Origin of the sequence: Mesorhizobium sp. M0862, assembly GCF_040319795.1 — a bacterium.
Taxonomy (GTDB): domain Bacteria; phylum Pseudomonadota; class Alphaproteobacteria; order Rhizobiales; family Rhizobiaceae; genus Mesorhizobium.
In genome coordinates this window covers 111,799-222,081 of record NZ_JAMYOJ010000012.1, presented here as the reverse complement: position 1 = coordinate 222,081, position 110,283 = coordinate 111,799, and the positions used below count along the sequence as shown (strand labels likewise).

Below are 110,283 nucleotides of genomic sequence, written 5' to 3'. Positions count from 1 at the left end.
TATACCACTTTCAGGAAGTAGGCATATACCACCATCTTGTCAACGGAGGCGGCAGAAACTATTTCTGCGACAGGCCGGCAGCGGTTTTGCCGGCAAGGAGTCGTGATGAGCAAGACCGCGCTGCCGGGATTTAGCCTTTGCAACAACGCCACGCTGCGGCGCGCCGCGCGCAAGCTCGGCCGCTTCTATGACGATGTAATCTCGCTTTCGGGTCTGAAGGGCACGCAGTACGGTCTGCTCTATCAGATCCATGTGAGCAACGAGCCGGCGATGGGCACGATAGCCGAAGCGATGGTCATGGATCTCTCGGCGCTCGGCCACACGCTGAAGCCGCTGATCCGCGACGGCTATGTCGACACCTTCGCTGACAAGGACGATCGCCGCGTCAAGCGGGTGCGGCTGACCGACCAAGGCCTGGCCAAGCTCGAGGAGACGACGAAATTGTGGACCATTGCCCAGCAGCGCTTCGAGGCGCTGGTCGGCCCGCAACGAGCGGCAGATCTGCGCGCTATGCTGGATGAAGTCGCGGCGCTGGACTACGACGTGCCCGCGGCCGCCCCTTCAAGCTGAAAGAGCGGCCGCCAGTGATTTGCAAAGGTCTATTCCGCCGGCATGGCGACCGGCCGGGCCGCCCAGCGGCCGGCCAGCACCACGCCAAGCCCGATCAGCGGGAAGATGGCGGCGACCAAGCCGAGATCGGCCGGCACGCCGTAGCGCAGCACGGCGCCGCCGACCACAGCACCCAGCGCCACGCCAAGATAGAGCGCCGAAGCGTTGAGCGACAGCACGATCGGGGCGGCGTCGGGCGCCAGCTTGATGATGCGGCTGGCCTGCGCCGGCGGAAATGCCCAGCCGACCATGCCCCACGGCACCATCATGGCCATCAATGCCGGCCCGGCGAGATGCTGCGGCAGGAAGGTCGGGATGACCGAGAGCATCACCAGCATGACGGCGCTCAGCGCCAGCGACCAGCCGACGGTGCGCGTCGCACCAAAACGGTCGGCCGCCTGGCCTCCGGCTATGTTGCCGATGACGGCGCCGACACCGAAGGCGAGCAGCATGCCGGGCAGCGCAATCGGGCTGAGGCCGCCGCTCTGGATGGCCAGCGGCGCGATATAGGAAAACACCGAGAAGGCGCCGATCAGGGCAAGAGCGGTGGTCAACAGGATCGGCATGACGCCGGGGCGCAGCGCCGCAGCCAGCCGCCGCCTGAGCGGCAGCTTGGTGCCGACAATGCCGCGCGGCAGCCGGTACCACAGGATGGCGCCGACCAGCGCGCCGAGCCCGGCAATGGCAAAGAAGGTCCCGCGCCAGCCGGCTATCGTGGCAACCAGCGCGCCGAGCGGTGCACCCAGCGCAACCGCCACCGTGGTTCCGCCGACGACGACTGCAATGGCCCGCGCCCGGTGGTGGTCATCGACCAGCGCCACCGCCGTGCCTTGAGCGGTCGCGGCAAACAGGCCTGACGACAGCGCCATGATGATGCGGGCAATGAGCAGCAGCTCGAAGGACGAGCTCAGCGCCGCCACCACATTGCCGATGACGAAGAACGCCAGCGTCCACAAGATGACGCGGCGCCGGTCCCATTCGCCGGTCAGCGTTGCCAGGATCGGCGTGCCGATGGCGTAAGCCAGCGCGAAGGCGGTGATCAGCGTGCCGGCGAGCGGAATGGAAATGCGGGCGTCGGTGGCGATATCAGGCAGCAGGCTGGAGATGACGAAGCCTTCGGTCGAGATCGTGAACGATCCGAGCGCAAGCCAGAAGAGGCGCTTGTCCATAGGGCGTGTCCTTAGTTCAAAACTTATTGAACAATTGGACATAACAGGACATGATGTCAATGAAGCCAGGTGAAAATAGCTGAAGCCTGCTGACAGCCCTGTGTCAGGACAGCCATTGGGCCAATCGCGAAACGGACTGTGCATGCCCGCGAAAGATCGACGCGTTGAAATCGCCACCGACTGTGCTTAGTTTCGGGCCATGACTTTGCCGCACCCCAATACAGACCAGATCAGCCTGCCGGTTGTGCTCGGCGTGCTTGGCGACCCGACCCGGCTCGCCATCGTGCGCTATCTCGCCAGCAAGGAAGGCGTGCCGCTGAACTGCAGCCGGTTCCTCGACCTCGGCTCCAAGACCAATCTCAGCTATCACCTGGCCAAACTGCGCGAGGCCGGCGTCACCCGCGCCGAAGTGGCCGGCACCAACCGGATGATCACGCTGCGCCGCGCCGACCTCGACGCCCGCTTCCCCGGCCTGCTCGACAGCGTGATTGCGGCGGCCGGAGATGACCCGGCTCTACCCATCGTCGGCGGCCACGACATCGAAATGCCGGCGTAGCTGGTGCCGAAGTCAGGCCGCTCCTAGCGCTGCCAAAAACCGATATGCGGGGCGAGGAGTTCCTCGTCCATCTCGGGGAAAGGGCCGTGGACCTCGACCGGCTTCTGCCCGGAGCCGAGGACTGTGCGCGACGAGAGGTTCATCGTCGGGTTCTCTGCGTGATTGCCGGTCAGCGCGAGAAGCTTGGTTTCCTCGAAGCCGTAGACCAGCCGGCCGATATTCGCCCAGTACAGCGTTCCCGTGCACATCGCACAGGGCTCGCCGGTTGTGACCAGCGTGCAGGACCAGAGGAAATCCGGCGGATAGGTGTCGGCGGCACGCCGGGAGAGCTCGGTTTCGGCGTGGCGCACGGTGTTGATGTTGCCTTGCCGCATCAGGATGCGATCGTCGGGGCCGACGAGCACGCAGCCGAAAGGATGGTGCCCGTGCGCGGCAGTCTCGCGCGCGACGTCATTGGCGGCGCGAAGGTGGGCAACCATCTGGTCGCGGGTCATCGCCTGTCCTCCCCCGGATGAACTCTGGAGCGGCGTGGACGCTAGCAGATGGAGTGCTTCCGCGATAGGCGGGGCTCCCGGCTGTCTCGAACGATCTCAAGGGCTTGATAATGAAGGCAGGGGCTTGATAACGAAGACGGGCCGCAAGCCTCAACGGGCTGCACCAAGGAGCCCGCCGCATGCGCATTGCCGTTCTCGCCGACATCCATGGCAATGTGCTGGCGCTGGATGCCGTGCTCGCCGATCTAGCGCGGCGCGGCGGCGCCGATCTCACCGTCAACCTTGGCGACTGTGTCTCCGGCCCGCTCTGGCCGCGCGAGACGTTCGAGCGGCTCGAAGCGATCGACCTGCCGACGGTGCGCGGCAACCATGACCGCCGCGTCGCCGTCGATCCGGCCGACGATACGATGTGGGCTTCGGACCGCTATGCACAGGAGCGGCTGACGGAGGCGCAGCGCGAAGCGCTGCTCGCCCTGCCCTTCACGCTGGAGATTGTTCCCGGCGTGGTCGCTTTCCATGCGCGGCCCGACCATGACGAGAAATACCTGCTCGACGCGATCGTCGATGGCCAACTGGTGCGCGCGCCGCTTGCCGCTATTCAGCGGCGGTTGAAGGCGCTGGACCCGGCCTGCCGCGTCGTGCTGTGCGGCCACAGCCACCGCGCGGAACTGGTCCGTATCCCCGGCGGCCCCTTCCTCTTCAATCCCGGCAGCGTCGGCGCCCCCGCCTATGAAGATGACACGCCCCCGGCGCATGTTTCGGAGCAAGGCAGCCCGCATGCGCGCTACGGCATCCTCACCTTGGATGGCGATGGTCCAGACCGTTTCGAGACCATCGCCGTCGACTACGACCACGAAGCGGCGGCGAGACAGGCCGCACAGGCGGGCCGACCGGAATGGGCGCATGCGCTGAGGACCGGCTTCATGCCCAAACCCTCTTGGCAAGGCTCCGCTTGACCGCACGGCTGCGCCCTGCTTCCGCCTCGCGGCACCAAACATCGGACGCATTTTCAGACTTACATGGCCGCGTATCGTCCCTTATAAAACCGCCTTGGCATACGGCGGATTGCTGCCGCAAGGGTAATCGGCGCACGGCCAAATGATGAGGCGCACAATCCGAACCATTTTGCATCGACTGACTGGCGCTCCGCTCCTGCGGGCCCCGTTGCGCATGGGGCTGTTGCTCATGGGCCCGTTGTTGGTGAGCTTGCCGGCGAATGCCGAGGACGCGCCTGCCGACATCGTTTCCATCGTGACCGAACTCGGCCCAGGCGATCTCCTCAACATCCGCGCCACGCCCTCGCCGGTCGGCAGAACCCAGGCGCGCCTGCCGATCGGCTCGAGCGTCAGGAATTTCGGCTGCAACGAAGTGGACGGCCACCGCTGGTGCAAGGTCGAGGAGATCGACAATCCACTGGTCAAAGGCTGGGCGCCCGCGCGCTATCTTATCCCCGACAATCCGACCGTGGTCGAAGTAGACGCCGCGCCGCCCCAGGTGACCGCCAGCGCTGAAGCCGGCGGCCCCGCGCTCGCGCCCGACATGTCGACGCAGCCGGCCGACGTGGCCGCAGCGCCCCGGACGACTGCACCTGCCGCCTCTGCCGCTCCGGCTGCACCCACTCAGGCTCCACCCACCCCGGCTGCACCCGCGCCGGCTCCACTCGACCTGACGGAGCGCCTTGGCGGCACGAATCCAGGCGCGCCGAAGTCCGCCGCCGAGATCGGCAGGACCGCCATGCAGGATGCTTACGGCCTTGCCTTCGCAGCGAATGAAAGTCCGCCGACGGATGAAATCCCTGCCACAGAGGCTCCGGCAACGGAGGCCACAGGGACGCCGGAACTCGCCGCCGCCGCGTCTGCGGGAGCAGCGCCGGATACAGCGTCCGCGCCGGGGGTACTATCCCCGACGCCACGGCCAGACCAGGCCAAAGCTGCGACCGCTACGCAAACCGTTGCACGGCTGGAACCCCCGCCCGCCCCCGGCGCCACCGCCGACATCCCCTGCGCGCGCTATGTCGGCCAGCCGATGACCCGCTGCGCCGTCAACATCGTCCACAAGGGCACTGACAAGGCCGATATCACCGTGACCTGGCCCGACGGCGGCACCCGCGTCATCTCCTTCTCTGCCGGGATGCCGGCCAACTCGGATTCGCCCAGCGAGTTCCGCTTCACAAGGGAAGGCGCCCTCAACATGATCCGCGTCGGGGTATCAGAGCGGTTTGAGATTACGGATCAGCTCGCGCTGGGGGATTAGGTGTCAGGCAGTAGGGAATGGGCAATAGGCGCCTTAACCTCGCTCCTGCCTAATCCCCACTGCCTGATCCCTACTGCCTAATCCCTACTGCCTAGCCTCATTTTCGGGGTTACATCTCCCAAAACTCTTCCCTATAAGGCCCTCCTAGCCTGATACCAGAATCGCAAGCACAACCGGCCGGGTCTTCCCGTCCCGGTTTTTCGTGCAAGCCGCTCGCCGAACGGAACTCACAACGATGCCAAGACGCACCGACATCAAGTCGATCCTGATCATCGGGGCCGGCCCCATCGTCATCGGCCAGGCCTGCGAGTTCGATTATTCCGGCACACAGGCCTGCAAGGCGCTGAAGGAGGAGGGCTTTCGCGTCATCCTGGTCAATTCCAACCCGGCCACCATAATGACCGACCCGGAACTGGCCGACGCCACCTATATCGAGCCGATCACGCCTGAAGTCGTCGCCAAGATCATCGCCAAGGAGCGGCCCGACGCGCTGCTGCCGACCATGGGCGGCCAGACCGCGCTCAATACTGCTCTGTCGCTGCGCCGCATGGGCGTGCTCGAACGCTACAATGTCGAGATGATCGGCGCCGACGCCACGGCGATCGACAAGGCTGAGGACCGGGCGCTGTTTCGCGAGGCGATGAAGAAGATCGGCCTGGAAACGCCGAAGTCGATGCTTGCCAATGCCACCGATGTCAAGAACGCCGACCGCAAGACGCACGAGGCCGAGCGCGCCGCCGTAAAGGCCGAGGCGCCTGCCGACCTCGATGCCGCGCTCGACGCGCTGGAAACCCGCTGGAATCTCGGCGAAGGCGACCGCAAGCAGCGCTACATCAGCCACGGCATGGCGATCGCCGCGCAGGCGCTCGACCATGTCGGCCTGCCCGCCATCATCCGCCCGTCCTTCACCATGGGCGGCACCGGCGGCGGCATCGCCTACAACCGCGCCGAATTCTACGACATCGTCCAGTCCGGCCTCGACGCCTCGCCGACCACCGAAGTGCTGATCGAGGAAAGCGTGCTCGGCTGGAAGGAGTATGAGATGGAGGTCGTCCGCGACAAGGCGGACAATTGCATCATCGTCTGCTCGATCGAGAACATCGACCCGATGGGCGTACACACCGGTGACTCGATCACCGTCGCCCCCGCGCTGACCTTGACCGACAAGGAATACCAGATGATGCGCAACGCCTCGATCGCGGTGCTGCGCGAGATCGGCGTCGAGACCGGCGGCTCCAATGTGCAGTTCGCCGTCAACCCGACCGATGGTCGGCTGGTCGTCATCGAGATGAACCCGCGCGTCTCGCGCAGTTCCGCTTTGGCTTCGAAGGCGACCGGCTTCCCGATCGCCAAGATCGCGGCCAAGCTCGCCGTCGGCTACACGCTGGACGAGCTGGAGAACGACATCACCGGCGGCGCCACGCCCGCCTCCTTCGAGCCAAGCATCGATTACGTCGTCACAAAAATCCCGCGCTTTGCCTTCGAGAAATTCCCCGGCGCGGAGCCGGTGCTGACCACCGCCATGAAGTCGGTCGGTGAAGTCATGGCCATCGGCCGCACGTTCCAGGAGTCCTTGCAAAAGGCGCTGCGTGGGCTGGAAACCGGCCTGACTGGTCTCGACGAAATCGAAATCCCCGGCCTCGGCCACGGCGCCGTAGCTGCCAACCACGCCGACGACCGCAACGCCATCCGCGCAGCGCTCGGCACGCCGACGCCCGACCGGCTGCGCATGGTGGCGCAGGCGATCCGCATGGGCACCTCGCTGGAAGACGTGCACGCAATGTGCAAGATCGACCCGTGGTTCCTCGAACAGATCGCCGGTATCGTCGCCATGGAAGCCCGCGTCCGCGAGCACGGCATTCCGCAAGACGCCGTCAACCTGCGCATGCTGAAGGCGATGGGCTTCTCCGACGCCCGCCTCGCGTCGTTGACGAAGACCGACGCCGAAGTGATTCAAAGGACTCGCGAAAAGCTCGACGTTCATCCGGTTTATAAGCGCATCGACACTTGCGCGGCCGAGTTCGCCTCGCCCACCGCCTACATGTACTCGACCTATGAAGTACCCTTCGCCGGCGCGCTCGCCAACGAGGCGCAGGTCTCCTCACGCAAGAAGGTCGTCATCCTCGGTGGCGGTCCCAACCGCATCGGCCAAGGCATCGAGTTCGACTATTGCTGCTGCCATGCCGCCTTCGCGCTGCGCGACGCCGGCTATGAAGCGATCATGATCAACTGCAACCCCGAGACGGTCTCGACCGACTACGACACCTCCGATCGGCTCTATTTCGAGCCGCTGACGGCGGAGGACGTGTTGGAGATCCTGCGCGCCGAACAGGCCTCGGGCGAGCTGGTCGGCGTCATCGTCCAGTTCGGCGGCCAGACTCCGCTGAAGTTGGCCGATGCGCTGGAGAAGGCCGGCATCCCGATCCTGGGCACGTCACCCGACATGATCGATCTGGCCGAAGACCGCGACCGTTTCCAGAAGCTCTTGCACAAGCTCAACCTCAGCCAGCCGAAGAACGGCATCGCCTATTCGGTCGAGCAGGCCCGCCTCGTCGCCGGCGAGCTCGGCTTCCCGCTTGTGGTGCGCCCCTCTTACGTGCTCGGCGGCCGCGCCATGCAGATCATCCATGACGAGGGCATGCTGCAATCCTATCTGCTCGACACCGTGCCCGGCCTGGTGCCGGAGGACATCAAGCAGAAATACCCCAACGACAAGACCGGCCAGATCAACACGCTGCTGGGCAAGAACCCGCTGCTGTTCGACACCTATCTCTCCGGCGCCATCGAGGTCGATGTCGACTGCCTGTGCGACGGCACCTCGACCTTTGTGTCGGGCATTCTCGAACACATCGAAGAGGCCGGCATTCACTCGGGCGACAGCGCCTGCTCGCTCCCCGTGCACTCGCTGCCTTCGGACCTCGTCGACGAGCTGGAGCGCCAGACGGCTGCACTTGCCCGCGCGCTCAATGTCGGCGGGCTGATGAACGTGCAATATGCGATCAAGGACGGCACGGTCTATGTGCTGGAGGTCAACCCGCGGGCCTCGCGCACCGTGCCCTTCGTCGCCAAGACCATCGGGCGTCCGATCGCGAAAATCGCCGCACGCATCATGGCCGGCGAGAAGCTGGAAGACGCCTTCGCCCATTACGGCGCCATGCCCGACCCGCGCAACCCCGGCCACATCGCGGTCAAGGAAGCCGTCTTCCCCTTCGCCCGCTTCCCCGGCGTCGACATCCTGCTCGGCCCGGAAATGCGCTCGACCGGTGAGGTCATGGGCCTCGACCGCGACTTTGCGCTCGCCTTCGCCAAGAGCCAGCTCGGCGCCGGCGTCGACCTGCCGCGCTCCGGCACGCTGTTCGTCTCGGTGCGCGACGAGGACAAGGCCGGCATCCTGCCGGCGGTCAAGCGCCTCGCCGGCCAGGGCTTCAAGGTGCTCGCGACATCCGGCACGGCCCGCTTCCTCGCCGAAAACGGCGTCGACGCCCAGAAGATCAACAAGGTGCTTGAAGGTCGCCCCCACATCGAAGACGCCATCCGCAACCGCCAGGTCCAGATCGTCTTCAACACGACTGATGGCCAGAAGGCGGTGTCGGACTCGAAGTCACTGCGTCGCGCGACGCTGATGCAGAAGGTACCGTATTACACGACGCTGTCAGGCGCTGCGGCGGTGGCGGAAGCGATTGCGGCGCTGAAGGCAGGGAGCCTGGAGGTTCGGCCGCTGCAGGAGTATTTTGCTTAGGCGATTAGCTAATCTCCCTCCTTGTGGGGGAGATGGCCGGCAGGCCAGAGGGGGCGCTGTCCCGCCGACGTGGCTCTCAACCGTCGTAGTGCAATACTACTGACCATCTTGGACAAACAATCAGAAATCGTACCGTCTCGCGCTGGGGCAACTCGGCGTCACTGTAACCACGGTTGCCTGCAATTGATAAGCATCGATTTATCTGCCAATCTTATCTCAAATAAATGGGGTGGAAAATGGCAACGAAGATTGAGGCTGATCAAAACAATGACAACTCTGACGCCCCAGATCAGCCCGATGGCGAGAAGCAAACAAAACCGCAGCGGAAAATACCCGGAAATCTACCTTACTTAACTTCTAGCGGTACCTTAAAGAAAGCACTTGATCGCTTAATTGAAGCGCAGCGGCCAGAGAGGTTCAGCGTCGATTTTCTTGAAAATGTGCTTAAGCTCTCGGGTGGATCAGCCAGGGCCACAATTCCAGTACTAAAGAAAATGAACTTCCTCAGTGGCGACGGCACGCCGACTGAAATATACACAAAATTTAGAACTGACAGCGGTCGAGGTGCGGCAGCTTTGCAAGGCCTGCGAAGCGCCTTTCAAGAAATTTTTCGGCGGAGCGAATACGCACATTCGGCCGAGGAATCGAAACTCAAAGACATAATTGTTGAAATAACCGGTCTAAAGCCGAGCGATCCTGTTGCGATGGCCATCCGCAGCACATTTAATGTTATCAAATCCTACATCCCCGCAAACCTAGACCTGAACTCTCCGAACGCAGAGACCCACGAATTGGCGGACTCCGTGGAAAACAACCTACCCGTACGGCCCGAAGTACGCAGCGGGTCATCGCGGGAAATTGGGTTACTATACAACATAAATATTGTATTACCGGAAACGTCCGATTTGAACGTTTTGAACGCGATATTTAAGAGCATCAAAGAAAATTTAATGAAATGACCACTTCGGATAAAATTGAGCTATTTATACTTAAATGCGCCTCTCTAAAAATGGCGGTCGACGGCATCTCTCCGAGCGAAACAGTTGGTAGAAAAATTGAAAAAGAACCAGAGATTTTCGCGTCAATAAACCAATTCTCCAGTGACGTACGCGAGAATGCGGACCTCATGTCTCAGTATTATCGACTATTTTATATGCTTGAGAATGACATTAGAAAATTGATTGATGAAACCTTAACTGAGTCTTATGGCGTTGATTGGTGGGATCAATACTCCCCTGGTAGCGCAAAGGAAGAATGCAAATTTAATCAACAAAGAGAGCAAGAAGCCGCCGTCACAAGCCGATCCGAAAATGAACTTGATTACGTTTCGTTCGGTCAACTCGGTGAGATAATCCGCTCGAATTGGGTTCTATTTGGCGGGATTCTTAGCAATCAGAAAGCTCTTGGCCGAGTAATGTTTTCATTGAATATGCTTCGAGGGCCTATCGCTCACTGCGGCTTGCTTGCCGAAGACGAAATTGATCGCCTGAAATTGACGGTGAAAGATTGGTTTAGGCTCCTAGAAGGGCCAAAGTGACCTCTACCTAAAACGGAGGGCATGGGGTCCAGCCCTTCACGCCACCGCCACACACTCGATCTCGATATCGAACTCCATCGGCCATGACGCCACCGGCACGAAACTCCGCGCCGGAGGGTTCACGCTGAAATACCTGGAATAGACCCGGTTAATGGCGTTGTAGAAACCGGAATTGACGGCGTAGATGCGCACCATCACCACGTTTTCCAGCGAGGTGCCGGCCGCTTCCAGGCAGTGCTTCAACGCCTTCAGCGACGCCTCGGTCTGCACCTCGATGTCGCCGCGCACCATCTCGCCGGTCACCATGTCCACCGGCGGCGTCGCCGATATGAACACGAAGCCATTGGCCCTCACCGCCGTCGAGCACGGCAGCCCGAGCGCCCGCACCTTGGCCGACATGACGGGCACTTCGATGACTTCTTTTTTCATGGTGATCTTCCCCTTGTTTGCCAAGCTGGCGCCAAGGCCCCCTCACCCAGCCTCCGCTTCGCTCGGCTGACCGTTCCGGGGCGAGCCACGTGTCTCGCCCGTCCTTCAGACCCCCGAGGGGAGAGGAGACTGCGAGCGCCAGCGCTTCCCTCTTCTCCCCAGCGGGGAGAAGGTGGCCGCGAAGCGGTCGGATGAGGGGGCCGGCGCCACCTTTAATCGTGAGGAACTTATCCTGTCGCCCAGCGAACACCAGCGCCGAAGCATGGTCCAGCGCTCACCCCTGCCCCGGATAGGGCATGCCGTCCTTGTGCAGAAACCTGCCGTCCGAACTCGGGCTCATCATGTCGATGTCGGAGCAAGTGATGAGATCATCCGGATTGCGCGACCCGACCTCGAGATAGCGCGCCGTTGTGGACGAGCGGTTGATCATGTGGTGGCCGTTGCCGCTGTTCTTGGCGAAGGTCGCGCAATCGCCGGCCTTGAGCAGCGTCTCGCCGCCATCCTCGACCAGCACCAGTTCGCCTTCCAGCACATAGACAAGCTCGTCCTCATGGCTGTGCCAGTGGCGCTGGCTGGACCAGCCGCCTGATGGCAATGTCATCAGGTTGACGCCGAAATCGGTGAGGCCGCCGGCATCGCCGAGGCGGTGGCGTGTGCGCTCGGCGCAAGGGGCGTCGAAGGGTGCGGGGTAGCCGGAGCCCTTGCGGACAGGCACGGTGGACAGGTCGATCTTGGGCATGGGAGCTCCATTGAATTGGTGGCGGCAATGTATGTCACTGCCGGCGCAGCCACAGAGCCACTTTGCCGCAATGCCTTGCCAACGGCAGGCATCGGCCGTCGCACTCTACGGCGCCCCCTCTGTCCTGCCGGACATCTCCCCCCACAAGGAGGGAGATTGGCTGTCGCCTCAGCCTTCGCCAATTTTCACCGTCGCTAGAAAAGCACGGCGCCGACGCTGCTGATCTCCCCACTCGTGGGGGACATCTCCGGCAAGACAGAGGGGGCGCCGTAGAATGCTATTGCTGGCCAGTCACCAACCCTCAACCCTGATGCGCGGCCGCGAGTTCCTTGACGTGCTTCTCGTGCATCTGCAGCGTCGGCAGCGTCTTCTTGGCGAATTCCTTCATCGCCGGGTCGTCGCCCGAGTTGGCATAGCTGCTGAAAAGGGCTACGGCCTCCTTGTGCGCGTCCGTCTGCATCTGGATGTACTTGGCGTCAAAATCCTTGCCGCTTGCGCTCTTCAACTCGTCGAGCATTGCCTGCTCCTTCGGCTGCAGGGCCGGCCCCGCGGCTTTGGTCGAACCGGTGGTCTGGCCCTGGCTCAGCGCCGCCTTGAACTCCTTGCCGGCTTTGGTGTGGTCCTTGACCATCTGCTTGGCGAATTTCCTGACGTCAGCCGCCTTGGATTTCTCCTCGGCGAGCTTGCTCGACTGGATTTCGAATTCGTTGGAGCTAGGCACCGTCTTGACGAAGGTTGGGGTATCGACCTTGCTGGCGGCCATGGCAGGCGCGACCGCAGTCGAGTTGGCCGCAAAGGCGGCAGGGGCACCGGCGAACAAGGCGACGGCGGCAATGGTGAGAAGCGTTTTCATCTGAGGTCTCCGATTTGAAAATTTCCCTCGGCTAATCAAACGCGGCATTGGCGGCAGGGTTGCGTCCGGAGAACTATTCGTCAGCGACCATCTGCCGAAGAGCCGTCCCGAGCCCCTGGCGGACAAACCTCAGGACAGCACGCCTCGCCATATTGCAGCTGTTCGTTCCAGTTCGGCCGACCCTCAGGCGTGAAATCCATAAGGTTCCACAGGATCTCGCAGATGCCGATGGCGCGCTGATCCTAATGGACGGCGCTGCATTGGGAGCCGGTTGCACTTGTATTGCGTCTGCAGGTTAGATTTCCGGAGCTGGGGAGACACATGCAAGAGGATGAAGAGATCGATCTGCGCTGCCCGCAAGTGGTGGCCGACAATGCCGCCAAGGGGTTGAGGCTGCGAAGAGAATTCGGCCGGGGCGGCACCGAGATCGGCGTGGCGCGGGCGACGGAACTCAAGAACCGCGAAAAGCTGGCGCCATCCACTATCCGCCGCATGGTCAGCTACTTCGCCCGCCACGAGGTCGACAAGCGCGGCAAGAATTACGGCAATGAAGACAATCCATCGGCCGGCCATATCGCCTGGCTGCTGTGGGGCGGCGACGAGGGCCGCGCCTGGGCGCTTGAGCTCAAAAAGAAGATCGGCAATGCGCCCGATATCTGAGGGCTGCCGTAAAACGACTGGCGGGCCCCAAACCCCCGCCTGGGACCCGCCAAGGAGTGGCTGAACACATGCCGGTGCAGCCCCTCCACATCTGCCAGTCGTCGATCCGCCATCGGTCGAAAGGCATGGATGGTGAGGTAGCATCCGGTTGCGGCGGCCTATGTGAAGCAGTTCACAATCCGAAGGATTTCAACAGCGCTCGAGCAATTCCAGGAAAAGTGGGAACCGGTTTTCCTGGGAAAAGCGCGTAGCGTTTTCCCCAGGGAATTGCGGCAAGAAAAAAGCCCTTACCCTTCCCAGGCGACAGGCACCATTCCCAGCCGCTCGTAGAGCCCGAGCGCGGCGGCGTTCTCGACCGTGTTGGTCTTGAGGTCGACATGGGCCGCGCCTCGATCGCGAAAGGCGTTGAAAGCCTGCCACATCAGCGCTTCGCCAATGCCTTTGCCGCGCGCTTCGGGATGGACCGCGAGGTCCTTGACGAAGGCCCTGGTCCAGCACAGCGCTGCGGCCGCCAGCCGTCCCTTGGCGTCGATGACCAGGAAACACAGCGCCGGGTCGAATTCGGCATCGCTGGATATGCGCGGCCACCATTCGTCGAACGGGCCGTCGGTGCCGTCGTCGAACACCTCGGTCAAAAGCGCATGCAAGGGCTGCGCGTCACCATGTTCGAAGCAGCGCATGGTAAAGCCGGCCGGCCAGTGCGGTGCAACGAGCGTCTCGTCGAGGATTTTGCGCAGCCGGATGTCGTTTGGAGCCGGCGGGCGCGGTTCAGGCATCGCGCTCAGGCGTCGGGCTGCAGCCGGCGGCGCTTGCGGTCGACACCGAGGCCGGTGGCCTCGAGCAGGCCTTTGCGCTTGGCGTCGAAATAATAGCCGGTCTGGTAGAGCCAATCGGCCTTCTTGGCGTTGCCACCCGCCACCAGCCAGGCGCCACGCAGATATTTGACCGCGTATTTCAGATTGGTTTCGGCGTCGAACAAGCCCTTGGCCGGCCCGTCATAGCCCATGCCGCGCGCCGTCGCGTGCTTGATCTGCATCAGCCCCCAATGGCCGTTATTGTAAGCCTTGGGATTGTAGGTGCTTTCGCGGTTGACGACGTGGCGCACCAGATCGACCGGCACCTCGTAGAGAGCAGCGTATTTCTGGATCAGCCGGTCGACGTCGCCGCGCATGCCGGTCGCATGCTCTTCTTCCGGGAGACCGAGGGGCGCGGCGGGGAACTGGCCCAGGGAAGCAGGGTTCTGCGGCACGACATAGGCTACCTGCTGCACGCCGGGCATGGCGTTCTGGCCGCCCTTGGCGGTCGCCGGCATGACAAGGCTGGCGGTCGTATATTGCGCCGCGACCGGCTGTCCGGCCTTGGCGGGCGCAGGCGCCTGCCAGGCGTTGGCGGCCATCACCGCAGGCAGGGCCGGGGCCGTGGGCGTCGCGCCGGCAAAGGCCGCGGTCGCGGCAGCCGGCTGCGGGGCGGCATCGAGCGCTGGCGTCGCCGGCGTCGCTTCGGCCGACTGAACGGGTGTTATGCCCGAGGATTGCGGCAGCACCGAAACCGTATCGGGCAGCGGCACGGTGAAGCCGGCATCGCTGCCGGCGGTGGTCGCGGTTTCGGTCAGCGCAGGCGTGGCCTTCATCTGCGAGGTCGATTGGCAGCCGCTGAGGGCAGCTGCGCCGACGATCACAGAGATCGCGAAAAGGTTGAATTTTGCTGGCAAGCCGCGCGGGTCCGATTTGTCGTTGTTAAGAAGTCCTTACACCAGCGATTCCTGGTGGGCAATCGGGACCATCTGGTGGTTTTCGGGTGGCGAGAGCCGGGATCAGATGCCATATTGTTCTGCATATGTACCGGTTGGCATCCCGGTTTTCGCCGCTTTGCGGAAAGGAGCGCATCATGGAAACGGCATCTTCGATCACAGCCGGCCACGCAGTGTTAGAAACAGTGATCGGCTTCATCGGCATCGCCTGGAGCGATAAGGGCCTGATCCGGCTCTGCCTGCCCGAAAGGAGCCGCGAAGCGGTGGAACGCCGGCTGATGCGGCATGCCGGTGTTGCCGCCAATACCACTGCGAACATTGGGCAGCCGCAATGGGTGGTCGAGCTCATCGCCTCGATCAAGGCCTATGCCTCAGGCGAGGACGTCGATTTCTCCGGTGTGCCGGTCGATCTCGACGGCGTCGACGACTTCCGTCTCGCCATCTACGACGCGGCGCGAAAACTGTATTACGGCGAAACCACCACCTATGGCGAACTGGCCAAGCGCGCCGGCCAAGCCGGCCTGCCGCGCGAAACCGGGGCAGCGCTGGGCGCCAACCCGGTGCCGCTGGTCATCCCCTGCCATCGGATTCTAGCCGCGGGCGGCAAGATCGGCGGCTTCTCGGCGCCCGGCGGCTCGGCCACCAAGGAAAAGATGCTGGCCATGGAAGGCGTGCGCGTCGGCCCGCCGCCGGCGGCGCAGGTCTCGTTCGGGTTCTAAGAGCTTGAATGGTATGCCGGCTGGGTATGTTGAGATTCAGGTCAGGCCGCACCGAGAACTATGGTCTTCGAGAACCGGAGCGGAGCGTACTTAATGTACGTGGGCACCGGAAGCGCAGAAGACCATCGTTCGCAGGCCGGCCTCACCTGAATATCAATATGCCCTAATGACGGCGCAGGAAGCGGCGGTGAAAATGGTCGTTCTCGATCCGCTTGCAGAGATAGACCGGGCAGGATTCGGTGTCGGCGCTCGGCACATAGGCGCGCTTCCTGACCTCGCCGACATTGCAGAATTGCTGGCTCTGCACATAGCGGTCGAAGAGCGGCAGCCCCGGCACGCGCCTGGACTGATAGCGCAGGATGACCGCGCCCTGGCGGGCGATCGTGCCTTGCACCCTGTCGCAGCTCATACGAGTGGGGTCGTAGCGCGAGTTCGCCTGCGCCTCGGCGGCCGCCAGCGTCAGGCAGGCGGCAAGCAGAATGGTTTTCACAACCGTTTTCATGACAGTCTCCCAAAACCGGACTAACGCCGTCGGGCGTCCCGGTCTTCCCGATTGCTCGACGCTTTCATGCGATTGGGGCGGCCTTTGGGCGGCGCCACCGCAACGCCATTTTTCGAGCCATCTTGTTTTTGGTGCGAAACCCGCCTATATCAGCTCCATTGATATTTCGGCCGATCGATCCGGGCCTCGCGATCTTCGCGTTTGCTGACGTCTATCTCCAAAATCTCGATACAAACCGGCTGAACCTCGGTTCGGTCAAACCAAAGCAAATGCGAGGACTATTCATATGGCAACTGGTACGGTCAAGTGGTTCAATGCCACCAAGGGCTTCGGCTTCATTCAGCCTGATTCGGGCGGTGCGGACGTTTTCGTTCACATCTCCGCTGTCGAGCGCGCTGGACTGTCGACCCTGGTCGAAGGCCAGAAAATCAACTTCGAGATCGAGCAGGACCGCCGCACAGGCAAGTCGTCCGCTGGTTCTCTGAGCAAGGCAGCCTGATTTTGCGATAGCGCGCGCCGGACGAGAGTTCGGGGCGCGCGGCAAGTCACGGATGTACTGACGGTCGCGCGAGAAGCGCGCTGGAGCGGAAAGACCCGACAAGCTGGATCAGCAGATAGCTGCCGGCCCGGACTTAAAGCTCCGATCAGGCTACCGAAAATGGGAAGGCGGGATTTATCCCGCCTTTTTGTTTGTCTGGAATTGGACGATGGCCATGCTAGTTTCGCCCCATGACCAAGCTCGAACAGATTGAAAGATCCATCGCAGCCCTGAACACCAAAGAACTAAAGGCCTTACCAAATGGTTCGCAGCGTATCGGGCAGAGGTGTGGGATATGCAGATCGAGGCGGACGCCAAGGCTGGCCGGCTGGATAAGTTTGCCGAGCAGGCTTTGGCTGAACTTCACGCGGGCCGACTTCGCCCTCTTTGAATGCGCGCTACGGCCGAAGGCCGCAAGCCCAACCGGGCATCGCGCCCGTTGGCGTCCCGTCCGGAACGAGCCGCGAAGCGGCGGCAAGCGCGAATACAAATCAGCGCCGCAGATGCAGCGGCACCACCTTGTTGTCGGCGCCAAGCAGCGCCTCGATCGACAGCGGCTCCCGGTTGAAGATCGTGCCGGCCAGCGCCGGGCGGCCGAGATGGAACCCCTGTAGCAGGTCGACGCCGCCATCCAGCGCGACGCGCAGATGCACGGATTGCTCGATGCCTTCGACCAGCACCTTGGCGCCGCGATCGTGCAGCGACGAGACGAGCGGCCGGAAGAAGCGCTCGGCGGCAGCGTGGCGGCAGAATTCGGCGAACCAGCCGCCGTCGATCTTCACAATCTCCGGCTGGAGCAGGTTCATCCGCTCCGCGGTCGAGTGGCCGGTGCCGAAATCGTCGATGGCGATGCGGATGCCGTGGCGCCGCATCTCGCGCACCAGCGGGGCCAGCACATTGTCGTCGGCCGCCTGTTCGGTGATCTCGCAGACCAGCATGGCGGCATGCAGGTCGAGATCGCCGAGATGCCGCGTCATCAGCCGGATCTCGGCCAGCGCCCGCCCCAGATGATCGTTGATCATCGGGTTGTAATTGAAGAACAGGCCGAGCCCGTCGACGCCGATGTTGCGGAAGTTTTTCAGATGCAGCATCCGGCACATCGTCTCGACAAACAGGCGGTCGCCCGGCGCAACACTGTCGAAGAACATGGCCGGTGCAACCGGCATGGAGGCGCGCTGCGGTTCGATCAGCGCCTCGACGGCAACCGCGGCCAACGCGCCACCGCGTGGCGCAAAGATCGGCTGGTAGGCGCTCTTCAGCCGGAACGCGCCGTAGACGCCGTATTCGATGCCGACCTCGTCGGCAAAGATCGCTTCGCCGATATCGCGACGCCTATCGCGTTGCCCGGTCATGGCCCGGTCCTGCGCCCGAACACCCTGCCCGGCCGCGCCGGAGGCGCTGCAGTCGGGCCGGCAGGCGTCTTGCCAGGCTCGGCCGCCGCGACAGATGGCTGCCCATCCTTGCCGAAAGCGCGAAAGCTGGTCGGCGCCAGTTCCGGCTTCGCCAGCACGAAGCCCTGCACCATCGATGCGCCGGATTTCTCGGCCAATTCAAGCTGCCAGCCTTCCTCGATGCCTTCGAACACCGTGCGGATGCCCTGTAGTTCGAAGTTCGTCACCATGGCAGTCAGCAGGGCAAAGCCGGCGCCGGATTCCATGAGCTGCGTGATCCAGTGCGCATCGAATTTGACGATGTCGGGCTTGAGCTCCTTGATGCGGTTGATGTCGGATTCATCGGCGCCGTAATCGTCGACGGCAATGCGAAAGCCATTGGCCCGCAGCGCCTCGACAAAGCTGTAGAGCGTTTCCTGCGACGCCGACTTCTGCTCGGTCACCTCGCACACGATGCGGCGCGGATCGATCCCGGCTTCGTGCAGCACCAGCCGCATGTCGCGCAGCGCGTTATCGGCGATGGAGCGCTCGGTAAACACCGACGGATCGAAATTGACGAAGATCGAAGCCTCTTGCGGCAGGCAGGCGCCGGCATTGAGCAAATGCAGCGTGCGCGTCAGCGCCTCGATATGCAGGCGGTCGCCGGCCGGACAGGTGCGGAAGAAGTTCATCGGCGATTGCGGCTCGCCGTCACGAAACGGCCGGATCAGCCCCTCGAACGCTGCGATCGAGAGCTTGCCGTCCTTGAAGGCGAAGATCGGCTGAAAGGCGCTCTGCAGCGTGTAGGGACCCCAGACACCTGAAGCGGTGCCGTCATCGTGACGGATGATGTGGGCAAGCCCGGTGCTGCGCGACAAGGGTCCCTCGCTCCGCGAGACAGGCGAAATGGCTGGCGATCCTGCCGTCAAAGGTTTTAGCGGCCGTTGATGAATTTAGTCTTGCCGGGGATAAGCCGTCGATTGCAGAGCCCGCAACGCAGAGTGAAACCCTCATGCACGCGCTCCGAAAAGCCGATCTCCACGGGTCCTTGACCCTGGCTCATCCGACAATGCTTGCACTTGCCGGGTCGATGCGACATGAGAAGCGCCGCAGCTGTTTGCGGTTGCGCCGACCCCTCTGGAGATATCTGGTCATGGCCTTTCTTGCCGACGCCCTTGCCCGCGTAAAGCCTTCCGCCACCATCGCGGTGACGCAGAAAGCCCGCGAGCTGAAAAATGCCGGCCGCGACATTATCGGCCTCGGCGCCGGCGAACCGGATTTCGACACGCCCGACAACATCAAGAATGCGGCGATCGAGGCGATCCGCCGCGGCGAGACCAAGTACCCGCCGGTTTCGGGCATCGCGCCGCTGCGCGAGGCGATCGCGAAAAAATTCAAGCGCGAGAACAATCTCGACTACAAGCCCGAGCAGACCATTGTCGGCACCGGCGGCAAGCAGATCCTGTTCAACGCCTTCATGGCGACGCTGAACCCAGGCGACGAGGTCATCATCCCCCGCCCCTATTGGGTCAGCTATCCCGAAATGGTGGCGATCTGCGGCGGCACCTCGGTGTTCGCCGATACTTCGATCGACAATGGTTTCAAGCTGACTCCCGCCGTGCTGGAAAAGGCGATCACGCCGAAGACCAAATGGCTGTTGATGAACTCGCCGTCGAACCCGTCCGGCGCCGCATACACGGAAGCCGAGCTGCGCGCGCTGGCCGACGTGCTCTTGAAGCATCCGCATGTCTGGACACTGACCGACGACATGTACGAACACCTGACCTATGGCGACTTCGTCTTCAGGACGATCGTCGAGGTCGAGCCGAAACTCTACGAGCGCACGCTGACCATGAACGGCGTCTCGAAAGCCTACGCCATGACCGGCTGGCGCATCGGCTATGCCGCGGGTCCCGTCCAGCTGATCAAGGCGATGGACATGATCCAGGGCCAGCAGACCTCGGGCGCCTGCACCATCGCGCAATGGGCCTCTGTCGAGGCGCTCAACGGCCCGCAGGATTTCGTCGCCAGGAACAAGGCGATCTTTCAGGGCCGTCGCGACCTCGTCGTGTCGATGCTCAACCAGGCGCGCGGCATAACCTGCCCGTCGCCGGAAGGCGCCTTCTATGTCTACCCGTCCTGCGCCCAGCTGATTGGCAAGAAGACCAAAGCCGGCAAGATAATCGACACCGACGAGACTTTCTGCTCCGAATTGCTCGAAGGCGAGGGTGTCGCAGTGGTGTTCGGCTCGGCCTTCGGCCTCGGCCCCAACTTCCGCATCTCCTACGCCACGTCGGAGACGCTGCTGGAGGAAGCCTGCGCCCGCATCCAGCGGTTCACGGCATCGCTGACCTGAACTGGCGGCACCGAGACGTGAAACCCGGCTTCGAGCCGGGTTTTTGTCAGGAGCAGACCTCAGCCGCCATACTGCTCGCTGGTGACCGCTTCCATCCAATCTGCGTGGACGCCGTCCAGCGCTTCCTGCATGGCGACGTGGGTCATTGTCGTCTTTGGACCCGCGCCGTGCCAGTGCTTCTCGCCCGGCTCGAACGAGATCACGTCGCCCGCCTTGATCTCCTGGATCGGCCCGCCCCATGTCTGCGCAAGGCCGGCGCCCGACGTGACATAGAGCGTTTGGCCGAGCGGATGCGTGTGCCAGTGGGTACGCGCGCCAGGCTCGAAGCTGACCAGCGTGGCCCGCAGCCGCGCCGGCGCTTCCTTCTCGATGATGGGCGTCTGCAGCACGCGGCCGGTGAAATACTTCTCCGGTGCGATGATGGTCGGCACGCTGCCGCAGGCAATGATCTTCATCTCTGGTGACCCCTGAGTTCAGTAGAACCTACCCTGCCCCGGTGCTCGCTACCACCCCAGCCGAGGCCAGAACAGGCCGGCATGTACGCGATAGTCCGCGTAGGCTCCGGCCAGCGGCGTGCGCGAAAATTTCTTCTCTTCGTCCAGCGCCGCAAACACATAGAGGATAGCGATTCCGGCGACCGGCACCACCGCCCAGATCGACCAGGTCGCGATCCCCCACCCGATCCAGAAGACGATGTAGGACGTATAGAAGGGGTGGCGGACATGGCCGTAGGGGCCGTCGGTCAGCAGGCTGTGCGGATCGTCGGGTGCGAAGGCGAAGCGCAATCGCGCCTTGCGCGACGTGACAATCGCCCACCAGAACAGGGCAGAGCTCGCCAGTTCGACGGCAAGTCCGGTGAGCTTTGCCGAACCCGGCTGCGATTGGATCCAAAGGATGGCGAGAAAGAACAGCGCCGTGGCGATGACCGCCGCCGAAATCACCATGGCGCCTGGAGACATCGCCTGCGATTGGAAATGCGCCCGCATCGACCAGACATACTGGCCAAGCGTCGCGATGCTGCAGATCGAGACAAGAAGATCGAGGACTGGTTCCATTGTCGGGATTCCGCGGGTGGTTGCCATGGAGCCGAAGGTTCGTGCCGGCTATCTCTTTAGAAATCGTTTCTTAACCACATGTTTAAAGAACATATAGAGCCAGCGATGCGATGTTGGCGGTCAGGCAAATCTCAAGGTCTAATCCAGCATGAGCATCACTCACCGCAGCATCCGCACGCCGCAGGCCGACTTGCGCCTCAGCCAGTCGTCTGGGTCCGGCATGCCCATCGTCATGATCCATGGCTCGGGCAGTTCGCGCGCCGTGTTTGCCCGTCAGTTCGACAGCCCGCTTGCCGATGCCCATCGGCTGATCGCCTTCGACCTTCCCGGCCATGGCGAGTCCTCCGATGCCCGCGACCCGGCGACCGCCTATACGATTACCGGCCTTGCCCAGACCTCAGCCCGGCTTCTCGACGCTTTGGGCATCGGCCACGCGATCATCTTCGGCTGGTCGCTCGGTGGCCATGTGGCGGTCGAACTTGCCAGCTTCCACCATGCGGTGAACGGCCTGGTGCTGACCGGAGCGCCGCCGGTGTCGAGGGGGCCGTTCGGCATGCTGCGCGGCTTTCACGCAAACTGGGACATGCTGCTGGCCTCCAAGAAGGTCTACTCCGAACGCGACATCGAGCGCTTCGAGGCGCTTTGCTTCGGCGATACCGCCAGTCCGTCTTTCCGCGAAGCCATAAGGCGCACCGACGGCAGGCTTCGCGCCGGCGTGGCGCGCAGCATGTTTGCCGGCAAGGGCGCCGACCAGAAACAGGTGGTCGAGCACGCCCCGTTCCCGGTTGCGGTGATCAATGGAGAGCATGATCCGCTGGTGCGGCTGAGTTACTTCGAGACGGTGGCCTATGGCTCGCTGTGGGAACAATGCCATGTCATATCAGGCGCCGGCCATGCACCGTTCTGGGAACGCCCAGACCTGTTCAACCCGTTGCTGTCGCGCTACGCCGAGATGGTGGTGAAGCAGAGTGCAGCCGCCACGCCCACGCGCCGCACCCAGGCAAGCTGAAATCGCCGGACGGTTCTGATCCCGGGGTCTTGCCTCGGCCGCCTGACGGCGCACCGGATTCCTATTTTCCTTGCCCTGCCGGCTAACCCGTGGGACGATGGGCTTGGGCAGGTGGCTAAGAGAAACAACCCCGCCCCGCGACGGTCGAACAGGCCGGCCGCCGCTCACGACAGGGTGCGATCGGCGCAAAACCGTTTCCACTTTTGCTGATCGCACTCCAAGGGCCAAGCCTGAGTGGAGGTCAGCCATGGGTACTCGCGCCGGAGGACGACGCACGGGACCGAAATGCATTGCCATAGTCGGTCCCTTTGCAAGCGGTAAGACGACACTTCTCGAAGCCATCCTCGCCCGTACGGGCGCCATCCCCCGCCAAAATCCCGTTTCATCGGGAAGCACCGTTTCCGATCATTCGCCCGAGGCGCGGGCGCACGCCATGAGCGTCGAGGCGACCTTTGCCACCACCGAATTCATGGGCGAGCAGATCACCTTCGTCGACTGTCCCGGATCGATCGAATTCTCCTTCGAGGCCGAGCCGGTGCTGGCAGCCTGCGATCTCGCGGTGGTCGTCGCCGAGGCCGACGAGAAGAAGATCCCAGCCTTGCAGCTCATCATGCGCAAGCTCGACGATCTCGGCGTGCCGCGCATCCTGTTCCTCAACAAGGTCGACAAGGCAATCGCCGGCGTACGCGATACGCTGAAGATGCTGCAGCCGGCGAGCGCGGCGCCGCTGTTGCTGCGCCAGATTCCGCTGCGCAAGGACAATGTGGTGATCGGTTCGATCGACCTGGCGCTGGAGCGCGCCTACATCTACCGCGAATATGCCGAAAGCCAGGTTGCCGAAATTCCAACTGATGACAAGGCGCGCGAACTGGAGGCTCGCTTCTCCATGCTGGAGACGCTTGCCGACCATGACGACCAGTTGATGGAGCAGTTGCTGGAGGAGATCGAGCCGCCGAAAGACGCGGTCTTCGACGATCTGTCCGCCGACCTGCGCGCCGGCGCCATAACGCCGGTGCTGATCGGCACCGCCGAAAAAGGCAACGGCGTGCTGCGCCTTTTGAAGGCGATCCGCCATGACGCACCGGATGTCGAGGCGACGCGCAAACGGCTCGGCGTCCCCGACGGCAATCACACCGTGGTCCAGGTGATGAAGACCATCCACACCGCGCATGGCGGCAAGCTGTCCGTGTCGCGCGTACTCTCCGGCCAGATCGCCGATGCAGCCGAACTCTATTTGTCGAATGGCGAGACGGCGAAGGTCTCCGGCATCTACAAGATGCTCGGCAAGGACCAATCCAAGCTCACCGCTGCCAAGGCCGGCGACACGGTGGCGTTGGGCAAGCTGGACGAGGTCAAGACCGGCCAGACGTTGAGCTCCACGAAGGGCGGTATCAAGCCGCTGGTCACGCTGACGCCGCCGCAGCCGGTCTTTGCCTTTGCCCTGCGGCCGAAGGAGCGCAAGGACGAGGTCAAAATGTCGGCGGCCATCCAGCGCCTGGCCGAGGAAGATCCCTCGCTCACCTTGCGCCACAATCAGGACTCGGCCGAGACCGTGCTGTCCGGCCATGGCGAGATGCATCTGCGGGTCGTGCGCGAGCGGCTGGAAGGCAAGAATCAGATTCCGGTCGAAGGCCATGCGCCTGCCGTCCCCTATCGCGAGACGATCCGAAAGACGGTGCAGCAGCGCGGCCGCCACAAGAAGCAGTCCGGCGGCCATGGCCAGTTCGGCGATGTGGTGATCGAGATCAAGCCGCTGCCGCGCGGCTCCGGCTTTCAGTTCTCGGACACCATCACCGGCGGCGTCGTGCCCAAGACCTACATCCAGTCGGTCGAAACCGGCGTGCGCGATTATCTGAAATCCGGCCCGCTCGGCTTCCCTGTGGTCGATGTCGCTGTCAACCTCTCCGACGGCTCCTACCACGCCGTCGATTCCTCCGACATGGCTTTCCAGATGGCGGCCAAGCTGGCCATGAAGGAAGGCATGGCGGCCTGCTCGCCGGTGCTGCTCGAGCCGGTCATGAAGGTCGAGATCGTCACGCCGTCCGAAGCCACTTCGAAGATCATCGCGCTGATCCCGCAACGGCGCGGGCAGATCCTTGGCTACGACGCGCGGCCTGACTGGCCGGGATGGGATGTCGTGGAGGCGACCATGCCGCAGGCCGAGATCGGCGACCTGATCATCGAACTGCGCTCGGCGACCTCCGGCGTCGCCAGCTATCGTTGCGCCTTCGATCACATGGCCGAGCTGACCGGACGGTTGGCCGACGAGGCGATGAACGCCAACGGCAAGGCTGCCTGACAGGCCGAAGGATGATCCGCACAAAAAACGGCGCCCGGATGACCCGGACGCCGCTCTTATTGCGGACCGTCTTCTTGGGAGGAAAACGGCAGGTCCGCCGCACGTATCCGCCGCGCCATACGGCACTTACAGACGAATAGGTTCGGACGCGGTAGCCGCCTGAGCCCGGATCTTCCGAGTGATGCCCCCATCTCCCGGTCGAACCACACCGCGTCCTATGATCTGCTTAAACGATGAATCGCGCCTGCGGCATGTTACCTGAGGTTACATGTCACTGTTACGCGGCGATTTTGCTCGATTTTTCGCTGGCTACGGCAGGCCCGGAAACAAAAAAGCCGGATCAATGAAGATCCGGCTGAGTTTGATTGGAAGTGCCTGTTAAGGCTAACCTCCAGAGGGGAACACTCGAGGGCGCTAATGGGAGGAGAACGCGCCCAGGAGATGATCTATATATGTGCTGTTCATGCCCAAGAAACAAGCATCTATTTTGCAACACACGCATGCAAAAAGGTACAGGCTGTGGTCTAACCCATGTCTAGGGGCCATAGGACCACGAAAAGTTGCCAAATGAATGGCGCGACCGTGCTGTTGCCTTCGCAGAACCGCAAGTCGGGCTGATTCTCGCGCTCGCGGGCAAAAAGCCGAATGACGTTGAATCGGGCAGCAGGCGTTTATTTTTGCGGCAGCGGGATGGGAAGGGTCGGCCGGAAGAAGGGAGACCTGACATGCGGACACCCCAGGCGATCGCCGGCAGCGCGGTCTTCTTCATCGCCGCACCTTGTGTCGTGGCCGGGCTGGTGCCCTGGCTGCTGACGGACCGCTACCGTCTGCCGCGGTCGACGGTGCCCGGCTTCTTGCCGGCTGGCTCCCTCCTGATCGTCGCGGCCATCGCCCTGCTCGTCCATTCCTTTGCCCGCTTCGCGCTCGAAGGCCTGGGCACGCCGGCGCCTGTAGCACCCACCGAGAGACTGGTGATCGGCGGCGTCTACCGCCATGTCCGCAACCCGATGTACGTCGCCGTGCTGTCGATCATCCTCGGCCAGGCGTTGCTGTTTTCAAGCTGGAGCGTCGCTGCCTATGCCGCCATCGGCGCGATCGTCATGGGCTCTTTCGTCAGGTTCTATGAGGAGCCGACTCTCGCCCGCCGCTACGGCGGCGAATACGAGACCTACCGCCGCAATGTTCCCGGCTGGCTGCCACGGCTGACGCCGTGGCGGGGGTGACCAGCACCTCCCAAGGCCATGTTTAAAATGACCAGCTGCGCGCTTTGGCGATGATGAAGTCGCGGAAGACGTGCAGCTTGGCCTGGTTCTTCATTGCATCGGGATAGGCGAAATAGGTGTCGAAGGACGGCACCTCGGTCTCCGGCAAAAGCTGCACCAGATCCGATTCCTTGGAGATCACGTAGTCGGGCAGCATGGCGATGCCGGCGCCGCCCTGCACGGCGCGCTTGATCGACAAGATGTCGTTGATCTGCAGCGTCGGCACCCTTTGCCCACCGTCGAAATCGCCGATCGTTTCCAGCCAGTTCAGCTCCGACAGATGCGACGGCACCGGCACACCGAAAGTGACGATGCGATGGTTCTTCAGATCGGCGACCGAGGTCGGCTTGCCGTGCTTGCCGACATAGGACGGCGAGGCATAGAGGTGGAAATGCACAGTGAACAGGCGGCGCTGGATCAGGTCCGGCTGCTGCGGCTGGCGCAGACGGATCGCGCAATCCGCCTGGCGCATGGTGAGGTCGAGTTCCTCATTGGCGAGGATCAACTGCAGGCTGATTTCGGGATAGAGCTCGATGAACTCCTGCACCCGTTCGGTCAGCCAACCGGCGCCAAGCCCGACTGTCGTCGTCACCCTGAGCACGCCTGAGGGACGGTCCTTTGCCTCGGTCAGCTTCGACTTGATGGTCTCCAGCTTCATCAGCACGTCATGCGCCGTGCGGAACAGCATTTCGCCCTGCTCGGTCAGCACCAGGCCGCGGGCATGGCGATTGAACAGCGGCACCCCGACGTCATGCTCGAGCGCGCTGACCTGGCGTGAAATCGCCGATTGCGACAGGTGCAAAGTCTCGGCGGCATGGGTAAACGACCCAGCCTCCGCCGCTGCGTGAAACACGCGAAGCTTGTCCCAGTCCAACGCCATTGAATTCCCCTCGTTCTGTTCTTGGCGTCTGAATGAAAAATCAGGCTTTTGAACGGCTTGCGACGCCGTCTTGATAGATTTTATTCCGCCGCTTCGCGGTGCACCTCGATGCCGGCCAGGTATTTTTCCGCCTCGAGCGCGGCCATGCAGCCGAGCCCGGCGGCGGTCACCGCCTGACGGTAGATATCGTCGGTCACGTCACCGGCGGCGAACACGCCGGGAACGTCCGTGCGGGTCGAATTCGGCGCCGTCCACAGATAGCCGTTCGGCTTCTGCTTCAGCTTGCCGACAAACAATTCCACCGCCGGCGCATGGCCGATCGCCACGAAGACGCCGTCCACCTGGAGGTGGGTGACCTCACCGGTCACCGCATTTCTGAGCTTCAGCCCTTCGACCGAAGGCGGCAGCGGCGTCTTGCCGGGCCGGCCGGTGATCTCGTCGACGATCGTGTCCCAGATGACTCGGACATTGTCCTTTTTCAACAGCCGCTCACGCAGGATGCGCTCGGCGCGGAAATCGTTGCGCCGGTGGATGACGGTCACGCTCTTCGCCAGATTGGAGAGATAGAGCGCCTCCTCCACCGCCGAATTGCCGCCGCCGATGACAGCGACATCCTTGCCGCGATAGAAAAAACCATCGCAGGTGGCGCAGGCCGACACGCCGAAGCCCATGAAGGTCTGTTCGGTGGGGATGCCCAGCCATTTCGCCTGCGCGCCGGTGGCAATGATCAGCGCGTCGGCCGTGTAGGTGGTGCCGGAATCGCCCGTGGCGCGGAACGGCCGCACATTGAGGTCAACCTCGGTGATGATGTCGTTGATGATATCGGTGCCGACATGCTCGGCCTGCTTCAGCATCTGCTCCATCAGCCACGGGCCCTGGATCGGATCGGCGAAGCCCGGATAGTTTTCGACATCGGTGGTGATCATCAGCTGCCCGCCCTGCTGCAAGCCTGCTACGAGCATCGGCTTGAGCATGGCGCGCGCGGCGTATACTGCGGCGGTATAGCCGGCCGGGCCGGAACCGATGATAAGGACAGGCGCGTGCTTGGTGGTCATCTAAAGCCTCTGCGGGGCAGACAATCGAGTGTGCCTTGGAAAACGACGTGAAATGTTGCTGGTAATGTAAGGGTTGCCAACCACACCAGCAAGACGATCAGGCAGTCGTCCCCGGAAAGCTTCGGCCTACAGGCATATTCGCGCAATGGCCGCTTTCGTTACGGTTGCGAAATCGCCCGACCAAAGGGCTGGCATCGACACAAAAGTCGTTTAAGGACGAGAGCGCGAAAGATTCTTGCGCTAAGCCGAGACCGCCATGCCCCTGAAAGCCGACCTCGACGCCATCGACTGGAAGATTCTGCGCGAGCTTCAGGCCGACGGGCGCATGACCAATGTCGAACTGTCGAGCCGTGTCGGCATTTCCGCCCCGCCCTGCCTGCGCCGTGTCCGGCGGCTGGAGGAAAGCGGCATCATCAGAGGCTATCGCGCCTTGCTCAACGCGCCGGCGCTCGGCATGGATGTCGTCGCCTTCTGCCTGATCGGCCTGCATCACCAGGCCGACGCGGAACTCAAAACCTTCGCCGAGCGCACTCGCGGCTGGCCGATCGTGCGCGACGCCTGGATGGTCTCGGGCGAATCCGACTTCCTGCTGCATTGCGTGGCGAGTGATCTCGGCACCTTCCAGACCTTCGTCATCGAAGAACTGGCTTCGGCGCCGAATGTCGACACGGTGCGCACCGCGCTGACCATCCGCCGCGTCAAGGACGAAGGGCTGGTGGCGTTCAGCGCCCCATGATCGTCCTAGATTCGGGCGAGCGACTCGATAGCCCCCAAAAGCCATACCAGATCATCGGGGTTGCGCAGCGGCAGAACCTCGAAGCCCGGCTCATTACTTCCCTCGCCATCCACCAGCCAGCCGCGCGGCAGGCCGGCACGTTGTCCGGCCTGCATATCCGCGGGATTGTCGCCGACGATCAGCGAGCGTTTGAGATCGAGGCCGAGGCGCTGCCGGGCCTGTAGCAGCATGCCCGGATTGGGCTTGCGCATTGGATGGTCGGCGACCGCCAGTGGCCCGCTGCCCGCCTCGTGGTAGGCGCAGGCCAGAACCATGTCGACGAAGGCATCGCCGGCGGCAAGCAGCTTGAGAACCCGGCCGTTGACCGCGGCAAATTCCTTCCAGCCGAAATAGCCGCGCGCGATGCCGGACTGGTTGGTGACGATGACCACCGGGATGTTGCCCCGGTTGGCCGCCGCGATGACCGGCACGATGCCGTCGCGCAGCACCATTTTGGCGGGATCGTCGGGATAACCCGTATCGACATTGATGGTGCCGTCGCGGTCGAGGAACAGCGCCGGCGCGTTGGCTGGAAACACCCGCGAACCCACCCGCTCAACCCACAGGCCGGGCTCAGCCAGCGGGTATGGACCGTAGGCCCCGGTGTCAGCCATTCGACAGACGGTCTTCCACCACCTCGCAGAGATAGTGGTAGAGGCAGAGATGTCCCTGCTGGATGATCGGCGTCGAGGTCGAGGGCACGTTGAGCAGTATGTCGGTGAGCGGCTTGAGTTTGCCACCGCTGTCGCCGGTGAGGCTGACCACCGTCATGCCCATCATCCGAGCCTGTTCGGCGGCAGCCAGAATGCTCGGCGAATTGCCGCTGGTCGAGATGGCAAGCAGCACGCCGCCGGGCGCGCCATGCGCCTCGACCTGGCGCGAAAACACCGTGTCGAAGCCGTAGTCGTTGCCCCAGGCGGTCAGCATCCCGGCGTTGGCCGGCAGCGCAATGACATTGTAGGCCTTGCGCTCCCTAAGAAAGCGGCCGACCAGTTCGGTGGCGATATGGATGGCGTCGCTGGCCGAGCCGCCATTGCCGCAGACCAGCAGCGCCTTGCCCGACGAGAGCGCCGATACCACAGCGCTCACGGCGCGTTCCATCTCGCTGGTCAGGTCGCGCTCAACCGTGGCGGTGATGGCGGCCGCCGAGCGGACAAGGTAATCGTTCAGTCCCGACATGAATTCCTCAGTTTGTAGTACCGGCGCGCAATTTGCCGATCGTGCCGGTGGTGCTCTTGCCGGCGACAAGGTCGACCAGGACGACGCGCCCGCCCGCCTTCTGCACCACATCGGCGCCGACAACGGTTTCGACCGTGTAGTCGGCGCCCTTGACCAGAATGTCGGGCAGAAGCGCCTCGATCAGCGCCAGCGGCGTATCCTCTTCGAACACCACGACCGCATCGACCGAGGCCAGGGCGGCGAGCACGCAGGCACGATCATGCTGATCGTTGACCGGGCGCCCGGCGCCTTTCAGCCGACGCACCGAGGCATCGCTGTTGAGGCCGAGCACCAGCCGGTCGCACTGGCTGCGCGCCGCGTGGAGAAGACTGACATGGCCGGCATGCAATATATCGAAGCAGCCATTGGTGAAGCCGACGCTCAGGCCCTCGTCCTTCCAAGCCGCCACCATGCGCGCGGCCGATGCGGCATCGAGGATGGCGTCCTTGTGGGCGGTGGGGCCGTGCGAGCGGAACAGCGCGCCGGTGAGTTCCTCCACGGTCAGCCGCGCGGTGCCGCGTTTGCCCACCACCACACCGCCGGCGGCATTGGCGATGGAGGCGGCCATGATGCGATCGGCGCCCGCGGCCAGAGCCAGCGCGAAGCTCGCGATGACCGTATCGCCGGCGCCCGAAACGTCGAACACTTCGCGCGCCTGGGTGGCGATGTGGCGCGCCTCATCCGCGCCGACGACGCTCATGCCCTTTTCGCTGCGGGTGGCGACGACGAAGTCGAAGCCATGTGCCGAAATCAGCTGGCGTGCCGCCGCGACGATCTCGTCGTCGGCGAAAACCGGGCGACCGACAGCTTCGCCAAGCTCCTTGCGGTTGGGCGTGATGGCGGTCGCGCCGGCATAGCGCGCATAGTCGCGGCCCTTGGGATCGACCAGCACCGGTTTTCCCGCCTCGCGGCAGATGGCGATCAGGTCGGCAGCGACGCCGTCGAGCAAGATGCCCTTGCCATAGTCGGACAGAATGACGATGTCGGCGCGCGTGAGTGCGGCGCGAAAATGCCGGACCAGGTCCGCCCGTTCCTTGTCGTCGAGCGGCTTGATCTCTTCCTCATCGAAGCGCAGCACCTGCTGATTGAGCGCGCTGAAGCGGCTCTTCGACGACGTCTTGCGGCCGCGCTCCTGCCCCATATCAGCCGTGTCGGCGCCGAGTTCGCCAAGCATCCGCACCAGATTGTCGCCGGCCACATCGGTGCCGATCACCGATATGGGAATAGCGCTGGCACCCAGCGAGACGATGTTGGCGACAACGTTGCCTGCGCCGCCCATCGTCGAGGTCTCACCGCGCCCGTGCAGCACCGGGATCGGCGCTTCCGGCGAGATGCGCTCGATGACGCCGTTGACGAAACGGTCGAGGATGAAGTCGCCGACCACCAGCACGGCAACGTCGCCAAAGCGGGCAATGGCGCGGTGCAAAGGTTCGGGCGAAGGCGGATTGTGCTTGATCATGTCACTGGCAATGCGAGGGAAAGGCCGACCTCAATCACGCTGAAAATTGTCAATTTACGGGCCGGATCGTTCATGGCGAAGCCGATATACCGCAAATCCGCGCAGCGCAACGTCAGGGCGGCCGTCAGCTCTTCTGCAACGCGACGTGGACGCCCAGTCCGACCAGCACCGCCCCGCCCGCCCGCTGCATGATGCGCTGCGCACGGCTGGAGCGCTTCAGCCGGGCGATCACCATGCCTGCCAGCAACACGCAGACAATATCTGCCGAAGAGAACATTAAATTGACGATGGTGCCCAGCACGACGAATTGCAGCCACACCGGGAACCCCGCCGAGGCATCGATGAACTGTGGCAGGAACGCCATGAAGAAGATCGCCGTCTTCGGATTGAGCACTTCGACGGTGATGCTCTCGAAAAATGCCCGGCGCGCCGATTTGCGCTCGATCGCCGGCAGCGCCGTGTCACCGTCCCCGCGCTTGCGGAACAAGGACACGCCAAGCCAGATCAGATAGAGCGCGCCGATGAGCTTGACCGCCATGTAGAGCGGCGGCACCGCATGGAAGAGCACCGACAGCCCGGCGGCAGCCGCAAAGACATGGAAATAACCGCCAAGATGGATGCCAAGTGCCGCCGTCAGCCCCGACCAGCGCCCGCGCGCCATGGTCTGCGCGGCGGCATAGAGCATGGCCGGTCCTGGAATATAGGCAAAGATCGCCGTGGTGGCGAAAAACGCAATGAGCAGTTCGGTCGACGGCATTTTTTGTCCCCTAGTTTGCGGGCCTCGATAAAGCGGGCGCTTCGCAGTCTCACTATGTCGTCGTGGTGCTTCATCGACAGCCCGGCTGCCCTCCCTTATAAGGACCGGAATCGCAAGCAACCAGAGGCCTTCATGATCATCGTCACGGGCGGGGCCGGCATGATCGGCTCCAACATCGTCGCCGCACTCAATGCCGAAGGCCATGATGACATCCTCGTCGTCGACGACCTCACCGACGGCCACAAGATCGCCAACCTGGCCGATTTGCAGATAGCCGACTATCTCGACAAGGACGAATTCTTGGCCACCTTGGAAGCCGGCGACCTAGGCCGAGTGGAGGCCGTCTTCCACCAGGGCGCCTGCTCGACCACCACGGAATGGAACGGCAAGTTCATGATGGACGTGAACTACGCCTTCTCAAAGCGGTTGCTGCATGGCTGTCTTTCGCTGCGCATACCGTTCCTCTATGCCTCCTCGGCTTCCGTCTACGGCGGCGGTTCGGAGTTTCGCGAGGACCCCGCACTTGAGCGGCCGCTCAACGTCTACGCCTATTCGAAGAAACTATTCGACGACTATGTCAGGCGCACCGTGTTCGACACCGATCATTCGCAGGTCGCGGGCCTGCGCTACTTCAACGTCTATGGCCCGCGCGAGGCGCACAAGGGCGCCATGGCCTCGGTCGCCTTCCATCTGTTCAATCAGGTCGGGCGCGGCGAAAACCCAAAGCTGTTCGGCGCCCATGACGGCTTCGGCCCCGGCGAACAAAGCCGCGACTTCATTCACGTCGGCGATGTCGCCGACGTCAATCTGTGGCTGTGGAAGCGCGGCTCGAGCGGCATCTTCAACTGCGGCACCGGCCGCGCCCAGCCGTTCCGCGCCATTGCCGAGACCGTGATCGATACGCTGGGCCAGGGCGAGATCGAGTTCATCGAATTCCCCGATCACCTCAAGGGCAGCTACCAGAGTTTTACCCAGGCTGATATGTCCCGCTTGCGCGCAGCCGGCTATAATGGGCAATTCCGCAGCGTGGAAACCGGCGTCAGAGACTATGTCGAATGGCTGAAAGCCCAACGATCCTCGTGATCGGCCCACGCTGGGTGGGCGATATGGTCATGGCTCAGTGCCTGTTCTCGGCATTGAAGGAGCTCCATCCCAACGCCGCCATCGACGTGCTTGCCCCGGCCTGGGCGGCCCCGCTGGTCAAGCGCATGCCCGAGATTCGCCAGCAGATCGATTTCCCGCTGCAACCCGGCGCGCTTGAATTCATCATTCGCCGCCGCTTCGGCCGCCTGCTGCGCGGCCGCTACGACATGGCCTACGTCCTGCCGGGTAGCTGGAAATCGGCGCTGATCCCGTTCTTTGCCCGCATTCCGCGCCGTTTCGGCAATTTGCGCGAAATGCGCTATGGCCTGCTGACCGACATCTTGCCGCTGCCCGATGCCGTCAAACGGCACACCGCGCAGGCCTATTTTGGCCTCGCCCAAGGCGGACATTTCCGGCCGCCGCGGCTCACCGTCGACGCCGGCAATCAGAAAGAGCTGCTCGCTCGCTTCGCACTTCAGCCGGGAAAATTCGTCGCCATGATGCCCGGCGCCGAATTCGGTCCGGCCAAACGCTGGCCTAGCGAAAGCTATGCCGGCCTCGCCAGAGAGATGATGGCGAAAGGATTCAAGGTCGCGTTGTTCGGCTCGAAGAACGATCGCGACGTCACCGCCGAGATCGCAGCACTCGCGCCCGGTGTCGTCGATCTGGCAGGAAAGACGCGGCTGGAGGACGCCATCGACCTGATCGCCGCGGCCAGGCTGGCGGTGTCCAACGACAGCGGGCTGATGCATGTCGCGGCCGCCGTCGGCACGCCGGTCGTTGCCGTCTACGGTTCGACCTCGCCGGAAAACACGCCGCCGTTGGCTGAACAGCGCGAACTGATCTGGTTGCATCTGTCCTGTTCGCCCTGCCACCGGAAGGTCTGTCCGCTCGGCCACCTCAACTGCCTGAAGACGCTGGACGTTGCCCGAGTGGCAGCGGCGGCGGACAGGTTGCTGGAACTCCCGGCCGCCGCATGAAGGTGTTGATCGTCAAGACCTCCTCGATGGGCGACGTCATCCACACCTTCCCCGCCGTCGAAGATGCACGCCGCAAGCGCCCCGATATCGCCTTCGACTGGTGCGTCGAAGAGGCCTTTGCCGGCATCGTCGCGCTGCATCCGGCGATAGCAAAGATCCATACCGTCGCCATCCGGCGCTGGCGCAAGCATCTGTTCAACGCCGGCACATGGCGGGAGGCGACAAGCTTGCGCCGCGCTCTGCAAGCAGGCGAGTACGACCTCGTCATCGATGCGCAGGGGCTGCTAAAATCGGCCCTGGTGGCGAAACAGGCAGCGGCACCAATCGCAGGTTTCGAACGCGCAAGCGCGCGGGAGCCCTCGGCAACGTTGTTTTACCAGCGCAAATACGCCGTGCCGCGCAACCTGCACGCCATCGAACGCACGCGCCGGCTGTTCGGGCTGGCGCTCGGCTACGAGCCCGATCTTTCGGCGCTCGCATCCGGGATTGTGCCGCCTCCCGGCGGCCTGGCCGGCATTGACGGCAAGACGGCCTTCCTGCTGCACGGCACCAGCCGCGAGGACAAGAAATGGCCCGCCGAAGACTGGATCGAAACGGCTCGCCTGCTGGTTGGTAGCGGAATGACGCCGGTCACCACCTGGTCGAACGAGCGTGAGAAGGCGGTGGCCAAGGCGATCTCGAAAGCTGTGCCGTCAACGATCGTGGTGCCGAGATCGCCGCTGGCAGACATTGCCGCGATCCTTGGCCGCTCGACGCTGGTTATCGGCGCCGACACCGGTCTGACCCACCTCGCCAGCGCCTTCGGCCTGCCGACGGTCGCGGTGTTCCTGGCGACCGAGCCGGGTTTGACCGGCCCGCGCGGGCAATATGCCTCAACGTTGCTGGCCGCATCGGGGGAGCGCCTCGTGCCGGCACAGGTGGTGTCGGAAGCAGAAAAGCTATTAGCCCTTAAGCTCCAAGCTGCGGCATAGGACCTTCCAGAATTCTGAGGTGCTAGATAAATTGCACCTGGACGATCTCGTAACCCCTGGCGCCGCCAGGTGCGTTGACCTCAATCGCGTCGCCGACTTCCTTGCCGATCAGAGCACGGGCAATCGGCGAGGAGATCGAAATACGGCCCGATTTCACGTCCGCTTCCTGGTCGCCGACGATCTGGTAGGTCTTCTTTTCCTCGGTGTCCTCGTCGACCAGCACCACCGTGGCGCCGAACTTGACCTTGTCGCCGCTAAGCTTGGTGACGTCGATCACCTCGGCCCGAGCAATATAGTCTTCCAGTTCGTTGACACGGCCCTCATTGAGGCTCTGCGCCTCTTTGGCGGCATGATATTCGGCATTTTCGGACAGGTCGCCATGCGAGCGCGCTTCGGAGATCGCCTCGATGATACGCGGCCGCTCTTGCTGCTGGCGCCAGCGCAGTTCTTCCTTCAATGACGCGAACCCCTCGCCTGTCATCGGGACCTTGTTCATGATGCCTGACCTTTCCTGCCGCCACCCCCGCATTTCGGGGAAAGCCTTGTCGATGGGTATAAAAAGAAAACGGGTCCGGCAGCCTCGGGCTAACGGAACCGTTTCACCGCAGTTTTCCCCAATATAGCGATCCTCGCGCGTTTTTCACGCTGAAAAAGCAGGCTTTTTGAAAAATCATGAGCCGATTGTCCAATTGTCGTTACGGCACGTGCAGCGTGTTGCAGTTGCGACAACCAAAAAACCGACTGCGATTGCTCGCAGCCGGCCCAGAGAAGCCGTTGGGGTTGGGTCAGCTTCTCATGAAATGGTAGATCTGTTCGGCCAGCATGCCGTATTCGCGGGAACCTTTGCCGGTCCGCTTCTCGATCTCGGCCAGCTGCGCCTGGGCGCCGGCCAGATCGCCGATCTGCAGATGGGCCTCGCCGAGATATTCGCGCACCAGCGTGTAATCCGGGTTGATGCGGAGCGCTTCCTCGTAATAGCCGAGGCCGACGGTGACACGGCCGGAATGGCGATGCGAATAGCCGAGATAGTTGAGGATGCGTGGATCCTGCTTGTTGGCGGCAAGGCTGAGCACGGCGATCGCCTCATCATAACGCCCGGCCATGGCCAGGTCGTGACCAGCATCGTAGATGTTGTCGTCGTCCAGCATGCCGTACTTCGGCGCGACGCATTTCTGCTTTTTCTTGTCCCAGACCTGCCCCTTCTTGCACTGGGTGGTGGTCTCGGTACCACCGCCACCGCCGCCGGCCGCAAACACCGGAACCGCAAAGAACTGCAGCGCCACAAGCGCCGCAGCCGCCTGGATCAACACTCTTTTATGCATCGAAGCCTCCTTGAGGGATAATGACGATCTTGAGGGATAATGACGATAATGAAAAGCTAACGCCGGGATGCAGACTTTTCATCCCGGAAACCCGCAGCCGCCGAAACTATTTGTGCGGCCGTGCCTAACCTGAATTCGGTCAAAGGCGGGAGCCAGGGATCAGAACATGACGTGACGCGCGCTGCAAATCCGCTATCATTCCGGAAATGATCAGCGGGGGTGCCCGAGAGTGCAACAGCGCCGTGAGCGGGAATGGGAGCTATCGATCGGCCCGGACACCGTGCGCCTGTTCATTCTCAAGGCAAAGGGACTGAGTGCTGCCGTCAACGAAGACTATGCCGACGGTGCCGAGCATGAGGTCGAGCTCGATGGTGAATCACATGCCAATCACCACCATGACGGTCTGGCGGAGGAAAGCGCGGAAGACCTCACCGAGGAAGAGCTGCGCGAGCTGATCAACGACCTCAACGTCGACGAAGCGGCCGAGTTGATCGCGCTGGCCTGGGTCGGCCGCGGCGACTATGACGCAGCGGAATGGTCCGATGCGGTTGCCGCCGCGCGCGACCGCGCCAACAAGCGCACGGCGAAATACCTGCTCGGCATGCCGCTTTTGGCCGACTGGCTGGAAGAAGGGCTGGAAGCGATTGGCGCGTAACGGCGTGGTTACCGTTCGTGATGGGCCGCAGGCAACCTCCGGGCGCTCGCGCCGTTGAGGAGGATGGGGTCGCTTGTACTTTCCCGAACATGCAGAGTTGCACTGGTCATGGTCGTCACGGCTCTGCTGCTGACGCCCCTGCTGACGCAAGCCGACGCCAAACAGCGCAAGAAGCATTACACGCCGCTGTCACAGCGGTTGGAGCAGCTGTTTTCACCGCGGGTCGACTCGCATCCTAAGCCGCGCAGCAAACACCGCCAGAAGCCCAGTCCAAAGCGGCACATCACGCCAAAGCAGGTGGAACAAAAGACCCCGGATAAAAAGCCCTCGCCCGCCGATGTTCCGGTGCAGCCCTCGCGCGTTGTCCCGCTGCCCGAGGCGCGTCCTTCAGAGGCGCCGAAGACCGGCGCGGCACCGATCGAAAAGCAAAAGGCCGAAGGTCCGAACCCCCTTGGCGCGCCCAACCGGTCCAATGACGATCGATTCAACGAAGAAAAGTCCCGTTTTAAAAAGCAGGCGCGGCCCGGACCGTCAGCCCCGAAGCCGTCGACCGATAGGCAAAGCGAGCCCGAGCCGCCGGCCGCGGTGCCGATTCCGACACAAAAGCCAGACACTTCGGAACCTGAAGCTCAGCCGCTGGCCGTTGCTCCGCAACCACCTGAAAAACCCGATGCCGGCGACAAGAAGATGCTGCCCGATGCGCGCTCGGCCGATGTGCCCGATGCAAAAATGCCGGCGGCGGAAGTCGCCTGTCGCGAGCGGCTGATGGCCCTTGGTGTCGAATTCGAGGAGCATAAGGCGGAAAGCAATCCCGACATCGGCTGCTCGATCCCCTATCCCCTGGTGCTGAAGTCGCTCGGAAAATCCATCGCCATCGGACCCACGACCGAACTCAACTGCCCGATGGCCGAGGCGGCAGCCCGCTTTGCCGCCGAAATCATCCAGCCTGCGGCGAAAGCCGAGTTCGGCGCCGACCTGAAATCGATCAACCAGGCATCGGCCTTTGTCTGCCGGCCGCGCAACGGCACGCGCCATCTGTCGGAACATGCCTTCGGCAATGCGCTCGATATTGCCAGCTTCACGTTGTCGGATGGCAGAAAGGTCGAAGTCGGTCCAACGCCGCCCGAGAAGGACGGCAAATTCCTCAATGCGGTGCGCAAGGCCGCCTGCGGACCGTTCAAGACCGTGCTTGGGCCGGGCGCGGACCCGGACCATTCCCTGCATTTCCATCTCGATCTCGAACCGCGCCGGAATGGTGGCACTTTCTGCCAGTAATGGCCCTCCAGTGATCGTCATGCCGGTGATGGTCTGGCTGCCGCATTTCGGCCGCAGGCATGAACGTGGACGCTGAGTTTTCCTTTACCCTTGATCGTTAAAATCCCATCGATCAAGGACAGGATTCCGCCCATGGCCGCAATATTTCGCGCCGCCGCGAAGGCAAAAAGCGCAGCGATACTGGCCACCGGTCTTGCGCTGGCCGCCGTTTCGGCTTGCAACACTGGCAGCGTGCTGTCGCTGCAGCCGGCCGTCGATGTCGGCTCGCAGACCGCGGCCGTGCCGCAATATGAAGGCATGCAGAAGCTCGTCCCGTCCAATCCCTATATGACTGCCGCCTATCCGCGCATGGACGAGCCGATGTCGGAGCCGCAGCAGATGCCGGCCAGCGAAACCGATTGCCGTGGCGAGCTGAAGCGCCTTCGCGTCGTCTACACCGATGTCCAGCCGATCCATGAGGGACAGTGCGGCATAGACTGGCCGGTCAAGGTCTCCGCCATCGGCGGCATCCAGATGAAGCCCGCCGCGACATTGACCTGCGACATGGCCGCAAGTTTCGCCGCCTGGACCAGCAACGAACTGGTTCCTTCCGCCCGCTGGCGCTATTTCTCGGGCGTCAAGACCATCCACCAGGGCTCAAGCTATTCCTGCCGCAACATCGCCGGCGAAGGAGTCCTGTCCGAGCACGGCAAGGGAAACGCCCTCGACGTCATGAGCATCGAGCTCAACAACGGCGACGACATCGACGTGCGCAAGCCCGGCCTGTTTGCCTTCCGCACCCGCGGTTTCCTCAACAATGTGCGCGCCGACGGCTGCCAGTATTTCACCACCGTGCTCGGTCCCGGCTACAATTACGATCACCGCAACCATTTCCATTTCGACATCAAGAACCGCAAAAGCGGCTACCGCGCCTGCCGCTAAGGCGTTTCACCGTTCAGAAATCAGTCGGGATTGGCGTTCCCGGTGGAAGCGATGATTTGCTCGGCCACCAGATCCTGGATGCGCCAAAGGTTCCTGTCGCGGATACCGCTCTCTTCCAACTTGCTGACGGTTCGGAACAGGTATTGAGCCGACGAGCCCCAATGCCCGGCAGCCCGCGCCAGCGTGTCGGCAACCTGCTCCAATGGCAGCCGGCCCGCATAGGCCCTGCCGTCTGGCGCGGCGACGAAAGCCAAGGCCCGCAACGGCCCATCCTTGGTCTTGACCTTGATCCAGCATGGCACGTTAGTCGGCGGGTTGGCATCGATCTCGCGGCGCATCAACTGGCCAAGTTGCCCGACATGGTCTTCCGCGGGCAGCCGATAGACGATGCCGTTGCAGCTGCCGCCTCGATCGAGCGCCAGCATCAGCGCCGGCAAATCACGGGTTCCGCGCCAACGGGTCAGCGTCAGGCAGAACGAGCGGTGCCATCCTGGCGCCGTGGCCGGGCGCTGCTCGACATGGGCGAATTCGGGGTTCCAGATCAGCGACCCGTAGGCAAAGACCCATAGCGCTTCAGGCCGATGCTCCGACAGAAGTTGCTCGACAAGACTATCGAACTCCGCGTCCGTATGCTCGGTTGTTCCGGGCTCGGGACCCGCATCCGGTTCGACACGCTCGACCCTTGCGACAAGGTCCGCGGTCAATGCCATCGAGCTGCGACCCACCGGCTTCTTATCCATTGCTGCTCACCCCACGCAAAAACGATGGCCGACGATAGAACGGCTGCTCGCCGCTGGCCATTGATTTTCAGGGTCCGTCAGGCACAGATACCGCACGGATCGAGCCGCTTTCATGAGCCGACGAAGCCTGCAACGACGCGCATTGACCTGGCTCGCCGCTCTTCTGGCGGTCTGGCTGGCCCTCGCCTATGTCGCTGCGCCGGAATTCTGGACGGTTCGCGACCGCGGCTTTCGCACGCAGACTTTCGAGATGGTGACACACACGCCGCAAGGCATTCCGGGCGACCCGATCAATATCGGCCTTGTCGGTACCGAAAAAGAGATGGTCCATGCCTTCGCCATGGCCGGATGGGATACGGCCGATGGCGTGACGCTAAAGACCGCGATCGAAATCGGTGAGAGCGTGCTGTTCGACCATCCCTATCCTGACGCCCCGGTCAGCCGGCTGCTGTTCGAAGGCCGCGCCCAGGATCTCGCCTTCGAAAAGCCGGTCGGCGGCAGCGCCGACCGGCGCCATCATGTCCGCTTCTGGCGCAGCGATGCGACCGGCGACGACGGCCGAACGCTCTGGATGGGCTCGGCCAGCTTCGACCGCGGCGTTGGTCTCAGCCACGATACCGGCGCCATCACCCACCATATCGCCCCTGACATCGACGCCGAGCGCGATCTCGTGATCCACGACCTGTCGGCGGCCGGCATGGTGATCTCGGTGAGCGACATCCCGGGCATCGGCGCCACCAGGACCGGACGCAACGGCGGCGGCGATCCCTATTTCACCGACGGCAAGGCTGTTGTCGGGGTGCTCAGGCAATTCCCCTGAACCACTGTCATTTTCCAAAAATCATCGCGGACTATTTTCCTGCGGCCCGCCGCAATGCTATTGAGCCCTGATGCTATACGTCGAAATCGCCACCGTGGTCGTCCTCATCTGTGTGAACGGCCTTCTGTCGATGTCCGAGCTCGCCATCGTGTCGTCGCGCCCGGCGCGGCTCAAGGCGATGATCGACCGGGGCGTCAATGGCGCCGGGCGTGCGCTGACGCTCGGCTCCAATCCCGGCAAATTCCTGTCGTCAGTGCAGATCGGCATCACTCTGGTCGGCGTGCTGTCGGGCGCCTTCTCCGGCGCCACGCTGGGCGACAGGCTGTCGGTGTACCTGGCCTCGACCGGCATGCGCGAAAACATCGCCGATCCGCTCGGCGTCGGCATTGTCGTTGCGATCATCACCTATTTCTCGCTGATCGTCGGCGAACTGGTGCCCAAGCAGATCGCGCTGCGCGATCCCGAGCGTGTTGCGGCCCGCGCGGCGCCTGCGATGACCATCCTCGCCACCGTCTCGGCGCCGCTGGTGTTCCTGCTCGACATTTCCGGCCGCGCCATATTGTGGTTGCTCGGCCAGCGCGGCGAGAGCGAGGAAAAAGTCACCGACGAAGAGATCAAGATGCTGGTCGCCGAGGCCGAGCACCACGGCACCATCGAATCTGACGAGCGGCGCATGATCGCCGGCGTCATGCGGCTCGGCGATCGCGCCGTGCGCGCCGTGATGACGCCGCGCACCGAGGTCGACTGGATCAATTTGCAGTCCGATGAGGGTGCCATCCGCAAGCTCTTGATGGAGACCCAGCATTCGCGCCTGCCGGCCGGCGATGGCGGCGTCGACGTCATGGTTGGCGTTGTTCAGACGCGCGACGTGCTGGCCGCCCTGCTTGCCGGCCGCGCACTCGATCCGCGCAAGCATGTGCGCGCCGCCCCCATCGTCTACGATCAGGCCGACGCGCTGGATGTGCTGCAGAAGCTGAAGGAATCCGACGTGCCGATGGCGCTGGTGCATGACGAATACGGCCATTTCGAAGGGATCGTCACGCCTGCCGACATTCTCGAGGCCATCACCGGCGTCTTCCGGGCCGATACCGACGCCGGCGACGAGGAAAACGCCGTCAAGCGCGAGGACGGCTCATGGCTGCTCGCGGGATACATGCAAGCCGACGAGATGGCTGACGTTCTCGGTATCGACCTGCCGGAAAATCGCGATTACGAGACCGTCGCCGGTTATGTGCTGTCGCACATGCACCATCTGCCGACGACCGGCGAATGCGTCGACGCGCAAGGCTGGCGTTTCGAGGTCGTCGACCTCGATGGCCGCCGCATCGACAAGCTGATCGCCACCCGGCTGCCCAGCGGCCATCGCGAAGTGGTGCGTTGACGCTCTGCCGTCAAAGCGAATAGCGCCCTCAGACCGCGGCTTCAATCGGTTCGGCAAGCTTCGGATTGGAGCGCGAGGCGATCAGGCAACTGGCCACGATCAGGGCCGCTCCAGCCAGCGTGGTCCAGGTCGCCGCCTCGTCGAAGAACAGCCAGCCAAACACGATCGCCCAGATGAAGGCGGAATACTCCGTCGGGATTAGATATTGCGCTTCGGCCCGCGCGTAGGACCAGCTCATCAGGAACTGGCCGGAGAGCGACAGCGCCGTCACCCCGGCCAGTGGAAGCCAGAGATTGCCCGGCAGGGCAACCGCGAGCCAGGGAGCGGCGGGGAGAAGGACGGCGGCAACGCACAGGTTCTGGAACAGCATGATCTCGACTGGTTTGGCTACCAGCGCCTGCCGCCGCGAGAGGATCAGATTGTAGGCGTAGAACACCGTCGATGCGAGCACCGCCACCGTGCCAAGCAGGGCATCCCCGGTATAGTTCCCTTGCCCGAACTGTCCGGCCATGATGATGACGACGCCGGAGATGCCCGCCAGCGACGCCCAGATCGCCTGGCGCTGTATGCGTTCGCCCAAAAGCAGCGCCGCCAGCAGGAGAGCGAACAGCGGCGCGACGAAACTAAGCCCGATCCCATCCGCTAGCGGCAATCTGGCAAGGCCCCAGAAGAACGACAGCAGAACGATGCCCACGATCACGGCGCGCAGCGCGTGTAGCCGCAGCACGGAAGGCGTGGGAAGGGAACGCGGCCCCGCCGCCCAGGCCGTGCCCGCGACCACGCTCGCAAGCATGCTTCGCCACAGCACCGTGTTGTAGACACCGACGGCGATCACCAGGATTTTCATCGCCGCATCCATGGCGGACAGAAGGAAGATCGCAAGTGCACAGACCAGCACCGGGGTCATGGGGGAAACGACGCCTGACAGGCTGGGTGACTTCACGGGGCATGCTCATGTGATGGATCGCAGCCGGATATATCAGGGGAGGACGGCCAGGCCAGATGGCAGGGCCGTGCATATGGCGGTCCAACCGATCTTCGCAGCCCCTCGATTTGAATTCGGTGCGTCGGCAGCGCCTTTCGCTATCGGCCCCAGCCTGCCCTCACCCATGATTGATCCGCTGGAAGAATGGCAAAAGCAACCAAAGCCTCTATATCGATTGTCATGGATGCATCGAACGAACACGCGCTAAACGACGAGCTTCTCCAAGATATCCAGCGCCTGTCCTTCGAGTATTTTCTCAACGAGGCCAACCCTGCCAACGGCCTGGTCGCCGACCGCAACACGCAGGCGTCGCCTGCCAGCATAGCCGCCGTCGGGCTCGCTTTGTCGTCCTATCCCGTCGGTGTCGAGCGCGGTTTCATGACGCGCGATGCCGCAATCGAGCGGACGCTCGCCACGCTTCGCTTCTTCTGGAACGCCCCGCACGGGCCGGAGCCCGATGCCACCGGCTACAGGGGTTTCTACTATCATTTCCTCGACATGAAGACCGGCCGCCGCGTCTGGAATTGCGAACTGTCCACGATCGATACCGCCCTTTTGCTTGCCGGTGTTCTGGCCGCCGGCGCTTATTTCGACGAGGACGATGAGCTCGAACTGGAAATCCGCCAGCTTGCCGATGCGCTCTACCGCCGTGCCGACTGGCGCTGGGCGCAGAACGGCGGCGCCACCGTCACCCATGGCTGGCGGCCTGGAAAAGGCTTTCTCCGCTACCGCTGGGAAGGATTTGACGAGGCGCTGATCCTGTACGTCCTGGGTCTCGGTTCGCCGACCCACTCGCTAACTCCCGAGAGCTACGCGGCCTGGCTGTCCACTTACAAATGGAAGACCATCTACGGCCGCGAGATGGTCTATGCCGGCCCGCTTTTCATCCACCAGTTCTCGCATATCTGGATCGATTTTCGCGACATCCGCGATGCCTTCATGCGCGATCACGACCGGGACTATTTCGAAAACAGCCGCCAGGCGACGTATCTGCAGCGCGATTACGCAATCCGCAATCCGAGGGGGTTCGCGGGCTATGGCGAGAATTGCTGGGGCGTCACCGCCAGCGACGGCCCAGGTCCGATCGCGCGGCGAGCCGATGGACGCCGCTTCTTCGGTTATCTCGCCCGCGGCGCACCGTTTGGCCCCGATGACGGCACGCTGTCGCCATGGGCGGCAATCGCCTCCTTGCCTTTTGCGCCGGAAATCGTGCTGCCGGCGCTGCGCCATTTCCACGAGATGGACCTGCGCGACGGCAACCCTTACGGCTTCACCGCGAGCTTCAACCCGACGATCGCTGCCGACGACGGCCGCGCCTGCGGTTGGGTATCGCCGGACCATGTCGGCATCAACCAGGGGCCGATCGCCCTGATGATCGAGAACTACCGGTCCGACTTCCTGTGGCGATTGATGCGCCGCGTGCCGGCCATCACCACAGGACTGCGCCGGGCCGGGTTTTCCGGCGGTTGGCTGTGACAGGCGGCGATCCTTCGCGCGGGATCGTCAAGGCATCAGCGCGACCTTGCCGGTCCGACTCCACCATCCGGCCAAGGGAGCCGAGAGCGCCTCTTCACGTGAATGAAAAAGGGCGGCGCAAACGCCGCCCTTTGGAAAAATCATCGGTCCTTGGGAGGATAAGGCTCAGGCCGCCTGGGCTTCGCCGGCAATCGCGTCGGCCTGACGCGCTGCCTTGAGCACGCGGGCCCACCAGGCAACGTCGTTGACCAGCGCCGTGGCAGCCTGGTTCAGATGCTCGATCTCCTCGAGCTTCTTCTCGCCCTGGCGCACCGCCAGGAAATCGCTCCAGGCAATGTGAACGGCGGATTTGACCGGCGCCATCTGCAATTCGACCGCGGCAAGACGCAAATGTTCGACAGCGCGCGAGCCGCCGACGCTGCCATAGCCGACGAAACCGGCCGGCTTCTTGTTCCATTCATTGGCGGCGTAATCGATGGCGTTCTTCAGCACGGCCGTCGGGCCATGATTGTATTCGGCGGCGGTGAAGATGAAGCCGTCGAATTCGGCGACCTTCTTTTGCCAGCGCTGGGCAACTTCGTTCTGCGACGGCGCCCAGGCGGACGAGGCGACCTCGTCGAAGAAGGGCAGCGGCCAGTCGCGCAGGTCGACGGTCTCGACGTCGATGTCGGCATGGGATTTCGCGATCTTGGCGATCCACTGGGCGGGCACATCGGCGAAACGCGCGGCGCGTGTCGAACCGACGACGATGGCGATTTTGGGCTTGGACATGGGGCTCTCCATATATGCAAAAGCTGGTATCGTTTGGATACCGGCGCTATATGAGATACTGACAAATGGCAGCGCAAGGAGGCACCGTTATGTTACTGAGGCACCCGCACAACACCGAAGACTGCCGCGCCGTCTCGGAAATCCTGCAGCGCGTCGGCGACAAATGGACCGTTCTGGTCGTCGGCAAGCTGGGCGGCGGACCGCTGCGTTTCAATGAGTTGCGCGCCGCTGTCGGCGGCATTTCGCAGAAGATGCTGACCACCACCTTGCGCGGTCTTGAGCGCGACGGCTTCGTCACCCGAACCGTGTTCCCGACCATCCCGCCACGCGTCGACTATGAGCTGACGGAGCTCGGCCATGAGCTGCTGGTGCCGGTCGGCGCGCTCGGCGAATGGGCGCGGAAGAACACCTCGCGGGTCCAGGCGGCGCGTGAAAGATTCGATGGCGTGCACGCCTGAAAACCGTTGCTCAGCAATAGTTTACGGATTTTGCCGTCCACGACGCGTACCCGGGTTTAACTGGATCCGCCCTTGCATCGTTGGTCACGCCATGGCGACATAGCTGCAGCGTTTCGTTCGCCGGCGCATCATCATTTTGAGGCTGACGAGGTCTTCCGCTGACGGGCCCTCAGGCCTTTGACGCAGGGTTGCTGCAACACACTGCGCCGCACGTCTCTACCCTTGCAGACCGCTGGGCAGTCCGCTCGTTGCCAACGGTCCGGTCGTGCGTGCAGGCAACGCTTGGAAGCTCTTTCCTGATCTCGGTATAAGCGGTCGTGCCAAGCAGGCAGATCACCGCGACGAGGGCCGCCACGAGCCAGCCGTTCAGCATGTGTTGACGCATTGTCTTCCCTCCGCCGCCCGCAGAATCGGATGTGAAGGCAACCATTGGATGTCGCGCAGCGCATCGCCCGCGCGGGGGATGTTACATAAGCGCAAGCTTGGCAGAATCGACGATGTCAACTTTCGGTTGGAATCGGCTTCGGCTTGCCGTCGCTATCCAGCGCCACCATGACGAAATCGGCGTGGGTGACCTTCTCCATCAGGTCGGAGAGGTAGCGTTGCGCCCAGGCCTCGACCTTGAGCGTCATGGAGGTGCGGCCGACGCGCTCGACATGGGTGTAGATGCACAGCGTGTCGCCGATCTTCATCGCCTTGGCGAAGGACATTTCCTTGACAGCCGCCGTCACCACGCGACCCTTGGCCCGCTCGGCCGCACGGATGCCGCAGGCAAGATCCATCTGCGCCATCACCCAACCGCCAAAGATGTCGCCGGCCGCATTTGCATCGGCCGGCATGGCGAGCGTACGCAAGGTCAGATCGCCGATCGGCCGTCCGTCCGCGTAATGCACCATCTGCCGGATCCCCTGAAACGATTGCCCTCGATCCCCTAGCGTCATGGACCCAAGAGGTCAACGCGACGGGCGAGGCTCCCGGCGCAATGTCGGTTCCATGGCAGCTTTTCCGGCCAGGCGTCTCACGGTCGCATTTTTCACAACGCATGCCGGAAGGCACCGCGACTTCGGAAGCCTGCCGCGGATAGGCTGCAGCCAGTTTTGCGGAGCCGCCGACACCAATCATGCAGACCTATGACTTCATCATCGTCGGCTCCGGCTCAGCCGGCTCGGTTCTCGCCGACAGGCTGTCGGCTTCCGGCCGTTACTCCGTGCTGGTGCTGGAAGCCGGCGGCAGCGACCGCCGCTTCTATGTCCAGATGCCGCTTGGCTACGGCAAGACTTTCTTCGACCCCGCGGTCAACTGGAACTACAAGCCCGAGCCGGACCCCGGCCTTGCCGGCAATGTCGACCATTGGCCGCGCGGCAAGCTGCTTGGCGGCTCAAGCTCGATCAACGCCATGGTCTGGATCCGAGGCGCGCGCGAGGATTTTGATGACTGGCGCGATGCCGGCAATCCCGGTTGGGGTTATGACGATCTGTTGCCGGGCTTCAAGGCGCTTGAGGACAATGAGGCCGGCGCCGACAGATGGCGCGGCACCGGCGGGCCGCTGCATATCACCGACACGACGAACGCCGTCCATCCGCTGACCAGGCGCTACCTCGCAGCCGGCCAGCAGGCTGGGCTGCCGCTCAACCCTGACTTCAACGGCGCCGCCCAGGAAGGCGTCGGCACCTACCAGATCTCCACCAAAAACGGCCGCCGCATGTCGGCCGTGCGCGCCTTCCTGCGCCCCGCGATGAAGCGCAAAAACGTCCGCGTCGAGACGAATGCGCTGGCGAGCAGGATCCTGTTCGAGGGCAAGCGAGCCGTCGGCATCGAATATCTGCAGAACGGCGAGACCAAGACGGCGCGGGCCGGCCGCGAAGTCATCCTGTCCGCCGGCTCGATCAACTCGCCGCAGCTCTTGCAACTTTCCGGCGTCGGCCCCTCGTCACTGCTCATGGGGCTTGGCATCCCGGTCGTCCACGCCAACGAAAATGTCGGCGCGCATCTGCAGGACCATGTCGGCATCAACTATACCTTCAAGGGAAACGTGCCGACGCTCAACCAAATCCTGCGGCCCTGGTGGGGCAAGCTGCTGGTCGGCATGCAGTACATCCTCACCCGCTCCGGCCCGCTGTCGCTGTCGATGAACCATGGCGGCGGCTTCTTCCGATCCGACCCGGCGTTTTCGCGCCCCAACATGCAGCTTTATTTCCAGGCTTTCTCGACCGTCATTCCGAAGAGCGGCGAGCGGCCGATCCTGACGCCAGATCCGTGGCCGGGCTTTTCCATCGGCCTCTCCAACTGCCGCCCGTCCAGCCGCGGCGAGATCATGATCCGCTCCAGCAATCCGCTGGACTATCCCAGGATCGTCGCCAACGCCTATTCCACCAACGCCGATGTCGACGAGATGCTGGCGGCGGTGAAATTCGTGCGCAAGATAGCCTCGATGCCCGCCATGGCCGAGATCATCACTGAGGAGGTTTTGCCGGGCCCATCGATCCAATCGGATGCCGATCTGATCCAGGATTTCAGGAAGCGCTCAGGCACCGTCTATCACCCGGTCTCGACGTGCCGCATGGGGCCGGGCGCCGGGGCCGCCGTCGTCGACCCGCGCCTGAAAGTGCACGGGCTCGCAGGTCTGCGTGTCATCGACGCCTCGATCTTTCCCGCCAACATCACCGGCAACACCAACGCCGCCTCGGTCATGACCGGATGGAAGGGCGCCGAACTGGTTCTGGAGGACCAAAAATGAAGATCACCGACGTCAAGACCTGGGTAGTCGGCAACCCGCCGCCCGGCATCGGCGGCAAGTATTTCATCTTCGTCAAGCTGACCACCGATGGCGGCGTCGTCGGTTACGGCGAGGCCTACAACGCCACCTTCTCGGCTCACATAACAGCGAAGCTGGTCGAGGACATGGCCGAGCGTTACCTGATCGGCCACGATCCGCATGACATCGAGACCTTCTTCCGCCGCGCCTATTCCTCAGGATTTACCCAGCGCCCCGACGTTACCGGCATGGGCTGTTTCTCGGCGCTGGAAATGGCCTGCTGGGACATTGTGGGCAAGGAAGCCAACAAGCCGGTCTACAAACTGCTCGGCGGCCAGGTGCACGAGACGCTGCGCTCCTACACCTATCTCTATCCGCATACCGGCAGCGTCCATTCGGAAGACGCGCCGGACGGCAGGAACGTCTATAACGACCCTGAACTGGCGGCGGCCTGCGCGCTCGAATATGTCGAGCAGGGGTTCAACGCCGTCAAGCTTGACCCGGCCGGTCCTTACACCGCCTTCGACGGCCACCAGCCGCGCCTGATCGACATCGATGTCTCCACCCGCATGGTCAAGGCGATCCGCGAAGCCGTCGGCACCCGCGCCGATATTCTGTTCGGCACGCATGGCCAGTTCACCGCGTCGGGCGCGTTGCGCATGGCGCGCGCCATCGAGCCCTACGATCCCTTGTGGTTCGAAGAGCCGGTGCCGCCCGACATGCCTGAAGTGATGGCTCAGGTGGCGCGAGGCACGTCGATCCCGATCGCCACCGGCGAGCGGTTGACGACCAAGTTCGAATTCGCCCGAATCATCGAAAACCGCGCCGCCACCATCCTGCAACCGGACCTCGGCCGTTCCGGCGGCATTCTCGAAACCAAGAAGATCGCAGCCATGGCCGAGGCCTACCACATCCAGATCGCGCCGCACTGCTATTGTGGGCCGATCGTTGGCGCCGCCAACATCCAGCTGGCGGTGACCTTGCCCAACTTCCTCATCCTGGAATCGCTGAAGCAGTGGGATGGTTTCCATGCCACGCTGTTGAAAAAGAAGATCGAGTGGCAGGACGGCAATGTCATCCCTTCGAAAGAGCCCGGCCTTGGTGTCGAGCTGAACGAGGCGGTCTGCGATGCCCATCCCTACACCGGCAAGGATTTGCATCTGCAGATGATGCAGATGCCGTTGATGCCGTGAGCACGCGCGAAAACTACGCCTTCGTCGGCCTTGGCCACCTTGGCGCCAACCTTGCCGCCAGCCTGCTCCGCAATGGCTTTGCCGTCACCGTCTTCGACCGCGATCCCGCCGCCGTCGAGCGCCTGGTTGCGCTCGGCGCCATCGCAGCGAACAGCCCGGCTGAAGCGGCAGCGCTAGCCGGCAACGCCATCACATGCCTGCCCTCGCCCAAGGTCAGTGAAGCGGTGCTGGCTGGTCCCGGCGGACTGCTGGAAGGATTGCCCAAGGGCGGCACATGGATCGAGATGTCGACGAATGGCCGCGACGAGATTCTGCGCCTCGCCGCCCTCGCCTCGGCCAAGGGCGTCGAAACGCTTGAGTGCCCGGTCACCGGCGGCGTGCATCTGGCCGCGGTCGGAAAGATCACCGCGCTTGTCGGCGGCGATGCTGCGCTTTACGAGCGCCATCGTCCGGCCATCGAAGCGATGTGCGCAAAGTCGTTCCTGATGGGTCCGGTCGGCTCGGCGGCGGTGATCAAGGTGATCACCAACATGCTGGCCTTCATCCATCTCGTCGCCGCCGGCGAGGCGCTGATGTTGGCCAAGCAAGGCGGCCTCGACCTCGCGCAATCCTACCACGCCATCGTCGCCTCCTCCGGCAACAGCTTCGTCCATGAGACCGAAAGCCAGCTCATCCTCAACGGCTCCTACGACATTGGCTTCACCATGGACCTGGTACTGAAGGACCTCGGCTTTGCGCTTGCGATGGGCAGGGAGTTCAGACTGCCACTCCAACTGGCGCCGCTTGTGAGTGAGATTTTCCTGATGGGCAAACAGGAATATGGCGGCGGCGCCTGGTCGACCCAGATCGTCAAACTGCTCGAGGATGCCGTCGACATGGATCTGCGCGCGCCCGGTTTCCCAGCCAAGCTGGAAAGCTAAGCCGGGTAGATATGTCCTGCGATTCAGGCCCTTGGCCGGTTCGCCGGAATCGCCGCTCAAACCACCTGAATCAATCCCTCAACGCCTTGATTCAATGTCTCAGCGTCAGCGCTCCGGGCAGGATCTCAAACGTCGCGGGTATACGCCCCGGCGACTCGCCATCTATGTCGACCAGCGCGCCGTTCTTCTCGACATCGCCGATAGGTTCGACCACCACTTTCCGGCCACGCAATATGGTGATGGCCGGATGGTTGCGGTGCCGGCCGCCATAGAGCAGCCGAATATCCCAGATCAGCTTCAGCTTGCCGGCCGCGCGCAGGATGACGATGTCGAACTGGCCGTCGGCGAGTTCGGCGTCCGGGGCGATCATCATGCCGCCGCCGAAGAACTTTCCGTTGGCGACCGCCACCAGCGCCATGCGCGCCTCGACCGGGGTGCCATCGTCGACGGTGATCCTGACGTCCTGGAAGCGGTAGCGGATGAACTCGACCACGGTGCGCCAGAAAAACAGCGCCTTGGCCGACATCCTGCCCTTGCGCTTGTCGGCATTGACCGCACGGTCCGTGGCGCCGGACAGGCCGAGGCTGGCGATATTGATGAAGTGCCGGCTGGCCAGCGCGCCATGGTCGTCGATGTAGCAGATGCGCCCGGCATCGACCTTGCGCGCCTTGGCTTCGGCGATCCGCTTCAACGCCGCATCCACCTCTTTCGGCAGGCCAAGTCCGCGCGCGAAATCGATGCCGGTGCCGCAAGGCAGCAAGGCAAGTTCGGTTGTCCGGCCGCTCTCATCGAATGCCTGCAGCAATCCGTCGGCCACCTCGCTGGCGGTGCCGTCGCCGCCGGCCGCGATCACCAGCTCGAAGCCGCTTGCCGCGAGGTCGAGCGCCAGCCTTTCGGCGTCGCCCTCGGCCTGCGTCTCGCGCAGCTCGAATTCGCCGAAATGCTTTTTCAGCGATGCGGCGACCTCCGGCCAATGCCGTTTCAGCCGGCCGCCGCCGGCAATCGGATTGAGCACCACCCCGACTTTCAATGCGCACCCTCCCCGCATGAGCCGATAGGCTCGATGCTTTGCCTGCATTGAAGCCCGCGCCAGCCGGCGGAGCAAGGGGCACAGCCGATCAGGCGCCAAAAAGCGGGCGGGCTGTCTAATGCAGCTGGAGTCGAAATTCCGAGCTTTGTGGCAAACGATCCCCGATAATCCCGTTATCCACAGGCTCACGCCCATTCCCCAAAACCCTTACCCCGCGTAAGTTTAACCATCTCAGGCGGCTACCGATCGCCACGCCGAAAGGCAAAGCGAAAAGGCGGATTTCCTGAGGCCCGTACGGCCCGAAGCGAGAGCAGGCTTGCTTGTTCGAGGGACGGATGCCGAGACCTACGGGGCCGCGGAAAGCGTGCGAACGCCAACGGCGGACCGATGCTGCCATGAAGGACGGCGAAAACCTTCGATGGCGCGCCGAACGAAGCTCGCAAGGGTGGAGAACGGCGTGGTCTGGAACGGGCACTGCCCTCGGGCGGTGACTGGCAGGACCGTCAAAATCAAGGCCGGCATGGCGCGACGACTTTGCGGAAGTTGCTGCCGCGACCGTGTCCTGATCTGACAGGGAGGCGCTGGGAGAAATCCCGGCGCCGACTGTCTTTTGGGCCAAGGTCCGGTCGGCGAAGCGACGCGTGAAGAAGCCGATACTTTGCTGGAACGAGATTTCGGCGCTGACGGAACCATCTTCATCACCAGGCGCGATCAGCAATTCACCGACATGATCCCGCGCCTGATCGACAGAGGCGTGTCCTTCGTCGAGATCGGTGGCAATGACGCGATCATGCTCACCGTGCTTTCGGCGGCAGACTTCGCTCCGCCCGAAGGCGCCCGGGCGCTGTTCAGCCAACCGTTCCGATCGATCCGGCCACCCGTCGCACCGGGCTGATCGTCGCCGTGCGCAAGCTGCACATCGTGCTGCCGGCGCTGTTCGAAGCAGGCGCGAGGCTGGAGCGCGTCTACAACTGAAGCCGCGCCCTGCACCGCGGCCTGCCCGGCGGGCCAAGCTACTTCTTCGGGCCGATGCCCGGGATCAAATTGAGGCCAGCGTTTATATATTCCGGCCGTATGGCGCCGCTGATGAGCGTGAAGGTGGCGAGCATGATGCTGGCCAGCGCACCGTCATGCCATGGCCTGAGGGCCAGCGCGTTGACGGCATAGGCCCAGAATGGGAAGGCGAGCATCGACATGACGATGTTGGCTCCCGGAGCCTCCGCATTGTCGGCTGAATCGCTGACCGATTTCAGATACACCGGCGTCATCGCCAGCGCGACGATCAACATGATCCATGAAATGGTCCAGACGCTGATACCGGCCATTTCAATCTTATAGATGGCTGCCTGCACCTTACCCGGAATGTCCCCCGGATTGCCTTTGGTCTCTTCCGCCACCGCATCGGTCAACGCCTTGGCAACCGGCTGCTCAGTGGCATTGACCAGGATGGAGTTGACGAAGATGAAAAATGCCACGACTTCGGCAGGCACGTACTTCGCAACCCGGTCGAGATAGCCGTCGCCGCCTTTCGATCCTTGATCTTCTTGCTTGTCATCGTCGACGCCGAGCGGAGCATCGCCTGGAATGCCCTCGAGCGTTGAATCCCTTTTCGGCACAGGCTCAGCGGACCGGACAATTCTTCCCATGACAAACCCCTCCTATATTGTTGTATCGCCCCGTGAGTATCGTAGTAGAAAACCGGGCCAAGAAACAGTTGTCGCGGCCATAGCCGACAAGATTTATTCAGGCTTCTTCCTGCAAATGCATCACGCTCCCGCCCTATCTGCTACCGGGTGTCTCGAAATCCACCTATAGTGAGCCGTACCCGAAAAACGCATCCCCCGGCTCATCGCGTGATCGCGGCCAAAATCCCGCCTTGTTCGCGCGCGATGGAAGGACTGGCTGCCGGGGGGCAATCCGAAGGACAAGACCGTGATCAAGACCGCCCTTGTCGCCATGACCATTGTCGGCTGCGACTGCGACGCCAAGCTTTGCGAATATATCGGCGAGACGCCGGCGAAGTGGGCGACTATCGCCGACTGCGAAGCGGCGATGAAAAGCCAGATGCTGCACCAGAAGAACTTCGACTATCCGCTGGTCTCCGGCATCTGCCGCAGCAAGGGGTCGGCGTCTTCTTCGCAACTGGCGGCGGCCGCATCCCGCCCGGAACTGAAGCCGGCCAGCCGGAATGTCCAAACCCCGTTGCCGCCGGAACTGAGCCATCGGCCGAGCGTTCCCGTCGGCTCCCCGACGACGGCCATGGAGGCAGCAGCGGTACGGCCCGTCGCCTACGAGCAAGTGGTCGATGGCGGAACAGGCGTGCTCTACCGCACCAGGAACGGCTACGCCGTGGTCAAGACAGATCTCAGCCGCGTCGCGTCGGCAACGGTCGGCATTGCCAAGCGGTCCGCGAACTGGCTGGCAGGGCTGGTGCCGAGCGGGTTGTGAGCGGCCTGCCGTTCGGACCATACCACGCTGTCGCACTGCCGTTGAAAACTCCAGATAGATGCATGATGGTGTCAGGCATCGACACGCAGGAGCGCCATTTCATGAAGCATGCAGTTCGAACCGTGCTGTCCCTGGTGCTGGCCTTGGCGCCGATTCCGGCCGGTGCGCAGGATTCCGGCCAGGGCGGCGACAAGGTTGTAGGCGTCGCCAGGGACGATCCGGACATGGCGGCGGCCATTGCGCAGGCGCGCGCCAGCCTCGATGAATTCCTGTCCTTGTCGGATGCGCCGCCAGCCGGGACAACCAGCTACAAATTGAAAGTCGAGGTCAGGGACGGAGACGCCTCGGAGCATTTCTGGATCATCCCCTTCCACAAGACCGCGACCGGCTTTGCAGGAACATTGGCCAATGAGCCGCAAGCGGTGCACAATGTCGTGGCCGGCCAGGAACTCGAATTCAACCGGACGATATTTCCGACTGGGGCTACACCAAAAACGGTCGCCAGGTCGGCAGCTTCACCGTCTGCGTGATGTTCAAGACGATGGCGCAAGAAGACGTCGAATATTATCGCCAGAACTACGGCTTCGCCTGCTGACGCGCGGCAGCCTGGCTAATGCATGCGCCCAAACAGGACCGCCGTTTTGGGGCAACGATATGCATGAAAACAAGACCTGAAGCGCGTCGCATGAATTCGTTTCGACGCGCGGCGCTTTAGGCCTCGCCATCCGTCGCGCCGATCTTGCGCACCAGCGCCGCCGTCGCCAAGATCGCGCCCATATCGGCGATCATCGGCGCGATGTGCTTGGTGTAATCGAGCGGCACGGAAATGGCGGGCAGTTCGAAGAAATTCTTCGGCTGCGGCAAGAGCAGGAAGCCATCGCTGCCATTAAGTGCCACCCGCGCCGGATCATCGCGCCATGTCTCGTGCAGCCATTTCAGCGCCTGCGCCAACCGGCCGCTCACCAGCGGCTGCGCGGCGGCGACATTGTCGGTGCGAAATTCGTAGTCGCCGTCGAGCAGCGGATCGCCGCTGGACAGTTCCTGCATCTTGCCGGCGAAGATGCCGCGGAAGAAACCGACCACCGCGTTGCTGCGGCGCGTCGCAACCAATATGCCGGGGAACGGCGCGATCGTCTCGAACGCAACGATGACGCCCTTGAAGACCGTCGACGAGCCTTTGCCCGAACCTTGGCGCAACTCCGCCTCGTAGAGCTCGAACGGAAAATCCTCGTAGCGGCCTGACACGATGTCGTCGAAGCTCTGCCGGTTGAAGGCGCCGACCACGGCGCGCGGCAGCCGGTCGAAGGAATTCGGCGTCACGCTGTGCTGATAGCGCACATCCCTGATGAAGCCGAAGATGATCGGCAGCAGCGTGTCACGGAACGATTGCTGCAGCCTCGTCGCCGGCCTGATCGCCAGGAAGTACAGCAGCAGCGCCGCGAAGAAACCGCCGGCATAGAGGAACACATGCGGCGTCGAGAACCATTGCTCGTTCAAGTCAGCGACCTTGTTGAACAGCCAGGCCACCAGCACGACAAAAACCAGCAGCAGCCCCAGAAACACCGGCACCCGCCAGCGCACCTGGCGGTAGGCCGAAGCCCGTCCAGCCTCATAGATCTCGATATTCTTCCTGATGCCGGCGACCACCGCTTCATCAGGCATGAACTCAGCTGCTTCCATCGCCCCCTCGCAAGTCCGTTTATGCCTATAATAGCGGGAAAGTCGTCAGTCGCCAAAGATCGCCTTCAGCCTGGCTTCGACCTTGCCCTTCATCCGGCCAGTCAGCGCCTCGACCGGAACCAACCGCTCATGCCCGCCTGAGCGCAGCCGCATGAAGGGATGCATCCGGTAGCCGGCGATCGCGCCGCGCTTGCCGAGATCGGCGCTGACATCGACGACGAAAATGCCGCCGATGCGGCCGGGCCAGGGCTGTCGCGCCAGCGCCGTGCCGAGGAAGTCGCCAAGCCCGTAAGCCACGAGCGTCTTGCCGACCCATTGCACCGGCTGCACGACATGGGCGTGGTGCCCGGCAATCAGCCCCACGCCGTGACCGGCCAGCAACCTCGCCAGCGTTTGCGTTTGCGGCTGCGGAAAATGCCGGAACTCCCAGTCCCAGTGCGGCACCGCACAGGTGAGATCGATGTTCTTGTCGGCCGCGCCTCTCGGCCATGCCGCCGGATCGCCTTGCATCGAGACAAGCTCGGTGAATGGCCCGGCGTCACCATTGCGCCACAGTGTGAAGGCGGCAAAGCCGATCGTCAGCGGCCCGGCCTTGACCTGCTCGACCGGTCCTTTTTTCGCGGTGCCGATGGTGCGGATTCCAAGCCGCTTCAACGCCGCAACGGTCTCGTCGAAACCGGCGACGCCCTGGTCGAGCACGTGGTTGTTGGCCAGCGACAGCACGAGCTTTTCACGCGCGATGCCTACGGCGGCAAGCGCCGCGGCAAGAAACCGCTCGCTCATCGCATGGTGCGTGCCAAGCCGCGTGCCAAACGCCACGCTCGGCCGCTCGACGACCGGACTTTCGCAATTGCCGATCACCAGATCGGCTGAGCCCAAGAGCTTTGCGATTTCCGAATCGCACTCCGGCGCACTACGGTTGGCCACCGCCGAAATATCGCCGACAAAGGCCAGCCGCACCTTCCGCCCCGGCGGCGGATCGATGATCGTCGTCGTCGCCCTCGGTGCAAAATCCCTGACATCGCCGCCGAGAGATGGTTTCAGGAAGCGCGGCAGCCATGACAGTTTGTAGGAAAGCGGATAGTTCGACACGCGACGCCCAATCGTTTGCCCAATCGGTTAGCTTGTGTAGACGGTCTGCCCGGGAAGTGTCGACCGTCAGTCCTTGAACACTGCCGCCGGCAGACACGGCGCCAAATGCGTGTAATGTCTGCGCAATGGCATAGTGGAGGAATGAGATGACACGTTTTGCAGGCCTGCTGGCGTCCGCCTTCCTCCTGTTGCTGCCTTTATCTTCGGCCCACGCCGCCGCGCCCGAAGCAGCGACCGCGCTGTTCGAGGCCAAAACGGTGGCTGAGCGCAACCGTGCGCTCACAACGCTTGAGTCTGCAGCGAAAGGCGATCCGGCGTCAGCCTTCGCCGCCGGCGCCGGCGAATTCTTCACCGCCCTGGAAATCCTGGCCGGCGGCCTGCACCGCCACGGGTTCGAAAGCCCGCAATCCTTCATGCTGCCGCTGATGCGGCTGCCGGTTCCGGACAATCCCAATCCCGAACCGCTGACCTATGAGCAGTTCCGCGCCATCCTGGTCGCCTTTCGCGACCGGTTGGAACGGTCGGCGGCGACACTGGGTTCGGTGCCCGCGGGAGCCGCTATCGGCATGGTCGTCGACCTCACCCATGCCGGCATCGATCTCAACGAGGACGGCAGTATCACGCCGGATGAAAGCATCGCGGCGGTCATGGCCGCGCTGTCGCGCGGCGGTATCTCGTCGGACGGCGCCGCTCCCTCGCTCACATTCCGCTTCGATCGGGCCGACGGTTTCTGGCTGCAGGGCTATGCCGAATTCCTGATGGCGCAGGCCGATTTCTGGCTGGCGCATGATTTCAGGACCATGTTCGACGGCTCGTTCCACATGCTGTTTCCGCGCGCCAAACTGCCGCTGCAGGACATTCTCGTGCCTCCCGCCGGGGACATGGGCAGCAGCATCTTCTCATCGGAATGGCGCATCGCGGATTTCATCTCCATGGTTCACCTCGTCAACTGGCCGGTGGTCGAGCCCGAGCGACGTCAAGCGGCGCGCCGCCATCTGCTCGAAATGATCCGGCTGTCGCGCCAGGACTGGAAGGCGATCCGCGCCGAGACCGACAATGACCGCGAATGGTTGCCGGGACCGCAGCAGAAGGGCGAGAACCCGCTCACCGGGCTCGAAGTCGGCGAGGAGCAGGTCGAGGCCTGGCTCGCCACTCTGACCATGGCCGAAGACCTTTTGGAAGGCCGCAAGCTGCTGCCGCATTTCCGCATCACGGCCAGCACCGGCCAGGGCATCAACATGAAGCGTTTCTTCGAAGAACCGAAGCCTTTCGACCTCGTGCTGTCGATTACCGGCCCGGCCATCGCGCCCTACCTCGAGAGCGGTGAGATCGTGACCAGCGGCGAGTTCGACCAGATCCAGCGTCAGTTCGGTGGCGGTGGGTTTTTGACCTTCGCGCTGTGGTTCAATTGAGCAGGTGGCCCGGCTTTGCGTGACACAGCTCCTGACACCCTTGTGTCAGGAGCTTCGACCCGCTTAGTGTCCCTTGCCACTGCACTCTTTCCATTTTGGCGGACTCTGCCCATATTTGGGGCATGGCCAAACTTCCCGAGAAAAAGACACCGTCTCCGGCGGGTGACAACAGCGCTTCGCCGCCCAAGCGGCGCAGCCCGCTGACCGATTTCCTCGATGCCTCGGAGCCCCTGCACAAGGGCGGCTTCGCCGAAGCGCCGCAAGCCGATTTCACCGGCACGCCGCTGAGCGGCTCGATTGCCGACTGGGCAGAGCAGATAGAGCAGGAGGCCGAGAAGGAAGGGCGTCTCACCGGTAAGGGCGATGGTAGATCGCCAAAGTCCGCGAAAAAGATCCCGGAGCGGTCCGCTGCGCCCGGCCGCAGTTCGCGCGGCACCTCGATGGGCGGCGCGGCCACGGCCCGCGAACGCACCGCAGCCGGCCTCAATCCGGTCGCCGGCCTCGACATCTCGCTGGAAGACGCCGAGACCATGGCCTCGGGCAGCGTCACCGCCACGGTCGCGGCGCTGTCGGCGCTGATCGAATCCGGCAACCCCTTGCACAAGGACGGCGTGCTGTGGACGCCGCACCGCCCTGCCCGCCCGGAAAAATCCGAAGGCGGCATCGCCATCAAGATGGTGTCGGATTTCGAGCCGGCCGGCGACCAGCCGACCGCCATCAAGGATCTTGTCGAGGGCGTCGACAACAATGATCGCACTCAGGTGCTGCTCGGCGTCACCGGCTCCGGCAAAACCTTCACCATGGCCAAGGTGATCGAGCAGACGCAGCGCCCTGCTTTGATCCTGGCGCCCAACAAAACGCTGGCCGCGCAGCTCTATTCCGAGTTCAAGAAATTCTTCCCAGACAATGCGGTGGAGTATTTCGTCTCCTATTACGACTACTACCAACCGGAAGCCTACGTTCCGCGCACCGACACTTTCATCGAGAAGGAATCCTCGATCAACGAGCAGATCGACCGCATGCGCCATTCGGCGACGCGTTCGCTGCTCGAGCGCGACGACGTCATCATCGTCGCCTCGGTGTCCTGCATCTACGGTATCGGCTCGGTCGAGACCTACACGGCGATGACCTTCCAGATGCAGATCGGCGATCGGCTCGACCAGCGGGCGCTGCTCGCCGACCTCGTCGCCCAGCAGTACAAGCGCCAGGACATCAATTTCGTGCGCGGCTCGTTCCGCGTGCGCGGCGACACGATCGAAATCTTCCCGGCCCACCTTGAGGACCGCGCCTGGCGCATCTCGATGTTCGGCGACGAGATCGAGGCGATCACCGAATTCGATCCGCTCACCGGCCAGAAGACCGGCGAGCTGAAGAGCGTCAAGATCTACGCCAACTCGCACTATGTGACGCCGCGTCCAACGCTCAACCAGGCGATCAAGTCGATCAAGGAGGAGCTCAAGCACCGGCTGGTCGAGCTCGAGCGCGCCGGCCGCCTGCTGGAGGCACAGCGGCTCGAACAGCGCTGCCGCTTCGATCTTGAGATGCTGGAAGCCACCGGCTCCTGCGCCGGCATCGAGAACTATTCGCGCTATCTCACGGGACGCCAGCCGGGCGATCCGCCGCCGACTTTGTTCGAATATATCCCCGACAATGCGCTGGTCTTCATCGACGAAAGCCACGTTACCGTGCCGCAGATCGGCGGCATGTATCGTGGCGACTTTCGGCGCAAGGCGACACTGGCGGAGTATGGTTTTCGCCTGCCCTCCTGCATGGATAATCGCCCGTTGCGCTTCGAGGAATGGGACGCCATGCGTCCGCTCTCCGTCGCGGTTTCTGCGACACCCGGCGCCTGGGAGATGGAACAGGCCGGCGGCGTGTTCGCCGAGCAGGTCATCCGCCCGACCGGCCTGATCGATCCGCCGGTCGAAGTCCGCCCGGCGAAAAGCCAGGTCGACGATGTCGTCGGCGAAATCCGCGACACCACGGCCGCCGGCTACCGCACGCTGGTCACCGTTTTGACCAAGCGCATGGCCGAAGACCTGACCGAATATTTGCATGAGCAAGGCGTGCGCGTTCGCTACATGCACTCCGACATCGACACGCTGGAGCGCATCGAGATTCTGCGCGATCTCCGCCTCGGCGCTTTCGACGTGCTGGTCGGCATCAACCTGCTGCGCGAAGGCCTCGACATTCCCGAATGCGGTTTCGTCGCCATCCTCGACGCCGACAAGGAGGGCTTCCTGCGCTCCGAGACGTCGCTGATCCAGACCATCGGTCGCGCCGCCCGCAACGTCGACGGCAAGGTCATCCTCTATGCCGACCAGGTCACCGGCTCGATGGAGCGGGCGATGGCCGAGACCAACCGCCGCCGCGAAAAGCAGATGGAATGGAACGCGGCCAACGGCATCACCCCGGAATCGGTGAAGTCGCGCATCTCCGACATTCTGGACTCGGTCTACGAGAAGGACCATGTCCGCGCCGATATCTCGCAGTTCACCGACGGCGCCGGTGCGATGATGGGCAACAATCTCAAGGCTCATCTCGACGCCATGGAAAAGCAGATGCGCGACGCCGCCGCCAATCTCGACTTCGAGAAGGCCGCCCGCATCCGTGACGAGATCAAGCGGCTGCGCGAGATGGAACTGTCCATCTCGGAAGACCCGCTGGCCAAATATGCCGACATGGAAAGCCCGGTTTCGGGCCGCGAGAAGGGCAAGCACAACAAGGGCGTGGCCAAGCACCGTACGGCTGAGGAACAGGAGCGGTTCCGCAAGTTCGATGAGGCACGTGCCGCCGAAGAGGCGGCCAGGGCTGCCCGGTCCAACCTCTTTCGCAAGCCGGCGCTCGACGAAATGGGCGCCGACGGCGCCGTGCCGGTAAAGAAGCCACTGTTCGCCAAGCCCTCGATCGACGACATGGGCCCAGGCACCGACATGCCGACACCGGCCGGAGCGGTATCGCGCTCGCTGTTCAAGAAACAGTCGGCCGAAGAGGCGCACGGCTCCGACTTCGGCATTCCGGGCGATGCCACCAAGCCGCTGTTCAAGAAAAACTCGCTGGACGAGATGACCGTGCGGCGCACGGAAAAGCCGGTCGAAGGAAAAGTGCCGGCCAAGCCCCAGCCAATCTCCCCCCGAGTGGGGGAGATGCCCGGCAGGGCAGAGGGGGGCGCGAAGGAACGCGACGCCAAGCCAATCATTCGCCAGCGCGCCGGCATCGGCTCCTACGAAGACCCCGCCGACGCCCGCCGCGAAAAGCGTCGGCCGGGAAAGACGGGACGGCCGGGGAAGTAGCACCTCTTTCCTTCTCCCCTTGTGGGAGAAGGGAGAGCGCTCCACCGCCGCCGCATCCGTCGCCCACTTGCCTCCACCCCCGCCTTTGGTGTAATCGCTCCGCACACTCGACGTCTTGTCTTGAAAGGAGGGCTGCGTGTCTATCGATCACCATCGTCAGCGTGGCCCGATTTCTGCCCTGCGAGTTCGCTTGCAGGGCTGACCGGGGACATCACGGGTTTTTTCCCGCTCGATTTTTTTGGTCTGCCCTTCGTGGTGCGCAAAGCTGAGCCTGATGGCCGGCAAGCACACCGTCAAAGTGGATCCGGAGTTCTCTCCGGCAAGACCAGAGAAATCAAAATGGCCCTGATCAGCCTCAAATCCCTCGGCGTCACCATGAGTGCGCCGCTGTTTTCCAGCCTCGACCTCACCATCGGCGCCGGCGACCGGCTCGGCATCGTCGCCGCCAATGGCCGTGGCAAGTCGACCTTGCTTAAATGCCTGACCGGCGCGCTGGAGCCGACCTCGGGCGACATTTCTCGCACGCGCGGCCTGCGTGTCGGCCATGTCGAGCAGTCGGTTCCACCTGCCCTTCTTAGCCGCACCTTCCATCAGGTGGTGGCCGATGCCTTGCCGGCCGAGCAGGCCGACAGCGAGATGTGGCGCGTCGATGTGGTGCTGGATTCGCTCGACGTGCCCGAGCCGATGCGCGAACGGCCGATGCAGGCGCTGAGCGGCGGATGGCAGCGGCTGGCGCTGATCGCCCGCGTCTGGGTCACCGATCCGGATGTGCTTTTGCTCGACGAGCCGACCAACCATCTCGACCTCGCCAAGATCAGCCAGCTGGAAAGCTGGCTGAACGCCCTGCCGCGCGAGGTGCCGGTGGTCATCGCCAGTCACGACCGCGCCTTTCTCGACGCTGTCACCAACCGCACGCTGTTCTTGCGCCCGGAGGACTCGCCGGTGTTTGCACTGCCCTATTCCAGGGCGAGGCAAGCGCTCGACGACCTGGACGCTTCGACGGCGCGCCGGTTCGAGCGCGACATGAAGGTGGCGCAGCAACTGCGCAAGCAGGCCGCCAAGCTCAACAACATCGGCATCAATTCCGGCAGCGACCTTTTGACGGTGAAGACCAAGCAACTCAGGGAACGGGCGGAGAAGCTGGAAGACGCCGCGGTATCGGCGCATCGCGAGAAATCAGCCGGCGCGATCCGGCTGGCCAACCGCGGCACCCATGCCAAGGTGCTGATTACGCTGGACGACGCCGCGGTGGAAACGCCGGACGGCACGCTGCTGTTCAAGACCGGCAAGCGCCACATCTGCCAGGGCGACCGCATCGTGCTGCTCGGCCGCAACGGCGTCGGCAAGTCGCGTTTCGTCGATCTGATCCGCAACGCCATCGCCGAGCCGGACACGGTGCCGAACGTCAAAGTGACGCCGTCGACGGTGCTCGGTTACAGCGACCAGGCGCTGGCCGGCATCAGTGGCGACGAGACCCCGCTGGCCCTGGTCTCGCACCGCTACGATGTCGGCGAGCAACGCGCCCGCTCGCTGCTTGCCGGCGCTGGCGTGGTCATTGAGATGCAGGAGAAAAAGATCGGTGTGCTGTCCGGCGGCCAGAAGGCGCGGCTGATGATGCTGGCGCTCAGGCTCACCCACCCCAACTTCTACCTGCTGGACGAGCCGACCAACCATCTCGACATCGACGGCCAGGAAGCGCTGGAGGAGGAACTGCTCAAGCACCAGGCGAGCTGTGTGCTCGCCTCGCATGACCGCTCCTTCATCCGCGCCGTCGGCAACCGCTTCTGGCTGGTCGACAAGCGGAAGCTGACCGAAGTCGAAGACCCCGAGGATTTCTTCCGCTCGGTGGCTGAAACGGCGGGCTGAGGAACTACCACCATGGGCCGCACCGTGTTGCGGTCCATGCTTTCGCATCTCCCGCAAATATTTTCAGCGTTCTGTCGGATCGGCTGAACCTGCTGCGTCCTTGGGATGCCGACACGATGATGCCGGCTTCATCTGAGGAGAACGCATCATGTCCATTTTGTCATCCATAGGCCGCGTCGCCGCCCGATACGCACAGAACCGCGCCCGCTATCGCAGCGAGCGCGAGCTTCTGGCCCTGCCGATCGAACTGCGCAAGGATATCGGCTGGCCGGAAATCCTCATCGACGCGCAAAACGGCCCGCGGATCTGCAGGGCGCCCTGACCATGCGGTCGGGAAAGATCGATGCAGGCCGCCGCGGGGCGACCGTTGCTCAGTCATGCGTATCGCCAGACAGCGGCGTCGCCTGCATCGATCGACGCTTTTCGAACGCCTCGAACCAGCGCGTCAGCCGCGCCCGCGCGCGAAAGGACGGCAGCTGGCGGAACGCCATCCAGGACAGCGTGGTGGCAAGCGCTATATGGCCGACATGGAGCGATGTCTCGGCGTCCAGCGCGCTTTCGATCCAGTCATAGCTGGCCTCGATTTTTTCCCGGTAGCCTTCGGCAAGCGCTGCATAGCGCAACTGTTCGGGCCGCCTTTCCGTCTCCCAGCGCAGGCCTATGCCCGTCTGCGCCAGGCCTTGGGCGACCGCCTGCAGCCGCAACGCCTGCCAGCGCGCTTCGCCGTCCTGCGGCAGCAATTTGCGGCCGTCATGCAGCGTATCCAGATAGGCGCAGATGACATCGGAATCGAAGAGCGGCGGCGCATCCGGCCGCAGCAGCACCGGCACCTTGCCGAGCGGGTTTTCGGCGTAGACACGGGCATTGCGCAAGGTCGGGCTGGTCTCGTGATGAATGACCTCGAGCCGGTCGGCAAGCCCGACCTCATGGGCGAAGACGAGCGCCTTGCGCGCAAAGGGCGAATGGGTCTGGTAATAGAGGATCATTGTCGTCTCAGCGGGTTGGAGAAGCAGTCCCCTTTTCTAGCCTGCTCATACCGAGGATTGCGCTCTGATTGGGCGCCGCCGACGCAAGTTCATTTCACCCCAAAAATCGCATCGGCCCAAAAAATCGCATCAGACATGTAGGATTGCCGCCGCCTCGTTCGTCCTGAGGTTCGCAAAGGCCAGACCAAGCGCCCAGACCAAACCCAAAGAGGAACAAGACATGACCGACCAGACCCCCATTCAGCCGGCCGCGAAAGTTCTCGGTGGATTGACCCCCTATCTGCAGCTGGACGGCGCCTTCAAGGCCGCCGAATTCTACAAGAAGGCCTTCGGCGCCGAGCAGGTGTTCTTCTATCCGCCCGATGAGCAGGGCCGCACCATGCACATCCATCTCCACATCAACGGCTCGACGCTGATGATTTCCGATTTCTACCCCGAAAACGGCATGCCTGCCGTCAAGCCGCAGGGCTATACCATGCAGCTCCATCTCGGCGCCGACGAGATCGATGGCTGGTGGAAGCGCGCGGTCGATGCCGGCTGCGAAGTCGCAGTGCCGCTGCAGCTGATGTTCTGGGGCGACCAGTGGGGCAACATGCGCGATCCCTTCGGGGTCGAATGGGCGATGAACGCGCCGGCGAAGAAAGACTGACCACCGCTGACAAAGCTCCTCACCGGCTGACGCCGGTAAGGAGCTTTGTGAGATACTCCAAGGAAAACCCAATGTCCTATGTCGATGGTTTCGTGCTCGCCGTGCCGAAGGCAAATATCGATGACTACAAGAAGCTGGCCAACCTCGCAGGCCCGATATGGAAGGAACACGGAGCGCTCGCCTATGTCGAATGTACCGCCGACGACGTGCCCTATGGTGAGTTGACCTCGTTTCCGCGTGCCGTTCAGGCAAAAGACGACGAGATCGTCGTCTTTGATTGGGCCGTCTATTCGTCCAGGCAAAGCCGCGACGCGGTAATGGCCAAGGTGATGGCCGATCCCCGTTTGACACCCGATTTGGGGCCCATGCCCTTCGATATGAAGCGCATGATCTTCGGCGGCTTCCAGCCCTTCATCGAGCTTTAGCCGCTGCTCAGGCCAGCTTGTCCAGCAGCGGCTTCAACCTGTCGCCATAGCGCTTCCAGAGATCGACCGAGCCCCGATACATCGGCTGGCGCACCTGCGCGGCCGAGGCCGTGCGCACCGGGCGGTCGGTCTCGTGGAACGACAGCGCCTTGTCGTCCCAGGACAGGCCGAGATGCCCGATCAGCGCCCGCGTCTGTCCCTCTTGGTCGGCCACGAAATCCTCGTAACGCACGTTATGCACGACGCCCGGCAGAACATCGTGCCAATGCGCCATGATGTCGGTGTAGATATTGTGGAAATCGGCGAGCTCGCCCAGATCATAGCCGTAGCGGTGGTTGTCGCCGCGGAAATGCACCTTGTAGATCGAAAGGCAGGTCGCCGCCGCATCGCGCGCGCAATGGATGATCTTGGCTTTCGGCAGCATCATATGGATGAAGCCGATGAGCAGGAAGTTGCCGGGCATCTTGTCGGTGACATGCCTGAAGTTGGGATAGCGCTCATGCAGCATGTCGAGATAGGCTTGGCCCGCCTCCGCAAACTCCGCGTCGGATACATCGACCAGTCCCCAGGGGAAACCTCCCGGCATGGTCAGCGGAAATTGCTTGCCGACCGCGGTTTTCAACATGCTGAGCTCGCCCGCGCCATAGACTTGTGGATGGCTGGCGATGATCTGTTCGACCAGCGTGGTGCCGGAGCGCGGCATGCCGACGACGAAAATCGGGGTGTCGTCGGAGATTGCACTTGGCTTGTGCTTTTCGAAAAAGCCGGCGTTGAACACCGTCTTCATCGCCTCGAATTCGGCCCGCGTCCTGACCGGATCATAATCGATGCCCTTGCGGCGGATCGCATTGCCTTCAGCGAAATAGTCGAAGGCCCTGTTGTAGTCCTTCAAATCGTCATTGGCCTTGCCGAGACCGAAGGACAGCTGCATGCGCGCCAGGCTGTCGGCCGGCGCCTTGGCATGCTGGGCCTCCATGCCGGCGAGTTCGGCGTCGCGCTCCTTCTGGCGCTTGACCTGCGTCAGCATCAGCCAGGCCTTTGCCATGCCTGGCGTGATCGCCAACGCCTGCCGAAACAGGTCTGCCGCTTCATCGAGCTTGCCTTTTTCCATCAGCCCGACGCCGAGCCCATGCAACAGGTCGGCATCCTTGGGCCGGATCGTCAGCGCCTCGCGAAAGGTCGCCAGCGCCTCATCCAGACGACCGGCTTCCTGCAACGTTTCGGCAAGCCCGATGCGGGCGCGGACATGGAAGGGATTGCGCCCGATTGTGCCGCGATAGATGTCCTCCGCAGCCTCGAACTGGCCGAGCTGTTTCAACGCCGAACCCAGATTGTCGCGTGCCGCGAGCTGGTCGGGCTTGAGATCGACCGCGCCGCGGAAGAAATCGGCGGACGCGGCAACGCGGCCGAGATCGCGCATCACCGTGCCGAGATTGTTGAGGAAATCGGGATTCTTCGGCTGCAGACGCACAGACTGCTCGATCAGCTCCAGCCCTTCGGGGCTGCGCCCGGTCTGGTGCAGCAACAGGCCCAGGAAATGCGCCGCTGCCGGGTGATTGGCCTTGCGCGCCAGCACCTGCCGGTACAGCGTCTCGGCCTCCTGCCGGCGCCCGGCCTGATGCAGCTGCAGCGCCTGCTGCACATATTGGTCGAGGCCCAGCGGCGGCTGTCCGCCAGCTCCAGCACCCGCCGCTCTTCTCTGATCTCTGTTGATGGGAAACCTGCCGTGTTTTGTCCGCTTGCCGCGATCTAGGCCATCGGCGCTGCAGGTTCAAGGGAAGAGTGGGCTCGCCAAGGGCGCGGACCTCTTCGAAACTCTAGAGGAATTCCAGGAAAATGTAGCGTTCAAATCAGCCGGTTGCTCTCGGCGAGCCGGCGCTCCCGCCGTTGCGTGCCGTCGGTGTCGGCAATCTTGCGCCGTGCCGCTTCGTCGCTTCTTATCGTCAGGCGCACTGATATTGCCTTGGGGAAGAGGACGATTGGCTCGATTGTTGCGGTCGGACGATCCGGCGTTTTCATGAATCTCATATATTTTTGCCTTTCGTAAAAAATAATCTTAGGGGCACCGGAATAATTATTCCGATGCGCTCTAAATAAGAAATTGGCTGATATTGTTCCACGATAGCAGATTTATTAGGGGTTTATACGAGAAATTTTTTATACCGGTCGAGCCGTGGCGGAAATCAGCTTGAATAGCCAACAATTTCGGATTATTGATCTGAGATCGTTTTTTGGGTCAAGCTTGGCATATAGCGGCGTCGGAGATACTCGACCCGCCAAACTCATTCCAATCGCCGATGGTTGAGTTCCCGGTTGATGCCGGAAAGCATCGACGAACCAGAGCCAAGCCAATGCCGGATCGCACCACCCGTTCCATCGCCCATTTCGCGGCACCCTTCGTGCTTGGCGGGCTGGAAGGGCAACTGCCGGCCGGCGACTATGACATCGATCACGACGAAGAGCTGATCGAGGGCATGTCGCGGCTTGCCTGGCGTCGCGTCGCCACCTTCATCCATTTGCCGGCAAGGGCGGTGAAGAACCCGGCCACCAGCCAGCTTGTCGCCATCGACTACCTCGAACTCGAAACAGCGCTGAGGCGCGACCAGGAGAACGCAGCATGATCCGCTTCCAGCAGAATGCGCGTCCGCGCACCGACACGCCCTCGCACCTCTTCGCCATCGGCCAGACCGTGCGCATGAAGAGCCGCAGCGGGCTCGCCCAGAAGACCGCCGAGCTGTTTCAGATCAAGAGCAGATTGCCGGTCAAGGATGGCTCGCCGCAATATCGCATCCGCAGCGAGGAGGAGACCTATGAGCGGGTCACCACGGAAGACAACCTCGAAGTAGCGGACGCCCCGGCTGTCCCCGACAGCCAGGCAGTCTGACACCGCACCCACCCAGCACGTACGAAGGAGCAGACAGATGGCCAAGGGTCAGCAGCGCAGCAATCGCGAAACGCGCAAGCCCAAGAAAGACAAGGTGGTGGCCAAGGCCGCCTCCCCGTTCGGTTCCTCGGTCAAGCAGGCAGAGAGCAGCCTGAAGCCGAAGTCGAAGGGCTGACCAGGCAGGGCGCGCCTGGCGCACCTGCCGGCAATGGACTGACGATCTCGGACTGACGATCTCGCCCAAAACTCTGCAACGGAGGCTTGCTTGACGTTCTTCGTCGAGCCGCTCGCGCGACGTCGACGAAGCCACGCTCGACAAGGTATCCTTCTTCCCTTGGAGGTGAGAAGCGGTCCGCGCAGCGGACGAAAAGCCAATTGTTGGCTTTTCGAGTTTCGAACGCCCTGAGCCTGCGAAGGACCAAGGGTGGTCCGGTCCACCCGCCCGGTCCCCGCTGCTTCGCAGGGTCCCGGCATTCGCCGCCTTTTTTATCGTGCCAGTGGGACGGTGAATTCGCCTCCGGCGGACTCACCCGACAGGGGAGAAGGAAAAATCAGCAGGGGCCGTCCTCGACGACGCGGTAGTCGGCGGCACGGGCCTCGCAGGCGTTGGGAAAGGTGCGCAGCTCGCCATGGCGGCGGGCGCAGACCGGGGCGTATTCGCGCGTGCAGAATGTCGGCTCTTCGCCACCACCGCCACCACCGCCGCCGTCGCGGCAAGGGCCGTCGCGAACGATGCGGTAGCCTTCCCGTTCGGCAAGGCAGGCATTGGCGAAGGTCTGGCGGTCACCGCCGCGCCGCGCGCAGACCGGCTCGTATTGCCTGGTGCAGAATTCCGGTTCCGGCCGTGGCGGGCGCGGACGTGGTCCCGGCCCGTCATCGACGACGACGGTGCAGGCCGCAAGAAGACCCGACAGGAAGAGAATAGTAAAACCCTGGCGCGAGAAGATCGTCGCAAGAAATCTCATGAATATGCCTCCCTCGAGACCCCCGTCCCCGGCGCAAAACGCGCCTGTCGATCCTCGCCATTCCCTTGCCAAATGCAACCCCCGTTTGCGGCGCGGGAGCCATGCGATGCCCGGCCCGCGCATTGCTTTGGCCCTGGACCAAACCGCTGGACCATGCGTGGCCGGGCTCTGGCTGATGAAACTTAAGAACCCAGGTTTATCGAAGCGCCTTCGTTGGGATGCGTCGATGGACGCGGCCCGCGGCGCTATCTTGCAACGATCACGTTTCCGTGCGATAAATTTTGTGTTCGGGCATTTGCGACCCGGAGAGCGGAACGTTTTGGACGACCTTTCCCCGATACTGTGAATCTCTGACGGCCCCATTTTCGGCGGGGGGTTTTACCATGCGCAAATGCAGGACTGCCGAAGCAACCACCGGGACTTGCCCACGATGCCAGGCGGCGGGCAAACCATAAGACTGACACGGGTGAAGGAGTTTCCCCAATGGCCCAGACCGGCACCGTTAAATTCTTCAACGCGACCAAAGGCTTCGGCTTCATCACGCCCGACGGCGGCGCCAAGGATGTGTTCGTCCACATTTCCGCGATCGAGGCCTCGGGCCTGCGTACCCTCGTCGACGGCCAGAAGGTCACCTTCGACGTTGAACCCGACCGCATGGGCAAGGGTCCGAAGGCGGTCAACCTCCGCGCGGCCTGAACCGGCGGTGCCCGCGCGCCCGTCGGGCGCTCGAAAAAGCACCTAAAGCGTGTTTGAACCGGCTTTGTCAGCCGTCCAGAGTTTCGAAGGCGCGACGTTTCCCGTTGCGCCTTTTTCATGACCGCCGTCGCCGGAGGCAAAGGACGCTTTATCGGTCAATGCCGTGGCTGATCGCCGGAGCAATCGTCTGGCGCGAATTGCCTTCGGTGCCACGATCTATTTGACCAGCCTTCAGCGTTGCCGCCGTCGCCAAAACTTTCTCTTGCCGATAGCGCTAAAATAAAGGACAAATTTCCCTTCGGGCATTTGCCGGCCCGAAACTGGACTTTATGGGATCAAAGGGAGCTTCCCATGCCGCAGACCGGCACCGTCAAATTCTTCAATCATGCCAAAGGCTTCGGCTTCATTACGCCCGACGACGGGCAGAAGGATGTCTTCGTTCATATTTCGGCCGTGCAGGCTTCGGGTCTTTCCGGTCTGGAGGATGGACAAAAAGTGACATTCGACACCGAGCCGGACAAGCGCGGCAAGGGTCCAAAGGCCGTCAACCTGTCGGTCGGCTAAGCCGGCTCAAGACAGTCCGGACGGAGATTGACGAGGCGGAGCGCCTTGCGTACGCGCTTGGTTTTGCCGCAAGAACTGGATCGTATCAGCCAATTCCGTTCAGCCCCCGTTCAGCCACGGTCTTCTATTAATCGTCCCCTAGGCTGGACCGCATCCCCGAAAACTATCCGGGCCGGCACGAAGGAGACCAAAATGAATCGCATTTTCAAGACCGCCATCCTGGGCGCCGCTCTCGCCGCGACCACCCTCGCCACCTTGCCTGCCGCCAATGCCAAGGACTGGAACCGCTGGCATCATGGCCATGGTCGTCATCATAATGGCGACGCGCTTGCGGCCGGTGTCGTCGGCCTTGCGGCCGGCGCTCTGATCGCCGGTGCGCTGAGCAACCCGCAGCCGCGCTACAGCAGCTATGATGACGATTACGACTACCGCGAAGTGCGGCCGGCGCCGGTGCGCCGTTACTATGCCGAACCGCGGGTCGTCTATGCCGACCGCTATGCCGAGCCGTGGACCCGCGACTGGTACGAATACTGCTCGGACCGCTACCGGAGCTTCAATGCCCGCAGCGGCACGTTCACCGGCAATGACGGTGAGCAGCATTTCTGCGTCGCGAATTGAGCTTCCCTGTCCCACAAAAAGCGCTGACCGCAAGGCCAGCGCTTTTTTTTGGCAGAAAGACATCGCTAAGTCAGGAAGGGATTGGTCCGCCTCTCCTCGCCAAAGCGGCCACCCGGGCCGTGGCCGCAGATGAAGCCGATCTCATCACCGAGCGGCAAAAGCTTGTTCTTAATCGAGGCGATCAGCGCCGCATGGTCGCCGCCCGGCAGGTCGGTGCGCCCGACCGAGCCGCGAAACAGCACGTCGCCGACATGAGCGAACTTCGCCGCGCGATTGTAGTATACGACATGGCCGGGCGCATGGCCGGGGCAGTGCAGCACCTCGAACATATGTGAGCCGAACGAAACCGTCTCGCCCTCTGCGAGAAACCGGTCGGGCACGCAGTTGCGCGCCCCGGCAATGCCGTAGCGCTGGCCCTGGTTCTCGAGATTGTCGAGCAATAGCTTGTCGGCTTCGTGCGGGCCGATGATCTCGATGCCGAGTGCTTCCTTCAGCTCCATGGCGCCGCCGGCGTGATCGATGTGGCCATGGGTGATCCAGATCGCAGCGGCGGTGATCGCATTGTCCTTCAGCACCGCCAGCACCTTGTCGATGTCGCCGCCCGGATCGACGACGACGCCATGCTTGTCATCCATGTCGAACAGGATGGTGCAGTTCTGCTGGAAAGGCGTGACCGGCACGATGCCGGCATTGAGCTGACCCATGATTGTCCTTTCGCTGTTCCAGCGTGATGTAGAGGCGCGGGCGAAGGCCGTCCACTGCTGAAAGGCAAACAGTCCGTCCTAAAACAGAAATGGGCGGCCCAACGGCCGCCCATTTGACGAAGCCTCAGTCTCAAGCAATTCCAGGAAAAGTGTAAAGCGGTTTTCCGTCCGGAATTGCGTAAAACAACAAACTAGATCATTCGCCGTGAAACGGTGAATGATCTAGTTGGCTTACTTCTTCATCGCGCCCATGACCGCACCGATGATGCCGGTCAGGATGGCGCCGCCGCCGGCGCCGCCGAGCAGGTTTTTGAGGTTCAGCGTATCGCCCAATCCGCCCGCTGCCGTTGCAGCCGCTGCCGGGTCGGCCGTGCCGCCGAGCAGGCTGCCGAGGATCGCCGCCCCGCCAACGCCGCCAACCGCGCCGCCGAGGATTTTGGTCAACTGGCCCATCGCCGCATTCTTCAGCGCAACGCCGACCGCCTGACCACCGACAACACCTGCAATTACCTGTACAACGAGCGCAATGAGCGTATTCGTATCCATGTACCTAGTCCCTCCATAGCTGCCAGCCTCCCGGGCCGACACCATCATGAGACGCTGAATTGTACGAAGTCAAATGCACAGATGCTGAAATAAAGGGGCCGGCCTCAAAACCGCCCCTGCTTGCGAAAAAAGCTGTGACTTTCGTTATTCTGCGGCTATCGCATGCTTAGGTTGCACCGCAGCAGAATAGTCGTTCATCAAAGTCTTGTCGATCTCGCCGACCTCGAATCGGTACGGACCGATCTCGGAGACCGGCGTCACTTCCGCTGCCGTTCCGGTGAGGAAGCACTGTTCGAAGCCTTCGAGTTCCTCAGGCATGATGGCGCGCTCGACGACTTCAAGGCCGCGGTCCTTGGCGAGGCCGATGACGGTGCGGCGGGTGATGCCGTCGAGGAAGCAATCGGGCTTCGGCGTGTGGATCTTGCCATCCTTGACGAAGAAGATGTTGGCGCCCGTTGCTTCGGCGACCTGGCCGCGCCAGTCGAGCATCATGGCATCGGCATAGCCCTTGGCCTCGGCGGCATGCTTGGACATGGTGCAGATCATGTAGAGGCCGGCGGCCTTCGACTTCGACGGCGCGGTGCGCGGATCGGGCCGGCGCCATTCCGCCAGATCGAGACGGATGCCCTTGAGCTTCTGCGCCGGGTCGAAATAGCTCGGCCATTGCCAGATGGCGATGGCGCAGTTGATGCGGCTGTTCTGCGCCGACACCCCCATCTGTTCGCTGCCGCGCCAGGCGATCGGCCTGACATAGGCGTCCTGGAAACCCTGCTTCTTCAGAAGCGTGGTCGAGGCGTCATTGAGCTCGGCCACGGAATAGGGAATATTGAAGCCGAGCAGGCGCGCCGATTCATGCAGACGCTCGGTGTGCTCATTGAGCTTGAAGATGGCGCCGCCATAGGCGCGCTCGCCCTCGAAGACGGCGCTGGCATAGTGCAGGCCGTGGGTCAGCACGTGGATCTTGGCGTCGGCCCATTTGACGAACTCGCCGTTGATCCAGATGAAGCCGTCCAGTTGGTCGAAGGGAACGGATGCCATGGAAACCTCCCGCGGGCGGCGACCCGCACATCATTAGTGTTGTTTTTTGTTGCGCGACAGCCGCGTCGGGCGGCCCTTGAAGCGTAAGCGGAGAATCGAACTCTGGCAAACTCAGGAAGTTCCGGAAAAACCGCACTCCCTTGCCTTTTCGTTCGCATTCACCCGAAAAGCTTGTCAAAAATTACCATTGCGGGGAAATTACGTCAATAGTACTGACATAATTTCCCTCTATGGACGGAGAAATGATGACGGATCGAAGCCCAGCTGCCGGAAAACCGATCAAGACACCGATCACCGACGAGGACGGCATCGACTTCGCCATCATCGAACTGTTCTTCTTTGCGTATCGCGATTTCACTTCCGATCCGGACCAAATCCTGGCCGATTACGGCTTTGGCCGCGCCCATCACCGTGTGCTGCATTTCGTCAACCGCCGGCCGGGACTGACGGTCGCCGAACTGCTCGACGTGCTCAAGATCACCAAGCAGAGCCTGGCGCGGGTGCTCAAGCAGCTGATCGACACCGACCATGTCGTCCAATTGCAGGGTCCGCGCGACCGCCGCCAGCGGGAGCTCTATCCGACAGCCAAGGGCCGCGCCTTGGCGCTGGCCCTGGCGCGGCCACAGTCACGCCGCATCCGTGCTGCATTGGAAGATTCCGGAGCCAGCGAGCGTCCCTTGATCGAACGATTCCTGGAAGCCATGGTCAATCCGGAACTAAGGGCGCAGATCGACATTGTGCCTGCAAACATGTCAGGGAAAAGTCATGGAGACCATTGAGAGGGTGGACCAGCCGACGGCGCCGGACGATGACGCGCCGCATCTGCTTGTGGTCGACGACGACACCCGCATCCGCAATTTGCTCAAGCAGTATCTGACCGAAAATGGCTTTCGCGTCACTGTCGCCGGAAATGCCGGCGAGGCCAGGCGCAAGCTCGCCGGGCTCGACTTCGACCTCCTTGTCCTCGACGTCATGATGCCCGGAGAGACCGGCGTCGACCTCACCAAGGCGCTGCGGGCGGAGAAGAACGTGCCGATCCTGATGCTCACCGCGCTATCGGAAACCGACAGCCGCATCACCGGGCTCGAGGCCGGCGCCGACGACTATCTGCCCAAGCCCTTCGACCCGCGCGAACTGATCCTGCGCATCAACAACATCCTGCGCCGCGGCGGCCCGGCGACGACGCCCAAGGTCGAGCAGCTGGTCTTCGGCCCCTACACCTTCCAGATCGCCAGGCGCGAGCTGAAGCGGGGCGGCGAGGCTCTGAAGCTGACCGACCGCGAGCAGGAGATCCTGGCGATCTTTGCCGCGCGGGCCGGCGAAACCATCCCGCGCCATGAGCTTGTCGGTGACGATTCGGAAGTCGGCGAGCGCACCATCGACGTTCAGATCAACCGGCTGCGCCGCAAGATCGAGCGCGATCCGTCCAATCCGGTCTGGCTGCAGACGGTGCGCGGTATTGGGTATCGGCTCAGCGTGGAATAGAATGCCGCTGACGGCCGCCCTTTGGCCATAGATATGTGGCCATCGACCAGCGGCCATTGACCCAGCGGAAGGATAAATGGCGACCACGCAACTGGAACGGCCGGAACAAGGCGGCTTTGGCGCGCGCGTATCACGCGCGCTGAAAGCAATGCCGCGTGCCTGGAAGCGGTTCTGGCGGCTGGTTGCGTTCTATATGCCCAAGCGGCTTTATGCCCGCTCGCTGATCATCGTCATCGCGCCGATGATCCTTCTGCAGTCGGTCGTCGCCTTCGACTTCATGGAACGCCACTGGGCAACCGTGACGCAGCGCCTGTCGCAGGCCACCGTGCGCGACATCGCCGCGATCATCGACATGATCGAGACCTATCCGCATGATGGCGACTACGCCAACATCATCCGCATCGCCCAGGACCGCATGCAGTTGAAGGTCGACCTCTTGCCGCCCGACCCGTTGCCGGCGCCTGGACCCAAGCCCTTCTTCTCGATCCTTGACGACGTCCTTTCCACCGAGATCACCCGCCAGATCAACCGCCCGTTCTGGATCGACACGGTCGGCAATTCCAACATCGTCGAGGTCCGCATCCAGCTCGAGGGCAAGGTGCTGCGCGTCTTCGTGCGCCGCAGCCAGGCCTATGCCTCCAACACCCACATCTTCCTGATCTGGATGGTCGGGACGTCGCTGGTGCTGCTGACGATCGCCATCCCCTTCCTTCGCAACCAGATCCGGCCGATCCTGTCTCTGGCCGAGGCCGCCGAAAGCTTCGGCAAGGGCCGGCCGATGCCGCGCGATTTCCGCCCACGCGGCGCCGAGGAGGTCCGCCGGGCCGGCTTTGCCTTCATCCAGATGCGCGAGCGCATCGAACGCCAGCTGGAACAGCGCACCGCCATGCTGACCGGCGTCAGCCACGATCTCAGAACCATCCTCACCCGCTTCAAGCTGCAGCTGGCGCTGGCCGGCGGCAAGCCCGAGACCAAGGCCGCGCTCAACCAGGACATCGACGACATGCAGTCGATGCTGGAAGGCTATATCGCCTTTGCCCGCGGCGAAGCGTCGGAAGATGCCGGCCATTTCGATCTCGAGGCTTATTTCCAAAAGCTCGGCGAGGAGGCGTCGCTGCACAAGCGCAAGCTATCGACCGTGCTTGCCGGTGATCCGGACGTGCATGTGCGCCCGCACGCTTTCGCCCGGCTGTTGTCCAATGTCGCCGGCAATGCCTTGCGCTATGCCAAGACGGTGGAGATCAGCGCCGATCACGGCCGCGGCTCACTCGTCGTCACCATCGACGATGACGGTCCGGGCATCCCGCCGGAAAAGCGCGAAGACGTGTTCAAACCGTTCGTGCGGCTCGACGAGGCGCGCAACCTAGACGCCAGCGGCACCGGCCTTGGTCTCTCTATCGCCCGCGATATTGCCCGCAGCCATGGCGGCGACATCATGCTGGAAGACAGCCCGCTCGGCGGCCTAAGGGCGGTAATCAAGGTGCCCGCCTGACCAAAGCATGATCTGGAAGGCGGGGCTCGGCCAAAAACCACCTTCATCCGCCCGTCATGAAACCATGGTCAAGAGCGCGCATGAAGCGCGCGACCTCAGTTGATTCGGCTCAGCCGCCTTACTTCGACCTCGTGCCTGCCCGGGTGCGGTGGAGCGAAGCGAGGGCAGCCGGGCCGTACCGCTATCGCATCAAGGCAACCGTTGATCCGAGCAAAGGACCGCCATGCGCATCCTGATGGCCACCGACGCCTGGCGGCCGCAAGTCAACGGCGTCGTCCACACGCTGGAGCGGCTCACCGAAACGCTGAAAACCTTCGACGTTGCGGTCGACTTCCTGACCCCGAACATCTTTCGCACCTTGCCGTTGCCGACCTACCCCGACATCAGGCTGGCGCTGACCACGCCCGGTCATGTCGCGCGGCTGATCGAGGCTCGCAAGGCCGACCATATCCATATCGTCACCGAAGGCCCGCTCGGCATCATGGCGCGGCGCTATTGCCGCAATGCCGGCCGTCCCTTTACCACCAGCTATCACACCCGCTTTCCCGAATATCTGAGCGCCCGCCTGCCAGTGCCGGAGAGCTGGGCCTATCGCTGGCTGCGTGATTTCCACAATTCCGGACAAGGCACGCTGGTCGCCACCCAGTCGCTGGCGGAGGACCTTGCGTCGCGAGGCTTCACCAAGCTCAGGCCGTGGACGCGGGGCGTCGACACCGATCACTTCCGCCCGGACAAGAAGAAGGACCTCGGCTTTCCCGGCCCGGTATTCCTGTGCGTCGGCCGCGTCGCCATCGAGAAGAACCTGAGCGCCTTCCTCGATCTCGACCTGCCCGGCAGCAAGGTGATCGTTGGCGAAGGACCGGAACTGGCCAGGCTCAGGGCGAAATACCCGCAGGCGCATTTTCTCGGCCATCGCCCGAACGATGAGCTGGCCGAGATCTACGCCTCGGCTGATGTTTTCGTTTTCCCCAGCCGCACCGACACGTTCGGCAACGTCATCATCGAGGCGCTGGCCAGCGGGACGCCGGTGGCCGCCTATCCGGTCACCGGACCGATCGACATTGTCGGCGACGGCATCGGCGGCGCGGTGTCGACCGATCTGCGCAAGGCCTCGCTCGCCGCGCTCAATGTCGACCGCGCCGAGGCGCGCGAACGCGCCATGCGCTACAGCTGGAAAGCCTGCGCCGAGATGTTCATGGACACGGTCGAAGAGGCGCTCGGCACCACGCGCAAGCTGGCCGCCTGACGCAATCTTCCTAAAATAGTCGCCCGCCGTCCGGCACCTTGCGCTCGATGGCGCCAAGCACCACGGCGCCTTCTTCATCAGGGAAGCCGAGCGTGAGCACTTCCGACATGAACGGACCGATCTGGCGCGGCGGGAAATTCACCACCGCAAACACCTGCCGTCCCACCAGCGTTTCCGGCGCATAGTATTTCGTGATCTGTGCCGAGGATTTCTTCACGCCGATCTCAGGGCCGAAATCGATCTTCAGCTTGAACGCGGGTTTGCGCGCCTCGGGGAAAGGCTCGGCCTCGACGATCGTGCCGGCACGGATGTCGACACGATCAAAATCGGCAAAGCTGATCTCGGGCTTGCGCGCGCTGCTCGAACTCATGGAAGCTCAAGCGTTACCATAGGTCTCGAACAGGACGCCGGCCAGCGCATCCTTGGCCGAGGTTCCCGACCAGACAACGAACTGGAAGGCCTGGAAATAGCATTCGCAGGCTTCAAGCGCCGACGACAAAAGCACCTCGACCTGCTGGCTCGACGGTTCGACCCCGCCGGCGAGCAGCAGCGACTGGCGAAACATGATCGCGCCCTCCTGCTCCCAGAGATCGAAATGGCCAAACAGCATCTGCTCGTTGATCAGCGACAAAAGCCGCATCACTTCCAGCGCGCGGGCTTCCGGCACCTTGATGTCGAAAGCACAGGCCAGATGCAGCGCCTCGAAGTCCTCCATCCACGAGAAGGAGACGTGATAATCGGTCCAGCTGCCGGCAACCGAGATCGAGATTTCGTCATCGCCGGCCCGTTCGAAGGACCAGTCATTGTTATGGGCGACCTGCTCGATGACATCCACCGGATGGATTTCGCGGGAGAATTCGAGTTCGAGAAGTTCCATGGAATGCTTCCTGTGTTCAGGGGAGCGCCACACGCTCCGCGGGGCACACACGACGAACAATTTGTCTTGAACTCGGACGGCCAGGACTTCACGACACAAAGACCCCGGACCGGACCCCACCGCCCGGCCGCATGACCCTGCTCCGAATCATGCAACAAATTCAGTCTATTGATCGGGAGTCGCGTGAACAGCCTAATTTTTCGCACTGCGTCATCAGCATGTGGAAAGGCGCTGTCACAAAGATTCATGCATTGCCGGTAAACGATTCACGGCAAAGCACTTTTTCGGATTGTGCTTTGTGGAAAAGTTCAAATTTTATTTTTTTGCTTTGGGCTTTGCCGCAGCCGCAGGTGCGGCCTGTCCGGTCAATTCGGCAAGCCTGGCCTCGAGCGCGTCGATGCGGGCGGCCAGCCTGGTGTTTTCTTCGCGGGCCTTGGCAGCCATGTCGCGGGCAGCCTCGAACTCCTCGCGCTGCACCACATCCATGGTGTTGAGGATGCGCTCGGCCTGCCCCTTGAAGGCAGTCTCCACCTCGCGGCGCACGCCTTGTGCGGCACCCGCGGCATCGGTCATCAGCTTGGCGAATTCGTCGAGAATGCGGTTCGGTCCGGTCGACATGGCAAATCCTCGCTTGCTGGAATTGACGTAGTGGCACTGCCTGCGGAATGCAAGAACGTTGAAGCTGGTGCGGCTTCATGTCGGACGCGATTTGGCTCACGGTCCGGCCGACAGATTGCTATTATCGCAAATGGATTCTTGGAACGACGGTTGCCGTGACGGACAGTGCGGACTTGGAGAAGCGCTTTGCAGCACTCGATGCAGCACTCGCAAAGGGCATTTCGGATGCCAGTGCGGGCCGGGTCTAGCCTGGCGACGAGGTGCTGGACAGGCTTGAAGCCAAATACAGGGCAATGGCAGAGAGAACCAAGTGAAGTTACTGGTCTTCACAGACCAGCGGCCTAGTTTTCCTCACGACTTGCTCCAGGCAAGAGTCACTCTCATTCAGGATCAACCAATGGCAACGCCCCCGCGCCGACCGACCAATCCGATGGAAGCCGCTGAAGCGGCCTTCAAGCCGGTCAAGAAACCCGCGCCTCCCATTCGCGAACCCTCCGCCGCACCAAACGTTCGCGAGCTTGTCTCGATCAGGATCGATCGCGCCGTGCTCGACCATTTCCAGGAAGATGGCCCCGGCTGGCAAGACAGGATCAACGATGCGCTCAGGCAATTGGTCGCCGGCAAGCCGCAGGGTTGAGCCCATTATCTCTGACGATCAGGCTGTCGTCACCTTGCCTTGACCCCGCCAAAACCCTGCCGCATGGTCCGCGCCCTAACGCGAGCCCTCCCAGGAGATCCTGTTGAACGACTATTTCCCGCTGCCGATGGCGTCGCTGTCCTTCCCCAACATCGACCCGATCCTGGTTCAGATCGGCCCGCTGGCTGTGCACTGGTACGGCATCGGCTATATCGTCGGCATCCTGTTCGCCTGGTGGTACGCCAAGCGGCTCGTCACCAACACAAGGCTGTGGCCTGATGGCGTCTTGCCGATGAAGCCGATCGACCTCGACGATTTCATCGTCTGGGCCGCCGTCGGCGTCGTGCTCGGCGGACGCACCGGCTATGTGCTTTTCTACGATTTAAAGCGCTATATCGACCACCCGCTCGACATCTTCGCCGTCTGGCAGGGCGGCATGTCGTTCCATGGCGGCCTGCTTGGCGTCATCCTCGCCATGACGCTGTTTTCCCTCAAGCGCGGCATCCGCACCTGGACGCTGTTCGACGTGGTGGCAGCCGGCGTGCCGGTCGGGCTCGGCCTCGTCCGCATCGCGAACTTCGTCAATGCCGAACTCTGGGGTCGCGTGACCGACGTGTCGTGGGGCGTCGTCTTCTGCAACGAGCGTCTCCAGCAGACCGTGGCGGGTTGTGTCGCGGGCCTGGAGCCTCGCCATCCGAGCCAGCTCTACGAAGCGCTGCTCGAGGGCGCGGTGCTGTTCCTGGTCCTGCGCTTCCTCACCCATTCGCGGCTGAAGCTGAAGACGCCGCGCTTTGTCGGCGGCGCCTTCATTTGCGGCTACGGCCTGTCACGCATCTTCGTCGAGTTCTTCCGCGAGCCCGACCAGCAGCTCGGCTACCTCCTCGGCGGCTGGCTCACCATGGGCATGGTGCTGTCGCTGCCGATGGTGCTGGCCGGCATCTGGGCGATGGCCACAGCCAAACCGGCGCCGCAACCACAGCCGGCATGACACGGCTGAAGACCCGCATCGTCGACCTGATCGGCGCGCTCGGCCCCCTCCCCGTCAACGAGTACATGGCGCTCTGCCTGTTCGATCCCAGCGACGGCTACTACACCACGCGCGAGCCGTTCGGCGCCGCCGGCGACTTCGTCACCGCACCCGAGATCAGCCAGATGTTCGGCGAACTCGTCGCCGTCTGGCTCTATCAGGCCTGGCTGGCGATCGGCCGACCCCTGCCGGTCACCATCGCGGAGATCGGGCCTGGCCGCGGCACGCTGATGAAGGACATGCTTCGCACCCTGACGCGGCTCGATCCGGCTATCGCCGCCGGAGCCTCCTTCGCCCTGGTCGAGACCAGTCCGCGGCTGACTGAAATCCAGAAGCAGACGCTTGCCGAAACTTCGGTTGAGCTCGGCTGGCACGAAACCATCGCCACACTACCGCAGGCGCCGTTGCTGATTGTCGGCAATGAATTGTTCGACGCTGTGCCGATCCGCCAGTTCATCCGCGCCGGCGCCGGCTGGCGCGAACGGGTGATCGGCCTCGATGTCTCAGACGAGTTGAGCTTCTTCGCCGGCGCCGGCTCGGTCGAGGCGACGCTGCTGCCGGAAGACGCCGCCGAGGCGCCACAAGGCTCTATTTTCGAAATAGCACCGGCCCGCGCGGCACTGATGGCGACCATTGCCGAACGCATAGCCGACCACGGCGGCGCCGGGCTGTTCCCCGATTACGGCCATCTCCAGCCCGGTTTCGGCGACACATTGCAGGCCGTGCGCAGGCACGCCCCCGAAGATGTGCTGGCCAATCCCGGCGAAGCCGATCTCACCGCCCATGTCGACTTCGCTGCACTGGCCGCCGTCGTGCGGGCGCATGGCCTCGATGTGGAATTGGCGACGCAGGGCGACTTTCTGCTTGGCATGGGATTGCTTGAGCGAGCTGGCCAGTTGGGCAGCCAGGCAGGCCAAGAGGCACGACAAACCATTGCCGATGCCGTCGAGCGCCTGGCCGGACCCGACGGCATGGGCACGCTGTTCAAAATCCTGAAAATACTGCCGCATCAGCCAGTCTGACCCTCAGAGATCGTTACAAGCCGTCCCGCGACGCCGCCTATGGTCGCATGCCTGCTTTTGGCCAATGCAAAGTCGACGCAGCAGCACTGTCGCAATCACTCGGCCGAACTTCGCCTTGACGAAAACGCCGGCGCGGACAACAAACCCATCCATGCTGAATCAGACCAAACCGGATCCTGTTCGCTCGCCGCTGCTGGAAGCGGCCAAGCCGCGAGGTATCCGCCATGGCTATTTCACCCGTATCGGCGGCGTCTCCGGCGGCATCTATCAGGGACTTAACATCGGCACCGGGTCGGATGACGATCAGATGCTGGTCGCCGAGAACCGCCGCCGCGTCGCTGCCTGGATGGGTGTGCCGGCCAGCCATCTCCTGACCGCGCATCAGGTCCACTCGCCCGATGTCGTTATTGCCAGGGAACCCTTTCCCGGCCCGCGGCCCAAGGCCGACGCCATCGTCACCGACCGGCCGGGCATCGCCATCGGCGCCTCGACGGCCGATTGCGGCCCGGTGCTGTTCGCCGATGCGCAAGCGCGCATCATTGGCGCTGCACACGCCGGCTGGAAGGGCGCTTTCACCGGTGTGCTTGAAAACACCATTGCCGCGATGGAAAGCCTCGGCGCCCGCCGTGAGCGCATCATTGCGGTTCTCGGTCCTTCGATCGGCCCCGACAATTACGAGGTCGGGCCGGAATTCGTCGCCCGTTTCGTCGAAGCCGATGCCGAAAACATCGGCTATTTCGCGCCTTCGGCCAATCCGGCGCATGCAATGTTCGATCTCAACCTCTATACGGTCGACCGGCTGAAGAAGGCTGGCGTGACCGCCGAGGGGCTTGGCCGCTGCACCTATGCCGAGGAGGATCTCTTCTTTTCCTACCGGCGCGCGACGCATCGCAAGGAACCGGACTACGGTCGGCAGGTTTCGGCAATTGTTTTGGAGAACGGATAATGGCGCTGCATTTCGAACGGTCGGAATTTGACGCCCGGCGTGACCGGTTGATGATCGAGATGACGGAAAAGAAGCTCGATGCTGTACTGCTTTTCGCCCAGGAGAGCATGTACTGGCTAACCGGCTACGACACGTTCGGCTTCTGTTTCTTCCAGTGCCTGGTTGTGAAGGCTGACGGCTCGATGGTGCTGCTCACCCGCTCGGCCGATTTGCGCCAGGCGCGCCACACATCGATCATCGACAACATCGTGCTGTGGACCGACCGCGACGGCGCCAACCCGGCGGTCGACCTGCGCAACCTGCTCAACGACCTCAATCTCCTCGGCGCCCGCATCGGCGTCGAATACGACACCCATGGCCTGACCGCCTTCAATGGCCGCCGCGTCGACGAGCAGCTGCAGACCTTCGGCCAGATCGCCGACGCCTCCGGTACTGTCGGCCGTCTGCGCCTGTTCAAGAGCCCGGCTGAAATCGCCAAGGCCGAAAAGGCCGCCAACCTTTCCGACGACGCGCTCGACGCGGCCCTGCCGCTGATCAAGCAGGGCGGCGACGAAGCGCTGATCCTTGCCGCCATGCAGGGCGCGGTGTTTGCCGGCGGCGGCGACTATCCGGCCAATGAATTCATCATCGGCTCGGGCATCGACGCGCTGCTCTGCCGCTACAAGGCCGGGCGCCGCAAGCTGACCAAGAACGATCAGCTGACGCTCGAATGGGCCGGCGTGTTCCATCACTATCACGCGCCGATGATGCGCACCGTGCTGACCGGCAAGGCGTCGAAGCGCCATCAGGAGCTGTTCGACGCCGCCCGCGCGGCTCTTCTGGCGGTCGAGAAGGCGATGACGCCCGGCAACACCTTCGGCGACGTCTTCGACGCGCATGCCCGCACGCTGGAGGCGCACAGCCTGACCAAGCATCGGTTGAACGCCTGCGGCTATTCCGTCGGCGCCCGCTTCACCCCGTCCTGGATGGATATGCCGATGTTCTACCAGGGCAATCCCGAGCCGATCGCGCCCAACATGACATTGTTCGCGCACATGATCATCATGGACTCCGAAACCGAGACGGCGATGACGCTTGGCCGCACCTACCTGACCACCGAATCCCAGCCGAAGCCGCTTTCGCGCCATGATCTCGACTTGATCGTACAGTGAATCCATAATGGTTGGTCCACGCGGGGGCGTTCGCGACTAAGGAGTTTTCGGGCAGATGAGACGATCGCATGTGACGACCGTGTCATTGCTCGCAGCGCTTGTGCTGGCCGCTTGCACCAATGCCAAGGACGTCCTTGAGCCGTCCGCCATCACGCCGCCGGCAGCCTCGGCCCAACCGGCTCAGCCCTTGGCTGCCCCGGGCATCGCGCCCGCCGCCACACCAGCGCCGGCCGTCGGCGCCACGACACCCGCCAACCCCGCGCAGAGCGCCGCCGCTTTGTCGAAGACCCGGCTGCAGATCGCGCCGATCGTCGGCGCCTCCGTGGAAGCGGCAACGCCGCTGACGGCCGAACTGCAGACACGCGCCAAGCAGCGCGGCATCACCCTTGCCGGCAGCGCCGACCAGGCCGCCACCCATGTGCTGAAGGGCTACTTCTCGACCATGACGGAAGGCAAGGATACAACCGTTATCTATGTCTGGGACGTCTATGACCCCGCTGGCAACCGGCTACACCGCATCAATGGCCAGCAGAAGGCGCCCTCGGTCAATGCCGCCGAAGGCTGGCCCGCGGTTGCACCCGCTACCATGCAGGCGATCGCCGACCAGACGATCGACCAGTTCGCGGCCTGGCTCGGCGGCAGCGCCGGCTGATCCGCCTGTTACCGGCTTCCGTTCACTGTTGACGTTTTTGAGATTAGCCGGCGGATTCCCGTCAACGAGGCTTGCAATACCGGCACGGCTCGCTACAAGCCCGATTAAGAGGACCTCCCCATCCTTCGCCAGGAACGGTGCATGAAGCTTTTCGCGGGCAATTCCAACCGGGTGCTGGCCGAAGCGGTCGCCCGCTATCTCAATGTCCCGCTGGGCAAGGCCAGCGTCAGACGCTTCGCCGATCAGGAAATCTTCGTCGAAATCCAGGAAAACGTGCGCGGCGAGGATGTCTTCATCCTGCAGTCGACCTCGTTCCCGACCAACGATCATCTGATGGAACTGCTCATCATGATCGATGCCTTCATGCGCTCCTCGGCCAAGCGCATCACCGCGGTCATCCCCTATTTCGGTTACGCCAGGCAGGATCGCCGGGCCTCGGGCCGCACACCGATCTCGGCCAAGCTGGTCGCCAACATGATCACCCGCGCTGGCGTCGACCGCGTTTTGACGCTCGACCTCCATGCCGGCCAGATCCAGGGTTTTTTCGACATTCCGACCGACAATCTGTTCTCGGTGCCGGTGATGGCCCGCGACGTGAAGGCAAAATACAAACAGCTTGCCAATGTCGTCGTCGTCTCGCCCGATATTGGCGGCGTGGTGCGCGCCCGCGCGCTCGCCAAACGCTTCGACGCACAACTGGCCATCGTCGACAAGCGCCGCGAACGTCCCGGTGAATCCGAAGTGATGAACATCATCGGCGCGGTCGCCGGCAAGGATTGCCTGCTGATCGACGACATCGTCGATTCCGGCGGCACGCTGTGCAACGCCGCCGATGCGCTGCTCGCCAACGGCGCTACCAGCGTCACCGCCTATATCACCCACGGCGTGCTGTCGGGCGGTGCGGTCGCCCGGATCAGCGGCTCGAAGCTGCAGGAACTGGTGATCACCGATTCCATCCAGCCGACGCAAGGCGTGCTCGACGCCCCGAATATCCGCGTCATCTCCATCGCCGACCTGATGGGCGAGGCGATTTCGCGCACAGCGACCGAAGAGTCCGTGTCGAGCCTGTTCGATTAATCCATGTTGCCCAAAAGCGTGCCCACGGGCCTAGCTCGGGGGTAATCTCGTTTTTGGAATCTCCCAAACCGTCGTGAAAGGAGCCAGCTGATGCGCAATCGAATCAAGGCTGCAGGCATCGCAGGAATGCTTCTCGCAATCGGCATCGCCAGCGCGGCCTATGCGCCGACAATCGCTCCGGTTTCGACCGCGCAGGCGCAAACGGAATATCTTCCCACCGAAAAGGATTTCATCGGCAAATGGAGCATCGCAGGGTCCGCAATCCGGCCACCGCGTGATCTGAAAGAGCCGGCGAAGCCCGACCAGGAAGCGGCTGCGACCGAATTTCAGCAGACTGTGACCGCCTTTTATGGCGCCTTCGACTATCTGGAGATCACGGCGGACGGCCGCTACAATTTTCACCAACCGGGTGACCCGGCATCGGGGCCTTGCGTCTGGTGCGGGACATGGTCGTTCAAGAACGATTCCCTGTGGCTCGAACTGGACACGGCGCCCAGGCTCGACATCTACGCCGAGGGCGGCGACATGCAGATGACCTACACGGCCGAGCCTGAAGAGACGTCACGATACAAATGGCTTGTTTTCAGCTGGACCAAGGCTGATTGAACTGAGGGGTGAGGCGTTCTCGCGCACGCCAACCGAAGCATCGGTGTCAAGCCCGATCTCCTGAGGCGGGCAGTCAGTCCATGGTTGCATTGTGCGAGGAGTTCACCATGGCCATACTTCCCCTCCAATCAACGGAGGAGTAGCAGATGCGGCGTAGGACTTTGCTCGGGCTCGCGGTTTCCATCGCAGCCACCCTTTCAGCACCGGCGGCTTGGGCCGCCGATTTTCCGGACCGGACCATCACCATGGTTGTCCCCTTTTCCGCCGGTGGCTCGACGGATCTGGTCGCGCGCCTGGTCGCCAACAAGATGTCCGAAAAGCTGGGCCAGCAGATTGTCGTCGAAAATGTCGGCGGCGCCGGGGGCAGCATCGGCGCTGCCCAGGTCGCCCGAGCCGAACCGGACGGCTACACGATCCTGATGGGCACGGTCGCAACCCACGCGCTCAACCCGCTGATCCTGAAGACAAAGCCCTACGATGCGGAGAAGGATTTTGCGCCGATATCGTTGCTCGTGCTGGTGCCAAACGTCCTGGTCGTAAACCCTGAATTCCCCGCCAAGGACGTCAAGGAACTGATCGAGATGCTGAAGAAGGACCCGGACAAATATGCCTACGCCTCATCAGGCAATGGCACCCCGCTGCATCTCTCCGGCGAGCTTTTCAAGACGATGGCCGGCGTCAGTATGCAGCACATTCCCTACAAGGGCGCCGGACCGGCCTTGAACGACGTTATCGGCAATCAGGTGCCGATGATGTTCGACAACCTCCCCTCTTCATCGGGCCATATCAAGAGCGGGACGCTGAGAGCGCTTGGCGTCACCACCAAGGAGCGCGTTCCCTCCTTCCCCGACATACCGCCCATTGCCGAAACCATTCCCGGCTATGAAACCTACAGTTGGAACGCTCTGTTCGCGCCCGCAGGCACGCCGCCGGAGGTCGTCGCCGTTCTTCAGAAGGCGGCAGTTGAAGCCCTGAAAGACCCTGATGTGATCGCCCGCATGGCCCAGTTCAGCGCCTCGATCGTGGCCTCCACCCCGGAAGAGCTTGGAGTGCATGTGAAGGCCGAACTCGCCAAATGGGAACCGATCGTCAAGGCCAGCGGCGTTCAGCTGGACTAGGGCCTACGACAAAGTGCTGCGGGCTTTTCCTGGCGCTACGGCGCCGGGGCCTCAAGCCGAGGCTGAGCCCGCCGCATGCCTTCGTCGCGGGCGCCGCGCATATAGCCGCGCGGCGAGGCGCCGAGCATGCGCTTGAACATGGTTATGAATGCCGGCACGCTGTCATAACCGAGGTCGAGCGCCACCCTGGTGATCGGCTCGCCGTCGGCGAGCCTGGGAAGTGCCGCGAACAGGCAGGCCTGCTGGCGCCAAGTCGACAAGGACAGTCCGGTCTGGCGGTGAAAGGCGCGGGTGAACGAACGGCGGCTCATGCCTGCGGCATCCGCCCACTCGTCGATCGTGGCGTGCGGCGAAGGTGCCGCGACAAAGCGTCGGCAGAGCGCCGCCAGCTTCGGGTCGGACGGGAACGGCAGCCCGAGCGGCCGTTCCGGCAAGGTCGGGATCTCGTGCAGCAACAGGTTCATGATCAGCCCGCCGCGGCCTTCCAGTTCGCCGCCTTGCGGCAGCTTTTCCGATTCGACGATCAGGCTGTGCATCAGCTCGGTGATGCCGACGACGCGCAAACCTTCCGGCAGGCCGGGGATAGCGCCCGGCATGACATAGACCGAGCGCATCGAGACATCGCCCAGCATTTCGACAGAATGCTCGGTGCCGGCCGGTATCCACATTGCGTGGTCGGGCGGCACCATCCAGCGCCCGTACCTGGTCGTCACCAGCACGACACCGACCAGCGCATGCAGCAGCTGGCTGCGGCTGTGGCGGTGTTGCGGCACGAGGTAACCGTCGGGATATTCGGTCGGCAAAGCCACCGCCGGCCCGGAAACCTCCTCCAGCCACTGCCAGCGGCTTTCGTGCAATCGGCCGAGATCGGCATTGCCGGCGCGGAAGATGTCCCTGCCATGTGGCATCGGCTATGGCCCACTTGCGAAACTATTGGACCAAACCACGAAAGAAGTCGCCTCGCAAGCGGCTTATAAGGCAGCCATCCCCAAGGCGCTCCGCAGGGGCGTCGCCCAAGCGCTTCAGACGAGCGTCCTTAAGGCGGTCCGCGGGAGCGGCCGCCAAGCCTGCCCGCGGGCAAACACCCGCCAAAAAGACCTCGGAGCCTGCCTTGACCGATACGACAGCCACCAGCATTGCACCGCAGCCAAGCGCCAGCCTCCCTTCAGCCCAGGCGACCGCCTTCACCGTCATCCTGGCGGTGAGCTTTTGCCACGGCATCAACGACATCATGCAATCGCTGCTGCCGGCGATCTATCCGCTGCTGAAAGAGAATTACGGTCTCGATTTCTGGCAGATCGGTCTTCTGACCTTCACCTTCCAGGTCACGGCGTCGCTGCTGCAGCCTATCATCGGCATGATCACCGACAAGCGGCCAATGCCCTATTCGCTGCCCTACGGCATGGCGTCCTCGCTGATTGGCCTGATCGTTCTGGCCTATGCCGGCGACTATGCGCTGCTTCTGGTCGGCGCCTCGCTGATCGGAATCGGCTCGGCGATCTTCCATCCGGAATCCTCGCGCATTGCCCGCTTTGCCTCCGGCGGCCGCTTTGGCCTGGCGCAATCTTTGTTCCAGGTCGGCGGCAATTTCGGCCAGTCGATGGGGCCGCTGCTCGCTGCCTTCATCGTTGTGCCCTTCGGCCAGACCAGCATTTCATGGTTCGCTGTCGGGTCTCTGATCGGCATCATCGTTTTGTCGCGGGTCGGCGGCTGGTACAGCCGGATGCGCGCCGCGCAGGGCAATCGCAAGGCGGCAAGCTTCGTCTCCCCCTTCCCGCGCAAGAAAGTGATGGGTGCGCTCATCGTCCTGACGTTGCTGGTGCTGACCAAGAATGCCTACATCGCCTCGCTCTCCAGCTACTACACCTTCTATTCCATCCATAAGTTCGGCGTGTCGGTGCAGATGAGCCAGGTCATGCTGTTCCTGTTCCTCGGCGCCTCGGCGCTGGGCATCCTGCTCGGCGGACCGTTCGGCGACCGCTACGGCCAGAAGGCGATGATCTGGTTCTCGATCGTCGGCGTGCTGCCGTTCACGCTGGCGCTGCCCTACGCCAATTTCGAATGGACGATGGTGCTGACGGTGCTGATCGGCCTGATCCTGTCCTCGGCCTTCTCCAACATCGTCGTGTTTGCGCAGGAGTTGGTGCCGGGACGTGTCGGCACCATCGCCGGGATCTTCTTCGGCTTCGCCTTCGGCATGGGCGGCATTGCAGCCGCCGTGCTCGGCGTCGTCGCCGACATGAAGGGCATCGATTTCGTCTTCCAGATCTGCTCGTATCTGCCGCTGCTCGGCCTGCTGACGGTGTTCCTGCCCAACATGAAGGAAGCCAGGAAGGCGCAAGCGGCGGCCAGATAAAACCGGTCGATTTTGCGGATTTGACGCAGGGCGCGGCATTGCTGCGCCCTCTGTGATTCTTTCACCATGCGCTGGTTGAAAAGCCTGCTAGAGATAGTCATCAACGAAGGCTTGGGGCCTTCGACGTCTCTGGGGGATGACATGCGCAAGATCGTATTGGCCGTATTGGGTGTGCTTCTTGTTACCTTGCCGGCGACGGCACGCATCGTTCCCTTTCCGCCGGGTTTCAAGACGCAGTCCGTCGAAACCAACGGCACCAAACTCTATGTGCGCGTTGGCGGCAAGGGACCCGCCGTCGTGCTGCTGCACGGCTTTGCCGATACCGGAGACATGTGGGGCGCCGCGGCCATCGCCCTCGCAAAGGACCACACCGTCATCGTGCCGGACCTGCGCGGCATGGGTCTGTCGGCCCACCCGGAAGCGGGCTACGCCAAGAAGAACCAGGCCGTCGACATCGCCGGCGTGTTGGATGCCCTGAAGATCGACAAGGCAGATCTCGTCACCCACGACATCGGCAACATGGTCGGCTATGCGCTCGCCGCTCAGTATCCCAAGCGCATCACCAAATGGGTTATCATCGACGCGCCGCTGCCCGGCATAGGCGACTGGGAAAAGATCAAGCAAAGCCCGCTGCTTTGGCACTTCAACTTCCGCGGCCCTGATATGGAGCGGCTGGTCGCGGGGCGCGAGCGCATCTATCTCGACCGCTTCTACAACGAGTTGTCGGCTGACCCCAAGAAGATCGACGAGGCGACGCGCAGGCACTACGCCAAACTCTATGCCCGCCCGCATGCGATGCATGACGCCTTCGAGCAGTTCAAGGCGTTTGACCAGGACGCGATCGACAACCAGGCGATGCTTGCCGCCGGCGGCAAACTGACCATGCCGGTACTGGCTGTCGGCGGTGAAAAATCCGCCGGCACTACGCAGGCCGATCTCCTGCGGCTTGTTGCGACCGATGTCACGGGCGGCATCGTGCCCGCTTCCGGACACTGGATCATGGAGGAAAACCCCGACGACACCGTCAAACTGATCACTGGTTTTCTCGATAAATAGGCACTGTCCCGCTGACATTTCGACGAAAGCAAATGCACCCGCCTGACGGCGGCTGCATTTGCCTATCCGCCTGGACGATTCTAGGCCTTGAAGAACGCCAGCAGGTCGGCATTGATGACATCGGCATGGGTCGTCGCCATGCCGTGCGGGAAGCCCTTGTAGACCTTGAGCTCGCCCTTTTTGAGCAGCTTGACAGCCAGCAGCGCGGAGTCGGCGATCGGAACGATCTGGTCGTCGTCGCCATGCATCACCAGCACCGGCACCTCGATGGCCTTCAGATCGTCGGTGAAGTCGGTTTCCGAGAACGCCTTGATGCAATCATAATGCGCCTTGGTGCCGCCCATCATGCCCTGGCGCCACCAATTCTCGACGACAGCCTGCGACACCTGGGCGCCGGGGCGATTGAAGCCGTAGAACGGGCCGGCCGCGACGTCGTGGAAAAACTGGGCGCGGTTGGCTGCCTGGGCGGAGCGGAAACCGTCGAACACCTCGATCGGCAGGCCGCCGGGATTGGACGCCGTCTTCAGCATGATCGGCGGCACCGCGCCGAGCAATGCGGCCTTGGCGACACGGCCGCCGGAGCCGTACTTCGCGACATAACGGGCCACTTCGCCGCCACCGGTGGAATGGCCGACATGGATGGCGTTCTTGAGGTCGAGATGCGCTGCAAGCTCCGCGACATCGGCGGCGTAGGTGTCCATCTCGTTGCCGGTATCGGTCTGGGTCGAGCGGCCATGGCCGCGCCGGTCATGGGCAATGACGCGGTAGCCCTTGGACAGGAAGAACAGCATCTGGGCGTCCCAGTCGTCGCTGCTCAGCGGCCAGCCGTGATGGAAGACGATGGGTTGTCCCGTTCCCCAATCCTTGTAGAAAATTTCGGTGCCATCCTTGGTGGTGATCGTGCTGCTGCCGGGCTTGGTCATCTCGCTCTCCATTGATTGCTTCCGCGATAATCAATATCGCGATAACCATACGACTAGCGCAGGTCCAAATCCTTGTCTACAGAAAATATGTATCGCGATATCATTTTTCGTGGTACATATTGATGTGCTCAGTCGGCTAAAGGAATGCCTCGTGCCTCTCCCGTTGGACAACCAGCTCTGCTTCACGCTTTACGCCACCAGCATAGCAATCAATCGCACCTACAAGCCCATGCTGGACGAGATGGGCATCACTTATCCGCAATATCTCGTGCTGAACGCACTTGCCGAAGCCCGCGGGATGTCGGTCGGCTCGATTGCGCACAGGCTCGCTTTGGAATCGAGCACCATCACGCCGCTGGTGAAGCGCATGGAACAGGCCGGTCTCGTCACCCGCCAGCGCAGCCAGACGGACGAGCGCCAAGTGCAGGTCGACCTGACGCCTGCCGGCCGCGCGCTGCTCGTCCAGTGCAACTGCCTCAACGAAACCCTGATCGAACGCTCGGGCATGACGATGGCTGATCTCGATGCCTTGAATCGGCGGATCCAAGCGCTGCGCGAAGCGTTGAGCAGCAAGCCGGACTAGCTGCCCTACAAACACGCCAGGCTTAATCCTTGCCGGCCAGCCAGCGCACGACGTTGCCCATCAGCTTGCCGTAGAGCGGCCATCCCAAAAAGTCCTGCGACAGCCAGTGTGGGCCGATGTCGGTCGCCCACGCGACGGTGCGGCCACGGCCATGCTCACGAACCGCAAGCAGCGGCCAGTCCGTGCCGCGATAATGGCAGGTCGCCAGAAGCTGGGACGAGCCGTCGCGCCTAAAATCGAGTTTGTTCATGCCGAGGATCGGCGGCAACGGACCCGCGACACCGGCAAGGATCGGATGCGACGCCTGAAGGATCGACGGCTGCAGGCCTTGCGGCACTTCCAGCCCGTCCGAGAATGGCAGGCAGCGCACGGGCAGCACGTCCTCGACCGGGGTGTCGTGGAAACGCGCCGTGCCGAACATGCCTTGGAACCCCATATAGCCGCCGGCCAGCATCAGCCCGCCGCCGCCTTCGACATAGGCCTTGAGGACGTCGAGGCGGTTGACGCCGATGCGCCCGGCGCGGGCCTCCGGCGTGACCAGCAAGGTCAGCGCGCCGACATCGGAGATCACCACCGCCTGGTATTCGGCCAGCGCGTCGAGGTCATACGGAAATTCGGCCGCACAGCGATCGCCACCGATCTGCGTCACCGCTATGCCCTCTGCGGCAAGGGCGGCATTGAAGGCCGTCGCGCCATTCACCCATGTCGCACTTGTCAGAACGTCGCCGCCGGCAGCGACCGACGTCGTCGCCGCGAAGGTCTCGCCTGCCAGCAAGAGTTTCATCGTCGCCCTCACGCTTTTCGACTGACAATTGAACGAGCGGGCGCCGGCTTGAACCGGCGCCCGCCGGGCCTTGGGAGGCTTAGAACTTAAACTCGGCCAGGTTTTCCGGCGTCACGATCTTGGCCGGGCCAAGGATCAGTTCGCCGCTGGCCCCGATCGTGTATTCGCCGAGCCTGCCCGCCGTGAACTTCTCACCTTCCTTGCCGGTGATCTTGCACTGCGCTAGCGCCTGGGCCGCCTGATAGGACAGGTAGCCGAGATCGGTGACATTCCACCAGATATCCTGGGCAGCGCCATCCTTGATGTATTTCGAAATCAAAGTGGCCGGCGCAAGGCCGGTCAGCTTGACCTTGCCGATCATACCGGCTTCCTCGAGTGCGCGCGCGGCCGCCGGAAGGCCAATGCCTGCCGGCACGATGATCACCTTGAGATCCGGAAACGCCTGCACCAGCGCCAAGGCCTGCTGCTGGTTGACCTGCTCGCTCTCCTCGCCATAGGCGACCTGCACCAGTTTCATCTTGGCGTATTTCGGCTCTGCCGCCATCTTCGCCTTCATGAAGTCGATCCAGGCGTTCTGGTTGGTCGCCGTCGGCGTCGACGACAGGATGGCGAACTCGCCTTCGCCGCCGCTGAGGTTGAATGCGCTTTCCAGCATCATTTCGGCCAGACTGTCGCCCTTCACCTGGTTCACGAACACCGCGCGCGCATCGGCCGCGACGTCGGAATCGTACGATATCACCCGGACGCCTTGCTGAACGGCGCGCTTCAGCGCAGGCGCAACCGCATTGGCGTCGTTGCCGGCGATAGCGATGACCCCGACCTTCTGCGACACAAGGCTGTTGATGAATTCGATCTGTGCCTCGGCCGTCGCCTGCGACGGGGCGACCTGGGTGGCGGTGCCGCCAATTTCCTTCGCAGCCTCCTCGGCGCCGCCGAAAGCCACCTTGAAGTAGGGATCGGTGTCGAGCTTGGGCAGGAAGCCGACCGTTACAGGTTCCTTGGCGCATTCCTGGCTGTATGCCAGCGAGGCCGGCGCAAGCAGAACCGCGGATGCGAGCAGGGCTATTCTAAACGCTTTCATTGTGTCTCCTCCGTCAGAATTCGGGCTTGAAGAAAGGGGCCCGAGATCACCCCTTGGTTTCGCGCAGGACGCGCGATCTTGACAGCCGCTCCTCCAGGGAGCGCCAGTAATTGCCGACCAGCAGCGAGCCGATCAGAAGCAGGCCGATGATCATGCCTTGAGCGTCGCCGCCGATCTGGTTGAGCGCCAGCACATTTCGGATGATGGCGATCAACAGCAGCGCCAGCATGACCCCCGTGAGCCGCCCCTTACCACCGAAGACGCTGACGCCGCCGAGCAGCACGATGGTGATGACATCGAGCTCCATGCCGAGCGCATTGTTGGCGCGGGCGTTGGAGAGGCGCGCGGTATAGACGATGCCGGCGATGGCCGCGACCATGCCCGAAACGACGAACAGCTTCAGCACCATTTTGCGCGTATCGATGCCGGAATAACGCGCCACTTCGGGGCTGCCGCCGAGCGCATAGATGCGCTTGCCGGTCGGCGTCTTCTGCAGCACCACCGCGAAGATCGGCGCCAGCAGCAGGAACGGCACGATGGTCCACGGGATTTGTGTGCCCGGCAGATTGTTGATGCCGAAATCGACGACCGCCGGCGGCAATATGTTGACCGAACCGGTGCCGAGCAGGATGTAGCCAATGCCCCGATAGAGCGCCATGGTGCCGAGCGTCACCACCAGCGACTGCAGCCCCAGCCCTGAAACCAGATAGCCATTGAAGGCGCCGAGCAGGCCGCCGAAGACCAGCGTCAGCGGAATGGCCGCCAGCGTCGGCACGCCGCCCTGGACGAGCAGGCCAAACACCACGGATGTCAGCGCCAGCACAGAGGCGATCGACAGATCGATCTCGCGGGTGATGATGAGCAGCGTCATCGGCAGGATCAGCAACGCCTTTTCCGAGGCGCTCGCCGCCAGTTGAGAAAGGTTAAAGCCGGAAACGAAATTCGGCACGAAGACCGCCGCATAGATAAAGACGGCGAGGCAGGCGGTCGCCAGCAGCAGATCCCAGAAGTCGATCGAGCGGATAAACTTTCTCATCTCGCCCTCGCCTGTCTTGCCTGTTCGGCACGCCGCACGATGAAGGTGTCGATGCCGATGGCAACCAGGATCACCAGGCCATAGACGCCCTGCAACCAGAGCGGGTCGACACGCACCAGCGTCAGCCCGTTCTTGATGACCAAGAGCGTGAGCGCGCCGAGAATGATGCCGAGCAGCGTGCCCGAACCGCCACGGATGGCGACGCCGCCGACCACGGCGGAGGCGATCACGGTGAGCTCGAAGCCGAGCGCGACGCGGGCATCGATGGTGGCATAGCGCGATGCCCACAGCGCCCCGCACAGGCCGCCGAGCAAGCCGGCCATGCCGAAGGCCAGCAGGATGCGCCGGTCGACCGGAATGCCGATCAGCCGTGCGCCGTCCGGGTTGGAGCCGGTGGCAAACAGCTCGCGTCCGGTTGCGGTGCGATAGAGCAGCACATAGCCGGCGCACAGGATGAGAATGGCGATGACGACGATCAGCGGCACGCCGGCGATCTTCAGCCCGGTCATGTCGAGCCAGGCTTGCGTGACTTCGTCGGCGCTGACCTGGTCGCCCGCCGCCCAGATCGAGTTGAAGCCGCGGAAGATCGACATCGAAGCCAGCGTAACGACGATGGCCGGGATCTTTCCCCTGGTAACGACAAGGCCGTTGAGCAGTCCGGCAAAGCCGCCGACCGCGCAGGCGGTGATCAGGCCGATGCCGATGTCCAATCCGGGATAGGCCTGAACCATGCTGGCCGCCATATAGGCGGAGAGGCCGATCACAGCTGCGATCGACAGGTCGATGTTGCGGGTGATCAGCACCAGCATCTGCGCCAGTGCGGCGACAATCAGCAAGGCCGCGTCCATCGACACAGCGGTGAGGTTCGCCGCGCTCACCATGCGCGGGTTGATGATGGTGACCGGAATGGCGACGGCGAGCATCGCCGCAAGCAGGCCGAATTCCCGCCGCTTCAGAAAATCGAACGGTCCTTTTGCCTTTTCCTCCTCGGCGGCGCGTTCTATCTGCGCTGCCTGGCCGGCACGTTCATCGGTCCTGGTCGCCGCTTCCAGTACCTTTTCCTGCGTGGCTTGTCCGCGCGAAAACTCAGCAGTCTGGCGGCCTTCGCGCAGCACGATAATGCGGTCGCACATGCCGATCAGCTCGGGCATCTCTGACGAGATCAGCAGGATCGCCATGCCTTGCGCGGCAAGGTCAACGATCATTGCATGCACTTCCGCCTTGGTACCGACATCGATGCCTTGCGTCGGCTCGTCGAGGATGAGCACGCGCGGCTCGGTGCGCAGCCATTTGGCCAGCACCACCTTCTGCTGGTTGCCGCCGGATAACTCTTTCACCGGCTGCCCATAGCCGGAAAAGCGCAGCTTCATGCGCTTCAGCCAGTCCGCCACCAGACCGATGGCGCGGTCGGTGCCGTAGAGACCGCGTTGTGCGGCCTTGTCGAGAACAGGTAGCACCGCATTGTCGAGGATGGAGAAATCCATCACCAGGCTCTGGCCCATGCGATCTTCCGACACATAGGCGATGCGCGCATCCATGGCGTCGCGCGCCGAGGCGAACTGCACGGGCTTGCCGTCGATCAGGATTTCGCCGGCGTCGGGCCGGTCGATACCGAACAGCACGCGCGCAATCTCGGTGCGTCCGCTGCCGACCAGACCGCCAAGGCCGAGCACCTCACCTGCGTGAAGCTTGAGGTCGATGCCGGTAAAGCCGCCGGCGCGCGAAAGTCCCTTCCCCTCCAGCACCAGCGCGCCTGAGGCATGGCGCCGTTCGGGATAGAGGTCGGTGACTTCACGCCCGACCATCATGCTGATGGCGGCAGCGCGGCCAAGCTCGGCCTTCGGCTTGACGCCGATCAGGCGCCCGTCACGCAGCACGGCGATGCGGTCGGCGATGCGGAAGATTTCATCCATGCGGTGGCCGACGAACATCATCGCCACGCCATGCAGCCTGAGATCGGCAACGACGGAAAACAGCCGCTCGACCTCGCGCTGTGACAGCGCCGCCGTGGGCTCGTCCATGATCAGCACGCGGGCATCCAGCGACAGCGCGCGGGCGATCTCGACCAGTTGTTGTTCAGAGGTACGCAGTGTTCCCAGCCGCGTTGCCGCCGGCACGTCGAGCCCGACGGTAGCCAGCACCTTGCGGGCGCCGGCCAGCATGGCGGCATTGTCGATGCCGCCAAAGCGGTCGCGCGGCATGTGGCCGAGATAGATGTTCTCCGCCACCGACAGATCGGGAAACAGGCCAGGATGCTGGTGCATGACCGCAATGCCGGCCGCCTGCGCGTCATGCGGCGAATGGAAGACGGCTGATTTGCCGTCAACCTCGACATGACCGCTGGTGGGAGAATGCACACCGGCCAGAAGCTTCACGCAGGTGCTCTTGCCGGCGCCGTTTTCGCCAAGCAGCGCCAGCACCTCGCCGGAGCGCAATTCGAAGGAGGCGTCCTTGAGCGCAATCGTGCCGCCGAAAGCCTTCGTCGCCTGAACCAGGGCAACAGGAACAGCCCGCACCACCGCAGCGTCGGCTTCGCTTTGTGTGCCCGAGTGCAGCACGTCTCCTCCTTGACTAGTTATTTTTTCAATTTGCTATATTAAATAGCGCAAAGGCGCAACGGCGAAATTGACTTCCATGGTTCCGACGCGCACTGTCGCCGCCTACATAGGCACCGCAGGGTGCGCTCGGCCGCAGGTGGTTTGCGGGCTTCGCGCCGGGAACGGGACATTTGGGGAGTGTGCGGGTTTTGTCAGGAAAAGGCAGCAATTCTGTCAAAGTTCGGCACTATAATGAGCGTTTCGTGCTCGACGCCATCCGTCGCCTCAAGGAAGCCTCCAAGTCCGATCTGGCGCGCGCGGCAAGCCTGACGCCGGCGGCCGTCGCTGCCATCGTCGACGGCCTGGAATCTTCCGGATTCGTAAAGCAAGTGGGAAAAAGGTTCGGGCAGCGCGGTTCGCCCTCCACGCTGTACCGGCTGACGCCGGAGCGCATCTACAGCGTCGGCATCAAGATCGGCCGGCGTGCGCTTGAAGCCGTTCTGGTCGACTTCGCCGGTGAAATCCGCGCAAGAGAGTCGCACGAATACCGCTTCCCCGATCCTGATTTGGTGCTGAAGGCCGGCAACATGGCGCTGGCCACCTTCGAAAAGCTGGTGGATGGGCTTGGCGATGCCAGCATCGTCGGCGTCGGCATTGCCTCACCCTATTTCCTCGGCGGCTGGAGCGAGGAACTCGGCTTTCCCGACGATCTCGGCAGCCGCTGGGAGGCGATCGACCTGACGACATGCTTTGCCACTCCGGCGAAGACGCCGGTGTTCGTGGAAAACGACGCCACGTCGGCGGCGCTGGCCGAACTTGTCCAGGGCGCCGGCGCCCGCTTTCGCGATTTCATGCACATCTCGATCGACACTTTTGTCGGCGGCGGCCTGGTGCAAGGCGGCAGGGTCCATACCGGGCCGCATGGCAACAGCGCTGCCCTCGGACCCTTGCCGGTCTCGCCCTCAAGCCTCGATTCGGTGGCGGCGAAGCCTGCGCGCTACCAGAGCCTGCTGCATCGCGCCTCGATCTATGTGCTGGTCAATCACCTGAGGTCGCGCGGCGTGGTGATCAATCGTGTGCGGGAACTCGATCCGTTGCCAGCCGAAGCGCGCGTGCCGCTGTTCGAATGGATCGACGATTGTGCGAGCGCGCTGGTCGAGGCGATCATCGCCATCACCTCCATCATCGACATCGAGGCCATCGTTCTCGACTCGATCCTGCCCAGGCCGATCCATCTCGAACTGCTGGCAAGGGTGCAGACCCAGTTCAACCAGGCCAGCGCAATCGGCATCGTGGCGCCGGAGATCGTGTCGGGGCAATTCGGCCCTGAGGCCTCCTCGATCGGCGCTGCCATGCTTCCGTTCTCGGCGCTGCTGGCGCCCGACAGCGGCGTGCTCATGATCGGCAAGGACCGGACGAAACTGCTGAGCGCTCTGTCCACGCTGGGTGGCGCCAAGGGAAACGGATCAAATCCGCCCACCGACCTGCCGGCCTGAGCGCAATGCGGCGCGCCCAACGCAGGCATCGGCCGCCCTTGCCCGCCATGGCTTGCACGCCTGCCCGCCTTCCGCTATAGAGCCGCCACCCGCGTAGACACCCTTGGAGGCAACGCGGCGGAAGGCTGCCTTCCCTTGTGATCCCGAACAAAGCTCCGCGTATGCGGTTTCTGGCATTCGGACATCCAGGCCTGGCGGCTTTCGACGTTTACGGTCCAGGCACACTGCCACCGCAAACGCTCCATAAAACGCGAAAGGAAATGCCATGAGCCACGATACTTACGAGCTCAAGGCCGAAGCGCGCGAACAGGTCGGTAAGGGGTCCGCCCGTGCAGTTCGCCGCAACGGTAAAGTGCCTGCAGTTATCTACGGCGACAGACAGCCTCCCCTGGCGATTGCGCTGAACTACAAGGACGTCTTCTACAAAATCCATGGCGGCGGGTTTTTGACCACGATCGCCACGATCGATGTCGACGGCAAGAAAATCCAGGTTCTGCCCAAGGATTTCCAGCTCGACCCGGTCAAGGATTTCCCGGTCCATGTCGACTTCCTGCGCATCGGCAAGGACACCGAGGTCAACGTCGACGTGCCCGTCCACTTCATCAATGAAGACAAGTCGCCCGGCATCAAACGCGGCGGCGTGCTCAACATCGTGCGTCACGAAGTCGAGTTCCACTGCCCGGCCAATGCGATCCCGGAATTCATCACCGTCGATCTCACCGGCGCCGACATTGGCGATTCGATCCACATCTCGGCGGTTACCTTGCCGGCCGGCGTCAAGCCGGTGATCTCCGATCGCGATTTCACCATCGCGACCATTGCCGGCTCCTCGGCGATGAAGCCGGAGACGGAAGAGACGGCGGAAGCGGCAGCCCCCGAAGCGGCGGCTCCTGCTGCCGAAGAGAAGTAATTTTCGGGCCCGGAGTTCACGATGCTTGTCTTTGCAGGCCTCGGCAATCCGGGCGCGAAATACGCTGATAACCGGCACAATGTCGGCTTCATGGCGGCGGACGCAATTGCCCGCCGCCATTCGTTTTCGCCCTGGTCGAAGAAGTTCCAGGGCCTGATCGCCGAAGGCACGATTGCCGGCGAAAAGATTCTCCTGATCAAACCGCAGACCTTCATGAACCTGTCGGGACAGCCGATCGGCGAAGCCTTGCGCTTCTACAAGCTCGGCCCCGAGGCGCTGACCGTCTTCTACGACGAGATCGACCTGCCGGCCGGCAAATTGCGGGTCAAGGTCGGCGGCGGCGCCGGCGGCCACAACGGCATCCGCTCGCTCGACCAGCATGTCGGCAAGAATTTTCGCCGCGTGCGCATCGGCGTCGGACACCCCGGCGTCCGGGAAATGGTGCATGGCCATGTTCTCGGCGACTTCGCCAAGGCCGATCGCGAGTGGCTGGACGTGCTGCTCGACACCATCGCCGACGATGCCGGGCTGCTGGCCAAGGGCGACGACAGTTCCTTCATGAACCGCATTACTCTGGCCTGGCGTGACAAGCTGGTGCCGACCAGCGACGACGACCGGCCGCCGCCCAAGGCGCCGAAGGCTGAAGGTCCAAAGGCTCAAAGTCACATCCGCCAGGCACGGCCACAGCAGGCGGCGGCCAAGCTGCCGGAAAGCGGCCCTATGGCCGCCATGCTGAAGAAACTGTTCGGCAAGAAGGACTGAGCGTCGATAGGATCGGGACCGCGGGGCTTGACGTTGCTCACCCCTATCGCCCATAGCCCTCATCAAATTTCTAGTTTCCCGATAGGACCGGACACATGGGTTTCAAATGCGGCATCGTTGGCTTGCCCAACGTCGGCAAGTCGACGCTTTTCAACGCGTTGACCAGGACGGCGGCGGCGCAGGCCGCCAACTATCCGTTCTGCACCATCGAACCGAACACCGGCGAGGTGGCGGTGCCCGATCCGCGGCTGCAGAAGATCGCCGCGATCGCCAAGTCGAAAGAGATCATCCCGACCCGCATCTCCTTCGTCGACATTGCCGGCCTGGTGCGCGGCGCCTCCAAGGGCGAAGGGCTGGGCAACCAGTTCCTCGCCAACATCCGTGAGGTCGACGCCATCGTGCATGTGCTGCGCTGTTTCGAGGATGACGACATCACCCATGTCGAGGGCAAGATCGACCCTGTCGCCGACGCCGATACGGTCGAGACCGAGCTGATGCTCGCCGACCTCGACAGCCTCGAGCGCCGCATCGTGCAGATCCGCAAGCGCGCCGGCAGCAAGGACAAGGAAGCAACCACCGTGCTGCCGATGATGGAGGCAGCACTCGAGCTCCTCCAGGCCGGCAAGCCGACCCGCATCCTGCTCAAGGGCATTTCAGCGGAAGACCTGCGCATCCTGCAGGGACTGAACCTCTTGACCTCGCACCCCGTGCTCTATGTATGCAACGTCGCCGAAGCCGACGCCGCCACCGGCAACGAGCACACCAGGGCCGTGGAAAAGATGGCGACCGCGCAGGGCGCCGGCACCGTGGTGATCTCAGCCGCGATCGAGGCCGAAGTCGCCCAGCTCTCCGACGAGGAAGAGATGGAGTTCCTGTCCTCGCTCGGCCTCGACGAACCTGGCCTCAACAAGGTCATCCGCGCCGGCTACGATCTGTTGCATCTCATCACCTATTTCACCGCCGGGCCGAAGGAAACGCGCGCCTGGACGATCCACAAGGGCGACAAGGCCCCGCAGGCGGCCGGCGTCATCCACACCGATTTCGAGCGCGGCTTCATCCGCGCCCAGACCATCGCCTATAACGACTACGTCACACTGGGCGGCGAAGTGGCGGCCAAGGAAGCCGGCAAGGCGCGCGACGAAGGCAAGGAGTATGTCGTCCAGGACGGCGATGTTCTGCTGTTCAAGTTCAACACCTGATTTCTTGTAGCACGCCACCCATGGCGGCGCGGCCATGTAGAAGGCTGGCGCCTAAATCTCGCAGCAGGTACGAGATTGCAGGGTGTGGCGGCCTCGATACTGTAGAGCGCAGCGCTGTGGCGGCCGACAACTGGGTAGACGAAATCACTCAGCCTCGATTGCGCAATAAAATATCGCTATGACATAGTTCCTCCTAGACACTCCACTCATTGTGCGTATCGATGTACCAGGGTGGAGGATGACGACGATGGTAACACACGTCTTTGGGGGGCCAGACACCCCTAAGAAGCTTCGTTGCTTACAGGAATATCTCCGAGCCTTTGCTATCGCTCTGCGCGACCAGGAATTCGCTTGCATTTATATCGACGCTTTTGCCGGCTCCGGGACTCGTACGGAAGTCCGCCCCGGTCTTCCTCTCTTCGGTTCAGAAATGGCAGAACCAGAAGAGGTAACCACTCAGGGGTCGGCTAGGATTGCAATCGAAGTCGACCCGCCGATGCATTCTATCGTGCTGATCGAACGGGATAATTCCCGTTTTGCGCAACTCGGTGAACTGATCTCTGAGTATCCCAATCGCAAGATAATTGTTCGAAACGGGGACGCCAACGATCTTGTCCAACGCCTTTGCAAGCGCACAAATTGGCGCGGAGCGGAGACCGTCGGCCGTGGGATTCGTGGCGTTGTCTTCCTCGATCCCTATGGCATGGAAGTTTCATGGGAGACGGTAAAAGCCATCGCAGCAACGGAAGCCTTGGACTGTTGGTATTTCTTTCCGTTGTCAGGTCTGTACCGAAACGCTCCCCATGATCCGGCAAAGCTCGATCCGAGCAAGCAGGCAAGTCTGGATCGCGTTCTAGGGGCAACTGACTGGCGGGAGCGTTGGTATGGTCACGAAAGTGCGCGCCAAGACCTATTCGAAACGAAGGGGCAAGCAGTTCGGCGGGCGGATGTGAACGCTATCGAATCCTACGTGAAGGAGCGCCTGCGCACAGTGTTCAAAGGGGCTGTTTTGGAGCCAGTTCGCCTTCATCATAAAGGGGGCGCGCCACTGGCTTCACTCTTTTTCGCCGTGTCAAACACGAGTCCGGCCGCAGTCGCACTAGCGACAAAGATGGCCTCTCATATTCTCAAATCGGGAAGATCGTCCCAAAGCCGATCACGATAGGTGCGACCTGTTATCTTCTTGTTCTTGCCGCCCCACTGTTTGAAGAAGAACGCCGTGTCGGCATCGGTGCATTGGTCGAAAATCTCGTCCACCCATCGGGTATCTAGCGGCCTAGCCTGCGGTCCGCTTTCGCCTCCGACGATTGCCCAGTGAATGCTTTTGAGATTGGCGCCGGCAACAGACCCGATCAGGGGTTCGAATGAAACAAATCTCACGGCCGCAGGAACCGCCCGGAGTTCATCCAGCCTGTACAGCACCCGACTATCTTCAACACTGGTGCCGAGCCAGACGTTTGGAAGCACATTGAACTCGGGGGAGGAAAGTACTTCCGACATCCTATCTGGCCGCTTTGTCAGAATTTGATAGGTGTGGCGAGGCGTTGCTGCCATGACCTGCCATATCTCAGCGATGAAGGCAGTTGGCACTTCCGCGTGGAAGAGATCAGACATTGAGTTTACGAAGACACGCTTAGGCTTCTTCCATTCTTGCGGAACGGAAATCGATGCGCGGTCGAGCTTAATCTTGCCTGTCCATTTCGCTTTGCCACCGCTTTTGCGTGTCACTCCCACATATTTGTCGACTCCCATGGCTTCCAGCCGAGCAGCCATCCTCATCGCGTAACAATTTGTGCATCCGGCAGTAAGAATTGTGCAGCCGGCGACAGGGTTCCAGGTCGCATCTGTCCATTCGATTGATGTTTCGGCCATCACTTTACCTTCCGTGTTGATGGAAGAGTGGCATAGACATTGTAAACGTCGTTCTAAACATTTGCTAGGAATTTGTTCACAACCGGCTGGCTGTACCACGACGAGCTTGGTGGAGATAGACCAAGTCTAACAGCGGCACTTTCGACGAATTTTCTAACCGGCCGGAGGCCATCTCTCAGTTCGGTCGCCTGTCTTGATTTTGTCACCTCATAAGTTTAAGCGGCAGGCGCACGGTCGGAGCACGCGACGAAGAACCGTGCAGTCCTACACGACGCGTCAATCTGAACGCACCCTTTAATCCGGCAAGGGAGATTCGGCGATGATCAAGGCCTTCGTCGTCGACAATGATCGCCTGCGCCTCGCCGACGATCTCGTGGCCAATGGCGATCAGGTCGTCTGGGCCGACCTTCTCAACCCGACCAAGGAAGAAGAAACAGCGATCGAGACCTGGCTCGGCGTTGCCATCCCGACGCGCGAGGAGATGGAGGAGATCGAGATTTCGAGCCGCCTCTACATCGAGGACGGCGCCTACTTCATGACCGCCACCTTGCCGGCGCAGACCGAAATCGATGATCCCTTGATGTCACCGGTTACCTTTGTGCTTGCCGGCCCGAGACTGGTCACCATCCGCTATCATGAGCCGAAGGCGTTCAAGACCTTTCCCCTGCGCGCCGAGAAGGTGGCGACAGGCTGCACCACCGGCAACACCATCCTGATCGGCCTGCTGGAGGCGATCGTCGATCGCCTAGCCGATATTCTCGAACGCGCCGGCCGTGACATCGAGACGATCTCGCGCGACATCTTCGAGGCGCGGTCGACCAAGGTGAACAAGCGCAATCGCGACTTCCAGGAACTGCTCAAGGCCATCGGCCGCAAGGAGGACATCGCCTCCTCGATCCGTGACAGCCTGATCTCGTTGCAGCGCCTCACCGGCTTCCTTGCCCACGTCGCGACCCAGATCAAGATGAGCAAGGACGTCCGCGCCCGCATCAAGACCGTATCGCGCGACGTGCTGTCGCTCGCCGACCATGCCACCTTCCTGTCGCAGAAGATCTCGTTCCTGCTCGACGCGACGCTCGGCATGATCTCGATCGAGCAGAACGCCATCATCAAGATCTTCTCGGTCGCCGCCGTCATCTTCCTGCCGCCGACGCTGGTGGCTTCGATCTACGGCATGAATTTCGACGTCATCCCGGAGCTGAAATGGGAGCTCGGCTATCCCTTCGCCATCGGCCTGATGATCCTGTCGGCGATCCTGCCGTTCTGGTATTTCCGCCGCCGCGGCTGGTTGTAGGCCCAATAGAATTCGCTTGACCAAACGCCGCCCGGACGGCATCCGGATGCCCGGTAATCGTACAACCGGATTGGGATCATGACCGCAAAAAGCTGGGCCTACGAGGATTTCACCGAGGGCGCATCGATCGACCTCGGCGCCAAGCAGGTGAGTGCGGCCGAAATCATCGAATTCGCCACCGAATTCGACCCGCAGCCGATGCATCTCGACGAAGCCGCCGGCAAGGCCAGCATCCTTGGCGGCTTGGCCGCCTCCGGCTGGCACACCTGCGCGATCTTCATGCGCATGCTGTGCGACGCCTTCCTGCTCGACTCGACCGCGCAAGGCGCGCCCGGCATCGACCAGGTCAAATGGAAGAAGCCGGTGCTGGCCGGCGACACACTGGCCGGCAGCACCAGCGTGCTTGCCAGGCGCCTGTCGAAATCCAGGCCTCAGCTCGGCCTCGTCACCTTGCGCAGCGAACTGTTCAACCAGCGCGGTGAAAGCGTCTTCGAACTTGAGAACACTGTCATGTTCTTGACCCGCGAGACCGGCGCATGAGCCTCGACGCGTTCTTCCGCATCGGCGATACCATCAACCTCGGTTCGCACACATTCGAAGCCGAGGCGATCAAGGCGTTCGCCCGCAAGTACGATCCACAGGTCTTTCATGTCGACGAGGAGGCGGCGAAGAAAAGCGTGTTCGGCCGCCTCTGCGCCTCAGGCTGGCACACCGCGGCCACCTGGATGAAGCTCAATCTCAAAAATCCTATGGACGCTTCTCAATGGACCGGACCCGGCCCGGTACCAGAATTCGGCCCCTCGCCCGGCTTCAGGAATCTGAAATGGACAAAGCCGGTCTATGCCGGCGAAACCGTCACCTTCACCCGCACGGCCGTCTCCCACCGCCCGCTCGCCAATCGCCCCGGCTGGCGGCTGCTCGCGCTGCGCTCGGAAGGATTCGATTCGACGGGCGACAAGGTGCTGGAGTTCGACAGCGCCGTGCTGGTGAAGGCTGGGTAGGGGGTAGGTTTTAGGCAGTAGGGATTAGGCAGCAGTGGGTGCTGCGCCTTGCACGGAATGCGGAGCTTCCCTCCCTACTCCCTACTCCCTACTCCCTACTCCCTAATGCCCCTCAAACCCGATCAACGTCCGCACCGGCACGCCCAGCGCTTCGAGCTTCGCCCGTCCGCCGAGATCCGGCAGGTCGATGACGAAGCACGCGGCAAGAATATCGGCGCCGATCTGCCTCAGCAACTTGACCGCCGCCTCCGCCGTGCCGCCGGTCGCGATCAGGTCGTCGACCAGGATCACCTTCTCGCCCGGCGCAACGCCGTCCTTGTGCATCTCCATCTCGTCCAGCCCGTATTCCAGGCTGTAGGCGACGCGTACCGTCTCGTAAGGCAGCTTGCCCTTCTTGCGGATCGGCACGAAGCCGGCCGAAAGCTGGTGCGCGACCGCACCGCCGAGGATGAAGCCACGCGCCTCGATGCCGGCGATCTTGTCGATCTTCTGGCCGGCATAGGGATGCACCAGCTCGTCGATGGCGCGGCGGAAGGCGCGCGCATTGCCGAGCAAAGTGGTGATGTCGCGAAACAGGATACCGGGCTTGGGGTAGTCCGGAATGGTGCGGATCGCGGCGAGCAGCGTGTCTTCGAGCGAGGATTTCATGGGTCGAGATTACCTGAAACGGAGGTTGTTGCGCGACAATTGTTCGATCGAACTGCAGCCCATCAGCTTCATGCCGCGCTCGATCTCGACCCGCATCTGCTCCAGCGCCCGCTCGACGCCCGGCTGGCCGGCCGCCGCCAGCGGGAACAGATAATAGCGGCCGACGCCAACAGCCTTGGCGCCAAGCGACAGGGCCTTCAGCACATGGGTGCCGCGCTGCACGCCGCCATCCATGATGACGTCTATTCTGTCGCCGACGGCATCGACGATCTCGGCCAGTTGGTCGAACGCCGCCCGCGAGCCGTCCAGCTGCCGGCCGCCATGGTTGGACAGCACAATGCCGCTGCAGCCGATCTCGACGGCGCGCTTGGCATCCTCCACCGACATGACGCCCTTGAGACAGAACGGACCTCCCCACAGTCTGACCATCTCGGCAACATCGTCCCAGGTCATCGACGGATCGAGCATCTCGGTGAAGTAGCGGCTGATCGACATCGTGCCGCCGCCCATGTCGACATGCTCGTCGAGCTGCGGCAGCTTGAACCCCTCATGGGTGAAATAGTTGATCGCCCAGCCCGGCTTCAGCGCGAACTGCAGCATGCCGGCAAGGTTGAGCTTGAAGGGGATGGCAAAGCCGGTGCGCTTGTCGCGCTCGCGGTTGCCTCCGGTGATGCTGTCGACGGTCAGCATCATCACTTCGACGCCAACCGCTTTCGCCCGCTGCATCATCGCCCGGTTGAGGCCGCGATCCCGGTGGAAATAGAACTGGTAGACCTGCGGGCTGCTGCTGATCTTGCGCGCTTCCTCAAGACTGACCGTGCCGAGCGAGGACACGCCAAACATAGTGCCGAATTTCGCCGAAGCCTTGGCCACCGCGCGCTCGCCTTGATGATGGAACAGCCGCTGCAAGGCGGTCGGCGAGCAATAGACGGGCATGGCCAGCTTCTGGCCCATCACCGTCACCGACATGTCGATCTCGCTTACCCCGCGCAGCACGTTGGGAACGAGGTCGCAGCGCTCGAAGCTCTCGGTGTTGCGGCGATAGGTGACCTCATCGTCGGCCGCGCCATCGATGTAGTTGAAGATTGGCCCCGGCAACCGCTGCTGGGCCATGCGCCGGAAATCGGAAAAGTTGTGACAGTCGCGTAGCCGCATCATCGATCCAAATGCCCCTCTAGCCGGCGATCCGCCGGGCGCGCGTGCAATACCAATCGCATGGCGCCGTGCCAACGGACTTCTTACTGGACGGCTGCTCCGCCAAGATGCGAACCATGTCCGGTTTGGCAAGCAAAAAGGGCGTCCGAAGACGCCCTTTCCATTTCCGAGGAATAAGATGCGGCTTAGTGCGCCACGCCTTCCCACACCTTGCGCTTGGTCAGATACATCAGCGCCCCGAACAGAAGCAGAAACACCAGCACGCGGAAGCCGGTCTTCTTGCGGTCTTCCATATGCGGCTCGGCCGCCCACATCAGGAACGCCGAGACGTCGCGCGAATACTGGTCGATCGTCTGCGGCGAACCGTCATCGTAGGTGACCTGGCCGTCGGAGAGCGGCTTGGGCATCTTCAGCGACACGCCGGACATGAAGTATGGATTGTAGTGGGTGCCTTCGGGGATCACCATGCCGGCAGGTGGCGTCTCGTCGTAGCCGGTCAGCAGCGAATGGATGTAGTCCGGGCCGCCCTGCGCATATTGCGTGAAGATGTCGAAGACGAAGCGCGGGAAGCCGCGCTCGACGCCGCGCGCCTTGGCCAGCAGCGACATATCCGGTGGGGCAGCGCCGCCGTTGGAAGCGGCAGCCGCCTCCTCATTGGCGAACGGCGCCGGGAAATGGTCGGACGGCTTGCCCGGGCGGTCGAACATGTCGCCGGCATCGTTGGGTCCATCATGGATGGTGTACTCGGCCGACAGGGACTTGATCTGCGCTTCCGAATAGCCGAGGTCCTCCAGCGTGCGGAACGCCACCAAATTCATCGAGTGGCAGGCCGAGCAGACTTCCTTGTAGACCTTCAAGCCACGCTGCAGCTGCGCCTTGTCGTAGGTGCCGAACGGACCGGCAAAAGTCCAGTCCATCTCCTTCGGCTCGTGGATCGGGAAATGCGTCGGTGCCGCCGCGTTGTGCGCCTCTTCAGCGGCGATCGCCACACTGCCGACGGCTCCGATGCCAGCGGCAAACACGCCTAGCAGGGCGAGCGAGGTGAGAATCTTTTTCATGCCAAATCCCCTTAGATTCTCACTCAGCCTTTGGTTTCCGGCGCCGCGGTCGCACCGGCCGGATGTCCCCCTCCGGCACCCTTGTTCTTCTCCAGCACCGCCTCGGTGATCGAATTCGGCAGTCTGCGTGGCGTCTCGATCAGGCCAAGCACCGGCAGGATGACGAGGAAGAAGGCGAAGTAGAACAGTGTCGCCGCTTGAGCGTAGCCAACATAGTTGCCCGAGACCTCACCTATCAGGAGGGTCAACAGACCGCCGCCTTCCGCCGGCTGCGAGCCAAGCCAACCAAGCAGGACAGCGTCGGCGACGAACAGCCAGAAGAACAGCTTGTACCAGGGCCGGTAGACCGCCGAGCGCACCTTGGAGGTGTCGAGCCACGGCACCAGGAACAGCATGACGATGGCGCCGAACATGCACAGCACGCCACCGAGCTTGGAGTTGATCGGCCCGATGTTGAAGGTGATCGCGCGCAGGATCGCGTAGAACGGCAGGAAGTACCATTCCGGCACGATGTGGGCCGGCGTCTTCAGCGGGTTGGCGATCGTGTAATTGTCCGGATGGCCGAGAAAGTTCGGCAGGTAGAAGACGAAATAGGCGAAGAAGAACAGGAACACGATCATGCCGAATGCATCCTTGATGGTCGCATAGGGCGTAAAGGCAACGGTGTCGGTCTTCGATTTCACCTCAATGCCGGTCGGGTTCGACTGGCCGACCACATGCAGCGCCCAGACGTGCAGCACGACGACGCCGGCTATCATGAACGGCAGCAAATAGTGCAGCGCAAAGAAGCGGTTGAGCGTCGGGTTGTCGACGGCGAAACCGCCGAGCAGCAGTTCCTGGATCCAGTTGCCGACCAGCGGAATGGCGCTGAAGAAGCCGGTAATGACGGTGGCGCCCCAGAAGCTCATCTGGCCCCAGGGCAGCACATAGCCCA

General features: G+C 62.8%; 116 protein-coding genes and 1 pseudogene (1 of these 117 only partly in view). 68 read left to right on the top strand and 49 right to left on the bottom strand.

The window, feature by feature from the left end:
- Positions 1 to 105 precede the first annotated feature (105 nt).
- Entirely contained in the window at positions 106 to 570 is a 465-nt protein-coding gene (locus NKI15_RS19815; RefSeq protein ID WP_352513919.1) for a MarR family winged helix-turn-helix transcriptional regulator, read from the top strand.
- 29 nt (positions 571 to 599) lie between these two features.
- Here NKI15_RS19815 and NKI15_RS19810 read toward each other — a convergent pair whose 3' ends face one another.
- A complete protein-coding gene (locus tag NKI15_RS19810) occupies positions 600 to 1,778 on the bottom strand; it encodes an MFS transporter (RefSeq protein WP_023683782.1) in 1,179 nt (392 codons plus the stop codon).
- Positions 1,779 to 1,977: 199 nt separating this feature from the next.
- Between NKI15_RS19810 and NKI15_RS19805 the strand changes: the two genes are divergently transcribed.
- Positions 1,978 to 2,334: an ArsR/SmtB family transcription factor gene (locus tag NKI15_RS19805; RefSeq protein WP_023683780.1), complete on the top strand. Its 357-nt coding sequence runs from the start codon at positions 1,978 to 1,980 to the stop codon at positions 2,332 to 2,334.
- A 23-nt stretch (positions 2,335 to 2,357) separates the two neighbouring features.
- Here NKI15_RS19805 and NKI15_RS19800 read toward each other — a convergent pair whose 3' ends face one another.
- On the bottom strand, positions 2,358 to 2,828 hold the full coding sequence (locus NKI15_RS19800; RefSeq protein WP_023672423.1) for a nucleoside deaminase: 471 nt from the start codon (positions 2,826 to 2,828) through the stop codon (positions 2,358 to 2,360).
- A 179-nt stretch (positions 2,829 to 3,007) separates the two neighbouring features.
- Between NKI15_RS19800 and NKI15_RS19795 the strand changes: the two genes are divergently transcribed.
- The 5 genes from NKI15_RS19795 (at position 3,008) to NKI15_RS19775 (ending at position 10,357) form a co-directional block, all read left to right on the top strand.
- A complete protein-coding gene (locus NKI15_RS19795; protein WP_352513921.1) occupies positions 3,008 to 3,784 on the top strand; it encodes a metallophosphoesterase family protein in 777 nt (258 codons plus the stop codon).
- A 229-nt stretch (positions 3,785 to 4,013) separates the two neighbouring features.
- Positions 4,014 to 5,081, top strand: coding sequence for an SH3 domain-containing protein (locus NKI15_RS19790; RefSeq protein ID WP_352513922.1), 1,068 nt, complete (start codon positions 4,014 to 4,016; stop codon positions 5,079 to 5,081).
- A gap of 235 nt (positions 5,082 to 5,316) precedes the next feature.
- A complete protein-coding gene (carB, locus tag NKI15_RS19785) occupies positions 5,317 to 8,820 on the top strand; it encodes a carbamoyl-phosphate synthase large subunit (protein WP_352513923.1) in 3,504 nt (1,167 codons plus the stop codon).
- Between the two features lie 236 nt (positions 8,821 to 9,056).
- Positions 9,057 to 9,779, top strand: a complete 723-nt coding sequence (locus tag NKI15_RS19780; RefSeq protein WP_352513924.1) for a DUF5343 domain-containing protein — start codon at positions 9,057 to 9,059, stop codon at positions 9,777 to 9,779.
- A complete protein-coding gene (locus NKI15_RS19775) occupies positions 9,776 to 10,357 on the top strand; it encodes a Swt1 family HEPN domain-containing protein (protein ID WP_352513925.1) in 582 nt (193 codons plus the stop codon). Before NKI15_RS19780 ends, NKI15_RS19775 begins: the two co-directional genes overlap by 4 nt.
- Positions 10,358 to 10,393: 36 nt before the next feature.
- On the opposite strand, the gene NKI15_RS19770 is transcribed toward NKI15_RS19775, so the two are convergent.
- The 3 genes from NKI15_RS19770 to NKI15_RS19760 form a co-directional block, all read right to left on the bottom strand.
- Positions 10,394 to 10,786, bottom strand: a complete 393-nt coding sequence (locus NKI15_RS19770; RefSeq protein WP_352513926.1) for a Rid family hydrolase — start codon at positions 10,784 to 10,786, stop codon at positions 10,394 to 10,396.
- Positions 10,787 to 11,060: 274 nt separating this feature from the next.
- Positions 11,061 to 11,525 (bottom strand): cupin domain-containing protein, encoded by a 465-nt coding sequence (locus NKI15_RS19765; RefSeq protein ID WP_023672418.1) that lies wholly within the window; start codon positions 11,523 to 11,525, stop codon positions 11,061 to 11,063.
- A 301-nt stretch (positions 11,526 to 11,826) separates the two neighbouring features.
- Entirely contained in the window at positions 11,827 to 12,378 is a 552-nt protein-coding gene (locus NKI15_RS19760) for a DUF4142 domain-containing protein (RefSeq protein ID WP_023672417.1), read from the bottom strand.
- 321 nt (positions 12,379 to 12,699) lie between these two features.
- Here NKI15_RS19760 and NKI15_RS19755 point away from each other — a divergent pair, with 321 nt between their 5' ends.
- Positions 12,700 to 13,038 (top strand): hypothetical protein, encoded by a 339-nt coding sequence (locus NKI15_RS19755; RefSeq protein ID WP_023697061.1) that lies wholly within the window; start codon positions 12,700 to 12,702, stop codon positions 13,036 to 13,038.
- A gap of 287 nt (positions 13,039 to 13,325) precedes the next feature.
- Here the strand turns inward: NKI15_RS19755 and NKI15_RS19750 are convergent, their stop codons facing one another.
- Together NKI15_RS19750 and NKI15_RS19745 are read right to left on the bottom strand one after the other, a co-directional pair.
- Complete coding sequence (locus NKI15_RS19750) at positions 13,326 to 13,814, bottom strand: GNAT family N-acetyltransferase (RefSeq protein WP_023740207.1); 489 nt, start codon at positions 13,812 to 13,814, stop codon at positions 13,326 to 13,328.
- A 5-nt stretch (positions 13,815 to 13,819) separates the two neighbouring features.
- Positions 13,820 to 14,749 (bottom strand): lytic transglycosylase domain-containing protein, encoded by a 930-nt coding sequence (locus NKI15_RS19745; RefSeq protein WP_023749108.1) that lies wholly within the window; start codon positions 14,747 to 14,749, stop codon positions 13,820 to 13,822.
- 176 nt (positions 14,750 to 14,925) lie between these two features.
- Here NKI15_RS19745 and NKI15_RS19740 point away from each other — a divergent pair, with 176 nt between their 5' ends.
- On the top strand, positions 14,926 to 15,507 hold the full coding sequence (locus NKI15_RS19740; RefSeq protein WP_352513927.1) for a methylated-DNA--[protein]-cysteine S-methyltransferase: 582 nt from the start codon (positions 14,926 to 14,928) through the stop codon (positions 15,505 to 15,507).
- 163 nt (positions 15,508 to 15,670) lie between these two features.
- Here the strand turns inward: NKI15_RS19740 and NKI15_RS19735 are convergent, their stop codons facing one another.
- Positions 15,671 to 15,997 carry a hypothetical protein gene (locus NKI15_RS19735; protein WP_352514044.1) on the bottom strand — a complete coding sequence of 109 codons (327 nt, stop codon included), beginning with the start codon at positions 15,995 to 15,997 and terminating at the stop codon, positions 15,671 to 15,673.
- A gap of 298 nt (positions 15,998 to 16,295) precedes the next feature.
- Here NKI15_RS19735 and NKI15_RS19730 point away from each other — a divergent pair, with 298 nt between their 5' ends.
- Positions 16,296 to 16,508: a cold-shock protein gene (locus tag NKI15_RS19730; protein ID WP_015316174.1), complete on the top strand. Its 213-nt coding sequence runs from the start codon at positions 16,296 to 16,298 to the stop codon at positions 16,506 to 16,508.
- 530 nt (positions 16,509 to 17,038) lie between these two features.
- Here the strand turns inward: NKI15_RS19730 and NKI15_RS19725 are convergent.
- Both NKI15_RS19725 and NKI15_RS19720 read right to left on the bottom strand, forming a co-directional pair.
- The gene (locus NKI15_RS19725; protein ID WP_352513928.1) at positions 17,039 to 17,899 is read right to left on the bottom strand and encodes an EAL domain-containing protein; all 861 of its coding nucleotides are present in this window, start codon (positions 17,897 to 17,899) and stop codon (positions 17,039 to 17,041) included.
- Positions 17,896 to 18,795 carry an EAL domain-containing protein gene (locus tag NKI15_RS19720; protein ID WP_023728195.1) on the bottom strand — a complete coding sequence of 300 codons (900 nt, stop codon included), beginning with the start codon at positions 18,793 to 18,795 and terminating at the stop codon, positions 17,896 to 17,898. The genes NKI15_RS19725 and NKI15_RS19720 overlap by 4 nt, the downstream gene beginning before the upstream one ends.
- Positions 18,796 to 19,070: 275 nt before the next feature.
- Here NKI15_RS19720 and NKI15_RS19715 point away from each other — a divergent pair, with 275 nt between their 5' ends.
- Positions 19,071 to 20,273 carry a pyridoxal phosphate-dependent aminotransferase gene (locus NKI15_RS19715; RefSeq protein WP_352886640.1) on the top strand — a complete coding sequence of 401 codons (1,203 nt, stop codon included), beginning with the start codon at positions 19,071 to 19,073 and terminating at the stop codon, positions 20,271 to 20,273.
- Between the two features lie 59 nt (positions 20,274 to 20,332).
- Here NKI15_RS19715 and NKI15_RS19710 read toward each other — a convergent pair whose 3' ends face one another.
- Positions 20,333 to 20,728: a (R)-mandelonitrile lyase gene (locus NKI15_RS19710; RefSeq protein WP_023683764.1), complete on the bottom strand. Its 396-nt coding sequence runs from the start codon at positions 20,726 to 20,728 to the stop codon at positions 20,333 to 20,335.
- 48 nt (positions 20,729 to 20,776) lie between these two features.
- Entirely contained in the window at positions 20,777 to 21,328 is a 552-nt protein-coding gene (locus tag NKI15_RS19705; protein ID WP_027049933.1) for a methyltransferase family protein, read from the bottom strand.
- Positions 21,329 to 21,476: 148 nt separating this feature from the next.
- On the opposite strand from NKI15_RS19705, the gene NKI15_RS19700 reads away from it, so the two are divergent.
- The 3 genes from NKI15_RS19700 (at position 21,477) to NKI15_RS19690 (ending at position 25,859) form a co-directional block, all read left to right on the top strand.
- Positions 21,477 to 22,337, top strand: coding sequence for an alpha/beta fold hydrolase (locus NKI15_RS19700; protein ID WP_027049932.1), 861 nt, complete (start codon positions 21,477 to 21,479; stop codon positions 22,335 to 22,337).
- 247 nt (positions 22,338 to 22,584) lie between these two features.
- Positions 22,585 to 24,636, top strand: coding sequence for an elongation factor G (locus tag NKI15_RS19695; RefSeq protein WP_352513929.1), 2,052 nt, complete (start codon positions 22,585 to 22,587; stop codon positions 24,634 to 24,636).
- A gap of 725 nt (positions 24,637 to 25,361) precedes the next feature.
- Positions 25,362 to 25,859, top strand: coding sequence for a methyltransferase family protein (locus NKI15_RS19690; protein ID WP_352513930.1), 498 nt, complete (start codon positions 25,362 to 25,364; stop codon positions 25,857 to 25,859).
- 22 nt (positions 25,860 to 25,881) lie between these two features.
- Here the strand turns inward: NKI15_RS19690 and NKI15_RS19685 are convergent, their stop codons facing one another.
- Both NKI15_RS19685 and trxB read right to left on the bottom strand, forming a co-directional pair.
- Positions 25,882 to 26,778, bottom strand: a complete 897-nt coding sequence (locus NKI15_RS19685) for a LysR family transcriptional regulator (RefSeq protein ID WP_023671970.1) — start codon at positions 26,776 to 26,778, stop codon at positions 25,882 to 25,884.
- Positions 26,779 to 26,858: 80 nt separating this feature from the next.
- Entirely contained in the window at positions 26,859 to 27,833 is a 975-nt protein-coding gene (gene trxB / locus NKI15_RS19680) for a thioredoxin-disulfide reductase (protein ID WP_023705868.1), read from the bottom strand.
- Positions 27,834 to 28,089: 256 nt separating this feature from the next.
- Here trxB and NKI15_RS19675 point away from each other — a divergent pair, with 256 nt between their 5' ends.
- Complete coding sequence (locus NKI15_RS19675; RefSeq protein ID WP_023705869.1) at positions 28,090 to 28,569, top strand: Lrp/AsnC family transcriptional regulator; 480 nt, start codon at positions 28,090 to 28,092, stop codon at positions 28,567 to 28,569.
- 5 nt (positions 28,570 to 28,574) lie between these two features.
- Here NKI15_RS19675 and NKI15_RS19670 read toward each other — a convergent pair whose 3' ends face one another.
- The 4 genes from NKI15_RS19670 to NKI15_RS19655 form a co-directional block, all read right to left on the bottom strand.
- Positions 28,575 to 29,222, bottom strand: a complete 648-nt coding sequence (locus NKI15_RS19670; RefSeq protein ID WP_023741096.1) for a D-glycero-alpha-D-manno-heptose-1,7-bisphosphate 7-phosphatase — start codon at positions 29,220 to 29,222, stop codon at positions 28,575 to 28,577.
- On the bottom strand, positions 29,215 to 29,787 hold the full coding sequence (locus NKI15_RS19665) for a D-sedoheptulose-7-phosphate isomerase (protein WP_023741095.1): 573 nt from the start codon (positions 29,785 to 29,787) through the stop codon (positions 29,215 to 29,217). Before NKI15_RS19665 ends, NKI15_RS19670 begins: the two co-directional genes overlap by 8 nt.
- A gap of 7 nt (positions 29,788 to 29,794) precedes the next feature.
- Positions 29,795 to 31,285: a D-glycero-beta-D-manno-heptose-7-phosphate kinase gene (gene rfaE1, locus NKI15_RS19660; RefSeq protein ID WP_023741094.1), complete on the bottom strand. Its 1,491-nt coding sequence runs from the start codon at positions 31,283 to 31,285 to the stop codon at positions 29,795 to 29,797.
- Between the two features lie 124 nt (positions 31,286 to 31,409).
- A complete protein-coding gene (locus NKI15_RS19655) occupies positions 31,410 to 32,042 on the bottom strand; it encodes a LysE family translocator (protein WP_023671977.1) in 633 nt (210 codons plus the stop codon).
- A 132-nt stretch (positions 32,043 to 32,174) separates the two neighbouring features.
- Between NKI15_RS19655 and rfaD the strand changes: the two genes are divergently transcribed.
- From rfaD to waaC, 3 genes are read left to right on the top strand one after another with little or no spacing between them, the layout of a single operon-like run.
- A complete protein-coding gene (gene rfaD / locus NKI15_RS19650; protein ID WP_023683756.1) occupies positions 32,175 to 33,125 on the top strand; it encodes an ADP-glyceromanno-heptose 6-epimerase in 951 nt (316 codons plus the stop codon).
- Positions 33,098 to 34,105: a lipopolysaccharide heptosyltransferase II gene (waaF, locus tag NKI15_RS19645; protein ID WP_023683755.1), complete on the top strand. Its 1,008-nt coding sequence runs from the start codon at positions 33,098 to 33,100 to the stop codon at positions 34,103 to 34,105. The genes rfaD and waaF overlap by 28 nt, the downstream gene beginning before the upstream one ends.
- Positions 34,102 to 35,076 (top strand): lipopolysaccharide heptosyltransferase I, encoded by a 975-nt coding sequence (waaC, locus tag NKI15_RS19640; protein WP_352513931.1) that lies wholly within the window; start codon positions 34,102 to 34,104, stop codon positions 35,074 to 35,076. Before waaF ends, waaC begins: the two co-directional genes overlap by 4 nt.
- Positions 35,077 to 35,098: 22 nt before the next feature.
- Here waaC and greA read toward each other — a convergent pair whose 3' ends face one another.
- Positions 35,099 to 35,572 carry a transcription elongation factor GreA gene (gene greA / locus NKI15_RS19635; protein ID WP_023683753.1) on the bottom strand — a complete coding sequence of 158 codons (474 nt, stop codon included), beginning with the start codon at positions 35,570 to 35,572 and terminating at the stop codon, positions 35,099 to 35,101.
- Positions 35,573 to 35,861: 289 nt separating this feature from the next.
- The gene (locus NKI15_RS19630; protein ID WP_023741092.1) at positions 35,862 to 36,398 is read right to left on the bottom strand and encodes a tetratricopeptide repeat protein; all 537 of its coding nucleotides are present in this window, start codon (positions 36,396 to 36,398) and stop codon (positions 35,862 to 35,864) included.
- A 229-nt stretch (positions 36,399 to 36,627) separates the two neighbouring features.
- Here NKI15_RS19630 and NKI15_RS19625 point away from each other — a divergent pair, with 229 nt between their 5' ends.
- The 3 genes from NKI15_RS19625 (at position 36,628) to NKI15_RS19615 (ending at position 39,249) form a co-directional block, all read left to right on the top strand.
- The gene (locus NKI15_RS19625; protein ID WP_023683751.1) at positions 36,628 to 37,053 is read left to right on the top strand and encodes a DUF3775 domain-containing protein; all 426 of its coding nucleotides are present in this window, start codon (positions 36,628 to 36,630) and stop codon (positions 37,051 to 37,053) included.
- Between the two features lie 198 nt (positions 37,054 to 37,251).
- The gene (locus NKI15_RS19620; protein ID WP_023741091.1) at positions 37,252 to 38,328 is read left to right on the top strand and encodes an extensin-like domain-containing protein; all 1,077 of its coding nucleotides are present in this window, start codon (positions 37,252 to 37,254) and stop codon (positions 38,326 to 38,328) included.
- 132 nt (positions 38,329 to 38,460) lie between these two features.
- A complete protein-coding gene (locus NKI15_RS19615) occupies positions 38,461 to 39,249 on the top strand; it encodes an extensin-like domain-containing protein (RefSeq protein ID WP_023683749.1) in 789 nt (262 codons plus the stop codon).
- Positions 39,250 to 39,269: 20 nt separating this feature from the next.
- On the opposite strand, the gene NKI15_RS19610 is transcribed toward NKI15_RS19615, so the two are convergent.
- Positions 39,270 to 39,989, bottom strand: a complete 720-nt coding sequence (locus NKI15_RS19610; RefSeq protein ID WP_023683748.1) for a gamma-glutamylcyclotransferase — start codon at positions 39,987 to 39,989, stop codon at positions 39,270 to 39,272.
- A gap of 112 nt (positions 39,990 to 40,101) precedes the next feature.
- Between NKI15_RS19610 and NKI15_RS19605 the strand changes: the two genes are divergently transcribed.
- Positions 40,102 to 40,809, top strand: a complete 708-nt coding sequence (locus NKI15_RS19605; RefSeq protein WP_286440051.1) for an LssY C-terminal domain-containing protein — start codon at positions 40,102 to 40,104, stop codon at positions 40,807 to 40,809.
- 70 nt (positions 40,810 to 40,879) lie between these two features.
- The gene (locus tag NKI15_RS19600) at positions 40,880 to 42,190 is read left to right on the top strand and encodes a hemolysin family protein (protein ID WP_023741090.1); all 1,311 of its coding nucleotides are present in this window, start codon (positions 40,880 to 40,882) and stop codon (positions 42,188 to 42,190) included.
- Between the two features lie 28 nt (positions 42,191 to 42,218).
- Here NKI15_RS19600 and NKI15_RS19595 read toward each other — a convergent pair whose 3' ends face one another.
- Complete coding sequence (locus NKI15_RS19595) at positions 42,219 to 43,097, bottom strand: DMT family transporter (RefSeq protein WP_352513932.1); 879 nt, start codon at positions 43,095 to 43,097, stop codon at positions 42,219 to 42,221.
- A gap of 258 nt (positions 43,098 to 43,355) precedes the next feature.
- On the opposite strand from NKI15_RS19595, the gene NKI15_RS19590 reads away from it, so the two are divergent.
- On the top strand, positions 43,356 to 44,651 hold the full coding sequence (locus tag NKI15_RS19590) for a glucoamylase family protein (RefSeq protein ID WP_023724933.1): 1,296 nt from the start codon (positions 43,356 to 43,358) through the stop codon (positions 44,649 to 44,651).
- A gap of 165 nt (positions 44,652 to 44,816) precedes the next feature.
- Here NKI15_RS19590 and NKI15_RS19585 read toward each other — a convergent pair whose 3' ends face one another.
- On the bottom strand, positions 44,817 to 45,422 hold the full coding sequence (locus NKI15_RS19585) for an NADPH-dependent FMN reductase (RefSeq protein WP_023671992.1): 606 nt from the start codon (positions 45,420 to 45,422) through the stop codon (positions 44,817 to 44,819).
- 89 nt (positions 45,423 to 45,511) lie between these two features.
- Between NKI15_RS19585 and NKI15_RS19580 the strand changes: the two genes are divergently transcribed.
- Positions 45,512 to 45,880: a winged helix-turn-helix transcriptional regulator gene (locus NKI15_RS19580; RefSeq protein ID WP_023683744.1), complete on the top strand. Its 369-nt coding sequence runs from the start codon at positions 45,512 to 45,514 to the stop codon at positions 45,878 to 45,880.
- Between the two features lie 500 nt (positions 45,881 to 46,380).
- On the opposite strand, the gene NKI15_RS19575 is transcribed toward NKI15_RS19580, so the two are convergent.
- Positions 46,381 to 46,776, bottom strand: a complete 396-nt coding sequence (locus NKI15_RS19575; protein WP_023671995.1) for an acyl-CoA thioesterase — start codon at positions 46,774 to 46,776, stop codon at positions 46,381 to 46,383.
- Positions 46,777 to 47,000: 224 nt separating this feature from the next.
- Here NKI15_RS19575 and NKI15_RS19570 point away from each other — a divergent pair, with 224 nt between their 5' ends.
- The 3 genes from NKI15_RS19570 to NKI15_RS19560 are packed head-to-tail and all read left to right on the top strand — an operon-like array spanning position 47,001 to position 50,748.
- Positions 47,001 to 48,617 carry a GMC family oxidoreductase gene (locus NKI15_RS19570; RefSeq protein WP_352886626.1) on the top strand — a complete coding sequence of 539 codons (1,617 nt, stop codon included), beginning with the start codon at positions 47,001 to 47,003 and terminating at the stop codon, positions 48,615 to 48,617.
- Entirely contained in the window at positions 48,614 to 49,828 is a 1,215-nt protein-coding gene (locus NKI15_RS19565; RefSeq protein WP_352513934.1) for a mandelate racemase/muconate lactonizing enzyme family protein, read from the top strand. Before NKI15_RS19570 ends, NKI15_RS19565 begins: the two co-directional genes overlap by 4 nt.
- Positions 49,825 to 50,748, top strand: a complete 924-nt coding sequence (locus NKI15_RS19560; RefSeq protein WP_352513935.1) for an NAD(P)-dependent oxidoreductase — start codon at positions 49,825 to 49,827, stop codon at positions 50,746 to 50,748. Before NKI15_RS19565 ends, NKI15_RS19560 begins: the two co-directional genes overlap by 4 nt.
- A 91-nt stretch (positions 50,749 to 50,839) precedes the next feature.
- On the opposite strand, the gene NKI15_RS19555 is transcribed toward NKI15_RS19560, so the two are convergent.
- A complete protein-coding gene (locus NKI15_RS19555) occupies positions 50,840 to 51,778 on the bottom strand; it encodes a diacylglycerol/lipid kinase family protein (RefSeq protein WP_352513936.1) in 939 nt (312 codons plus the stop codon).
- Positions 51,779 to 52,436: 658 nt separating this feature from the next.
- Between NKI15_RS19555 and NKI15_RS19550 the strand changes: the two genes are divergently transcribed.
- A complete protein-coding gene (locus NKI15_RS19550; protein ID WP_023733333.1) occupies positions 52,437 to 52,673 on the top strand; it encodes a hypothetical protein in 237 nt (78 codons plus the stop codon).
- A 118-nt stretch (positions 52,674 to 52,791) separates the two neighbouring features.
- Here the strand turns inward: NKI15_RS19550 and NKI15_RS19545 are convergent, their stop codons facing one another.
- Positions 52,792 to 53,424 (bottom strand): hypothetical protein, encoded by a 633-nt coding sequence (locus NKI15_RS19545; RefSeq protein WP_155923215.1) that lies wholly within the window; start codon positions 53,422 to 53,424, stop codon positions 52,792 to 52,794.
- A 286-nt stretch (positions 53,425 to 53,710) separates the two neighbouring features.
- Between NKI15_RS19545 and NKI15_RS19540 the strand changes: the two genes are divergently transcribed.
- A complete protein-coding gene (locus NKI15_RS19540; RefSeq protein ID WP_023728220.1) occupies positions 53,711 to 54,226 on the top strand; it encodes a hypothetical protein in 516 nt (171 codons plus the stop codon).
- A gap of 62 nt (positions 54,227 to 54,288) precedes the next feature.
- Positions 54,289 to 54,821, top strand: a pseudogene (locus NKI15_RS19535) (YegJ family protein).
- A gap of 116 nt (positions 54,822 to 54,937) precedes the next feature.
- On the opposite strand, the gene NKI15_RS19530 reads toward NKI15_RS19535, so the two are convergent.
- Together NKI15_RS19530 and NKI15_RS19525 are read right to left on the bottom strand one after the other, a co-directional pair.
- Positions 54,938 to 55,906, bottom strand: a complete 969-nt coding sequence (locus NKI15_RS19530) for a DUF3137 domain-containing protein (protein ID WP_023749774.1) — start codon at positions 55,904 to 55,906, stop codon at positions 54,938 to 54,940.
- 45 nt (positions 55,907 to 55,951) lie between these two features.
- Positions 55,952 to 56,998: a CapA family protein gene (locus NKI15_RS19525; protein WP_023749775.1), complete on the bottom strand. Its 1,047-nt coding sequence runs from the start codon at positions 56,996 to 56,998 to the stop codon at positions 55,952 to 55,954.
- Positions 56,999 to 57,144: 146 nt separating this feature from the next.
- Between NKI15_RS19525 and NKI15_RS19520 the strand changes: the two genes are divergently transcribed.
- The 4 genes from NKI15_RS19520 (at position 57,145) to NKI15_RS19505 (ending at position 63,891) form a co-directional block, all read left to right on the top strand.
- Positions 57,145 to 58,410, top strand: coding sequence for a hypothetical protein (locus NKI15_RS19520; protein WP_352513937.1), 1,266 nt, complete (start codon positions 57,145 to 57,147; stop codon positions 58,408 to 58,410).
- Positions 58,411 to 58,532: 122 nt separating this feature from the next.
- Entirely contained in the window at positions 58,533 to 61,703 is a 3,171-nt protein-coding gene (uvrB, locus tag NKI15_RS19515) for an excinuclease ABC subunit UvrB (RefSeq protein WP_023705891.1), read from the top strand.
- Between the two features lie 339 nt (positions 61,704 to 62,042).
- Entirely contained in the window at positions 62,043 to 63,569 is a 1,527-nt protein-coding gene (locus tag NKI15_RS19510; protein ID WP_352513938.1) for an ABC-F family ATP-binding cassette domain-containing protein, read from the top strand.
- Positions 63,570 to 63,717: 148 nt separating this feature from the next.
- Complete coding sequence (locus NKI15_RS19505; protein ID WP_023672009.1) at positions 63,718 to 63,891, top strand: hypothetical protein; 174 nt, start codon at positions 63,718 to 63,720, stop codon at positions 63,889 to 63,891.
- Between the two features lie 49 nt (positions 63,892 to 63,940).
- On the opposite strand, the gene NKI15_RS19500 is transcribed toward NKI15_RS19505, so the two are convergent.
- A complete protein-coding gene (locus NKI15_RS19500) occupies positions 63,941 to 64,555 on the bottom strand; it encodes a glutathione S-transferase family protein (protein ID WP_023691562.1) in 615 nt (204 codons plus the stop codon).
- 220 nt (positions 64,556 to 64,775) lie between these two features.
- Here NKI15_RS19500 and NKI15_RS19495 point away from each other — a divergent pair, with 220 nt between their 5' ends.
- Complete coding sequence (locus tag NKI15_RS19495; protein WP_023705894.1) at positions 64,776 to 65,204, top strand: VOC family protein; 429 nt, start codon at positions 64,776 to 64,778, stop codon at positions 65,202 to 65,204.
- Between the two features lie 71 nt (positions 65,205 to 65,275).
- Positions 65,276 to 65,629, top strand: coding sequence for a DUF1428 domain-containing protein (locus NKI15_RS19490; RefSeq protein WP_023701594.1), 354 nt, complete (start codon positions 65,276 to 65,278; stop codon positions 65,627 to 65,629).
- 7 nt (positions 65,630 to 65,636) lie between these two features.
- Here the strand turns inward: NKI15_RS19490 and NKI15_RS19485 are convergent, their stop codons facing one another.
- Positions 65,637 to 67,271: a tetratricopeptide repeat-containing sulfotransferase family protein gene (locus NKI15_RS19485; RefSeq protein WP_023701593.1), complete on the bottom strand. Its 1,635-nt coding sequence runs from the start codon at positions 67,269 to 67,271 to the stop codon at positions 65,637 to 65,639.
- Positions 67,272 to 67,474: 203 nt separating this feature from the next.
- A complete protein-coding gene (locus NKI15_RS19480) occupies positions 67,475 to 67,657 on the bottom strand; it encodes a hypothetical protein (RefSeq protein ID WP_023683727.1) in 183 nt (60 codons plus the stop codon).
- Positions 67,658 to 67,980: 323 nt separating this feature from the next.
- Between NKI15_RS19480 and NKI15_RS19475 the strand changes: the two genes are divergently transcribed.
- Genes NKI15_RS19475 through NKI15_RS19465 form a run of 3 tightly spaced genes read left to right on the top strand, consistent with a single transcriptional unit; the run spans position 67,981 to position 68,688 of the window.
- Positions 67,981 to 68,250, top strand: a complete 270-nt coding sequence (locus NKI15_RS19475) for a hypothetical protein (protein ID WP_023672014.1) — start codon at positions 67,981 to 67,983, stop codon at positions 68,248 to 68,250.
- Positions 68,247 to 68,513, top strand: a complete 267-nt coding sequence (locus NKI15_RS19470; protein ID WP_023672015.1) for a hypothetical protein — start codon at positions 68,247 to 68,249, stop codon at positions 68,511 to 68,513. The genes NKI15_RS19475 and NKI15_RS19470 overlap by 4 nt, the downstream gene beginning before the upstream one ends.
- A gap of 37 nt (positions 68,514 to 68,550) precedes the next feature.
- On the top strand, positions 68,551 to 68,688 hold the full coding sequence (locus NKI15_RS19465; RefSeq protein WP_023683725.1) for a hypothetical protein: 138 nt from the start codon (positions 68,551 to 68,553) through the stop codon (positions 68,686 to 68,688).
- Positions 68,689 to 69,064: 376 nt separating this feature from the next.
- Here NKI15_RS19465 and NKI15_RS19460 read toward each other — a convergent pair whose 3' ends face one another.
- Entirely contained in the window at positions 69,065 to 69,478 is a 414-nt protein-coding gene (locus NKI15_RS19460; RefSeq protein WP_023672018.1) for a Kazal-type serine protease inhibitor domain-containing protein, read from the bottom strand.
- A 483-nt stretch (positions 69,479 to 69,961) separates the two neighbouring features.
- Between NKI15_RS19460 and NKI15_RS19455 the strand changes: the two genes are divergently transcribed.
- From NKI15_RS19455 to NKI15_RS19445, 3 genes are all read left to right on the top strand, one after another.
- On the top strand, positions 69,962 to 70,174 hold the full coding sequence (locus tag NKI15_RS19455) for a cold-shock protein (RefSeq protein WP_006202520.1): 213 nt from the start codon (positions 69,962 to 69,964) through the stop codon (positions 70,172 to 70,174).
- A gap of 351 nt (positions 70,175 to 70,525) precedes the next feature.
- Positions 70,526 to 70,738: a cold-shock protein gene (locus NKI15_RS19450; protein ID WP_023672019.1), complete on the top strand. Its 213-nt coding sequence runs from the start codon at positions 70,526 to 70,528 to the stop codon at positions 70,736 to 70,738.
- A gap of 192 nt (positions 70,739 to 70,930) precedes the next feature.
- Complete coding sequence (locus NKI15_RS19445) at positions 70,931 to 71,356, top strand: BA14K family protein (protein ID WP_023672020.1); 426 nt, start codon at positions 70,931 to 70,933, stop codon at positions 71,354 to 71,356.
- Between the two features lie 65 nt (positions 71,357 to 71,421).
- On the opposite strand, the gene NKI15_RS19440 is transcribed toward NKI15_RS19445, so the two are convergent.
- The 3 genes from NKI15_RS19440 to NKI15_RS19430 all read right to left on the bottom strand — a co-directional run bounded on the left by NKI15_RS19440 (position 71,422) and on the right by NKI15_RS19430 (position 73,644).
- Positions 71,422 to 72,060 carry an MBL fold metallo-hydrolase gene (locus tag NKI15_RS19440; RefSeq protein ID WP_023695789.1) on the bottom strand — a complete coding sequence of 213 codons (639 nt, stop codon included), beginning with the start codon at positions 72,058 to 72,060 and terminating at the stop codon, positions 71,422 to 71,424.
- Between the two features lie 231 nt (positions 72,061 to 72,291).
- A complete protein-coding gene (locus NKI15_RS19435) occupies positions 72,292 to 72,606 on the bottom strand; it encodes a hypothetical protein (protein WP_023672022.1) in 315 nt (104 codons plus the stop codon).
- Between the two features lie 144 nt (positions 72,607 to 72,750).
- Positions 72,751 to 73,644 (bottom strand): branched-chain amino acid aminotransferase, encoded by an 894-nt coding sequence (locus NKI15_RS19430; RefSeq protein WP_023701589.1) that lies wholly within the window; start codon positions 73,642 to 73,644, stop codon positions 72,751 to 72,753.
- A gap of 245 nt (positions 73,645 to 73,889) precedes the next feature.
- On the opposite strand from NKI15_RS19430, the gene NKI15_RS19425 reads away from it, so the two are divergent.
- The 4 genes from NKI15_RS19425 to NKI15_RS19410 all read left to right on the top strand — a co-directional run bounded on the left by NKI15_RS19425 (position 73,890) and on the right by NKI15_RS19410 (position 77,867).
- Positions 73,890 to 74,423 carry a MarR family winged helix-turn-helix transcriptional regulator gene (locus tag NKI15_RS19425; RefSeq protein ID WP_023734975.1) on the top strand — a complete coding sequence of 178 codons (534 nt, stop codon included), beginning with the start codon at positions 73,890 to 73,892 and terminating at the stop codon, positions 74,421 to 74,423.
- Positions 74,410 to 75,129 (top strand): response regulator, encoded by a 720-nt coding sequence (locus tag NKI15_RS19420; RefSeq protein ID WP_023672025.1) that lies wholly within the window; start codon positions 74,410 to 74,412, stop codon positions 75,127 to 75,129. The genes NKI15_RS19425 and NKI15_RS19420 overlap by 14 nt, the downstream gene beginning before the upstream one ends.
- Positions 75,130 to 75,205: 76 nt before the next feature.
- On the top strand, positions 75,206 to 76,621 hold the full coding sequence (locus NKI15_RS19415) for an ATP-binding protein (RefSeq protein ID WP_023672026.1): 1,416 nt from the start codon (positions 75,206 to 75,208) through the stop codon (positions 76,619 to 76,621).
- A gap of 223 nt (positions 76,622 to 76,844) precedes the next feature.
- Complete coding sequence (locus NKI15_RS19410) at positions 76,845 to 77,867, top strand: glycosyltransferase family 4 protein (RefSeq protein WP_352443342.1); 1,023 nt, start codon at positions 76,845 to 76,847, stop codon at positions 77,865 to 77,867.
- A 10-nt stretch (positions 77,868 to 77,877) separates the two neighbouring features.
- Here the strand turns inward: NKI15_RS19410 and NKI15_RS19405 are convergent, their stop codons facing one another.
- From NKI15_RS19405 to NKI15_RS19395, 3 genes are all read right to left on the bottom strand, one after another.
- Complete coding sequence (locus tag NKI15_RS19405; protein ID WP_023672028.1) at positions 77,878 to 78,237, bottom strand: tRNA-binding protein; 360 nt, start codon at positions 78,235 to 78,237, stop codon at positions 77,878 to 77,880.
- 6 nt (positions 78,238 to 78,243) lie between these two features.
- Positions 78,244 to 78,744 (bottom strand): type III secretion system chaperone family protein, encoded by a 501-nt coding sequence (locus NKI15_RS19400; RefSeq protein ID WP_006202532.1) that lies wholly within the window; start codon positions 78,742 to 78,744, stop codon positions 78,244 to 78,246.
- 315 nt (positions 78,745 to 79,059) lie between these two features.
- Entirely contained in the window at positions 79,060 to 79,362 is a 303-nt protein-coding gene (locus tag NKI15_RS19395) for an accessory factor UbiK family protein (RefSeq protein ID WP_023711152.1), read from the bottom strand.
- 77 nt (positions 79,363 to 79,439) lie between these two features.
- On the opposite strand from NKI15_RS19395, the gene NKI15_RS19390 reads away from it, so the two are divergent.
- The 10 genes from NKI15_RS19390 to NKI15_RS19345 all read left to right on the top strand — a co-directional run bounded on the left by NKI15_RS19390 (position 79,440) and on the right by NKI15_RS19345 (position 87,598).
- Entirely contained in the window at positions 79,440 to 79,610 is a 171-nt protein-coding gene (locus NKI15_RS19390) for a hypothetical protein (protein ID WP_023683721.1), read from the top strand.
- Positions 79,611 to 79,759: 149 nt separating this feature from the next.
- A complete protein-coding gene (locus tag NKI15_RS19385; RefSeq protein ID WP_023683720.1) occupies positions 79,760 to 79,999 on the top strand; it encodes a BrnA antitoxin family protein in 240 nt (79 codons plus the stop codon).
- A gap of 103 nt (positions 80,000 to 80,102) precedes the next feature.
- A complete protein-coding gene (lgt, locus tag NKI15_RS19380; protein ID WP_023672032.1) occupies positions 80,103 to 80,987 on the top strand; it encodes a prolipoprotein diacylglyceryl transferase in 885 nt (294 codons plus the stop codon).
- A complete protein-coding gene (locus NKI15_RS19375) occupies positions 80,984 to 82,048 on the top strand; it encodes a class I SAM-dependent methyltransferase (protein ID WP_352886618.1) in 1,065 nt (354 codons plus the stop codon). Before lgt ends, NKI15_RS19375 begins: the two co-directional genes overlap by 4 nt.
- A 151-nt stretch (positions 82,049 to 82,199) precedes the next feature.
- On the top strand, positions 82,200 to 82,994 hold the full coding sequence (gene pgeF, locus NKI15_RS19370; protein WP_023705898.1) for a peptidoglycan editing factor PgeF: 795 nt from the start codon (positions 82,200 to 82,202) through the stop codon (positions 82,992 to 82,994).
- The gene (locus NKI15_RS19365) at positions 82,994 to 84,145 is read left to right on the top strand and encodes a M24 family metallopeptidase (protein WP_352886616.1); all 1,152 of its coding nucleotides are present in this window, start codon (positions 82,994 to 82,996) and stop codon (positions 84,143 to 84,145) included. Before pgeF ends, NKI15_RS19365 begins: the two co-directional genes overlap by 1 nt.
- 55 nt (positions 84,146 to 84,200) lie before the next feature.
- Positions 84,201 to 84,797 carry a hypothetical protein gene (locus NKI15_RS19360; RefSeq protein ID WP_023686118.1) on the top strand — a complete coding sequence of 199 codons (597 nt, stop codon included), beginning with the start codon at positions 84,201 to 84,203 and terminating at the stop codon, positions 84,795 to 84,797.
- Between the two features lie 141 nt (positions 84,798 to 84,938).
- Positions 84,939 to 85,874, top strand: coding sequence for a ribose-phosphate pyrophosphokinase (locus tag NKI15_RS19355; RefSeq protein WP_023686119.1), 936 nt, complete (start codon positions 84,939 to 84,941; stop codon positions 85,872 to 85,874).
- Positions 85,875 to 85,964: 90 nt separating this feature from the next.
- On the top strand, positions 85,965 to 86,480 hold the full coding sequence (locus NKI15_RS19350) for a hypothetical protein (RefSeq protein ID WP_352459853.1): 516 nt from the start codon (positions 85,965 to 85,967) through the stop codon (positions 86,478 to 86,480).
- Positions 86,481 to 86,626: 146 nt separating this feature from the next.
- Complete coding sequence (locus NKI15_RS19345) at positions 86,627 to 87,598, top strand: Bug family tripartite tricarboxylate transporter substrate binding protein (protein WP_352513944.1); 972 nt, start codon at positions 86,627 to 86,629, stop codon at positions 87,596 to 87,598.
- A gap of 35 nt (positions 87,599 to 87,633) precedes the next feature.
- Here the strand turns inward: NKI15_RS19345 and NKI15_RS19340 are convergent, their stop codons facing one another.
- Positions 87,634 to 88,506, bottom strand: a complete 873-nt coding sequence (locus tag NKI15_RS19340) for an AraC family transcriptional regulator (RefSeq protein ID WP_352513945.1) — start codon at positions 88,504 to 88,506, stop codon at positions 87,634 to 87,636.
- Between the two features lie 203 nt (positions 88,507 to 88,709).
- Between NKI15_RS19340 and NKI15_RS19335 the strand changes: the two genes are divergently transcribed.
- Positions 88,710 to 89,954 carry an MFS transporter gene (locus tag NKI15_RS19335; RefSeq protein WP_352513946.1) on the top strand — a complete coding sequence of 415 codons (1,245 nt, stop codon included), beginning with the start codon at positions 88,710 to 88,712 and terminating at the stop codon, positions 89,952 to 89,954.
- A 141-nt stretch (positions 89,955 to 90,095) separates the two neighbouring features.
- Positions 90,096 to 91,010 carry an alpha/beta fold hydrolase gene (locus NKI15_RS19330; protein ID WP_023817450.1) on the top strand — a complete coding sequence of 305 codons (915 nt, stop codon included), beginning with the start codon at positions 90,096 to 90,098 and terminating at the stop codon, positions 91,008 to 91,010.
- Positions 91,011 to 91,090: 80 nt separating this feature from the next.
- Here NKI15_RS19330 and NKI15_RS19325 read toward each other — a convergent pair whose 3' ends face one another.
- Positions 91,091 to 91,933, bottom strand: a complete 843-nt coding sequence (locus tag NKI15_RS19325) for an alpha/beta fold hydrolase (protein WP_155929564.1) — start codon at positions 91,931 to 91,933, stop codon at positions 91,091 to 91,093.
- Positions 91,934 to 92,084: 151 nt separating this feature from the next.
- Between NKI15_RS19325 and NKI15_RS19320 the strand changes: the two genes are divergently transcribed.
- Positions 92,085 to 92,516 (top strand): MarR family winged helix-turn-helix transcriptional regulator, encoded by a 432-nt coding sequence (locus tag NKI15_RS19320; RefSeq protein WP_023705903.1) that lies wholly within the window; start codon positions 92,085 to 92,087, stop codon positions 92,514 to 92,516.
- A gap of 22 nt (positions 92,517 to 92,538) precedes the next feature.
- Here NKI15_RS19320 and NKI15_RS19315 read toward each other — a convergent pair whose 3' ends face one another.
- The 4 genes from NKI15_RS19315 to NKI15_RS19300 all read right to left on the bottom strand — a co-directional run bounded on the left by NKI15_RS19315 (position 92,539) and on the right by NKI15_RS19300 (position 97,975).
- Positions 92,539 to 93,300, bottom strand: a complete 762-nt coding sequence (locus NKI15_RS19315; protein ID WP_023695801.1) for a glutamine amidotransferase — start codon at positions 93,298 to 93,300, stop codon at positions 92,539 to 92,541.
- Between the two features lie 79 nt (positions 93,301 to 93,379).
- Positions 93,380 to 94,381: a rhamnose ABC transporter substrate-binding protein gene (locus NKI15_RS19310; protein WP_023695802.1), complete on the bottom strand. Its 1,002-nt coding sequence runs from the start codon at positions 94,379 to 94,381 to the stop codon at positions 93,380 to 93,382.
- 46 nt (positions 94,382 to 94,427) lie between these two features.
- The gene (locus NKI15_RS19305) at positions 94,428 to 95,417 is read right to left on the bottom strand and encodes an ABC transporter permease (RefSeq protein WP_023814995.1); all 990 of its coding nucleotides are present in this window, start codon (positions 95,415 to 95,417) and stop codon (positions 94,428 to 94,430) included.
- A complete protein-coding gene (locus tag NKI15_RS19300) occupies positions 95,414 to 97,975 on the bottom strand; it encodes an ATP-binding cassette domain-containing protein (protein WP_023814994.1) in 2,562 nt (853 codons plus the stop codon). The genes NKI15_RS19305 and NKI15_RS19300 overlap by 4 nt, the downstream gene beginning before the upstream one ends.
- Positions 97,976 to 98,217: 242 nt before the next feature.
- Here NKI15_RS19300 and NKI15_RS19295 point away from each other — a divergent pair, with 242 nt between their 5' ends.
- From NKI15_RS19295 to NKI15_RS19275, 5 genes are all read left to right on the top strand, one after another.
- Entirely contained in the window at positions 98,218 to 99,450 is a 1,233-nt protein-coding gene (locus NKI15_RS19295; protein ID WP_023701572.1) for an ROK family transcriptional regulator, read from the top strand.
- A gap of 265 nt (positions 99,451 to 99,715) precedes the next feature.
- Positions 99,716 to 100,360 carry a 50S ribosomal protein L25/general stress protein Ctc gene (locus NKI15_RS19290; protein ID WP_023686131.1) on the top strand — a complete coding sequence of 215 codons (645 nt, stop codon included), beginning with the start codon at positions 99,716 to 99,718 and terminating at the stop codon, positions 100,358 to 100,360.
- Between the two features lie 21 nt (positions 100,361 to 100,381).
- A complete protein-coding gene (pth, locus tag NKI15_RS19285; protein ID WP_023705908.1) occupies positions 100,382 to 101,122 on the top strand; it encodes an aminoacyl-tRNA hydrolase in 741 nt (246 codons plus the stop codon).
- Positions 101,123 to 101,217: 95 nt separating this feature from the next.
- Positions 101,218 to 102,321, top strand: coding sequence for a redox-regulated ATPase YchF (gene ychF / locus NKI15_RS19280; protein ID WP_023683702.1), 1,104 nt, complete (start codon positions 101,218 to 101,220; stop codon positions 102,319 to 102,321).
- Between the two features lie 247 nt (positions 102,322 to 102,568).
- On the top strand, positions 102,569 to 103,486 hold the full coding sequence (locus tag NKI15_RS19275; protein WP_245260951.1) for a three-Cys-motif partner protein TcmP: 918 nt from the start codon (positions 102,569 to 102,571) through the stop codon (positions 103,484 to 103,486).
- Here NKI15_RS19275 and NKI15_RS19270 read toward each other — a convergent pair.
- Entirely contained in the window at positions 103,441 to 104,193 is a 753-nt protein-coding gene (locus tag NKI15_RS19270) for a DUF5131 family protein (RefSeq protein ID WP_023705910.1), read from the bottom strand. The two genes, NKI15_RS19275 and NKI15_RS19270, sit on opposite strands and share 46 nt — an antisense overlap.
- Positions 104,194 to 104,512: 319 nt before the next feature.
- Between NKI15_RS19270 and corA the strand changes: the two genes are divergently transcribed.
- From corA to NKI15_RS19255, 3 genes are all read left to right on the top strand, one after another.
- Positions 104,513 to 105,487 (top strand): magnesium/cobalt transporter CorA, encoded by a 975-nt coding sequence (corA, locus tag NKI15_RS19265; RefSeq protein WP_023670034.1) that lies wholly within the window; start codon positions 104,513 to 104,515, stop codon positions 105,485 to 105,487.
- A gap of 78 nt (positions 105,488 to 105,565) precedes the next feature.
- On the top strand, positions 105,566 to 106,027 hold the full coding sequence (locus tag NKI15_RS19260; protein ID WP_023705911.1) for a MaoC family dehydratase: 462 nt from the start codon (positions 105,566 to 105,568) through the stop codon (positions 106,025 to 106,027).
- Positions 106,024 to 106,488, top strand: a complete 465-nt coding sequence (locus tag NKI15_RS19255) for a MaoC family dehydratase (RefSeq protein ID WP_023705912.1) — start codon at positions 106,024 to 106,026, stop codon at positions 106,486 to 106,488. Before NKI15_RS19260 ends, NKI15_RS19255 begins: the two co-directional genes overlap by 4 nt.
- A 102-nt stretch (positions 106,489 to 106,590) precedes the next feature.
- Here NKI15_RS19255 and NKI15_RS19250 read toward each other — a convergent pair whose 3' ends face one another.
- The 4 genes from NKI15_RS19250 to NKI15_RS19235 all read right to left on the bottom strand — a co-directional run.
- A complete protein-coding gene (locus tag NKI15_RS19250) occupies positions 106,591 to 107,136 on the bottom strand; it encodes an adenine phosphoribosyltransferase (RefSeq protein ID WP_013529989.1) in 546 nt (181 codons plus the stop codon).
- 9 nt (positions 107,137 to 107,145) lie between these two features.
- Entirely contained in the window at positions 107,146 to 108,291 is a 1,146-nt protein-coding gene (locus tag NKI15_RS19245; protein ID WP_023691587.1) for an alpha-hydroxy acid oxidase, read from the bottom strand.
- Positions 108,292 to 108,476: 185 nt separating this feature from the next.
- Complete coding sequence (locus tag NKI15_RS19240) at positions 108,477 to 109,349, bottom strand: cytochrome c1 (protein ID WP_023670029.1); 873 nt, start codon at positions 109,347 to 109,349, stop codon at positions 108,477 to 108,479.
- 23 nt (positions 109,350 to 109,372) lie between these two features.
- Positions 109,373 to 110,283 carry the 3' portion of a cytochrome b gene (locus NKI15_RS19235; protein WP_023670028.1) on the bottom strand. The gene runs 433 nt beyond the window's last position, so 911 of the gene's 1,344 nt are visible here — the last part of the coding sequence; the start codon falls outside the window, past its right edge; the stop codon is at positions 109,373 to 109,375.

Coding starts and splice junctions, on each gene's coding strand:
- waaF (WP_023683755.1), top strand. CDS start 33,098: ATGGCTGAAAGCCCAACGATCCTCGTGATCGGCCCACGCTGGGTGGGC.
- NKI15_RS19405 (WP_023672028.1), bottom strand. CDS start 78,237: ATGAGTTCGAGCAGCGCGCGCAAGCCCGAGATCAGCTTTGCCGATTTT.
- NKI15_RS19475 (WP_023672014.1), top strand. CDS start 67,981: ATGCCGGATCGCACCACCCGTTCCATCGCCCATTTCGCGGCACCCTTC.
- NKI15_RS19700 (WP_027049932.1), top strand. CDS start 21,477: ATGAGCATCACTCACCGCAGCATCCGCACGCCGCAGGCCGACTTGCGC.
- NKI15_RS19580 (WP_023683744.1), top strand. CDS start 45,512: ATGTTACTGAGGCACCCGCACAACACCGAAGACTGCCGCGCCGTCTCG.
- NKI15_RS19810 (WP_023683782.1), bottom strand. CDS start 1,778: ATGGACAAGCGCCTCTTCTGGCTTGCGCTCGGATCGTTCACGATCTCG.
- NKI15_RS19665 (WP_023741095.1), bottom strand. CDS start 29,787: ATGTCGGGACTGAACGATTACCTTGTCCGCTCGGCGGCCGCCATCACC.
- NKI15_RS19725 (WP_352513928.1), bottom strand. CDS start 17,899: ATGACCGGGCAACGCGATAGGCGTCGCGATATCGGCGAAGCGATCTTT.
- NKI15_RS19420 (WP_023672025.1), top strand. CDS start 74,410: ATGGAGACCATTGAGAGGGTGGACCAGCCGACGGCGCCGGACGATGAC.
- NKI15_RS19250 (WP_013529989.1), bottom strand. CDS start 107,136: ATGAAATCCTCGCTCGAAGACACGCTGCTCGCCGCGATCCGCACCATT.
- NKI15_RS19765 (WP_023672418.1), bottom strand. CDS start 11,525: ATGCCCAAGATCGACCTGTCCACCGTGCCTGTCCGCAAGGGCTCCGGC.
- NKI15_RS19775 (WP_352513925.1), top strand. CDS start 9,776: ATGACCACTTCGGATAAAATTGAGCTATTTATACTTAAATGCGCCTCT.
- uvrB (WP_023705891.1), top strand. CDS start 58,533: ATGGCCAAACTTCCCGAGAAAAAGACACCGTCTCCGGCGGGTGACAAC.
- NKI15_RS19255 (WP_023705912.1), top strand. CDS start 106,024: ATGAGCCTCGACGCGTTCTTCCGCATCGGCGATACCATCAACCTCGGT.
- NKI15_RS19565 (WP_352513934.1), top strand. CDS start 48,614: ATGAAGATCACCGACGTCAAGACCTGGGTAGTCGGCAACCCGCCGCCC.
- NKI15_RS19425 (WP_023734975.1), top strand. CDS start 73,890: ATGACGGATCGAAGCCCAGCTGCCGGAAAACCGATCAAGACACCGATC.
- NKI15_RS19670 (WP_023741096.1), bottom strand. CDS start 29,222: ATGGCTGACACCGGGGCCTACGGTCCATACCCGCTGGCTGAGCCCGGC.
- NKI15_RS19375 (WP_352886618.1), top strand. CDS start 80,984: ATGACACGGCTGAAGACCCGCATCGTCGACCTGATCGGCGCGCTCGGC.
- NKI15_RS19795 (WP_352513921.1), top strand. CDS start 3,008: ATGCGCATTGCCGTTCTCGCCGACATCCATGGCAATGTGCTGGCGCTG.
- NKI15_RS19360 (WP_023686118.1), top strand. CDS start 84,201: ATGAGACGATCGCATGTGACGACCGTGTCATTGCTCGCAGCGCTTGTG.
- pth (WP_023705908.1), top strand. CDS start 100,382: ATGCTTGTCTTTGCAGGCCTCGGCAATCCGGGCGCGAAATACGCTGAT.
- NKI15_RS19440 (WP_023695789.1), bottom strand. CDS start 72,060: ATGGGTCAGCTCAATGCCGGCATCGTGCCGGTCACGCCTTTCCAGCAG.
- rfaD (WP_023683756.1), top strand. CDS start 32,175: ATGATCATCGTCACGGGCGGGGCCGGCATGATCGGCTCCAACATCGTC.
- NKI15_RS19630 (WP_023741092.1), bottom strand. CDS start 36,398: ATGCATAAAAGAGTGTTGATCCAGGCGGCTGCGGCGCTTGTGGCGCTG.
- NKI15_RS19330 (WP_023817450.1), top strand. CDS start 90,096: ATGCGCAAGATCGTATTGGCCGTATTGGGTGTGCTTCTTGTTACCTTG.
- NKI15_RS19530 (WP_023749774.1), bottom strand. CDS start 55,906: ATGGAAGCAGCTGAGTTCATGCCTGATGAAGCGGTGGTCGCCGGCATC.
- NKI15_RS19395 (WP_023711152.1), bottom strand. CDS start 79,362: ATGTCGACCGGACCGAACCGCATTCTCGACGAATTCGCCAAGCTGATG.
- NKI15_RS19385 (WP_023683720.1), top strand. CDS start 79,760: ATGGCAACGCCCCCGCGCCGACCGACCAATCCGATGGAAGCCGCTGAA.
- NKI15_RS19445 (WP_023672020.1), top strand. CDS start 70,931: ATGAATCGCATTTTCAAGACCGCCATCCTGGGCGCCGCTCTCGCCGCG.
- NKI15_RS19350 (WP_352459853.1), top strand. CDS start 85,965: ATGCGCAATCGAATCAAGGCTGCAGGCATCGCAGGAATGCTTCTCGCA.
- NKI15_RS19805 (WP_023683780.1), top strand. CDS start 1,978: ATGACTTTGCCGCACCCCAATACAGACCAGATCAGCCTGCCGGTTGTG.
- NKI15_RS19780 (WP_352513924.1), top strand. CDS start 9,057: ATGGCAACGAAGATTGAGGCTGATCAAAACAATGACAACTCTGACGCC.
- NKI15_RS19290 (WP_023686131.1), top strand. CDS start 99,716: ATGAGCCACGATACTTACGAGCTCAAGGCCGAAGCGCGCGAACAGGTC.
- NKI15_RS19545 (WP_155923215.1), bottom strand. CDS start 53,424: ATGGGAAGAATTGTCCGGTCCGCTGAGCCTGTGCCGAAAAGGGATTCA.
- NKI15_RS19500 (WP_023691562.1), bottom strand. CDS start 64,555: ATGATCCTCTATTACCAGACCCATTCGCCCTTTGCGCGCAAGGCGCTC.
- NKI15_RS19590 (WP_023724933.1), top strand. CDS start 43,356: ATGGATGCATCGAACGAACACGCGCTAAACGACGAGCTTCTCCAAGAT.
- waaC (WP_352513931.1), top strand. CDS start 34,102: ATGAAGGTGTTGATCGTCAAGACCTCCTCGATGGGCGACGTCATCCAC.
- NKI15_RS19355 (WP_023686119.1), top strand. CDS start 84,939: ATGAAGCTTTTCGCGGGCAATTCCAACCGGGTGCTGGCCGAAGCGGTC.
- NKI15_RS19690 (WP_352513930.1), top strand. CDS start 25,362: ATGCGGACACCCCAGGCGATCGCCGGCAGCGCGGTCTTCTTCATCGCC.
- trxB (WP_023705868.1), bottom strand. CDS start 27,833: ATGACCACCAAGCACGCGCCTGTCCTTATCATCGGTTCCGGCCCGGCC.
- NKI15_RS19325 (WP_155929564.1), bottom strand. CDS start 91,933: ATGACCAAGCCCGGCAGCAGCACGATCACCACCAAGGATGGCACCGAA.
- NKI15_RS19585 (WP_023671992.1), bottom strand. CDS start 45,422: ATGTCCAAGCCCAAAATCGCCATCGTCGTCGGTTCGACACGCGCCGCG.
- NKI15_RS19610 (WP_023683748.1), bottom strand. CDS start 39,989: ATGGATAAGAAGCCGGTGGGTCGCAGCTCGATGGCATTGACCGCGGAC.
- NKI15_RS19575 (WP_023671995.1), bottom strand. CDS start 46,776: ATGGTGCATTACGCGGACGGACGGCCGATCGGCGATCTGACCTTGCGT.
- NKI15_RS19755 (WP_023697061.1), top strand. CDS start 12,700: ATGCAAGAGGATGAAGAGATCGATCTGCGCTGCCCGCAAGTGGTGGCC.
- NKI15_RS19790 (WP_352513922.1), top strand. CDS start 4,014: ATGGGCCCGTTGTTGGTGAGCTTGCCGGCGAATGCCGAGGACGCGCCT.
- NKI15_RS19400 (WP_006202532.1), bottom strand. CDS start 78,744: ATGGAACTTCTCGAACTCGAATTCTCCCGCGAAATCCATCCGGTGGAT.
- NKI15_RS19705 (WP_027049933.1), bottom strand. CDS start 21,328: ATGGAACCAGTCCTCGATCTTCTTGTCTCGATCTGCAGCATCGCGACG.
- NKI15_RS19365 (WP_352886616.1), top strand. CDS start 82,994: ATGGCGCTGCATTTCGAACGGTCGGAATTTGACGCCCGGCGTGACCGG.
- NKI15_RS19430 (WP_023701589.1), bottom strand. CDS start 73,644: ATGGCATCCGTTCCCTTCGACCAACTGGACGGCTTCATCTGGATCAAC.
- NKI15_RS19450 (WP_023672019.1), top strand. CDS start 70,526: ATGCCGCAGACCGGCACCGTCAAATTCTTCAATCATGCCAAAGGCTTC.
- NKI15_RS19455 (WP_006202520.1), top strand. CDS start 69,962: ATGGCCCAGACCGGCACCGTTAAATTCTTCAACGCGACCAAAGGCTTC.
- NKI15_RS19270 (WP_023705910.1), bottom strand. CDS start 104,193: ATGGCCGAAACATCAATCGAATGGACAGATGCGACCTGGAACCCTGTC.
- NKI15_RS19305 (WP_023814995.1), bottom strand. CDS start 95,417: ATGAGAAAGTTTATCCGCTCGATCGACTTCTGGGATCTGCTGCTGGCG.
- pgeF (WP_023705898.1), top strand. CDS start 82,200: ATGCTGAATCAGACCAAACCGGATCCTGTTCGCTCGCCGCTGCTGGAA.
- NKI15_RS19740 (WP_352513927.1), top strand. CDS start 14,926: ATGGAAACGGCATCTTCGATCACAGCCGGCCACGCAGTGTTAGAAACA.
- NKI15_RS19695 (WP_352513929.1), top strand. CDS start 22,585: ATGGGTACTCGCGCCGGAGGACGACGCACGGGACCGAAATGCATTGCC.
- NKI15_RS19600 (WP_023741090.1), top strand. CDS start 40,880: ATGCTATACGTCGAAATCGCCACCGTGGTCGTCCTCATCTGTGTGAAC.
- greA (WP_023683753.1), bottom strand. CDS start 35,572: ATGAACAAGGTCCCGATGACAGGCGAGGGGTTCGCGTCATTGAAGGAA.
- NKI15_RS19595 (WP_352513932.1), bottom strand. CDS start 43,097: ATGACCCCGGTGCTGGTCTGTGCACTTGCGATCTTCCTTCTGTCCGCC.
- NKI15_RS19675 (WP_023705869.1), top strand. CDS start 28,090: ATGCCCCTGAAAGCCGACCTCGACGCCATCGACTGGAAGATTCTGCGC.
- NKI15_RS19390 (WP_023683721.1), top strand. CDS start 79,440: ATGTCGGACGCGATTTGGCTCACGGTCCGGCCGACAGATTGCTATTAT.
- NKI15_RS19435 (WP_023672022.1), bottom strand. CDS start 72,606: ATGGATACGAATACGCTCATTGCGCTCGTTGTACAGGTAATTGCAGGT.
- NKI15_RS19685 (WP_023671970.1), bottom strand. CDS start 26,778: ATGGCGTTGGACTGGGACAAGCTTCGCGTGTTTCACGCAGCGGCGGAG.
- NKI15_RS19245 (WP_023691587.1), bottom strand. CDS start 108,291: ATGCGGCTACGCGACTGTCACAACTTTTCCGATTTCCGGCGCATGGCC.
- NKI15_RS19520 (WP_352513937.1), top strand. CDS start 57,145: ATGACACGTTTTGCAGGCCTGCTGGCGTCCGCCTTCCTCCTGTTGCTG.
- NKI15_RS19510 (WP_352513938.1), top strand. CDS start 62,043: ATGGCCCTGATCAGCCTCAAATCCCTCGGCGTCACCATGAGTGCGCCG.
- NKI15_RS19750 (WP_023740207.1), bottom strand. CDS start 13,814: ATGCCTGAACCGCGCCCGCCGGCTCCAAACGACATCCGGCTGCGCAAA.
- NKI15_RS19465 (WP_023683725.1), top strand. CDS start 68,551: ATGGCCAAGGGTCAGCAGCGCAGCAATCGCGAAACGCGCAAGCCCAAG.
- NKI15_RS19460 (WP_023672018.1), bottom strand. CDS start 69,478: ATGAGATTTCTTGCGACGATCTTCTCGCGCCAGGGTTTTACTATTCTC.
- NKI15_RS19770 (WP_352513926.1), bottom strand. CDS start 10,786: ATGAAAAAAGAAGTCATCGAAGTGCCCGTCATGTCGGCCAAGGTGCGG.
- NKI15_RS19495 (WP_023705894.1), top strand. CDS start 64,776: ATGACCGACCAGACCCCCATTCAGCCGGCCGCGAAAGTTCTCGGTGGA.
- NKI15_RS19260 (WP_023705911.1), top strand. CDS start 105,566: ATGACCGCAAAAAGCTGGGCCTACGAGGATTTCACCGAGGGCGCATCG.
- NKI15_RS19315 (WP_023695801.1), bottom strand. CDS start 93,300: ATGAAACTCTTGCTGGCAGGCGAGACCTTCGCGGCGACGACGTCGGTC.
- NKI15_RS19415 (WP_023672026.1), top strand. CDS start 75,206: ATGGCGACCACGCAACTGGAACGGCCGGAACAAGGCGGCTTTGGCGCG.
- NKI15_RS19815 (WP_352513919.1), top strand. CDS start 106: ATGAGCAAGACCGCGCTGCCGGGATTTAGCCTTTGCAACAACGCCACG.
- NKI15_RS19760 (WP_023672417.1), bottom strand. CDS start 12,378: ATGAAAACGCTTCTCACCATTGCCGCCGTCGCCTTGTTCGCCGGTGCC.
- NKI15_RS19480 (WP_023683727.1), bottom strand. CDS start 67,657: ATGAGATTCATGAAAACGCCGGATCGTCCGACCGCAACAATCGAGCCA.
- NKI15_RS19505 (WP_023672009.1), top strand. CDS start 63,718: ATGTCCATTTTGTCATCCATAGGCCGCGTCGCCGCCCGATACGCACAG.
- NKI15_RS19715 (WP_352886640.1), top strand. CDS start 19,071: ATGGCCTTTCTTGCCGACGCCCTTGCCCGCGTAAAGCCTTCCGCCACC.
- NKI15_RS19240 (WP_023670029.1), bottom strand. CDS start 109,349: ATGAAAAAGATTCTCACCTCGCTCGCCCTGCTAGGCGTGTTTGCCGCT.
- NKI15_RS19710 (WP_023683764.1), bottom strand. CDS start 20,728: ATGAAGATCATTGCCTGCGGCAGCGTGCCGACCATCATCGCACCGGAG.
- NKI15_RS19800 (WP_023672423.1), bottom strand. CDS start 2,828: ATGACCCGCGACCAGATGGTTGCCCACCTTCGCGCCGCCAATGACGTC.
- NKI15_RS19730 (WP_015316174.1), top strand. CDS start 16,296: ATGGCAACTGGTACGGTCAAGTGGTTCAATGCCACCAAGGGCTTCGGC.
- NKI15_RS19570 (WP_352886626.1), top strand. CDS start 47,001: ATGCAGACCTATGACTTCATCATCGTCGGCTCCGGCTCAGCCGGCTCG.
- NKI15_RS19615 (WP_023683749.1), top strand. CDS start 38,461: ATGGCCGCAATATTTCGCGCCGCCGCGAAGGCAAAAAGCGCAGCGATA.
- NKI15_RS19345 (WP_352513944.1), top strand. CDS start 86,627: ATGCGGCGTAGGACTTTGCTCGGGCTCGCGGTTTCCATCGCAGCCACC.
- NKI15_RS19470 (WP_023672015.1), top strand. CDS start 68,247: ATGATCCGCTTCCAGCAGAATGCGCGTCCGCGCACCGACACGCCCTCG.
- ychF (WP_023683702.1), top strand. CDS start 101,218: ATGGGTTTCAAATGCGGCATCGTTGGCTTGCCCAACGTCGGCAAGTCG.
- NKI15_RS19275 (WP_245260951.1), top strand. CDS start 102,569: ATGGTAACACACGTCTTTGGGGGGCCAGACACCCCTAAGAAGCTTCGT.
- NKI15_RS19490 (WP_023701594.1), top strand. CDS start 65,276: ATGTCCTATGTCGATGGTTTCGTGCTCGCCGTGCCGAAGGCAAATATC.
- NKI15_RS19410 (WP_352443342.1), top strand. CDS start 76,845: ATGCGCATCCTGATGGCCACCGACGCCTGGCGGCCGCAAGTCAACGGC.
- NKI15_RS19310 (WP_023695802.1), bottom strand. CDS start 94,381: ATGAAAGCGTTTAGAATAGCCCTGCTCGCATCCGCGGTTCTGCTTGCG.
- corA (WP_023670034.1), top strand. CDS start 104,513: ATGATCAAGGCCTTCGTCGTCGACAATGATCGCCTGCGCCTCGCCGAC.
- rfaE1 (WP_023741094.1), bottom strand. CDS start 31,285: ATGATCAAGCACAATCCGCCTTCGCCCGAACCTTTGCACCGCGCCATT.
- NKI15_RS19340 (WP_352513945.1), bottom strand. CDS start 88,506: ATGCCACATGGCAGGGACATCTTCCGCGCCGGCAATGCCGATCTCGGC.
- NKI15_RS19605 (WP_286440051.1), top strand. CDS start 40,102: ATGAGCCGACGAAGCCTGCAACGACGCGCATTGACCTGGCTCGCCGCT.
- NKI15_RS19655 (WP_023671977.1), bottom strand. CDS start 32,042: ATGCCGTCGACCGAACTGCTCATTGCGTTTTTCGCCACCACGGCGATC.
- carB (WP_352513923.1), top strand. CDS start 5,317: ATGCCAAGACGCACCGACATCAAGTCGATCCTGATCATCGGGGCCGGC.